This is a genomic window from Pseudoalteromonas sp. 0802, from assembly GCF_013350085.1.
Classification (GTDB): domain Bacteria; phylum Pseudomonadota; class Gammaproteobacteria; order Enterobacterales; family Alteromonadaceae; genus Pseudoalteromonas.
This window is the reverse complement of record NZ_JABVXE010000001.1, coordinates 354,340-469,682: the sequence shown is the minus strand read 5'-3', so window position 1 is coordinate 469,682 and position 115,343 is coordinate 354,340. Positions and strand designations below refer to the sequence as shown.

The following is a 115,343-nucleotide window of genomic DNA, read 5'->3' as shown; positions in this document are numbered from 1 at the left end:
GTTGGGATGTATTAGACAGTGGAGCGATTTATCGTGTGCTGTCACTTGCAGCGCTTCATCATCAAATTGAACTAGATAATGAAGATGCGCTAGTTCCGCTAGCTGCAAACTTAGATGTACAGTTTTTGGTCGATAGCCAAACACATACTTCTAAAATTGTCTTGGAAGGCGAAGACGTCACAACCACAATTCGTAACGAAGAAGTGGGTGCTGCGGCATCAAAGATTGCTGCATTACCACGGGTGAGAGAAGCATTATTACGTCGTCAACGTGCGTTTCGTACTGAGAGCGGCTTAATTGCCGATGGTCGTGACATGGGCACAGTTGTGTTCCCAGATGCACCATTGAAGATTTATTTAACCGCATCAGCTGAAGAGCGCGCTCGTCGTCGCTTTGCTGAGTTGAACGAACGCGGTCTTGATGTTACACTAAGTGGTCTACTTGAGGACATAAAAGATCGCGATCACCGTGATATGACGCGTGAAGTTGCGCCGCTTGTTCCTGCAGAAGACGCCATTGAGCTCGATACTAGCGAGCTTAATGCAATGCAAGTGTTTGATAAAGTAGTAACTTTAATCGACGAAGCAGTACTTGCAGGAAAGCTTCCAAAAGCTTAAAAGTAATTTATTAAGGTGCCGGCAGGAAGCCAGTGCTATTTTAACAACCCCATGCAGCATGGTTGCTAATTGGTTATTTAATTATTTAGAGACGTATAATGTCAGAAAATTTTGCGCAGTTATTTGAAGAAAGCCTTAAGGGTTTTGAAGCAGAGCAAGGCTCTATCGTTAAAGGTACTGTTATCTCAATCGAGAACAACATCGTACTTGTTGATGCTGGTCTTAAATCTGAAAGTGCAATCCCTGCTGAGCAATTCAAAAATGCTGCTGGTGAACTAGAAGTTGCTGTTGGCGACGAAGTAGATGTTGCTTTAGACGCAATCGAAGACGGTTTCGGTGAAACTATCCTTTCTCGTGAGAAAGCGAAGCGTCACGAAGCGTGGATCCGCTTAGAAAAAGCATGTGAAGAGCAAGAGACTGTTACTGGTGTTATCAACGGTAAAGTTAAAGGCGGTTTCACTGTTGAAGTTGATTCAATCCGTGCCTTCCTACCTGGTTCACTTGTTGATGTTCGTCCAGTACGTGACACAACTCACCTTGAAGGTAAAGAGCTTGAGTTCAAAGTAATCAAGCTTGACCAAAAACGTAACAACGTTGTTGTTTCTCGCCGTGCAGTTATCGAATCAGAGAACTCACAAGAGCGTGAAGAACTTCTTGCTAACCTTGTTGAAGGTCAAGAAGTTAAAGGTATCGTTAAGAACCTTACTGACTACGGTGCGTTCGTTGACCTTGGTGGTGTTGACGGTCTACTACACATCACAGACATGGCGTGGAAGCGTGTTAAGCACCCTTCAGAAATCGTTAATGTTGGCGACGAAATCGCAGTTAAAGTTCTTAAATTCGACAAAGAAAAGACTCGTGTATCTCTAGGCCTTAAACAGCTTGGCGAAGATCCATGGGCAGCTATCGCTGGTCGTTACCCAGAAGGTTCTAAGCTTTCTGGTCGTGTAACTAACCTTACTGACTACGGTTGTTTCGTTGAAATCGAAGAAGGCGTAGAAGGTCTAGTACACGTTTCTGAAATGGATTGGACTAACAAGAACATCCACCCTTCAAAAGTTGTTTCACTAGGTGACACTGTTGAAGTTATGGTTCTTGAAATCGACGAAGAGCGTCGTCGTATTTCTCTTGGTCTTAAGCAATGTATTGCTAACCCATGGCAAGAATTTGCTCGTCTACAAAACAAAGGCGACCAAGTTACTGGTAAGATCAAATCAATCACTGACTTCGGTATCTTCATCGGTCTTGAAGGCGGTATTGACGGTCTTGTTCACCTTTCAGACATTTCTTGGAACACGCCAGGCGAAGAAGCTGTACGTGAATTCAAGAAAGGCGACGAAATCACTGCTATCGTATTACAAGTTGACCCAGAGCGTGAGCGTATCTCTCTAGGCGTTAAACAAATCGAAGCTGACCCATTCAATAACTACCTGGACGCAAACAAAAAAGGTGCTATTGTTAAAGGTAAAGTGACTGAAGTTGATGCGAAAGGCGCAACTGTTGAGCTAATCGAAGGCGTTGAAGGTTACATCCGTGTAGCTGATATCGCTCAAGAGCGTGTTGAAGATGCTACTACTGTAGTTTCTGCAGGCGACGAAATCGAAGCGAAATACGTTGGTGTTGATCGTAAGAACCGCACTTTAAGCTTATCTGTTAAAGCTCTTTTCGAAGCAGAAGAGAAAGAAGTACTAGAGAAGCTTAAGAAAGAAGAGCCAGCGTTCGAAAACGCTATGGCTGCAGCATTCAAAAATGCTCAAAAAGACTAATATCTAGTCTTTTAAAATTGGAAGGGCAGTTTTGCCCTTCCTTTACCACTCTTTAAGGAAACGCTATGACTAAGTCAGAATTGATAGAACAACTTGCCGAGCAACACGCACACATCCCTGTGAAAGATGTTGAAAATGCCGTTAAAGAAATTCTTGAACAAATGGCCGGCTCATTATCTAGCTCAGATCGCATCGAGATCCGTGGCTTTGGAAGTTTCTCATTGCATTATCGTTCTCCTCGCACAGGTCGTAATCCAAAGACTGGCGAAACAGTTGAGTTAGACGGTAAGCACGTACCACATTTTAAACCAGGTAAAGAATTACGTGACCGCGTAAATGCGAGTATTGCCTAGTTTTATACAGGAGTAGTTACTTGTTTAGGGTATTAAAAATTGTATTAATTGCGCTGTGTTTATTTATTGCGTTTGTACTTGGTTCACAGAATCCACAATTGGTGCAAATCAATTATTTAATCGCGAGTAATACTTTGCCCTTAGCTGTTGTAATAAGTATCTGCTTTATTTTAGGTGTCGCAATTGGTTGTTTTATAAGCTTTACACTGTTTTCTCAGTTAAAGTGGCAAAATTATCGCTTAAAGAAAAAATTAGCGCCTGAAAAAAACAATAAAAAGCTTGTTGCTAATAAAGACACCTAATCATGATTGAGCTTCTGTTTTTACTTTTACCCGTTGCAGCCGGTTACGGTTGGATAATGGGTAAAAACAGCGCTAAAAACCAAGCTCATCAGCTTAATCGCCAAATTACCTCTGAATATTCCAAAGGCCTTAAATTTCTCTTAGACAGAGAAGAAGACCAAGGCTTAGAGCACCTTATTAATCTACTCGAAGTTGCCGCTGATTCTGTTGAACACTATTCAACGCTTGCAACTATGTTCCGCCGCCGTGGCGAACTTGACCGCGCCATTAAAATTCATGAGCTGTTATTAAAACATCCAAGTCTTGATGAGCAACAAGCTGCAACCAGCCGCTTAGAACTTGCTGAAGATTACATTATGGCAGGCTTGTTAGATGGTGCAGAAGAGCATTTAGTATGGCTTGTAAAGGCAGGCTATAAAGAAGCGTTAGAGCCAATTATTAATCTTTATTCACAAACTCGTGAGTGGGAAAAGGGCATTAACATGTACGAGGTCCACAGTGAGTTGTTCACTAAACCTCAGCATGTAAAAGCGATTGCCAATTTTTACTGTGAAGCAGCCTTACAAGACAATGATACGCAAATTATGCGTAAAGCCATTAGCTTAAACCACAAAGCTATTCGCCCGTTGTATGAGCTTGGCCACAGTGCTTTCACCAAAGAAGATTATGTAAAAGCAATTTACTATTGGCGTGAGCTGATTAGTCAGTTTACGTTTTTTGCGCCAGTGTTTATTGAAGAATTAGCACTGAGCTATCAAAAACTTAATTTAACGCATCAGTTTTACGAATTGCTCAATGAACTGCTAGATAAAGGTGGTGTATTAATAAAAATAAAACATTGCCAAGCTTTACTTGAGCAAGGCCATATCGAGCAAGCAATCAAATTTTTAACGGATAGTTTAAAGCGTCATCCGACTATTCGTGGCTTTAGCTTTTTATTACAGCTACTTGCCAAACAAAACAACGATATTAAAGATGTACTCGATCAAATTGATAAGCTAGTTACGTCTTATATCGCAACTAAACCTGATTTTCAGTGCCAACACTGTGGCTTTACCAGTCATACCATTTATTGGGTATGTCCATCTTGTAAGCACTGGGAAACAATTGTTCCAAGCCGTGGCATAGACGGTTTTTAATTCATATTAGTCCATTAGTTTTTAGGAAAGTTATGTCTGTCGAAGATTCAAAAAAAGTATTAATTGCCCTTGATTATGATGATCAACAAACAGCTCTTGCGTTTGTAAAGCAATTATCGCCTGATACGTGTCGCCTTAAAGTAGGCAAAGAAATGTTCACGTATTTTGGTCCTAGCTTTGTTAAGGAACTAATCGACTTAGGTTTTGATGTATTCTTAGACCTAAAATTTCACGATATTCCAAACACAGTGGCTAAAGCGGTAACAGCTGCTGCAAAAATGGGTGTATGGATGGTTAACGTACATGCCTCAGGTGGCGTTGAAATGATGACTAAAGCAAAACAAGCTTTAGAACAGTTTGGAGATGACGCACCGTTACTAATTGCAGTAACTGTACTAACAAGTATGGATGCCGCAGAACTTACTCGTTTAGGTGTAGATAAAACACCAGAAGAGCAAGTGATTTACCTAGCAAAGCTTGCCAAAGAATCAGGCCTTGACGGGGTAGTGTGCTCAGCACAAGAAGCGAAAAAGTTAAAAGCAGAACTTGGGGCAGACTTTAAACTGGTTACTCCTGGTATTCGCCCAGCAGGCAGTGATGCAGGCGACCAAAAACGCATCATGACACCAAAACAAGCCGTTGAAGATGGCAGCGACTATTTAGTTGTAGGCCGCCCAATCACCCAATCGGCAGATCCAGTTGCAACACTAAAAGAAATTAACGACTCACTAAAATAATCCTCGTTATTTTAAAATAGTCTCTAAAGAGCATTGTAAGCGTGATTTATATCGCGCGTTATACAATGCTCTTTTTGTTTGTTGGCAATTTCCCTAGGTTATTTGCATTTGAGAATTAGTTAATCAAACTCGTTTTTGGACAAAAATGAGTTAGAGTATTTAATCAGTAAAGCCCGATTAACGGGTAAAAACTTGTGGGCTAAAATTGAACGAAGCGAATAGCCCGCAAGCTTTTTATCCCTGTTGAATTGCTTGTTAGCATGACTTGTTACAAATCACTGGATATACTTTCTAGCGACACAACCCTAGACATCAATATTTTTAGTTCAACTCCTGAATAATTATCAAGCTTGGTTTGAATAAAGTTAATAATTTCAGGTATATCACTATCACTCTTTACAAAGATATATTTAATATCTGTTGGAGATATTTTTAGAGAGGATAATTCCTTTGTCTTTTTATTATACTGCTCAAGTGCTGTGGCATTATCATAAGACTGTTTATCCAACCAAGGTTTTACATCAGTTTGTTGGGGAACAAAGCGCCATTCACTTTCTTGGTAAAACTCTTTATCTACAGGAGCTCCAGAAAGTAACATTTTCCCTTCTAGTGGCTTTAAAAAGGAGAGTAATTGGTTTAAATCGTTTCCTGAGCCTTCATAATATCCACTTTGACCATTATTATAATCTACATTTTTAAATAAGTTGTTAACAGAAGAGCAGTACGTACTATTTTTTGCTACATATGACAATGGATTTAAATTATTAGCCAATCCCCATTCTTTAGTCACTCCTATCCCAAATTCACCATAAAAATCGACATGTTCACCAATTCTAGATAGCGGAATATCGCAAAAACACACCATTGGAAAAGCTATATAATCATATTCAAAAATATACCAACTTAAATCCTCTAAGCAGTACCTAGGCCAAAAGCCATCAAGCAAAATATTTTTAACAAACTCGATATTTTTTGTGAAGTGAAATAATGTGTGTGATTTAGGCTTCATACTCTCTCGTCATGCTAACATGTTTATAGCGAGCTAATCGCGCGTTTTTCTACCACAGCGTAGCTCGTTTTTCTTATTAAATTATTTCTAACAAACTTGTTAACTAATTACCAGTGTTATTAAAATTTAGGAGTTCTCGCTTTTACCTCAGGATAAAAACGAGCGATTGGGTCGTTTTTCTGACTATGCAAGCAATATATTTTGACAAAATAGAAAAGCAATTGCGGACGTTCGAAGCCCGCTTTTTTGAGAAATTCGCCAAACACGTCTTGGGGCAGAAATGAGTTAATCCGTAAAGGCAGCTTATGGAACAATACCGACTTTCACTTTTAAATGAATAGTACTCAAAATAGCGTTAGAAAATTTACGGTGCCCACACATTAAAGCTAGCAAACCCAATAAGAATAAAAAAAGAGTAAAGCTTTCACTTTACTCTTTTAAATACTTCAAAATCTTGTTAACTCGCAACTTACTTCAATCTAATCGACGTTGCTTCAATCTCGATTAAACCTTGCTTAAACAAACCGCCAATGGCTTTTTTGTAGTTTGCTTTACTGGTTGAGAAAGTCTTTTTAATTGCTTCTGGGTCTGACTTATCACCTAGGTGAAGTACGCCGCCTCCGGCTTTTAATTTTGCTAAGATTTTTTCGCCTAAGTCGTTTACTTTACCCATACCTGGCTTTTCAAGTAGTACGTCGATTTTGCCGTCTTCACGTACTTTTTGAATAAAGCCTTTTAAACGCTGGCCAACAAACAGCTTTTTAAATACCGTGTTGTAGTAAACAACACCAATGTGAGCTTCGTTTACGAGTACTTTGTAACCTAGGTCTGTTTTACCGGCAACGATTAAGTCAACTTCTTCCATTACAGCGTAAGTTGGTTCTTCTTTCGATAAAAACTTATTAAAGTTGCTTGATGCACAAATACGTTGGCTGGCGTTATCGAGGTATAAGCGTACAAGGTAAGAAAAGCCGTCTTTCATTTTTGGCTTTTGTTCGTTGTATGGCGCTAGAACGTCTTTTTCGAGGCCCCAATCCATAAACGCACCAGTGCTATTGATAGCTTTAACACGTAGTAGGGCAAATTCGCCTACCTCAGCCAATGGTTTTTTCGTGGTACCGGTTGGGTGACCTGCGTGATCTAAGTAAATGAATACTTGAACGCTGTCGCCAGCTTCTAGTTCGTAATCAATTTCTTTGCTTGGTAAGAATACTTCGCCTAAATCACGGCCATCTAAATAAGCACCTTCGTTAGACATTTCGTTAACGAAAAGGGTTTGTGTGGTTCCTAAAATACTCATTGTTATTCCTGTTCTGGCTTTTTCTTACGGCGCATTGGAGCAAAACCATCTACATCAATTGGTGCTTGAATAGGGGCTTTTGGTTTTTTAGGGGCTGCTTTGCGTTTTGGTTTTGCAGGTTTAGCTGCCACTTTTTTCTCTGCTTTTTTCCAAACAGTGTTTGGTTTTTTCTCACGCAGACCTTTAAATTTACCAACAAGGCCGTCAACGGTGAAAAAGCTTAATTCATCATTTAAAAATGCTTTAATTGCTTTGTAGCTAGGCCAATCTTTCGGGCCCACTAACGAAATAGCAGTTCCTTTAAAGCCTGCGCGACCAGTACGACCAATACGGTGCACATATTCTTCAGCATGTTTTGGTAGGTCAAAGTTAATTACGTGGGTCACGCTTAATAAATCAAGACCACGCGACGCAACATCGGTGGTGATTAAGATTTTAAAGTTTTCACGGCTAAAGGCATCCATAATTTCAAGGCGCTTAGCCTGTGTTAAGTCACCCGCAAGCGCTTTTGCTTTAAAGCCTTTATCATTTAACAGTTGGCTTAAACGCTGAGTGTCGGCACGTGTTGCGGTGAAAATAATGCATTGGCCAACATTGTCTTGCTTTACAAAGTGCTCTAGTAGGGCTTCTTTGTGATCTAGATGATCAGCTAAATAAAGCTGCTGAGTAATGTCACTATGTTGCTCGTTTGATGCACTTAACAATATTTGTTTTGGTGAACGTAAAAGGTTACGTGACAGGGCATCAACTTGTGCATGGTCAAGCGTTGCTGAAAACAATAACGTTTGGCGTAAACGGTGATCAGCAAGCTCGTTGATCATTTTAACTTGATCGGTAAAACCTAAATCTAAAATACGGTCCGCTTCATCAAAAATTAGCAGCTCTAAGCCTGAAAGCTGTAATGAGCGTTGACTCAAATGGTCAGCTAAACGCCCTGGTGTACCTACTACAAAATGTGGGTCTTTGCGCAGTGCTTTAATTTGGTCATTAAAGTTTTCACCACCCAGTACTTTTACAGCACTAATATTTGTACCGGCAATTAATAGCCTTAATTGGCTGTACACTTGGGTTGCTAATTCGCGGGTAGGTGCAACGATTAAAACGCGAGGGTCGCGTTTACTGAGTGCTTTTTGTTTCATTACTCGCTGTACAGCAGGTAATAAAAACGCCAGCGTTTTGCCCGATCCTGTTTTTGACTGTGCAAAAATATCATGGCCTGCGATAGCTGTTGGTACCGCGTGAGCTTGAATGTCAGTGGGCTGGGTGATGCCTTGATGCGCAAGTTGTTTTTCGAGGCGTGTATCAATCCCAAGTTCAGTAAAATGCAATGCGTAATCTCCGATGAGCAAAATTTGTGAATCCTGTTCATTATAACGCACTTGCCTCACTTGGAGACAGTAAAAACACAGCTATTTGCATCAGTTTTTGCAATTATCTCTAATTCGCGTAAAATACGCGCCCTCAATGCGCCGGATTTGCGATTCGGTTAACGCCCCACATGGGCATTTAAAGCAAAAGGTAAAACCATGACTGCTGTTCATAAAGACAATGTAACTAGCGAGCACTTTGTTGTTTGCGCACTTTACAAATTTGTAGCCCTTCCTGATTTTGAAGCGATTCGCCAACCACTACTTAAAGTAATGGAAGACAATGAAGTACGCGGTACTTTGTTACTTGCGGCTGAAGGTATCAACGGTACTGTTTCTGCTAAACGTGAAGGTATCGATAACCTACTTGCATGGTTAGATTCACAACCAAACCTAGACAACATTGTGACTAAAGAGTCATACGATGACGAATGCCCGTTCTACCGTACTAAGGTAAAACTGAAAAAAGAAATCGTAACTATGGGGGTTGAAGGTATCGACCCACGTGAAGTAGTGGGTACATACGTAAAACCAGCTGATTGGAATGCATTAATTTCAGACCCTGAAGTGATTCTTATCGATACGCGTAACGATTACGAAATCGAGATCGGTACTTTCCAAAATGCGGTTGATCCAAACACGAAGACATTCCGTGAATTTCCTGCGTGGGCGAAAGAAAACCTAGACCCAGAAAAGCACAAGAAAGTTGCTATGTTCTGTACCGGTGGTATTCGCTGTGAAAAATCAACTGCGTACATGAAAGAGCAAGGCTTTGACGAAGTATTCCACCTTGAAGGCGGTATTCTTAAGTACTTAGAAGAAGTACCAAAAGAAGAAACCATGTGGGAAGGTGAGTGTTTTGTATTTGATAACCGTGTAGCGGTAAATCACGATTTACAAAAAGGCTCTTACGACCAATGTCATGCTTGTCGTATGCCTATCACTGAAGAAGAAAAGCAAAAGCCTGAATATATGGAAGGTGTTTCGTGTCATCACTGTCACGACAGCCTAACAGAAGAGCAACGCGCACGTTTTGCTGAGCGTCAAAAGCAAATCGAATTAGCACAAGCGCGTGGCGAAGGTCACATCGGTAACGAAGCGCAAGAAGTTCTTCGTAAACGTAAAGAAGCTAAAAAAGCGCAAAAAGAAGCGCAGCGCCAACAGTAATTGTTAGCTTTATAAATTGATAGAAACCCCAGCATAGTCTGGGGTTTTTTTATGCCTGTTCGTTTTTGCAACATACAGTTTTTTACACATCTTAAACAGTCTCTAACTGATGTTAGGAATAGTATCTAACTTAAGCTTTTATACTGATGGGATGACAAAGAATGAATAAATTACTGCTAGGTTTACTATTTTTAGGTGGCTGCGCGACACAAGGGGTAGATAGAGCCGACCAAAATGTGATGATTAAACGCTTTTATGCAAAAGTGACATCGGTTCAGCCGGTTAAGTTATCATCCAACGTTAAAACGGGTATAGCAGCAGGCTCTACAATTGGTTTTGTTGATCAGCTAGATGGCAACCACGAAGAGATGATTGCAGGGGCAGTTGCAGGGGCACTTGTTGGCGGACTAGTAACTGCTATATCAGAAGGTAGTAATGAAGCTTTTGAGTATTCATTAAGATCAGAGCAAGAAGGTAGTTTTACACTAATTCAAAAGGAACAAATATCTAATCAATCTGATTGTGTAGAGGTAACCATAGCAAGCGAAGCACACTTAAAAGAGGTCGATTCATCACATTGTCGTTTCTAATTAGAAAACACAGGCGATGTATGCGTTTATTTCACCTTGGCTAATTGTTTATTAAACGAAGTCAGCTTTTTATTGATCACAAAGCTGTTACACTTCGTAACAATTAAAACGATTCTTATTTAGGTGAAATTTTGACAATTGGCAAATTACATACATGGACTTTAATTGCCTGTATTAGTTGTGTTTCCGTCGCTGAGGCGGCTAATGTAGTTGTAGAATCAGTGTCTGTTGAAAAGTCTAAACAACAGATAAAAGCAGTGGGTAATGCTGAAGCGATTCACTCAGTCACTCTTTACCCAGCCGTTGGGGACAGAGTCACCGCTGTTTACTTTAAACCAGGCGATAACGTTGCCAAAGGTGACTTACTATTAGAGCTTGATTCACGTAGACAAAAAGCAGCGTTGATCGAAGCCGAAATTACTTTAAAAGATGCTGAGCGCACCATGAAAAGGCTTGAAGAAAGCCACGCTCGTGGTGCGGTGCCACAAAGTGATTTAGATGATGCGAAAACACTTTATGAGCTTGCAAAAGTCCAGTTAATGCAAGCGAAAACAGAGCGTGAAGACCGCGAAGTTCGTGCTCCTTTTAGTGGTGTTATGGGTTTAACTGACGTTGAAGTAGGCGATAGGATCACAACCCAAACAGCCATTGCTACTATCGATGATATTTCTGAGCTTTATATCAATTTTAATGCCCCAGAGGCCGCTATCTCAGTGCTTAAACAAAAATCTTCGGTCGAAGTGGTGCCTTGGTTAGGCGATAAAGCTTACACGGCTAAGGTGGCAGAGCTTGATTCGCGTATCAATGCGCAAACCCGCACTCTTAGAACAAAAGCCAAACTTGATAATAATGCCCAACAATTTATGCCGGGTATGAGCTTTCGTGTACACATAAATATTCTAGGTGAAGAGCTTGCGGTAGTACCTGAAGCAGCCATGATGTGGGGTGCTGCAGGCCCTTACGTATGGAAAAGCGTCGATAAAAAAGCAACTCGCGTTGATGTAAAAATTGAGCAGCGTTTAGCAGGGCGTTTACTAGTCTCTGGTGGTTTAAACGAAGGTGATTTATTGGTGACAGAAGGGGTTCAGCGCCTAAGACCTAATCAAGAGCTTAATTTCATCAATGAAGTGCAGCTAGCCAAGGAGTAATGATGAAACAGCAACCTATGATGGAAGACTTACCATCAATGGCGATACGTCGCCCTGTTTTAATTGTGGTACTTAACTTACTCATTATTATTGCCGGTATTGCTGCAATAGCAGGGGTTGAAGTACGTGAGCTTCCTGATGTTGATAGACCACGTATTACTGTATCAGCGTCTTTCCCTGGTGGTTCACCGGAGACCGTAGATACCGAAGTAACTAGTAAGCTCGAAGGGGCGGTTGCTAGGGTAAGTGGTGTAAAGTCGATTCGTGCGCAAAGTGAAGAAAACAATGCTCGTATCGTGGTTGAGTTTCGCCCCGGTGTTAATCTAGATGATGCTGCAAACGAAACACGCGAATCGGTAGCCCGTGTGCAGCGAGAATTACCCGAAGAAGTTGAACGGGTATCAATTATTAAAGCCGATAACGATGCCGAAGCGGTTGTATCTTTAACGGTATCAAGTGATAGCTTATCCCTTGAGGCGTTGACAGAGCGTGTTGATGTTGACTTAGCCCCGCAGTTTTTAACCATTCCTGGTGTTGCCGATGTTCGTTTAAATGGCGACCGCGAACGGGTGCTTAGAGTGCGTATCGACCCACTAAAACTAAGCAGCTTTAACCTTACAGTACCAGATATTGCCAATGTACTTCGTCAGGCTCCCTTTGATGTGCCTGCGGGTAGTTTAAAATCAAGCGATCAACAGGTGATCGTGCGTGCTGATGCAACGTCAATCTCTGCAGAACAAGTAGCCGATATCATCGTTCGTGACGATACCCGTATTGGCGATGTTGCGGCTGTTTACTTTGGCCCAGCTGATCCGCGTTCGTTCGTGAGGCTCAATGGTACACCTGTGATTGGCATGGAAATTATTCGTCAGGCGCAATCTAATACCATTGAAATTTCGGATGAAGTGCTAACTTTAATTGAGCGTATGCGAGTACGTTTTCCTGAAATGGAATTTACTTTAACCTCTGATGATGCGCAGTTTATCAGAAGCTCAGTTGATGAAGTTATTAACTCCTTGTTACTAACCGTGCTACTAGTGGTGATCACACTGTGGGTGTTTATTGGCTCATGGCGCGCAACGCTGGTTCCTGCATTTGCGATACCTGTTGCATTAATTGGCTCTTTAGCACTTATTTGGGCACTTGGTTTCTCGATTAATATTCTTACCTTGCTTGCACTCGTGTTAGCTACTGGCCTAATTGTAGATGATGCCATTGTGGTAAGTGAGAACATACAACGTCAGCGGGGCTTAGGTCTTGGTCGCCGTGCAGCTGCAGTGGTTGGTACCCGTGAAGTTTTCTTTGCTGTTGTGGCAACAACCGCCGTATTAGCTGCGGTGTTTGTGCCTATCGCTTTTTTACCTTCAACAGCAGGGCGACTATTTAGAGAGTTTGGTGGGGTATTAGCTGGCGCTGTGATCATTTCAAGTTTTGTAGCGCTGTCTTTGGTACCTGCGCTGACATCAAAACTAAAATTAAAGCAGGGCGGTTTTCATCCATTTGCAAAAGTTGGCCATGTGTTAGCTGCTGTTTATAAGCGCACAATACACGGTGTACTTGAACATGCATGGCTTACCTTCTTTGCATGTTTGTTGGTTGCTGCAGGCTCTGGTGCACTGTATTTCAATTTAGATAACGAGCTATTACCAACAGAAGATCGCGGTAAAATTCGTATTTTTGCCCGTGGTCCAGATGGTGTTGGCTTGAACTTTATGGACAGACAAGCGGTGCAAATGGAAGATATCTTACTGCCGTATGTTGAAAGTGGTGATATTGAGTCTATTTACACTGTGGTTGGGCAGTGGGATCCAAATATTGTATTTATTACTGTGCCGCTTAAACATTGGGACGAACGTCATTTTAGTCAGCAAGAAATTATCAATAAAATCCGTGAGCCTTTAGGTAATATTCCTGGTGCGGCTGGTTACCCTGGTGGTTCAAATAGTTTGAACTTGCGTGGTCAAGGCGGTGGTATTGAGCTTGCCTTATTGGGCCAAGACTACCTCGAGATATTTAAAGCCGCTCAAGACTTCTCTGCTGAAATAGAAAAAGCGGTGCCAGAAGTGGCACCTGTTCGTATTTCATATCAGCCGTCACAGCCACAATTACGGGTTAATATTGATAGACGTCGTGCTGAAGAGCTTGGCGTATCGCTCAGTGATATCTCTGTAACACTTCGTGCTGCAATCAATGGTGATGATATTGCCGATTTAAACATTGGTGACCAATCAATCCCGATTATGTTGCAAGCACAAAACCAAACCATCACAAACCCGAGCGATTTAGCTAACTTGTATGTTGGTGGCCGCAATGGTCAGTTAGTGCCATTAAGTAGTGTGGCAACAATTACGGAAGAAGGTGTTGCCGCTGAGCTTGAGCGCCACGCGCAGCGCCGTGCTATTGAACTTAGCATGGAAATGCCTGAGGGCGTAACTATTGCTGAGCTGGTTACAAAAATTCGTGATATTTCAGAGCAATCTCTGCCATCTGGAATCAGCTTGGCGTTTAAAGGTGAGGCATTAACCTTTGAAGAAACTGCCAATGAAGTATTAGTGACCTATGTTCTGGCCTTTTTAATTGTTCTTCTGGTATTGGCAGCACAATTTGAAAGTGTGAATAGTGCAATCGTTGTTATGATCACAGTACCGTTTGGTATTACATCTGCAATTTTAGCGCTGTATCTAACAGGTACATCATTAAACATTTACTCGCAAATTGGTTTAGTGATGCTGATTGGTCTAATTGCTAAAAACGCCATCTTGCTGGTGGAGTTTGCCGACCAATTACGTGACCAAGGCCGCTCGGTTAGAGTGGCGGTAGAAGAGGCCGCACTAGTGCGCCTTCGCCCAATTGCGATGACGCTAGTTTCAACCTTATTGGGTGCATTACCACTTATTTTATCTACCGGTGCAGGGGCCGAGGCTCGTAACGCCATTGGTTGGGTAGTATTTGGCGGTTTAGCACTAGCGGTGTTATTTACTCTATATTTAACGCCTGTTATTTACCTAGGTTTAGCCCGCTTTACTAAACCAAGAGGTGATGAGTCGAAACTTCTGGCTGAAGAGTTAGAAAAGGCTTAATCCTACTTAATTGGCTATTTTTTCTTTGAAAAAATAGCCAATTACCCTCACAATTAAATCAAATGTTTAAAACTAGGTACGCGTATGCAAGCCGAACACGTCGATATAGCCCAATTTCTTTCTGATCATGCCCCTTTTGATGATCTTCCTGAAGAGGCGGTAAATAAACTCGCTACACAAGTCGAAATCGCTTATTTTCGCGCAGGCACTGAAATACTAAATTATGGCGAGGATATTGCTGATTTATTTGTTATTCGAACAGGTGCTGTAGAGATATATCGTCGTGATGGTGATTTATACAACCGTTTAACTATCGGTGGCATTTTTGGACAAATGGGTCTTCTGATGAACCGCAAAGTACGCTTTCCGGCAAAGGCACTCGAAGACACCTTAGTTTATTGCATTAATGTTGAGTTGTTTAATCAATACTGCGACGAATACGAAACATTTGCTGATTTTTTTGAAGCCGATGGTAATGTGCGCCTTCACCAAGCAATTGTTGAACAGGCAGACAGCAACGATTTAACAACCGCCAAGGTTAAGTCGCTTCTTCATCGTGATGTTGTCACTGTGGCAAAAGATGCCTCAGTGCAAATGGTTGCGCAATTGATGACGCAAGAGTCGGTATCGTCTGTGCTGGTTACTGATGCAGATAAACCAATCAGTGATGATCCTGATGACGACGACGGCCAGGTAGTTGGCATCATTACCGACCGTGACTTACGTACCAGTGTTATTGCTGAAGGCTTAAGTTACGAAGCGCCAGCCGCGCAAATAATGCAAAAAGACTTAGTATTGCTTGATAGCAATGCCTATGTGTTTGAAGCCGTGCTTGCAATGCTCAGAGATAACATTCACCACCTGCCTGTAGTCGTTAAGAAAAAGCCGATTGGCGTTATTTCGTTATCGGATATTTTACGCTACGAGTCGCAAAGTAGCTTATTGTTAGTACGCGGCATATTAGCGCAGCAATCTGTTGAAGATTTAGCTCACTATGCAAGGCAGCTACCTAATGTCTTTGTACGCATGGTTAACGAAGATGCTAATTCTCACATGATTGGTACCGCAATGGCTGTAATAGGCCGTACCTTCAAACAGCGTTTACTTGATTTAGCTGAAGAAAAGTTTGGCCCACCGCCGGTTCCTTATTGCTTTATCGCTTTAGGTTCAATGGCTCGTGATGAGCAATTAATTGTGACCGACCAAGATAACGCTATTATCCTTGATAATAGTTTTAACGAGGAGTTACATGACGAGTATTTTCAGAATTTAGCTGATTTTGTTTGTGATGGTTTAGCTGAATGTGGCTATAAGTACTGTGAAGGTGAAATTATGGCGTCATTTAAAAAGTGGCGTTTAACACGCGAGCAGTGGAAAGAACAATTTGCAGGTTGGATGGCCGAACCTAAACCGCAGGCTTTATTACATAGCTCGATCTTTTTTGATTTAGACGGTGTTTACGGTAAAAACAAATGGGCCGATGAGCTCAAACGCTTTATCGCAACAGAAGGGCGCAAGAATAAGCGTTTCTTAGCTAACCTCGCCGCTAACGCACGTAACAGAACACCGCCTTTAGGTTTCTTTAAAGACTTTGTGTTAGAGCATAATGGCCAACACAAGCGCTCTATGAACTTAAAACGCCGCGGTACTGCACCTTTATCTGACGTAATACGTGTGCATGCATTAGCGATAGGCAGTCGTAAACAAAATTCATTCGAGCGTTTAGAAGATATTATCGAAGCTAAACTACTTCCTGAAGGTAAAGCACAAGATTTACGAGATGCCCTAGAGTACATTGCCATGATCAGAATAAGACACCAAGCGTGGCAAATAGAAAAGCTTGATGAAGCGCCAGATAACGACTTAGAGCCTCATTTACTTTCTCCTTTTGAACAGCGAAACCTTAAAGAAGCGTTTGCGATTTTAGATAAAGCGCAGAATTTCCTAAAATTCAGATACTCTGCTAACACTGGGATGAAGTAATGGCAAAACAAGGCGCAAAACTTGATTGGCCGACTCGGTATCAGCAGTTATTAGCACAGAGCAAACAGCCTCTGATTCAAGCGTTTTATGAATCAGCTATTTGTGATTTAAACACGCCAATTAGCGATGTTCCCTTAGTAGCACTTGATTTTGAGACAACCGGTCTAAATTATCAAAATGACGATATAGTCAGTGTTGGTTTAATCCCATTTAATACCAAGCGTATTTATTGTAAAGATAGCCAACATTGGATTGTTCAACCAAGGCGTAAGCTTGCTGAAGAGTCGATCGTTATTCATGGTATAACTCACTCAGAAGTGAGCGATGCACCTGATTTTTCAACGATTATGGAGCCTTTGTTAGCAGCATTAAAAGGCAAAGTGATTGTGGTTCATTTTGCTCCCATTGAACGGCACTTTTTATATCAAGCGTTGCAAGCACGCTTAGGTGAAGGGCTTGAATTTGCTGTTATAGACACGCTTGATCTGGAAACGCGTGCACTTAAAGCAAAGCAGGGGTTACTTGGGAGATTGTTTAATTCTAAGATTGATTCTGTGCGCTTAGCTGACTCTCGCATTCGTTATTCGTTACCTGCGTATCAAAACCACAATGCACTTAATGACGCCACAGCCACCGCAGAGCTGCTACAAGCGCAAATAGCTTATCATTACCGCCCAGATACGCCGCTAAGCGAATTACTGATATAGCGCTCATAGCAACGACTTTTGCTGGGTAATTTAAATTAAATGAGCAAAGCTTATAAATAAAAAACGCCGCTAATGCGGCGTTTTTATTAATTAAAGGCAAGTTTAGTGTCTTGGTTCTGTTCGTAAGCCAAGGATTAAACTCACACACATTAATAGCAATACAAAGGTAAACGGCAAGCCCGTAGATACGGCGCCGGCTTGTAAGGCCTCGATTGCTTGTGTGCCACCAATCCAAACAAGTGCAGCTGCAATAGCGCCCTCGATTGTTGCCCAAAAGATACGTTGTGGCACTGGTGCGTCAACTTTACCACCGGCAGTGATTGAGTCGATTACTAATGACCCTGAGTCAGATGACGTAATAAAGAACACGAGTACTAGCACAATTGCAATGAATGAAAGCACTTGCGACATTGGCAGGGCTTCAAACATTTGGAACATTGCAAGTGGTACATCAGTTAAGCCTTTTTCACCTAGTACACCCACTTTATCAATAACTTGTTCAATAGCGATACCACCATAAATTGACATCCAGAAGATAGTCACAACAGTAGGAACTAGTAATACAGCAATTAAGAACTCACGAATTGTACGGCCTTCAGATACGCGCGCAATGAACATACCTACAAACGGTGACCATGAAATCCACCAAGCCCAGTAGAATACAGTCCAGCCATGCATCCATGTTTCATCTTCACGACCATGTGGATTACTCAGCGGAATAATGTTTTCAACATAACCCATTACTGTATTAGGAAGGTTGCCAAATGCTGCAGAAAAACCAACAAGAGCAACGAATACAAGTAATACAAAAGCAATAAGCATGTTTACGTTACTAAGTAGTTTTACACCGCCGTCGATACCGCGAACAACAGAAATAACAGCAAGTAATGTAACACCTACAATAACGCCAATTTGTAAGCCAATTCCGCTATCAGTACCAAATACATGGTTAATACCTGCAGCAGCTTGTTGCGCGCCTAAACCAAGAGACGTTGCAAGGCCGAATAGAGTGGCAAGTACAGCTAGAATATCAATAAGGTGGCCAGGCCAGCCCCACGCTTTGTCACCTAAAATAGGGTAAAAAATTGAACGAATTGATAACGGCAAACCTTTGTTATAGCAAAAGAACGCGAGTGAAAGCGAAACAACGGCGTAAATTGCCCAAGGATGTAAACCCCAATGGAACATAGTTGCACCCATTGCCAGTTTGGCAGCTTCTGGCGTGTTTGCTTCAACACCAAGTGGTGTTTCATACCAACCTGTAAAATAGGCAACAGGTTCTGCTACGCCCCAGAACATTAGGCCTATACCCATACCTGCAGCAAATAACATTGCAAGCCAAGAAATACGAGAGTGAGTTGGACGCGCTTCTTTACCACCAAGGCGTATATTTCCGTATGGTGAAACAATTAACGCTAAGCAAAACAATACGAATAAGTTTGCTGACCACATAAAAAAGCCATCAAAGTTATTAATAATGTCGTTCTTAATACCATTCAGGGTTGTTTTCGCTGTTTCAGCATCTGAAATAAGTGTTGCCACTAAGAATAGGGCAATTAAACCAGCACTAATGCCAAATACAGGGTTATGCACATCAAAACCCCATTTTTGTACATTGTCCTGACCGACGGTGTAGTCGGTATTGTCGATACTGTACTTATCATGATGTTCGCTCATGAATACCTCTTGTTGTAGTTATATCTAGCAGAAAGCTAAACGGCCGGATGGCACAAGTTCAACTAATAGTCTTTTTACGTGTAAAACTTAAAATTAGTTTGTAGACGAACTAAATTTGTACCAAAGTCTAATCTTTAGTGTAGGAGTTCGAAAAAAAATGTAAATGGTTTTGTCCCTAAACAGCCGAATAAATGCAGTTTTTTACGTTTTTTGTTGGAATTGTGAACAAATTGGGTCGGGAATGGAATAATTTGATGACAGTATTATTTCAAAGCAAATTATTTTAATTGAGAGGAAAGTGCTGCAAACACAGGGCTTGCAGCACAAAGTTACTACTTTTTGTAAGCGTCGTTATGAACGCCAGCAGCACGACCTGAAGGGTCAGCATTGTTTTGGAATGATGCATCCCAAGCAAGCGCTTCAGGAGTAGAACATGCAACTGATTTGCCATGCGGAACACATTTCGCAGCTGCATCACCAGGGAAGTGCTCTTCGAAAATACTACGATAAAAATACGCTTCTTTAGAATCAGGCGTATTAATCGGGTATTTGTATTTTGCATTAGCAAGGTCTTGATCGCTTACTTGTTCGTTCACATACTCTTTTAAAGTATCAATCCAGTTATAGCCTACGCCATCAGAGAACTGCTCTTTTTGACGCCAAAGTACGTCGTCTGGTAGATAGCCGTCGAACGCTTCACGAATAATGTGTTTTTCGATTTTACCGTCTTTACACATTTTCGCTTCTGGGTTGATACGCATTGCTACGTCTACAAATTCTTTATCTAAGAATGGCACACGTGCTTCAACGCCCCATGCTGCCATTGATTTATTCGCGCGCAAGCAATCGAACATGTGTAGTTTAGAGACTTTTCGGTTAAGCTCTTCGTGGAACTCTTGCGCATTTGGCGCTTTGTGGAAATAAAGGTAACCACCAAATAGCTCATCAGCACCTTCACCTGACAACACCATTTTAATACCCATGGCTTTAATTTGGCGCGCCATTAAGTACATCGGCGTTGAGGCACGAATAGTTGTTACATCGTACGTTTCGATGTGATAAATCACTTCACGTAGGGCATCAATACCTTCTTGAATAGTGAAGTGAATAGGGTGGTGAACCGTGCCAATCATATCAGCTACTTTTTGTGCAGCTGCTAAATCGGGTGAACCTTCAAGACCCACAGAGAAAGAGTGCAGTTTTGGCCACCATGCATCAGACTCGTCATTATCTTCGATACGTTTTGCAGCAAAACGTTGTGTGATAGCTGAAATTACAGATGAGTCTAAACCGCCAGATAATAGAACGCCATATGGAACGTCACACATTAATTGGCGTTTAACAGCTGCTTCTAGGCCTTCTTTAACATCGCTCGCTTTTGCTTCGTTGTCTTTTACTGCATCATAGCTTTGCCAATCACGGCTGTAATACTTACGAAGTTGACCATCTTTGCTCCACAAGAAATGACCCGGAGGGAACTCTTCAATATGTTTACAAATTGGCGAAAGTGCTTTTAATTCTGAGGCAACATAAAAGTTACCATGTTCATCATGACCCATATAAAGCGGAATAATCCCGATATGGTCACGACCAATTAAGTAGGCATCTTGTTCTTCGTCGTATAAACAAAAGGCGAAAATACCATTTAAATCATCTAAAAACTCAGGGCCTTTTTGTTTATATAAAGCCAAAATAACTTCACAGTCAGACTGAGTTTGAAAAGTAAAATCAGTTTCTAAGCTAGCAGCGAGCTCTTTGTGGTTATAAATTTCACCGTTAACAGCAAGAATATTTGTACGCTCAGGGTTGTACAAAGGCTGTGCACCACTCGATACGCCAACAATCGCTAGACGCTCGTGCACTAAAATAGCTTTATCTGATGAATACACGCCAGACCAATCTGGCCCGCGGTGCCTTAATAGTTTTGACATCTCAATTGCTTGGCTACGCAATTGAGCGGGATCAGATTTAATATCTAATACCCCAAAAATTGAACACATAGTGACTCCTCATTCCAAATATGTGCGCAGTTAACAGAATTTATATAACTGCGAATGTTTGTTTTAACAGAAATAATTACCTAAGTCACACAGGTTTTTTAATTAATTGAGAATAAAATATGCACCCGCACTTACCTCTTTGCACCAGTATGGGGTAAGTGGTTAAAGGGTGAGCAGTTTAAATGCTTGATTTGTGCAAATTGGATGATAATGAGTCTGGAATAAAGGCTTTTGTTACTACATTTTCTGCACAGCTTTGGTGCAAAGGAATGCGTAGGGTTTTTACCTTTTTAAATGTATAGACAAGCCATGAAGGCAACGCGAGCAAAGACTTTCTATGCTCGCTTTTTAAACACCAATAAATTAACGCTATTTATTAATATAGTTTAGCGCTATAGCAAGTTGATTTAAGTGCGCAGTGAGCTTTTCTTGTGCCTCGTGGGCTTCGTTGAGTGTAACAAACTTAAAGTGAAGGAAATCGCCGGGTTTTAATTGTGCAAAGTGACGAAGATCGGCTTCGATCACGGTGCCGAGCAATGGATAACCACCCGTTGTTTGCGCATCGTTTAATAGCACTATGGGTTCACCGTTTGGCGGAAGCTGAATACAGCCAGGAGCAACAGCCATAGAGGGTAATGAAACATCATGGCTGATATCACATTCATCACTTAATAGTCTTGTGCCCATGCGGTTACTATTAGGCGATACATGCCAAGAATGATTTATAAAGTTAACGATGGTGTCTTTTGGTAACAGTGCTGCATGTGGTGCAGCATGAATACGAATTTGTGTACTTTTAGGTGGTAGCATGGCGCCTAAGCCAACTTTGGTATTGTACCTTGGCGTTATATCAAAACTATCGCCAGCCTGTAGTGCTTGACCGGTTAAGCCACCAAAACCCGCTAATATATCAGTAGAATAAGAATCTAAAATGGGCTCAGGTAAATGCCACTCGCCGCCAATAGCAAGGTAACTTCTAAAACCATGACGCGCCGCATTAAACTTTAATACATCGCCTTTTTTTATGTAAAAGCTCCAGCCAGGATCAACAGGGTTGCCATTTACTGTGGCTTTCATATCTGTGCCGTGCAGAGCAATGTAGTAATCGTTATCGAACTGAATCTCGGCCAGACCCAAAGTGATCTCAATAACGGGGTTGTTGTCGTCGTTGCCAACTAAACGGTTTGTAATAACTTGAGCGTAAGGGTCTATACACCCTGATTGACCAATGCCTAAATGGCGAGAGCCTGTGCGGCCTTGATCTTGTATAGACATTTGCATGCCAGGTTTGATGATAGTGATCATTTTAACACCTCCTGAATAACAAACTCTAAAGTATCACCGGGTTCAATAGCACAAGGCGAGGCTGCATTGATATCAAACAGACGAAAATCTGTATGACCTATAATTTGCCAGCCACCAGGGGAGCTTTCAGGGTAAATACCGGTTTGATCGCCGCCGATAGCAACAGAGCCTTTTGGAACAGAGAGCCTTGGTTCAGCATGACGAGGTGTGTAAAGTTGTGGATTTAAACCATCTAAATAAGCAAAACCGGGCTTAAAGCCTAAAAAAAGCACGTGGTATTTGGCACTGCTGTGCATTTGAGCAACATCATCAACAGAAAGATTATGATGTTTAGCAACATACGCTATATCAGGCCCATATTCACCACCATAACGAGTCGCAAGTTTATGATGACGTGAGTTAAAGTCAGTGGCTTTAAGTTCGTGCCATTGTTCAAGTAATCGTGGCAGCCAACCAGCAAGTTGAGCGGGCTCTTTTAGATAAAGCGTTAAATTATTATTGGCAGGGACTACATCAACAAAGTCATCACTGCTTTGGCAATATTGGGCTAATGCCCATATTTTCTTTTGCGTAGTGAGTGTGTCGCTTGCTGTTTCATAGGCATCAAAAAAGATGCTATGCGTAGTGAGCGCCATAATTTTAGGTGTACTATTGGTCGTCGTCATTGCGTATCAATCTTATTATTATCCCTTAATGCTTATTAGCATATAGGCTGTTTGTTGATGATGTAAATGTGTCTTTAGTGTTAATTAGAAAAACTCAAGACAATCAAGTGGCTATAATAGCTTATAACCACTTGATAAAGTGCAATGCCTAATTACTGTGCGTTATTTAGTAACCAATTAGACAGTAAACGTACGCCATAGCCTGTACCGCCTTCAGCTAATTCATCTTTAGCTTTAGAATTTAGCGCGTTACCAGCAATATCAATGTGAACCCAACGTGTGTCACCGGCAAAGTTTTGTAAGAAACTCGCTGCTGTAGTAGCGCCAGGGCCATGTGAACCGATGTTTTTAAGATCAGCAATGTCTGACTTTAACGCATCTTCATAACCTAGAGGTAAACGCCATAGGTTTTCATTTACTTGCTTACCCGCAATAGTTAGTTGCTCAACAAGAGTATCATCATCAGAGAAAACCGCCGCGTAGTCATTACCTACAGCACGAATTTTAGACCCGGTTAGGGTCGCAACATCAACCATAATACTTGGCTTGTACTTGTCGCGGGCATACCACATTGCATCACTTAATACTAAACGGCCTTCAGCATCTGTATTTACAATCTCAACGCTTAAACCTTCTGCGGTTCTTACAACGTCACCCGGCGCTACGGCAAATTGCGATACCATATTAGCTGCCATACCCATGACAGCAACGACATTTGTGTCGGCTTTAGCCAGTGCCATAGCTTTAACAGTACCTAGTACGGCTGCTGCGCCTGCCATGTCTGATTTCATGCGGGCGATTGAAGCGCCTGTTTTAAGGCTGTAACCACCAGAATCAAAGGTAATACCTTTACCCACCAACGCGATAGGGGTGTTTTTATTACCTTGATAATGTGCAACCACTAAACGTGCACCTTCTTCGCTACCACGGCCAACCGCCTCAAGTGCGCCCATGCCCAGCTTTTTAAGTTGCTTAGGCTCTAAAACAGTAATTTTAACACCTAACTTTTTAAGCTCTTTTGCCGCTTTAGCAAAATCAACCGGGGTCATTTCTGTTGCAACTTCAGACGTTAAGTCACGTGCTAAAAATACACCTTGTTCAATGCTTTGTAGTAGTTTATGGGTTTTGGCCGCTTGGTCTAAATTCTCAACATCTAATGTGTAATTAACAACATGGCTGTCTTGTTCTTTTTTGTATTGCTCAAAACGGTGGTCACGTAAATTTGCGCCATGAGCAAATTCTGCTGCATATTTAGCATTGATTGCGCTGTCTTTTAGCTCTGAAAAATCAAGGCTAACATTTGCTTGCTTAGCCGACTGCAATTTAGCGTGAACGTTACCACCTAGTTTTGCCATTTTTGCTGCATCTAGTTTTGGCTGCTCTCCTAAGCCAACAAGTAAGATGCGTTGATGGTCGCTACCGTTAGGTGCGATAACTTCTAAAGTTTTGCCATAGCCTGCTTTAAAGTCGCTAAATTCAATGACTTTATTTAGGTGAGTTTGGGTTTCTGGCTTTAAATAATTAAAGTTAGCAACTTGGCTGTCTGTATCTAAAAATAAAACTAGGGTGTTGTCGTTCGGTTTAATTGATTTTGCAAAAGTGAACTCTGCTGCATTCACTTGCGTAGCAAGTGTTAACCCTAATGCAATAGCAGATAGGCTGTGTGCAATTTTCATTTTTTAATATCCCAATGTTAAAAAGCTGTGTTTTACCGTAAATAAGGTTAAGAGTTAAATTGTTAGCGGTGAATCGCTGTTTGCATGCGTTTAAGTTGAAATTATTAATACCTATGCTCGGTCTGTCTTAAATACAGGCTTTTAAGAGGAAATTAGTATGACAATTAAGTCGATGTTACTGACACTATTCACTTGCAGTGCCATTTTTACCACCAGCCCAATTAAAGCTGAAACAATGCCAGATAACGCGACAGGGCATATTGAAACCATTGTGCTTGGTTCAGGTTGCTTTTGGGGAGCAGAAAAACGATACGAAGCACTTGATGGTGTGTTGGATGCGGTATCTGGCTATGCCGATGGGCATGGATTTAAAGCGACTTACAAGAACATAACACGTAGCTCTCGGCGCTTTGATAAAAACAATTATGCAGAAGTTGTTAAAGTGACATACAACAGTAACGAGTTAACAACTCAATCGCTTTTAAAGCATTATTTTGAAAATCATGATCCAACTCAGCTAAATCGCCAAGGGAATGATATCGGTACTCAATACCGCTCAACAATTTTGGTAAGTAATAATGAGCAACTTGAGATTGCCAATAAACTTAAAGATGAATACCAAAGCAAATTAACCGCAGCAGGCTACGGCAAGATTGTAACTGTGATAAAACCGCTTGATGCATTTTATGCCGCTGAGGATTATCACCAAGATTATTTAAAGAAAAACCCCAATGGCTATTGCCCTGATCATTCAACGGGCGTTGTATTCACACCAGTAGAAAAACAGCAGGTTGATAACACAGCCTTATTGGCCGGCAAGCAAATTGTTGTGATAGATGCTAAAGGTTATTGCCCATACTGTGAAAAGTTTAAAAAAGAGGTAGCTAATCAGTACATGGGCTCGATACCTATGACATTCCGTCATGCTGATCAACTTGATGGCTTAACGATTAAAACGCCGACTTGGGCAACACCCACGTTATTATTTATAGAAAATGGCGAAGAGGTTTATGGTCGCCAAGGCTATGTTAGCAAAGGTGAGTTTTACAAAGCCTTAGGCGCATTTAAACTAGGTGATAGTGAAGCCTTTAGAGTGGCGTTTCATGCAAGAACAGACAGCCCATTTTGTAAGCAATACGATATCTTTAAAAATACACCAGACGGTATTTTTATTGATAAGCTAAGTGGAGCGCCGCTTTTTGACACCCGAGATAGATTTAACTCAGGCACTGGCTGGCTTTCTTTTACTCATCCTGTGAAAGACAGTGTAACTATGCATGAAGACAACAGTTATGGCATGCAGCGTATTGAGCTTAAATCAAAAAGCTCGGGCATTCATTTAGGTCATTTGTTCCCTGGTGAAGGGCCAAGAGGTAAAGACAGGTATTGCATTAATGCAACAGTGCTTGATTTTGTGCCAAGAGATAAATCTTAAAAGGTAACTGATGTAAGAAAACCAGCCGACATGGCTGGTTTTCTTTTAGCCTGATGACTTATTACCACAATTTTAATTCCTGTTTCGCGAGATTTAAGTTAAACGACACGAGTTCATTATTATTGAGCTGCACAGCCTCATAAAAGTCAGCAATGGCCGCTGTATCATTTTTCGCCATTAGTCGAGCAATGCCTCTATTACTTAATGCATAAGATGTCAGTTCATTACGTTTATAGTGCGGGGCATTGACCTTTTTTAGCATCGCGATTGCTTGCGAGCAATCTTGTTCAGCTTTATCAAACTGTTTTAGTTTCACACCCGCAACACAGCGGTTAAACGGCACGATATAGTTGTTAGCTTCGTTCATTGTCTCTAAAGAATTAGCAAAGTTGCCTTGCATAATTGCTTTTGAGCTTGCGTTATCGTCAACAACCATGAGTTTAAAGTCGTTGTCGTTGGCGAATACAAAATTTGAACAAACAAATAATATTAACCACACGCAGGGTTTAAGATTTAATTTAAACATTGTTTTCTCCTTGTTAGCGTAAGCGTTGTGCTTACTCTATAAAGTTAGAAAACAGGGTATAAAACTGACAAACGATATAATCGCACCCATAAGGTGAAGAAAAGTATTCTATAACGCAGATATTTTAGACGAAAAAAAGCCCGGTCAGAACACACAAGAACCGGGCTTTCGACAACAATTTGGTTGGGGTAACTTTTACAGCGCTAAGTTTTGCTTTGCGCGGCTTAAGTTGTGATTAACAAGTTCATTTTTTGAAATTTGCACTGCTTCATAAAAGTCAGAAAGAGCAGCAGTATCGTTTTCAGACATGATGCGTGCAACACCACGGTTACTAAGTGCAAACGATGTTAGTTCACGGCGTTTGTAACCTGGTACTTTACTTGTGCTTAGAAGTGAAATTGCTTGTGTACACAAGCTTTCCGCTTCTGAAAAATTCTTTTCTTTAACGCTTAATGCACAGCGGTTGAAGGCAGTTTCGTATTGGCTTGTTGCATTATCGTTAGTTTGAGCTTGCTCAATAACCATCAGTTTATAATCAGCTTGATCGGCTACTGCCATCGCTGAGCAAGTTAATAAAGAGCTAAGTGCAATAGTTTTTACAAGTGTTTTTAACATGATAGTTTTCCTCTGAATAAGTTGGTGTTTCTTGCCAACGAGTGAACTTTAAAATATTCCTATAAGCTGAACAAACGATTAAATTAAAACTGATAGATGAAGAAATTTAATCTATAGAGTAATTACTCAGTTCTCAGGGTTTTACTGTGGTGTAGAGGAGGTGAAGTTGTTTTATTCCTGTATTAAAAAGTGAAATTAGCTTAGCTGAGTGCTGATAATTTAATGCCGTCACGTCATGTACAAATGTTATTTGGGTTTAAGGGACGCGGCCGTTCTGTTAGGACAGTAGCAAAAGGTAAGTAACTTTGTTAAAAATTGTCTTTTAAGTAATATTCTGTCGAATTGTTCAGGTGATATTGTTCTCATAGCTAAAAAATTGGGTTTAGTACCCAGAGATAAACCGACTTGGATTGAAGTTGAATAAAAGGCTCTTTTTCTAAAGACCGACAAAATTAGAAAATTTGAATTCTGTTTGCTTTGCACTCATTTTAACCTACCGTTAAAGCTAATTAAGTTGGCGAAACAACTCAAGGAAAGGCATGGATAAATTTATTTGGGAGATTACTGTTCAAGATATTAATGAACATGCTGTTTGGCTTTTTAAGTACTGTAAGGACGATTCTGTTGATGAAACGATTGTAACACCAGCATCTGAAGCTGATACATTAAACCCACATAATCAGTTACTTGTAAAATCACAGTTTACTGATGCTATAGGCAATAAATTTTGGGGTTACATTAATATTGGCTTAGTTGGAGTTGAGTATACGCAACCATGTATGTTTGTTGATGATGAACCAGTTGGCTTTTGGTTTGGCATATCAACACCCAATGCAATTGATTTACCAAAGCTAAACTTTCCAATTCAAGCTGTTTCAGAGCCTATCTATGGCCTGCCTTCTCAAATCGAGACAATTAGTGGTTATGGCTATTTAGACATGCACTCAAACAAAACCTATCTCGATTAAGCCTGATTAATCGCTTTATTCTGTTTAGGATGTATTTTACTCGAAATTTTTGAAATATAGATTTGCACATAAACTTTTATACAAAGGAATTCATCAATGAAAATCGCAGCAGCCAATTCAGCACCATGGAATATAGCAGAAAGTGATAATGGCGGTATGCCAAGATTAATTCGTTATCGAACAGATCTGGCACCTTTTATCGCAAGCAGTGATTATCCTCAAAGATTAGTTATCATATGGGAGTATGATGCAGATAACCTTAATGGAATGCCATCAACTGAGCAAAGTGAAACGATGAAAAGTTTTGAGGACGCTTTAGTTGAGACTCTTGATTCAGATCGTTTAGCTGTCTTAGCATTTGTACTGACTTGTAATGGAAGCCGTGAATGGCATTACTATATTAACCGTGTTGACGAAGTCGGACTTAGAATCAATACGGCTTTATCTGAGTTTCCAAAATTACCTATACATCTGCAGGTTGAAAACGATCCTGAGTGGGAGCAAATCAGTCTTGTATACCAAATCTGCGGTGTTTAGCTAAAGCAATTAAAATGTTGTTCAAAGGTTTGATCCACGATGAATAAATTAATTATTTCAAGTTTAATTCTTGTTAGTATGATTACATTTTCTGTACCTGGTCAAGTTATGCATTGGGGGGATTTAGCATCAATTAAGAGAGAATTAATCGAAGATAAAGCAAGAGCATTTTTATTGCGTGAGAAGCCTGAACTCAAAAATGTTGCGGTTAAATTTGTTCAAATCGATGCTCAAATCCATAAAAACGAAGGCCCAACTTTGAATGTGGTGTTTATACATGCAAACTCCTTTAAACCAATCGAGCAAAGTGAACTTTACGATAAGTCAAAGAATTCCAGTGAAATCAAATATTGTATGGAATTTATCTTCATCTTTTTTTCAAAAAATGGCGAACCAGACAAATTGGTCGTAAAAGATGTTTTGCTTAGTAAAGATATTGAATCTTCGAAGAAAGGTTTTTGGGATACATACAATTCATTTTAATACAGAAAAAATGAGTTAAGATTTTAATCTTATTTTTACTTCTTGGTATGCTTTAAAGTAAATTTTAACTTGGAGCTTATACTTTTTAAGGACAAAATTATGAAAAAAGGACTTTTATCAATCGGGTTATTATTTACATCAAATCTTGCTTTTGCTGATTGTAAAATAGCGCTTGAAGAAAGGTTAAAAGACGATTTGGACCTCACATACCAACAATTTGACCAGACATACGATGCTGGGTTTAGATTGTTAGAAAAATCAGGCTGCCATGCTGAAGCCGCAATTCTGATAAAACGTTTTATCTCTCACAATAATTCAAAAGAAAACTCGTTAACGTGGCATTTAGCTCAAATGGAAGGGCTAGCTGGTGATTATCAACAAGCTGTTTTTCAAGCAAAAAAAGTATTGGACCCCGATGAAGAGGTAAGTGGTTCAAAAATGTATTGGAATGACTTTGTGTTAGGAAATATTGCTTTTTGGAATAAAGACAAAGCAAAACTAAAACAACACATAGCAAATATTGAAAAGGGACAAAGCTTTAAACCTAACCAGATAAATCTGAACTACCTGAATCAGTTGCTCAAACATTTTGATTTAAGTTACAAGCATGCATTGTCTATGTAGCCAACTTTTTAAACATGAATTACCGAATCTTAAACATATCCGACTTTAACCTAACAAATATTTATAACTATAATTATGCAAAAATTATCTAAAGTTCTTTTACTCGCCAGTCTCATATCTGGAGTGCCCTCATTTAATACGCATGCTAACAACCAGTCAGCAGATTTCGAAGTCATTAATCTCGCTGATGATTTTTATACTTTATATCAGTCAAGCAAGACATTGCCTGCAGAAAATAGAGCAGAGCAGTTTTCTCAACATTTTACCTCTGAATTTGCGCCTTTTTATAGTGATAAAAGCTTTGTTAAAGCTATTGAGGGGTTCAGTGAAATAGAAGAACTCTATTTATCAAAAAATAGGCGTTTATCTAAAGATTTAAACAGCAGTATGGAATCATTTATTGCTACTTTCCCTGATTTCAAATCTGAACCCCCCATTTACATACTTCACTCGTTAGGAAGGTTCAATGGGGCAACGCGAGAGTTAAATGGTAAGTCTTACTTAATGTTTGGTGTAGATCTTATGGCCAAGTATCATACCTGGAAAAACGATACGCCATTCTTTCATCACGAGTTATTTCATGTTTATCATGAAAAATTATTTCAATGTAAGCATGAGTTATGGTGCTCCATTTGGACTGAGGGATTAGCTACTTACGTTTCACATAAATTAACTCCGTCAGCCAGTGATGATGAATTGATGCTAAACATACCTAGCAATCTAGTAAAAAAGATTCGCTCAAGGCAGCTCGATTCTCTCGTTGACCTCAAGAAAAAGTTTTATTCGAAAAAACCTGAAATATATTCTTCATTTTTCAACTTCGCAAAGGACGAGACAAAGCTGCCATACCGAAGAGGTTATTACCTAGGTTTTATTTTAGCTAAAGAAATTGGCAAAAATTACAGCTTAGAGCAATTGGCTAAAATGGATAAACAGACAGTAGAGAGCCTATTGCTAAAAGAGCTTGATTTATTAATAAAAGCGGAAGGCTAAAAAACTAAACACCTAAACGACAAAACCCAGCCTAAGCTGGGTTTTGAGACAACACAATTCTGTGAGAACTTATAATGCTAAGTTCTTTTTCGCACGCGTTAAGTTGTGCTCTACTAACTCGTTACCTGAAATTTGTACTGCTTCGTAAAAGTCAGACAATGCAGCAGTGTCGTTTTCAGACATGATGCGTGCAACACCACGGTTACTTAATGTAAATGACGTTAGTTCGCGACGTTTATAGCTAGGTACTTTACTCGTACTTAGTAAGCTAATTGCTTTTGAGCATAATGTTTCAGCTTCAGAGAATTTTTTCTCTTTAACACTCAAAGCACAGTCATTAAATGCTTGTTCGTATTGACGGTTTTCTGCAACATCAGCAGTGATAGATTGGTCAATTACCATCAATTTGTAGTCACTCTGATCAGCCACTGCCATAGCTGAACAAGTTAATAAAGAGCTAAGTGCAACGCGTTTCATAAGTGTACTAAACATAATCATTTCCTCTATTTGAATCGGTATCAATCGCCGACAAATGAACTTTAATTGAACAGCGCAAATTCAACAAACGATAAAAAATGACCTAATAGATGAAGAAATTTAACCTATAGACTTTAGTCTAATGTAATGAGTTAGTCTTAAAGCCGTCAGCCATCTGAACTGACCCCGATAAAATAGACACGGGGTTTAAATAGCTAATGTTTACGATAAAGAAAAATAAAGGGGCGGAGTATGCAAAACAAACAAATTGTTGTTAATTAAAAATAAAATCGGTACTTTATGATGGTATGTATAGTTATGATTTAATTTATTCAGAATAAGCGTATAACCATGAAACTGATATTTACGTTGTTACTTTTAGGGCCTGTTATTGCCAATGCAGCTGAAGATAAAGTCGCTGTTTATCTTAATTTTGAGCAGGCTTATTTGAGCAATGATGTATCTTTATTTGCACCATTATTAAGTAAAAACTATACGATTAGACAAACATTACATATTCCAGGTATAGGGTCAGATACTGTACCTGTTACTAAAGCTCAGTTACTTGAAGGCATGAAGCAAAATCCAAAGCCTAGTTCATTACCGCGCTCAAAAGCTGAATCAGTTAAAATAGAAACAATTTCAAAACAGCAGTTCTGTGCAAGTTCACAAACTTTAGATCAAGTCGTAGTAGCAGGTAAAAACTACGAAGAGAAGGAACTGCGTAAAGCATGCTTTAATCATAAAAACAATCGCTATGAAGCTATATCACATACCATTGATGTGTATTATCGAGAGCTTTGATAGAGATAGTTAACATTCAGAAATTTCCGTGTATCAAATAAACCTACTAACTGATATTAATTACGGACAAACCCTATAAATGAGATAAGGAAATAAATATGAAAAAACAGTTAGGTTTAGTCGCTGGAGTATTTTTAGCATCAACAAGTTGTTTCGCAGCTGATAGTTTTCAAGTTGAAACATCTGTTTATAAAGCGAATGAGCTACTAGCATCGCCAGTAATGCTGGTGGAAGAAAAACAACCTGCTTCCATCTCTATAGGTGAGGGGTTTAGCTATGAAGTTACAGTGAGACCACAACAAAATAATACGGCAGCTGTAGAAACATCAATCACACTCGCTGGCAGCTATTTTACACCTTCTTTTATTGTGGAATATGGTAAACAGGCTTCTTTTGAAGTTGGTGAAAACAAAGTGAGTATTTTAGTAACCAAGTCGAAAAGTTAAATTAGCAATAAAAGACCCTCAACAAAATTGAGGGTCATTTATCTATTATTTTAGATGTTTAAAAGTATCAATCATCCATTTTATAAATAGCTCTAATTGTGCATTAGTTTCACTAGGATCGTGTTGCACTAAGTAATATTTATCTTTCGTTTTTAATGGCATATCGGTGAAATTAAATAACCACTGCTCATCAAACCAAGTCTGACTGATAGGTAAGGGGATTAGGGCAATACCCATACCTTGTTGCGCGGCACGTGCCACACCAAACATACTATCAACCTGAATAATTTGCTTTGGTGCAAAGTCTTCAATACCAGCATGCTCTGCCCATTGGTGCCAAGCCCAAGGACGCGCTTTATGAAGTATAAGAGGAACTTCATTTAATGCCTGAAACGGGTTTTCTTGCCATGCTTGCCAGTTTTCTTTATTGCAAGCTGGTGTATACGATAGCGAAAATAGCTCATGTACAACGCCTTCGTGCGGTTTAGATGAAGACAATACAATCGACAAATCGCTTTGCTTAGTCAGCTCTTTACGCGTTTTTAAGGTATTAAGCTGTAAGTTTGTATTTGGGTGCTCACTGGTCCATTCGCTCAGTTTTGGCATTAAAAGCTCACTGGCAAAAAACTCTGGTAGCGTAATACTGATGGTTACGTTTTCTTGTAACTGACTAAACTCATTGATGGTTTTTTCTAGCGCTTTGATCAGCGGTGATACAGAGTCATAAAAATTCTTCCCCGCAGCAGTTAGGCGGATAGAGCGGGTTTGACGTTCAAAAAGTTCAATACCCAATTGTTCTTCTAATTGTTTGATCTGATGGCTTACGGCAGACGGCGTAAGGTAAAGTTGGTTTGCAGCATCTTTAAAGCTAAGGGTGCGTGCAGCAAAGCAAAATGAGCGTAAGCCACGAATAGGTGTTTGCATAGTTAATTTCAGTAAGTCTCAATAGCGCTTGTTAGTTAATTAACTGCTAAGCAATTATTATCCCAAAATGTAAAAAAATAGAGAGTAAAGAATGAATATAGCTAACTCTTGCCATATTGTATAAAAAACAATCGTGAATCGCTCGTTTAATCTATGTTTAGGCAAATGTTTAGTAAAAAAGTGATCTTAGCAGTTTTAGCTATTTCGTCATAGTCTCAGTATTAGATAGTGCCAATTCACTAAAGCAGGGCATTTTATACTATTTATGTGACAAAATGGTGCGGCGAAAGGCTAACTTTAGATAAAAAAAATCCCTCTTGCGAGGGATTTTGGGTAACTCAGCGCCATTGGCACTGGGAATGAGGTCGGTACATGGGATGTGAGTGGTTTAAAAAACCATCTCTGGAACATCACCTTCAACAAGCAATTTGCCTGCCGTTTTGCTAATTATTTCATCTACTGACACGCCAGGAGCGCGTTCGATTAGATGAAATGCGCCGTCTTTAACTTCTAGTACGGCTAAATCAGTTACGATTTTCTTTACACAGTTAACCCCAGTTAGCGGTAAAGTGCAACTTTCTAATAACTTAGAGTCGCCATGCTTGCTTGCATGAGTCATCGTAACAATAATATTCTTCGCGCCAGCAACGAGGTCCATCGCGCCACCCATGCCTTTAATTAGCTTTTTTGGGATCATCCACGATGCGATGTTACCGTTCTGGTCAACTTCAAATGCACCTAATACTGTTAAGTCTACATGACCACCCCGTATCATGGCAAAACTATCTGCACTATTAAATATTGCTGCACCTGTGGCTGCTGTCACGGTTTCTTTACCCGCGTTGATCATATCTGCATCAACTTGGTCTTTGGTTGGGTACGCACCCATACCTAATAAGCCATTTTCAGACTGCAACATAACCTCTATACCGTCAGGTACATAGTTAGCAACCAGAGTAGGGATACCAATACCTAGATTTACGTAATAGCCATCTTGTAGTTCTTGTGCAACACGCATTGCAACTTGTTCACGTGATAATGCCATTTTATTGCTCCTTAATCGCGAGTTGTTACACGTTCAATGCGTTTTTCAAAGTCGCCTTTGATCACGCGATTAACATAAATACCTGGGGTATGAATTTGGCTTGGCTCAAGTTCACCTGGCTCAACAATCTCTTCTACTTCAGCAACAGTAATTTTACCTGCTGTCGCGGCCATCGGGTTGAAGTTCATTGCTGTGTGGCGAAATACAAGATTTCCGTAGCGGTCAGCTTTCCATGCTTTAACAATGGCAAACTCGCCTGTAATTGACTCTTCTAAGATATACGGGCGACCATCAAATTCTTTGACTTCTTTACCTTCGGCAACCGGAGTACCGTAACCTGTAGCGGTATAAAACGCAGGAATACCCGCACCACCAGCACGCATCTTCTCAGCGAGTGTCCCTTGTGGTGTTAAAACAACATCAATTTCGCCATCGAGTAGTTGTTTTTCGAAAAGCGCATTTTCACCCACATAAGAAGCGATGATTTTTTTAATTTGCTTATCGTGAAGTAAAACCCCTAAACCAAAATCATCTACACCGCAGTTGTTCGAAACAACGGTTAGATTTTTAGTTTGTTTACGCTTAATTTCACTGATAAGTCCTTCAGGAATACCACACAAGCCAAAGCCACCAGCGATAATTGTATCGCCATCTTTTAAACCTTCCATTGCAGCTTCATAACTTGAAACCACTTTATCGAAACCGGCCATGAGCCTACTCCTTAATTATTCTGAGTGTTCTTTAGAGCAAGTGATACCTTGCTGACAGGTTGTTTATTTAATGCACTGCAAATAGCCCAACCAGCTTTCGCCAGTCTTTCTAAATCAATTCCATGCTCTATGCCAAGCCCTTGTAGTAAGTAAACTACATCTTCAGTGGCAACATTTCCTGACGCACCTTTGGCATAAGGGCAACCACCAAGGCCTGCAACAGCACTATCAACCGTTGCTATACCGCGTGTTAGGGCGGTGTAAATATTTGTGAGCGCTTGTCCGTAAGTGTCGTGAAAATGTACAGCGAGTTTAGATTTATCAATATGTTGCAAGAGTAAATCTAATAACTCATCGACTTTTTTCGCCGTACCTACACCAATGGTGTCGCCAAGGCTAATTTCGTAGCAACCAAGCTCTAATAATCGCTGTGATACTTTTAATACATCATTGTAGTCGACATCACCTTGATATGGACAACCCATGACGCAGCTAACATAACCTCTAACACGAATGTTATTCGCCTTGGCAAAATCCATGACATCTTTAAAGCGATCAATACTTTCATCAATAGAGCAGTTAATGTTCTTTTGACAAAACGCTTCACTTGCTGCTGTAAAGATTGCAAATTCTTGTATGCCGACTTGTTTTGCCGCCTCTGCACCCCGTAAATTCGGGGTGAGGGCACTTAAGTTAACATTAGGCAAATTTAACGCGCTAATTACATCGCTTGAGTCAGCCATTTGTGGCACCCATTTAGGTGACACAAAGGCGCCTGCTTCAATATCTTTAAGCCCAGCATCTGCTAGTGCGTTGATAAGAGCGACTTTATCTTGAGTGCTAACGGCAGCTTCATTTTGCAAGCCGTCTCTGGCGCCAACTTCTACAATGCGAACAAAATCAGGAAACTGTGCCATTACGCCTCCGGCTCTTCAACAATCGCGAGCATATCACCGTGACTCACCAGTTCACCTTCAGCAAAGCAATAGCTGGTTAATACACCATCATGCGGGGCATTAAGGGTATATTCCATTTTCATCGCTTCTATGATGACAACAGCGTCACCTTTAGCGACAGTACTACCCACTTCAACTAAATGTTTAACAACAGTACCATTGAGTGGTGCAGCAAGTGGTAGTGCATCACTTTCGTGTTCACTAATATAGTGTTTATCAATCAGCTCTAGCACCGTTTGCTGTGCTTTGTACATCACTGTGATGTGAGAGTCTGTTTGATTAATATGAGCCACAACTTTTTCGCCATTAACGACTAGGTTTGCAAGGCCATTTTGAACCTTGCCTGAGCTTGTATAGTCAACTCCATCTAGGCTGATTTTAAAGCCATCTGAGGTCTTAATAGCATGAACGTTTAAATCAACAAACGGTATCGTTGTCTTAGCCTCACTGTTAAGCATAAAGCCTGTTAATTGTTGCCATGGGCTGCTGCTTTCACCTTTTAGTTGATGTGCATACACATAGGCTGCCACAACGGTCGCAATAACAGACTGTTGCTCGTTTTTAGCAACAAGGCGATCACCTTGGTCTTCAATAAAGTGCGTATCGGGTGCACCTGCTTGAAAAGTAGGGTGGTTAGCAAGGTTATGTAAGAAATTAACGTTACAGCTAAAACCTGCTAGGTGGAATTGCTCTAGTGCTTTTGATAAACGCCCAAGCGCTGCCTCACGGTTATCGTCATGAACAATTAATTTAGCAATCATAGGGTCGTAGAACGGGCTAATTTCATCACCCGCTGCAATCCCTGTATCTATACGTACAAATTCAGATTCGTTCGGTGTGAATAGGGCGTCAATGTGGCCAGAACACGGAATAAAGTCATTACTTGGATCTTCTGCATAAATACGCGCTTCAAAGCTGTGACCTTGTAGCTGAATATCTGCTTGACTAAGTGGTAAAACTTCACCTGCTGCAATATTGATTTGCCAATTCACCAAATCAACACCGGTTACCATTTCTGTTACTGGGTGCTCTACTTGTAAACGGGTGTTCATTTCCATGAAGAAGAATTCATCACCGCATAATAAAAACTCAACCGTACCTGCACCGCGATAGTTAATCGCTTGGGCACAACGTACTGCTGCTTCACCCATTTCTTTACGAAGTTCATCAGATAAACCCGGAGCAGGGGCTTCTTCTATTACTTTTTGGTGACGACGCTGTAAAGAGCAGTCACGGTCACCTAAGTACACACAGTTACCATGGCTATCGGCAAAAACTTGTACTTCAACATGGCGCGGTTTGGTGACATAGCGCTCTAACAGTACTAAATCGTTACCAAAGCCGGCTTTTGCTTCACGTTTTGCGCCTTCAAGTGCACCGATAAAATCTTTTGCGTGTTCAACAACTCGCATCCCTTTACCACCGCCACCAAAAGCAGCTTTAATCAGTACCGGGTAACCAATTTTCTCAGCTTCAGCTTGTAAGAAATCAGTATCTTGGTTGTCACCATAATAACCAGGCACTAAAGGTACATTTGCTTGGTGCATAATTTCTTTAGCGCGGGTTTTTGAACCCATGGCTTCAATACTTGATGCTGGCGGGCCTATAAAAGCGATATCATTTTTTTCACATGCGAGGGCAAAGTCACAGTTCTCAGATAAAAAACCATAGCCAGGGTGAATACAATCAACACCAGCTTGTTTTGCAACATTGATGATTTTATCTGCCACTAAGTATGAGTCTTTACTTGGCGCAGGACCAATATGATACGCCTCATCAGCAAGCTTTACGTGCTGAGCATGTTTATCAGCATCTGAGTACACTGCAACCGTTGTTAAGCCCATTTGCTTTGCTGTACGCATAACTCGGCAGGCAATTTCACCACGGTTGGCAACGAGAATTTTTTTCAATGATTTTGTTGTCATAATGGTTCCTATTTCTGCCAGTTAGGGGCACGTTTTTCAAAAAATGCAGTTAGGCCTTCTTGGCCTTCTTCAGATACACGAATGCGAGCAATGCGCTCAGCGGTTAACTCAATCAGTGCATCATCTATTACGTTGCCAGCGACATCATTGATTAGCTGCTTCGCTGCTTTAACAGCAATAGGGCCATTGTTAACAAGGTTTTGTAAGTGTTTATCGAGCGCTGTTTGTAAATCGCCGGTGATCTGGTGAATTAAACCCAGTTGCTTAGCTGTATGCGCGTCAAAAATCTCTGCCGTTAAAAAATAACGACGTGCAGCGCGCTCACCAATAGCTTTAATAACATAAGGGCTGATAACTGCAGGAATAAGACCAAGCTTTACTTCACTTAAGCAAAATTGTGCATCGTCTTGGCAAATTGCGATATCACAACACGCAATCAAGCCTAACGCACCGCCAAATGCAGCACCTTGTACGGCACAAATTGTTGGATGTGGGCTTGTAGCAAGGACTTTCATAAGCTTTGCTAGCTGCATAGAATCCGCTAAGTTTTCTGCAAAGTCATTGCCAGCCATCGACTTCATCCAGTTTAAATCAGCGCCAGCAGAGAAGTGCTTACCTTCGGTTTTTAAAACCAGTGCGCGAACATCGCAACTGTTTGCGTGTTCAATTAAACGGATCAGTTCACTGATGACTTCTTCGTTAAATGCATTGTGTTTTTCAGGGCGACTTAGTACCAGTACAGCCACATTTGATTTTGTTATTTCGAGTGTTACTGACATAAGGCCTCCATTACATTCTAAATACGCCGAACTGCGAATCGCGCTCTGGTGCATTTTTAGCTGCACTTAAGGCAAGCCCTAATACATTGCGGGTATCAGCAGGATCGATAATGCCATCATCCCAAAGGCGGGCACTGGCGTAATATGGATGACCTTGTTTTTCGTATTGCTCGATAATTGGCTTTTTAAACTCACTGACTTCCTCATCAGTCATGCTTTCGCCTTTACGGGCTAAACCATCTTGTTTAACTTGTGCAAGAACGCCAGCCGCTTGTTCACCACCCATTACAGAGATACGAGCATTTGGCCACATCCACATCATGGTAGGCTCAAACGCGCGGCCACACATACCGTAGTTACCTGCACCATACGAGCCACCAATTAACACGGTAAATTTTGGCACATCAGCACATGACACAGCGGTTACCATTTTCGCACCATGTTTGGCGATGCCTTCAGCTTCGTATTTTTTACCAACCATAAAGCCAGTAATGTTTTGTAAAAACACTAAAGGAATTTTGCGTTGTGCACATAGTTGTATGAAGTGCGCGCCTTTTTGTGCCGATTCACTGAATAAAATGCCGTTGTTGGCAACAATACCGACAGGGTGACCAAAGATTGTTGCAAAGCCGGTTACTAAGGTTTCGCCAAAGTAGCGTTTAAATTCATCAAATGATGAATCATCAACAACACGGGCAATTACTTCGCGTACATCAAATGGTTTTTTAAGGTCGGTACCCACAATGCCGTAAATTTCGTTAATGTCGTAACGCGGCGGTTTAACATCATCAAGTAACGGTGCAGTAGGGCGCTGATAGTTAATTCGTTCAATACATTGGCGCGCGATAGAAAGTGCATGGGCATCGTTTTCAGCATAGTGGTCGGCAACACCTGATGTTTTACAGTGAACATCAGCACCACCGAGCTCTTCAGCAGTTACTTCTTCACCTGTAGCCGCTTTAACCAGAGGCGGACCAGCTAAGAAAATTGTGCCTTGCTCTTTTACAATAATACTTTCATCAGCCATTGCTGGTACATAAGCACCACCTGCTGTACATAAACCCATTACGACTGCAATTTGTGGAATGCCTTTTCCAGACATACGAGCCTGATTATAGAAAATACGGCCAAAGTGTAATTTATCTGGAAATACATCATCTTGTTCAGGCAGGTTTGCACCGCCTGAATCAACTAAATAAATACACGGTAAATGACAACGCTCTGCGATATCTTGGGCACGTAGATGTTTTTTCACTGTTAGTGGAAAGTATGTGCCACCTTTTACGGTTGCGTCATTGGCGATGATCATACATTCAACGCCTTTAACACGACCAATCCCAGCAACAACACCGGCACAAGGAATAGCTTGTTCATATACACCAAAGGCAGCAAATTGAGAAATCTCTAAAAATGGCGAGCCTTCATCAAGTAGCGTTTCAATACGGTCACGAACAAATAACTTACCACGGCCTTGGTGGCGCTCAATCAAAGCAGGGCCACCACCTAAACGGATATCAGCTACTTTTTCACGTAAATCGCTTACGAGAGCGGCCATGTTGTCGTGATTTTGCATAAATTGCGGATCGTGTGGATTTACACTCGATTTTAAAATCGTCATAACAAGGTCCTATCGGCTTTCAGTGAATAATTCGCGACCAATTAACATGCGGCGGATTTCAGAGGTACCTGCGCCAATTTCATATAGTTTTGCATCACGTAATAAACGACCTGTCGCGTATTCGTTGATATAACCATTACCACCTAAGATTTGGATAGCATCAAGGGCCATTTTAGTCGCCAGCTCTGCGGCATATAAAATCGCACCAGCAGCATCTTTACGTGTTGTTTCGCCGCGATCACATGCACGAGCTACCGTGTAAACGTATGAACGAGCTGCATTCATTTGCGTATACATGTCAGCAATTTTGCCTTGAATAAGTTGGAACTGACCAATTGGGCTATCAAATTGTTTACGCTCATGAATATAAGGAACCACAATGTCCATACATGCTTGCATAATGCCAAGCGGGCCTGCAGCTAAAACAACACGCTCATAATCTAGGCCACTCATAAGTACTTTTACGCCTTCGTTTAAGTTACCTAGAATGTTTTCTGCTGGTACTTCGCAGTTCTCGAACACTAATTCACAGGTGTTAGAGCCACGCATACCAAGTTTGTCTAGCTTTTGTGCAGTAGAAAACCCTGGCGTGTTACGTTCAACGATGAAGGCTGTGATCCCTTTAGGGCCGGCATTTAAATCTGTTTTTGCATAGATAACAAAGGTATCGGCATCTGGACCATTGGTGATCCACATCTTGTTACCGTTAAGTACAAATACATCGCCTTTTTTCTCAGCTTTTAATTTCATTGATACAACGTCAGAACCTGCATTTGGCTCACTCATCGCAAGGGCACCAATGTGCTCACCGCTGATAAGTTTTGGTAGGTATTTTTCTTTTTGAGCCTGAGACCCATTACGGTTAATTTGGTTAACACATAAATTTGAATGAGCACCATAACTTAAACCAATCGATGCACTTGCACGGCTAATTTCTTCCATTGCGATTACGTGCTCAAGGTAACCAAGGCCAGCACCGCCAAATTCTTCAGGCACTGTCATTCCTAATAAACCCATTTCGCCAAGCTGTGGCCAAAGTTGATTAGGGAAGGCATTGTCTACATCTGTTTGTTCTGCAAGTGGGGCAATTTCTTGGCTAGCAAAGCTATTTACATGATCGCGGATCATGTCTGCTGTTTCGCCAAGTCCGAAGTTCATTTCTTTATAAAGTGAAATAGTGCTCATAATGTGTGTTCCTGTGAGAGTCTGTTGACGAGATTGTTGTCAGGTTATTCGTCTAAATTATTAAGGGTTTCACGACAGCGGCGTTCTGCAGTCACCAATTCCATTAGTACAACTTTAATGTCGTCCATTTGTTGGCTCAGGTCTGCTTTTTTCTCTGCGATAAGGTCAAGCATAGTGACTAGCTGTTTAGCGCTCGATTTATCTGCATCGTAAAGTTCAAACAAACGGCCCGTTTCAGCCAAGGTAAAACCTAAGCGTTTACCACGTAGAATAAGTTTTAGTCTCACTTTGTCGCGTTTTGAATAAATACGGGTTTGACCATTGCGATCAGGTGAGATCAGGCCTTGGTCTTCATAAAAGCGGATAGAGCGGGTGGTAATATCAAATTCTTTTGCTAGTTCGCTGATACTAAACGTTTGCTCATTGCTCGCAGGTTCAACTGCTGCGCTTTCAAAGTTTGTTTGATTGTCTTGTTTCATGATTTATTTACCTCATTCGAATAACACCAATATAAGTGAAGTTTACGTAAAGGTAAAGGGTGATTTGGGAGTTATACTTTAGACTTATAAAGATAACTGGTTGGATTTGTTGAAAAGCTTTATTTATCTAGCCTTGTAAGCAGATGTTTGATTTTTAATACAACAAAATACAGATAAGTTTACAGTTTTGCCGGCCGCAAAAATGTTGATTTTAGATTTACGTTGGCGTAAACGTAAATATTATGTATGCTGAATTAAATCGAAATTAAACTATAACAAATTAACTGTTTGGTTACACATGATTTGAACACATGATGATAACCACTTACATGGAGCCAATTATGACTACTGAAGCCGTTGTTATTGTTGCCGCAAAACGTACCCCTATGGGTGGTTTTATGGGCGCACTAAGTGGTGCACACGCAACTGATTTAGGTGCTACAGCTATTAAAAGTAGCTTAGAGCAAGCCGGTTTATCTGCCGATAAGATTGACGAAGTGATCATGGGCTGTGTATTACCAGCTGGTCTTGGTCAAGCACCTGCACGCCAAGCAATGTTAAAAGCGGGTCTTAATCAAGGTACTGGCGCTACAACAATCAACAAGGTATGTGGCTCTGGCTTAAAGGCTGCAATGTTTGCCCATGACTTAATTAAATCAGGCTCTATCAACTCAGCGGTTGCTGGTGGCATGGAAAGCATGAGTAATGCCCCTTATATGTTACCGAATGCACGTTCAGGTATGCGTATGGGCCATGGCGAAGTAAAAGATCACATGATGTGTGACGGCCTTGAAGATGCTTACGACAATAAAGCAATGGGTTGTTTTGCACAAGACACTGCCGATCAGTATTCAATTGGTCGTGAACAAATGGATAACTTTGCACTTAGCTCACTGACTAAAGCAAATAGTGCGATTGAGACAGGTGCATTTGCAAACGAGATTGCCGCGCACACTATTTCTACACGCAAAGGTGATGTGACCGTTGCGATTGATGAGCAACCAGGTAATGCACGTCCTGATAAAATCCCAGGTTTACGTCCTGCATTTAAAAAAGATGGCACGATTACAGCTGCAAACTCGTCATCAATTTCTGATGGTGCAGCAGCGCTTGTGTTAATGCGTGAATCAGATGCTAAAGCACAAGGTTTAACGCCACTTTGCCGTATCGTTGCTCACAGCACACACTCTCAAGCCCCGAGCGAATTTACTTTAGCACCGGTTGGTGCGATGCAATCGCTTTTAGAAAAAGCCGGTTGGTCTGTGAATGATGTTGATTTATGGGAAATCAACGAAGCGTTTGCCATGGTGACTATGCTTGCAATTAACGAGTTAAAACTTGATGAAAGCAAAGTAAACGTAAACGGCGGTGCCTGTGCACTTGGTCACCCAATTGGTGCAAGCGGCGCGCGCATCTTAGTTACCTTAATTCATGCATTAAAGAATCGTGGTCTTAGCAAAGGTGTTGCCTCACTGTGTATCGGTGGTGGTGAAGCTGTTGCTATGGCAGTTGAAGCTATTTAATCGCTTTAGAATTTTAATCTCTCACAGCCGCAACGTATTTTAAAAACTATCATGTTGCGGCCTCTTTATACCCACTGGGGAGGAGTGCCTCATGCACCAAGTACCTTTATTTATTAACGGCGAATTTACCCAATCAAGTTCATCGCAGCTGATTGATGTGATCAATCCTGCAAACCAAGAAGTGTTAGCTCAAGTTCCGTGTGCAACGGATGCTGAAATGGATGCAGCCATTGCCTCTGCAAAAGAAACATTTAAAACATGGAAAGAAGTGCCAATTTCTGAGCGTGCGCGCATTATGATGAAATACGCTGCACTACTAAAAGAAAACCATGATGAGCTTGCGACGATTATTTGTCATGAGCTGGGTAAAACATTTGAAGACGCCAAAGGCGATGTTTGGCGTGGTATTGAAGTTGTTGAGCAAGCAGCCAATGCACCATCACTGATGATGGGCGAAACAATGGAAAACGTAGCGCGTAAAATCGATACTTACTCTTACATGCAGCCACTGGGTGTATGTGCGGGTATTACGCCATTTAACTTCCCTGCGATGATCCCATTATGGATGTTCCCACTGGCTATTGTGTGTGGTAACACCTTTATTCTGAAACCTTCAGAGCAAGATCCACTAACACCGATGCGTTTAGCTGAACTATTTGTTGAAGCGGGTGCACCAAAAGGGGTGTTACAAGTTGTTCATGGTACAAAACCACAAGTTGACCGTTTATTAGAAGACCCAGCAGTACGTGCAATTTCATTTGTTGGTTCGTGTGGTGTAGGTGAATACATTTATTCAAAAGGCACAGCAAACCTTAAACGCGTGCAAGCTTGTGTAGGTGCAAAAAACCACATGGTTATTATGCCTGATGCAAGTAAATCGCATGTTGTAAACAACCTAGTAGGTGCGTCTGTAGGTGCTGCGGGTCAGCGCTGTATGGGTATTTCGGTTGCTGTGTTTGTTGGTCAAGCAAAAGACTGGGTTGACGAAATTAAAGCAGGCTTTGAAAACGTACGCCCAGGTGTATGGGATGATGCCAACGCGGCTTACGGCCCACAAACATCAAAAGCTGCTAAAGACCGTATTTTATCACTGATCGCAAGTGGTAAAGAACAAGGTGCAACGTGCTTAATTGATGGCTCTGACTTTACTGTTGAAGGTTACGAGCAAGGTAACTGGGTTGGTCCAACGCTATTTACTGATGTAACCACCGAGATGGATTTATACAAAGAAGAGATCTTTGGTCCTGTATTGGCTTGTATGTTTGTAGATACTCTTGAAGAGGCGATTGAGCTTATCAATAACTCGCCTTACGGTAACGGTACTTCGTTATTCACATCAAGCGGCGCTGCTGCACGTAAATTCCAACATGAAATCGAAGTAGGTCAAGTTGGTATCAACGTGCCAATTCCTGTGCCACTACCGTTTTTCTCTTTCACAGGTTGGAAAGGCTCATTCTACGGTGACCAACACACCTACGGTAAGCAAGGTATTCGTTTTTACACAGAAACGAAAACAATTACTTCACGTTGGTTCGAGGATGATATCGCCTCAGGTCCGAACATGAGTATCAACCTTAAATAAGCTGTAATTAATTTACTGCTGAGCGAGCACACGCTCGCTCAAAGAACACACATTTAAACGACAACAATAATTCTTTAAAGAATAAGACAACAAATAGAGGTCTACTATGGACTTTAATTTAACCGAAGATCAGCAAGCGTTTGCTGAAACAGCCCGTCAGTTTGCAGAGTCTGAACTTGCTCCACATGCAGCTAAGTGGGACCAAGAACACATTTTCCCTAAAGACACAATTAAAGCAGCCGGTGAGCTTGGCTTTTGTGGTTTATATACCCCAGAAGAAGCTGGTGGCTTAGGTTTATCTCGCCTAGATTCAAGCATTATCTTTGAGCAGCTAGCTATGGGTTGTACCGCTACGACCGCAATGTTGACCATTCATAATATGGCAACCTGGATGATTGCAAGCTTTGGTACTGAGGACGTTAAAGCCAAGTACTGTGAACAATTAGTAATGGGTGAGTTACTTGCTTCTTATTGTTTAACAGAACCGGGTTCTGGCTCTGATGCAGCATCACTAAAAACTAAAGCGGTAAAAGAGGGCGATGAGTATGTGATCTCAGGCTCTAAAATGTTTATTTCGGGCGCCGGTGAAACTGATTTACTTGTGGTTATGGCGCGCACTGGTGGTGAAGGCGCAGCCGGTATTTCGGCATTTGTTGTGCCTGCAGATGCTGCAGGTATTGAATACGGTAAAGCTGAAGAAAAAATGGGCTGGAATGCACAGCCAACACGTTTAATTAGCTTTGAAGGTGTCAGAATTCCTGCGGCTAACTTACTAGGCCAAGAAGGCGAAGGCTTTAAGTTTGCAATGCAAGGCCTAGATGGTGGACGAATTAATATTGCTACCTGTTCATTAGGTACAGCACAAGCAGCACTTAACACTGCACGCGAATACCTAAAAGAACGTGAGCAATTTGGTAAGCCATTAGCTGCCTTCCAAGCACTGCAATTTAAGATTGCCGATATGAACACTGAGCTTGTTGCCGCTCGTCAAATGGTGCGCTTAGCCGCATTTAAACTAGATACCGGTGACAGCGAAAAAACCACTTACTGCGCGATGGCAAAACGTTTTGCTACAGATGTTGGTTTTAAAGTATGTGACGATGCACTACAAATTCACGGCGGTTACGGTTACATCAAAGAATATCCATTAGAGCGTCATTTTAGAGACGTACGTGTGCATCAAATTCTTGAAGGCACAAACGAAATCATGCGTGTGATTATCGCACGTCGTATCTTAGCTGAGTCAGCTGGCGACATTCTATAAGGAGCAACCTATGTCTAATCCATCGATTGATTTAAATATTGAAGGTAACGTAGCGGTTTTAACTATGAATAACCCGCCAGCGAATACCTGGACACAAGATACATTAACCGCGCTTAAAGACACTGTAACTGAGCTAAATGCTAACAAAAATGTCTATGCATTAGTGATTACAGGCCAAGGTGAAAAGTTCTTTAGTGCAGGTGCCGATTTAAACGTGTTTGCCAGTGGTGATAAAGGCGTTGCTGCCACTATGTCCAAAGTTTTTGGTGATGCATTTGAAGCATTAACCAATTTCCGTGGTGTTTCAATCGCGGCAATTAATGGTTATGCCATGGGTGGTGGTCTTGAAGTGGCCCTTGCTTGTGATATTCGTATTGCTGAAGAGCAAGCTCAAATGGCACTTCCTGAAGCGAAAGTTGGCTTACTGCCTTGTGCTGGCGGTACGCAAAACCTTGCGTGGCTTGTTGGTGAGGGCTGGGCAAAACGCATGATCTTATGTGGCGAGCGCCTAAAAGCAGACAAAGCACGTGAAATTGGCCTTGTTGAAGAAGTGGTTGGTGCTGGCGAAAGTTTAGCTGCGGCAATGAAACTTGCTAACCAAGTTGGCGAGCAAAGCCCAGTTGCTGTGACTGCATGTAAAGAACTTATTCAAAAAGGTCGCACACAACCTATGGCTCATGCATTGCCATTAGAGCGTGAGTTATTTGTACAATTGTTTGATACGAAAGACCAAAAAGAAGGCGTGAATGCGTTCTTAGAAAAGCGTAAAGCTAATTGGGTAAATGGCTAATGACTAACGTAACACTACTAAATCATCAAGATGCGCCTGTGGTGTTTGAAACTGCAGAGGCCGAAAGCGGCCTCATTGCAATTGCGACACTCAATGCGCCTAAGTCTTTAAACGCTTTAAATTATGACATGATCCAACTGCTTGAGCCTCAGCTTAGAAAATGGGCTGACGATGACGCCGTTGCCATGGTCGTGCTAAAAGGGGCTGGCGAAAAAGCATTTTGTGCCGGCGGCGATGTTGTTAGCCTGCATAAAGCAATGAGCACAGGTGAGCCTGCGAACTACATTGAAGACTTTTTTACCCTTGAGTACAAATTAGACTACCTAATTCACTGCTATGAAAAGCCAATATTACTTTGGGGTAATGGCATTGTTATGGGTGGCGGCCTTGGCTTAATGGCTGGTGCAAGTCACCGAGTGGTAACAGAAACATCGCGTATTGCAATGCCTGAGCTAACCATTGGTTTATACCCAGATGTGGGCGGCAGTTACTTCTTACATAAAATGCCTGAGCAAGTGGGTCTATTCTTAGGGTTAACTGCTGCGTCTATCAATGCTGAAGATGCCTTGTTTGTTAATCTTGCTGATCACTATGCAACAGCAGATAAATATGACGCTATTTTAACAGCTATCACCGCGGAAAAGTGGGGCAAAACAGCCTCATTAAACCACGAAAAGCTAACTAACATTTTAATCTCGATTGATAATATTTCAGGCCGTGTTCCTAAAGGCAATGTAAAAGATAACCTTGAGGTTATTCAAAAGCTGGCTGAGTTTGATTCATTGCAGGGAAAAATTGACTACATTCAAGCTTTAGAAACCGAAGATAAATGGCTTACTCGTGCGCAAAAGTCATTAGCGCATGGTTGTCCGCTTAGTTGTGCGCTTGTTGAACGTCAATTAGCTAATTCAAAAGAGATGACGTTAGCAGATTGCTTCAAAATGGAGCTAGGCATGTCGGTTCGCTGTGGCGAAGTAGGCGAGTTCCAAGAGGGCGTTCGTGCGCTACTAATCGACAAAGACGGCGCACCTAACTGGCAGTTTAAATCGCTTAGCGATATCGACGAAACAGTTGTAGATAGCTTCTTTACAGCACGCTGGGATGAGCAATCTCACCCACTTAACTCATTAACGTCATCTTAAGTCCAAGGGGTAAACAAATGGCTAAATTAACAATAGGATTTATTGGTTTAGGCAACATGGGTGGCCCAATGGCGGCAAACCTAGTCAATGCAGGTCATACAGTTCGTGTGTTTGACTTAAATAAAGCAGCGGTCAGTGAGCTTGCCGATAAAGGTGCAATTGCTGCTACCGATGCAGCTGAGTGTGCCATTGGCGCAGATATTTTTATCAGTATGCTACCAGCAAGCAAACACGTTAAGTCTCTTTATTTAGGCGAAACAGGTCTTATCAACTTACTTGATAGCAAAACTTTGGTGATTGACTGCTCAACCATTGATGCTGAATCAGCGCGTCAAGTGGGTAGCGAACTTGCTCAAAAAGGCATTGATTTTGTTGATGCGCCGGTATCAGGTGGTGTTGCAGGTGCAACAGCGGGCACTTTAACCTTTATCGTCGGTGGTGAGCAAAGCCACTTTGAAAAAGCCAAGCTGGCTCTAGCAGATATGGGTAAAAACATCTTCCATGCTGGTGATATTGGCGCAGGCCAAGTCGCAAAAATCTGTAACAACATGCTGCTCAGCATTTTAATGGCTGGTACTAGCGAAGCGCTACAAATGGGCATAAACAATGGGCTCGACCCAAAAGTGTTAAGTGACATCATGACTGCGAGCTCTGGCCGTAACTGGACACTTGAGCTTTATAACCCATGCCCTGGTGTAATGGAAACAGCACCAGCAAGTAATGATTATAAACCGGGCTTTATGGTTGATTTAATGGCAAAAGACTTAGGTCTTGCTATGGAAGCAGCTCAGCAAAGTAATTCATCTACCCCAATGGGGTCAATGGCGAAGAATCTATACACTATGCTTCAGCATCAAGGTGCGGGTAGTGATGATTTTAGCGCTATTTTTAAATTATTCTCGAAGTAGGAGATTGTTGTGGAAATTAAAAACAACAACATTGTAATTACCGGTGGTGCGCAAGGTTTAGGCTTTGCAATGGCCGAAAAATTTGCGTCCCTTGGTGCGAACATCGCTCTTATCGATATGCAACAAGACGTACTTGATACTGCAGTATCAGCGCTTGCTAAATATGGCACAAAAGTTATGGCGTATGCTGCTAATGTTACAGATGAAGATGCTGTGGTAGCAACGTTCAACACTATCAATAAAGACTTTGGCCATATCGGCGTGTTAATTAATAACGCAGGTATCTTACGCGATGGTATGTTTATCAAAGCAAAAGAAGGCAAAGTGGTAGATAAAATGTCGCTGGCTCAATTTCAATCTGTGATTGATGTGAACCTAACAGGCGTATTTTTAGCAGGGCGTGAAGCTGCGAGCCATATGATCGAGTCTGGCAAAGGCGGTGTAATTGTTAATATGTCGAGTGTTGCCCGTGCTGGTAACATTGGCCAAACAAACTATGCTGCGTCTAAAGCCGGTGTTGTTGCGATGACAACGGGTTGGGCGAAAGAATTAGGTCGCTTTGGTATCCGCGTTGGTGCAATTGCACCAGGTGTTATTCGCACAGCAATGACAGATGCGATGAAACCAGAAGCAAAACAACGCATGATGGCGGTAACGCCAGTGGGTCGTTTTGGTGAAGCAGATGAAATTGCTCAAACAGCACAATACATTGTAGAGAATGACTTCTTTACAGGTCGTGTTGTTGAAATTGATGGCGGTATCCGCCTTTAGTTTGAAATGGTAACCCTTTACCCATTGAAAGTACCAAAACGGTAAGCCTAGCTTGCCGTTTTTTTATTTTTAAAGTATTTTAAATTCATAATGATAAGGAGATTTGTTATGAACACTGATGGTATTACAGTATCAATGAGCAAGGGAATTAAAGCCAACTTCAAACTGGGTGAACATTTAATTGAATACTGGGGTTCTGCTTACTCAGGTAAAGAAGTTCTGAAAGTAGACGGTGAATTAATAGCAGAATCACGTAACTTTAAAACTAAATCTGTTCATGAGTTTAATGTTGATGGTAAAGCCTGCCAATTAACGATTTCAGTGACTTTATTCAAGAAGTTTTCTTCTACCATTACATTAGAGTGTGAGGGTGAGCTAGTTCACAGTTATCAACTCACATATGGTAAAACCCGACAAATTGTTTGTATTTAAAAGCAATCCCATTTTTATTTGCAGGGGTTTTAGGCTGGTGTTTTGCCGCTGATATTCTTACCTTATTAGAGTTGGTTATCTTTTTTTGCTTAACCTTTGCAGTATCAGAACTGGTTCTGAAAGATCAAGGCTGGATCATCGAAGAGCAAAAGCCTTGTAATTAACTGCCTAGCATTCAATAATTAAGCGGTTAAAAGCCGCTTAACTTTGAGAGATGCAGTGAATCCCAAACAAATCCGCAATTTTTATATCAATGAAGAACAGTCTGTTTATTTGCTGTCTCACCATGATGCTAAAAAGCACCGTCAATGGCTTAACATTTGTATTAAACAGCTTACTTTGCTTGGTTACAGTGACGTTGAATTAATTGGTTCTGGTGCGTTTGGATTTGTTTTTGCCGGTGTCGATGATGAAGACTTACCTTGGGTATTTAAGTTTTCACGTATAACCCTTGCACAAAGTGTACGTGATCGTCTAGAAGACGAAGCGTACATGCTCTCGCAAGTTAATAATCCGATGGTGCCAAAATTTTATGCCTTTGAACGCATTAAAAAGCAAGGCATTTTAATGATGGAGCGCGCTCTAGGTGAAGACTTAGAGAAAATATCCATCAAACAAGGGCGTTTTAGTGCAGCAAAAGTCATGGCGCTGGCTCTTAGGTTACGTAATGTGCTTTTAGATTTACGTGAACACAAAAATGGCTTAAGCCCTCAGCCAATTGTGCATGGCGATATTAAACCCTCTAACATCGTTTATGATGAACAAACCAATAAATTGTCATTGGTAGACTGGGGCAGCTCTGTTTATGCACAAATAGATGCTGAAGGTAATCCGGTCGCCAGCAATTTTATGGATCTTATGTCTGCTGATATTAGTACCACTAATGCACGTATGGGTGATGTGTATTTTATTGGTGATGAGCAAATGTCAGGTGGGCAGTCATCGCCACGTTTTGATGAACAAGGTGTTGCCTCAACCCTTTATGCACTTGCATCTGCACAATCATGCCGGTTTGGTGCGGCGGTTATTCCGGCTACAAGCCTGAATTTACCTATGGAGCTTGCCCGGGTTATTGACGGTATGCTTTCAAAAGATAAGGCAACCAGAGATGGCGCTGGTGATTATTTTATGCGAAACATGCCTACAATGGCTAAAGCTTACCTCCCTGAGCTGCCGCGTAAAGTCATTCGACCGTATATTCCTTATTGGTTTAGTGAGTTTGATGAACACCCAGACACGGTTGTTTATAGCTCACGTAAACAATTTTTAAGACAAGCCGACCATAATCAACAATTACTTGATGTAAACGATGCCCAGCTCGACAGATACTACAAAGAGTTTTTATTTGATACCGGCGACACAGAAAAAGCATTTTTGGCCTCAATAAGCCGATTAGCAAAATACCCAGTAGTGGGGGGCCTTAGTTTTCATTGGAAAGAAAACTCACTGTTTGTTGAGTCTTCCCTTATTTTGCATGATGAAACGCTTGGCACTGCGTTTACCGATGCGATTAACAACACGGTGATGTTAGCACAGGGGATTGAACAAAAAGGTCTCTTTAAATGTTGCTTGTTTGATGCGCGTAAAACCATTCAGCTCGAGCGTGATGGCACAGGCGCGTTTAAATTTGAACATTTGCCTGAGCTTGATTACGAAGTAATGGATATCCAAGCCTCAGACGTAACCAGACCACACTCTTATTTTGAAGATGGTAAAGACCCGGATGAGCAATTACAGCTCCCGAAAAAGGTTATAAAGTGTGTATTTGAGCTCAACCAAATACACCATACGGGCTGTATCATTTTCGAAGCCTTACCTGATAGGATGAAAATACATCATTACTATCGACTGCTTGATGCCAGTAAAGAGCCTGAATTTAAACGCTTATTGAGTAAGCTTATGCAATACGCGGTTAGTATCACAGATATTGGTGTGGCAGGCTTTATGAAGCTACCTTACAAAAATACCCGTGAATTTGATTTGTGCTCTAAACAGCCCGATGAGTTTTATCCAAGAGATCCAAAAAGAGCTGAATGCTAAAAGCTGACTAGTTTCAAGCAGTTTAGGAGAATAACAAACATGGACTACACCCCAAATTATAAAAATTATTCATTAGATGAGCTTTTAGATGCTCAAAAATATATTGATAAAGAAAGCTTCCCACAAAGAGCACAAGAGTTAGAATTAGAGATTGCAAATAAACTAAAAGACCCAGAAATAAAAGCAGAGTTTGAAGAGCTAGAAACGAATAAAAGGTATGCTACTTTTTGGCCTCGTTTTTGGGCTGCTATTATTGATGGGTTAATATTTACAGCATTACTTTATATCGAATGCTTACTTTTTGGTGTTGAATACTCTCACCAAAACATGGTTTTACAAGCCGTTAATGGCATTCAGTATATTGGCTATGTTGTTTTTATGCATGGGTTTTATGGGCAAACACTTGGCAAGATGGTGATGGATGTTAAAGTCCTTGATCATGACACTGAAACAGATATTACGCTTAAACAATCAGTGCGCCGAGAATCTGTAAATATTGCTATTAACTCATCTTGGATACTACTACTTTTATTTATTTCAATATCGTTACAACAACTTGGTAGCGTACCTGAAGTTTTAACTTATTTAATTATAGGTCTGAATTCATTAGCTACAGTTTGGGCATTGTCAGAATTTATAACCATGCTGTTTAATGAAAAGCGTCGTGCAATACATGACTTCATTGGTAAAACGGTTGTTGTTAGGTTGTAATAAGGCGTTCTACTATGACTACCGTAATAAAAATACCTGAATTAACTAATGAAATAGTCGTTAGTTCTTTTGGCAGTAGCAATTAATAGGAATTGTTTATTAATCCTTTCAATTTATCTAAAGGCTTTTAATGAATGCAAATGTGTAAAGTTCTTGTCGAAAATTTATATTATGATGGGCCAAGAGAGGGTATCACATCTATTGAGGGGAGACATTACAGGTTTATTTCAGACTTCAATGATGACATTGGTTTTACTGATGAGTTTTCTCTTTATTTAATATCAGAATCGGAACTTCAATTAGAGATTGAGCAATGGCAAATTTTTGTTAAATGGAATAAAAAATATCAGTCAGGTGAATTAAAAGCCGATAGTCATCCTGGGCATGGTGGTATATCTCAAAGATGGGATGAAATAGAGCAAGCTTTGGCAATTAACAGAGAAGATACGTCAAACTTTAAATTTAAAGCTCTAGCTACCTTTATCCCGAATGGTCAAGAACTGCAATATGATTTAAATGGCCCTTGTTATGATGTTACTTGGCACTTTCTTTAATTATAAGTGTATTTAAAAAACGATGGCTATTTGGCAAAGAACAATAGTTCTAATACCTGCACAATGGGTAGAAGATAAAAATTATTCAGTTGAGGCACTCTACAATGCCGATGGTTATTTCGATACTGCCTGCGTGTGGAAACAACACCAACCAAATGTGCAAATAAACAAGCTGTTGGATAATGTTTTAGTAAGAACTGAAAGTAATACTTCCGATATTAAAATGTGGGGTAATAGTTCATCAAATGAAATTACTATTTCTGTTAATGATGAATCGATTGATGAAATTGTAATTAGAGTTGATTTAAGGAAAGACATAAGTAATTTTTGCTTTTCAATTTGCCAACTCGCTAAAAAATTACAGTGTTTTTTATTTATTCCTAATAAAAAGCTTCTTATTGAGCCTGACATTCACTTACTAATGCAAAACATACAAACACTGACTACTACAAATCAAAAGCGTAAATTTAAATAACCTGCTAAATAGCAGGTTATTTAAGGTGTAATCTTACTTATGCTCTTCAATAATCTCAATGATCCCTTCAGCTGAGAGTATCTCTATCCAATACCCATCAGGGTCTTTAATAAAGGCTAGGCCTTTCATCGAGCCATCGTCTGGTTTTTTTACAAACTCAACATCGTATTTTGCAAAACGCTCGCTTGCTGCGTATACGTCTGGCACGCTAATACCTATATGACCAAAGCCTTTTGGTTCTTCATTTCCACTATGGTAACCAGCAAAGCTGTCGTCGTTTTCTGTGCCCCAGTTATGTGTAAGCTCGATAAGAGCAGGGCGACGAAACACCCACTGTGCTTTTTCTTTATCGGTGCCTTTTGGCATGTCTTGCTCATAACCTAAAAAGTACAGCGTAAACTCCATTTTAGGGAAGTCATATTTACCTAGTAACTTCATGCCTAAAACATTCTGATAGAAATCTAAAGAAGGCTTTGGATCTTTTATGCGCAACATTGTCTGTTGCATTACATAACCTTGCGTTGCAGTTGCGATTTGTTCAGGTGATTCGTTGTAGTTAGACATACACATCCTTTTTTAATGACATTAATGATGATTAATTCAGTCTAACATAACCACGTTACCCTTAAATTAATAAAAATAATATTGACGTCTTTAAATAGCCCTTCAAATCCTAACTTGCTAACTTGCTAACTTGCTAACTTGCTAACTTGCTAACTTGCTAACTTGCTAACTTGCTAACTAACATAAAAAACCGCCCTAACAGGCGGCTTATTTCAACTAACAGCTTAAAGCTTAATTACCCCAAGGGTTACTCGCACTTGAACGTTGCTTACGGGTTCGGGCTTTTTGCTTGGCTTCTTTTTTTGCGTGAATACGTTTAGCGTCAGTAAAACTTAACTCACATGGTTCACCTGGTTTTTGATCAGCAGGGATCACACGATCGCGCGGCGGTAATTCGTAGTTTACATTGTCTGGGCGTGGTAAGTTTTTAAGACGATACAAATAAAAGTTCTCGACTTTTTCTTGTGCCCATTGGGTTTTACGTAAAAACTTAACCGCAGATTTTACATCTGGGTTATTCTTAAAGCAGTTCAAACGCATATAGGCGTGGAGTAATTCCCAGCCATATTGCTCGACAAGCTCTGTAACGACTTGCTCGATACCAACACCTTGCAGTGGGTTATTGCTGAAAATTTCTTTATTACTCATTAGACTTTCCGGGATTACAAAACTAGGGTAAGTATAATTGCCTTTACCCTAGTTTTATAGCTAACTTGCTAAGAATGTTTATATTCGAGCTTATTCTTTACAATTAACCACTACACGGCCGCGAATTTCACCTTTTAATAAGGCTTCTGCATTTGCAATGGCCTCCGAAAGCGGAATTTCTTGCGAAATAGTATCTAGGTACTGAGCCTCAACTAACTCACTTAAACGTTGCCATGCTTCAATTCGGTCTGCTTTAGGGCGCATTACACTATCTATACCCATCAGGCTAATACCACGAAGGATAAACGGTGCTACTGTTGCCGGAAAGTCCATACCTTGTGCTAATCCACAGGCCGTTACAACACCACCGTATTTAATTGATGCACACACATTTGCAAGGGTATGGCTACCCACAGAATCAATTGCACCTGCGAATTGCTCTTTTGCCAGTGGTTTTCCAGGTGCTGAGAATTCTTCGCGAGATAAAACGCGTTTTGCGCCTAATTTTTCAAGGTGATCTGCTTCGTTCATTCGTCCTGTTGTCGCAACTACATCAAAACCTAGTTTATTTAACAAATAGATAGCAAAACTACCCACGCCGCCATTAGCACCGGTAACAAGAATTTCGCCTCTTTGGGGTGTGATACCTTGTTTTTCTAATGCGATAATACTCAGCATTGCCGTATAACCTGCAGTACCAATTTGCATAGCCTGTTTTGGTGTTAAATTAGCAGGGAGGGGGATGAGCCAATCAGCACTCATAGACGCTTTTGAACTCAAACCACCTAGGTATTTTTCCCCAACACCAAAGCCATTTAACAGAACTTTATCACCTACTTTAAATTCATCGCTTTTAGACTCTGTTACTGTGCCTGCAAGGTCTATCCCGGGGATCATAGGAAATGTTCTTACCACAGGTCCTTTACCTGTAATGGCTAAGGCATCTTTGTAATTCAATGTACTGTAATAAACATCAATATTTACATCTTGCTGGTGGATGCTTTCTACTGGGAAGTCTGTGTATTCGGCACGATAACCTTGATCATCTTTGTTGATAACTACCGATTTTACTGATGTTGTCATGTTGACTCCTTTTAGACCGATCGTCTTTTAATGGTTGAAATAAAACCGTATTTAAACGGCTTTATAAAATTAAGCGTAAAAATTGTGCTGTATAAAGGGTAAGCGGTTCACTTGATTTATCAAGTTTAGAGCGCATTACTGCACCTTCCCAGCCAATCCAGAAGAACTCAGCAAGCATTTTACAATCTGATGACTGAGGAATTTGCTTTTGCTTCTTAGCATCAACTAAGCATTGCTCAACTAAAGCTTGCCAATTGGCGTAAGCCTGTTTTATGCGGTCAATCATAGGCTCATCAAGGTGACTGATTTCTTGGTTTAAATTACCTATTAAGCAGCCGCGTTTAAACTCAAACTTTGCCATGCCTTGTTTGGCGTCATTGGCAAACAGCACAATCCTCTCAAGAGGGGTTGTTGCATCGTTGTTTAGGTGGCGTTTTAACTTTGCCTGAAAATAGCTGTCGTAAGCATCAATGAGTGCTAAGCCAAAATCATTTTTACTTTTGAAGTAATGATAAAAAGAGCCCTTAGGTACCTGAGCTGATTTTAATATTAAATCAATGCCGGTTGCGCTAAAGCCTTTTTCGGTTAATACAGCTAGCCCCGTATTAATTAAAAGGGCACGGGTATCTGCATTTGAACGCGCTATTTTTGGTGGCCTGCCACGACGGCTTGGCACAGAGTTATTTGTTTCCATACCGACTATATTAGACCGATCGGTTTTTAATATGCAAGCATTAAATTGACTAAATTGTAATCATCATAAATTTGTCATGATTACAATTTAATTGGGAACTTTGCCGAAATTGGCTTGGTCACAAATATTGAAGCTAAAAGAGCTGTATCGTTTTTAGCTGAATTTAAGTGTATTAATAGATGGTTTTAGTTGAAGAGGTACGACCACTTAGTCATTTAAAATGTTAATTCATTTGAGCATCAGCACGTTACTTATTGTCAATTTATTTAATTGCTTTTTGCTATTTGAATTTAACAGTTTTATTAACTATTCATTAAATGTAGATGTCAATTTCGCTACATATCTATAAATATAAAAGGTGAGGATATTACCTATGAAGAGACAGAAAAGAGATCGTTTAGAAAGAGCTCATTCTCAAGGTTATAAAGCAGGCTTGGCAGGCCGTTCCAAAGAACAATGCCCTTATCAACAAATCGACCCTAAATCTGAGTGGTTAGGTGGCTGGCGAGAAGCCATTGAAAACCGAAACATGTTTAAAACTTAATATAGGCACCTTATTTACGCAAAAAAGCCCCGAAATGGGGCTTTTTTGTATCTGCTATTTTGTATCTTAAATTAAAGATTAAAACGCAGATGTATCTTGGAAAAGACCTACTTTAAGATCTTTTGCTTCATAGATTACGCGGCCATCTACTTCTACAGTACCATCAGCCATACCCATGAATAATTTACGTTTAATAACACGCTTCATGTCTAAACGGTAAGTTACTTTTTTAGCTGTTGGCAAGATTTGACCTGTGAATTTAACTTCACCTACACCAAGTGCACGACCAAGACCTGGACCACCAGACCAACCAAGGAAGAAACCAACTAATTGCCACATAGCATCAAGACCAAGACAACCTGGCATTACTGGGTCACCTTTAAAGTGACAGTCAAAGAACCAAAGATCAGGATTGATATCTAGTTCTGCAACGATTTGACCTTTACCGTGCTCACCACCATCAGCAGTGATAGAGATAATGCGGTCCATCATTAGCATGTTGTCACTTGGTAAACGACAGTTGCCTTCACCGAACATTTCACCTTGACCGCAAAGGACCAATTCTTCTTTTGTATAGCTGTTTTTAGGTTCCATAACTCTCATTCATCGCTTAGAAATTGCCTCGTACTTTAGCGTACACTTGTACGCTAAACAACTCGGAGCAGTTAATTATTTGCTATTTTTCGCTTGTTTTATGACCATTTAATTAAACTGTCGCTGATAAAGGGAGATAAAACCGCGCATTGTGAAGTAAAAATCATTATAATTGCTGTGATTCTTTAACCAGTCTAAAGGAAATTTATGATCCTTTTTGTAAACTCACTGACAGTGATTGATTTTTCTTACTTGTGTAATAAACGCGGCGCAGTTGGCGAGAGCTGGATTGTGGATTTAACTCTGCACGGTCAATTAAATGATGAGTCGATGGTGCTTGATTTTGGCTTAGTTAAAAAGCAAATCAAGGGCATTATTGATAACTGTATCGACCATAAACTTGCTGTGCCAGCCACTCTAAACGGTTCACTAACAGAGCATGCTGATCACAGCGTGCTAGATTGTCACTTTGGTGATAATTATCACTTAGCTATGAGCGCTCCTAACCAAGCATATTGCCTAATCGATGCTGATGTTATTGATGAAAAATCGGTAACCGAGTTTTTAATTAATACTATTATGCCTGAGCTCCCTAGCAACATCGAAAAGATTGAAATTAATTTATACCCAGAGCATAGCCAAAGTTTTTATTATCATTACAGCCATGGTCTTAAAAAGCACGATGGTAATTGTCAGCGTATTATTCATGGTCATCGCTCACAAATTGGTATTAGCCTAGATGGTATGGCTATGCCTCGTTTACAAAAAGAGTGGGCAGATAAATGGGAAGACATTTATCTAGCAACAGCTGAAGATGAAATCAATAAATCAGACCTCAAGCATGTAACTGCACAAGAAAACGATGTGTGCTTTGCTTACACATCACAGCAAGGTTATTTCGAAATGGCGATAGACAAATCACGCTGCGACATATTACCTTGCGATACTACGGTTGAGTGCATTGCAGACTACTTAAGTTCACAAGTTAAAAACCAATACCCTGATTCAGAAGTTAAAATTACAGCTTACGAAGGGGTTGGCAAGGGGTCAATCAGTTATGCGTAAAGGATTATTAATAGCAGCATTTGCAGGGTTGTTTTCTTTAACTGCAAGTGCTGTTGAATTAAAAGGACATTTAACTCAAGGCGGTTTAGTAACAGGCCAAATTGAAGGCGCTAAAAGTGTAAGCTTCAATGGTGAGCCACTTAAGCTTTCAACAAATGGTGAGTTTGTGTTTGGCTTTGGCCGTGATGCTAAGACAAATCATAGCCTTTCTTGGGTTGATAGTACTGGTGTAAGCCACGAACAAGCAATTGTGATCACTAAGCGTGATTACAAAATTGATAAAATCACCGGTGTTGCAAAAAAATATGTTTCGCCACCTAAAGAAGTATCTGAGCGTATTAGCCGTGAAGCTGTAGCAGTACGTAAAGCTAGGCAAGTTAATTCTGACTTACGATACTTTTTAGAGCCTGTTTATAAACCCGCAACTGGGCGCATTTCAGGTGTTTATGGTAGCCAGCGTTACTTTAATGGTGAGCCTCGCCGCCCGCACTTTGGTTTAGACATTGCCAATAAAACGGGTAGCCCAGTGTATGCGCCAGTGAGCGGCACAGTTGTTTTTGCTGATGCTGACTTATATTACTCTGGTGGTACCTTGATTCTTGACCATGGCCATGGTGTTACTTCTACTTACATTCATTTAAGCAAATTAGATGTAAAAGTAGGGGACGAAATTAAGCGTGGCGATAAAATTGCCGAGATCGGTGCGACCGGTCGCGTAACTGGCCCTCATTTAGACTGGCGTTTTAATTGGAAAAATGAACGCCTTGACCCTGCGCTAATGATGCAAGACACATTAGCTAATAAAAAGTAGAGACTATGACACAACAAATCGATCGTGACGCTATTATTGCAAAGCGTATTGCTGACTCAACAACGTCGGTAACAAAAACAGTTTTTCCTGGCCGTACAAACCACCACAATACTTTGTTTGGCGGTGACGCGTTGGCATGGATGGATGAAGTAGCATTTATTGCTGCTACACGTTTTTGCCGTAAGCCACTTGTAACGATTTCGTCTGACCGTGTAGATTTTAAAGAAGCCATTCCGGCTGGTACATTTGCAGAGCTTATTTCTAAAGTTGTACACGTAGGTAACACTAGCCTTAAAGTAGATGTTGAAATCTTCTTAGAAACAATGCACAAAGACGATAAACACTTAGCTATTTCTGGTAGCTTTACGTTTGTTGCTGTTGATGATAACCACAGACCAACGCCAGTTGTATGCGATAAAATGATCAACGGTTTTGAATAAAACTGTCTGAAAGTTTTAAATAAATTAAGTACCTTCGGGTGCTTAATTTAATACATAAAAAGAACACATCATACTGTATTTGTTTTAAGCATATCTCAGCAAGGAACAAAATATGCAGCTATAAGTTATCAGGGGGGGGGGCGATGCGTTTAATATTTTTATTCTGTTATATAGCTATATTAGTGTTAGCATTTAATCAATTCGATGGTTACTTATTCGATTTGGCGGCCGCTTTACGAGGGTTGCTAATTGTATGTAGTTTTTTACCTGCATTTTTTTTGTTGTGGTGGAACAAAAAACTATCTTTGAGTTTAATTGCTCTAAGTATTGGCTTAGTGCTATTTCATTTTAAACCTTACTCATCAGCTGAAGAGGTTCAAAGCACCGATATCAAAGTCGCCCAGGTAAATTTGCAATATAGTAACCCTAACTTAGCAAATATCATCACTAGCCAATTTATAAATGCGCAAAATGATATCTTAGTACTGTTTGAATTTAATGATACGCAGCGGCATGTGCTTGATGAGCTAAGCACACAATATCATTTATTTGGTTATGCTGAAGTTGAAGGGGCGCCATTTGGCATTATAGTTCTCTCAAAACTTCCAATAGTACAAAGGCAAATTAAACGCTTTGATAATCCCAAGCTTGGTTACGTAAAGCTTAGTTTTTTACATGATAACGTTATGTTAAATAGTGTGTTTTTACATCCTCCATCACCTAGAACTCTTAGTTTGTGGAGTCAGAGGAACTTAGTTTTAAGTGAAGTTGCTTCAGAAATTAAAAAGTTAAAGGGGAGTTGGTTAGTTGCTGGTGATTTTAATACAGTACCTTGGTCACGGTTCTTTATAAAGAATAAAAGCAGTTGTTTTAATAGTGCTGGATTTTATACATCTTGGTCTTTAAAAAACCAGCTAAGTGATTTAAAAGTTATAGGTTTACCAATAGATCATTGTTTAGTGAGTGAAGATGTTTCTTTATCTAATGTTGATGTTAGCTTTGTAAACGGCAGCGACCACAAACTGCTGCACTATGAACTCACATTCTCTAAGCATTGATTTAATTTAAGGTGACTATTTTCAATTAAAATATCAACTAGCATAGTTAGCTCAAAGTTATCCCAAGGTTTTGCAGTAATCATATTAGCTATATTATTGTTAAGCGCACTTTTAGAAGCTTCTAGCTCTGCATAGCCGGTAATCAAAAGGCGAGAGCAGTTTGGTTGCAGCAATTTAATATCCTCTAAAACAGCAAAACCACTGACTGCAGGCATCAACAGATCACAAATGACTAAACTAATTGGGTTCTGTTTCGCATACTCAATTGCCGACAGAGGGTCACTGAAACAAATTACATGGTTATTTGTACTTAGTAAGCGTTTTAGGGAGCGCAAAATTGCTTCATCATCATCAATGATTACAATGTTTTTTTTCATGAATGCGCTCCAAATAAGTGCTTCAAGTCATAGAGCATATGTTTAAAGTTTCGTTTATGAGGGAATAGCCAAAAGGCTCTGTTTGAGTACATAAGGGCTTTTGAATAATGACCAAGTTCACGGTAGAACTCGCCATAACATTCACTTAAACGTGCTTTGATTTTTTTAAGTTCATTGTTTGATACAACAGATTGGTTACGATTAATAATTTCAACCATAGCAGCTAGTCTATTTTCTCTATTTGATGTTATAGAGTTAGCACGCATTAGATAGTGCATTGCACATAGCGTTGAATAACCAACATAACCTTTTTTAGCTATTTTTAACCAGCAATCTAAATCGGTAGCGCTACTTAACTTATTGTCAAAACCACCTACATCAACAATGGTTGAGCGTTTAACCATGACTGACGAAGTGCCAACGATATTGGTTGTGATCATTTGGCTTATTGGATTATCTAGAAATTGGAAGTCTGTGTTTTCTTTATTGCATTTAAATTCGGGCCAATAATCAAAACAGCCAATTATATCTTCGTTGTTTTCATTAAAATGCATGTAGTCAGTAAAACTTAAAACGCAATCTGAGTGTTTTTTATGAAATGCAAACTGAGCTGCAAGTTTATCTGCTGACCAATAATCATCGGCATCTAAAAAAGCTAAGTACTCTGACTTTGATTGTGTAATTGCAAGGTTACGAGCAGCGACAACGCCTTTTCTTTGTTGGCTAAAGATGCGTACCTCACTTTTGTCAACAGCAAGTTGCTCAAGGTATTCTTTACTGCCATCTGTAGAGCCATCATCAACAATAATGATTTCGAAATTTACATTTTTTTGCTGGTAAATGCTGTTAATACAAGTATCTAGATACTGCAAACAGTTGTAGTTAGGAATGATAATACTGACTTGGCTGTTCATAATATGCTCCAAAAGCATTTCTTCACGTAGTAAAGGATACGCAATTTAGACGCCAGCTTTAAATCTGTATTTTCTGTTAAATTACTCAGCCTTTTCTCTTTGTGCGTTGCATTTTGCAAATCTCCAGCAAAATTTAATCTCATTTCGGGAATTTAAAGGTTTAATAGCCGGGTATGGAACTTGCCATAGCTCTTATAACAGTTTTTATAGGAGCGTTTTTATGAAGCACATTGCTATTTTGGTTCCAAGCTTTCCAATTGCATCTGAAACATTTGTTGTAACGGAAATTAAAGCTCTTCTAAATGCAGGGCATAAGGTGACAGTTCTTACATTTGAAAAAACCAGTGTGATGATTAACTTAACCAGTGCCATTGAAGTTAAAAAAATCACTAAGCCTGCGTTTAAATCAATCTTACCTTCTATGTTGAACATTTATAAGTTAGCGAGGGCAACGAATACAGCAATTCAATTTAAATCAATTTCGACACAATCCTTGCTGGCTTATGGTTATCAAATTGCACGTTATATAAAAGCTGCAAAGATAGATCATTTACATTGCCATTTTATGCATGGGCCACTTGCATACGGCATCGTTGCGGCCAAACTTGCAGACATTACAGTATCTTCTATTGGTCATGGCCATGATGTTTACGTAAACAACGCAGACTTAAAACCCAAATTAGCTCTTTGTGATTTTTCAATAGCGGTTTGTGAAGAAATGGCTATGCAATTTAAACGCTTTTCTAAGAGCAATGTTAAATTGTTGCATTGTGGTATCGATACTAGCCAATTTAAGTTTGTACCATCGTCCCTAAATGAATCTGTTCGTTTAATTTTTATCGGTCGTCTAGTCGAAAAGAAAGGGCTGCAATTCTTATTACCGGCACTTAAGCATATTCCAAAAGAGTTTGGTATAACCCTAGATATAGTAGGGGACGGGCCAATGCTGAACGATTTAATGTATATGGCTGAAGAGCTTGGTATTCGTAAATCTATACGTTTTCTAGGCGAAAAACCTCATGACTGGGTTAGCTCAAACCTGATTTACTATTCTGCGCTTATCGCCCCTTTTTGTGTCGCAGAAAATGGCGACCGTGATACAGGCCCGTTAGTTTTAAAAGAAGCCATGGCTTGCGGCCTTCCTGTTCTCACAACCACCTTAATGGGAGCAAACGAAATTGTTACCCCAAGCGTTGGTATGAAGTGTATGCCAGGTAGCATTTCAGGGCTAAGCAAGATGCTTTATAAATTTCACCAGCTATCACCTCATAAACGTTATCTACTTGGTCAAAATGCTAAGCAACATGTTAACGAGCATTACAATGCAGTTAAGCAAGCTCAGCAACTTTCCAAATGGGTTGAATCTTTATAGGGAGGTTTTATGAGTAACTTAAAACAAATTTGTTACTTTGCTTTAGCTATTTTTGCAGTAAAAGGGTTTGGCTTTTTACTTTTACCAATTACAACTCGCTTTTTAGAAAAGAGCGAGTTTGGTGAGCTGAATTTCTTAGTAACCATGTCGGCGCTATGCTCTTTAGTGGTTTCGCTTGGTTTACCTGAGCTACTACTAAAACAACAGTACCCATCTTTTCGTGAAAAGATGGCGTTATTTAGAGACTCTCTGCTATTAACAATCTGTTTTAGTGCGCTTTTTTTAGGCTGTAGCTTTATATTTAGCGAGCAAATTATTGCAACCTTACCTGCGCAAATAAAGGTGATTGATTTTAGGTTACTTATTTTAAATTTAACTTTTGCCTCGGTACTTGCTATCCCGTACACCTACTACCGGTTATTTGGTTACGCACAAAAGTATTGTTTTTATAGTATTGCGCATGCTGTCATACAAACTTGTTTAACAATAACTTTGTTAGTTCTTGGTTTTAATGTAACCGGTGTAATGGTTTCAGGTGTAGTCTGCACATTCATTATTATGTGTTTAACCTTAAGTGATATGCGAAGTGCACTTAAAGTGAGTTATTCTCGCTTTAGCTGGAGAATAAAAAAATCACAGACTGTATTCTTAACTTCAATTATCGCATCAGGTTTGTTTGTTTATGCCGGTAATGGCGCTGAAAACTGGTTTATCGTTGCCGAATTTAACGAGAGTGTATTAGCGAGTTATTACGTTGCAGCGCAATTTGCCATTATAACTTCTTTCACATTTGAGCCGATTAGGCTTTGGTGGTTCGCCAAACGTTTTAGCTTAATTAAGCAAGATAAAACGCAATATCAAAATTATGCAATAACCTCATTAAATGCAGGCTTAGCTATGTGTGTTTTGATGAGTTTACTGGCACCAATCGCATTAAACTCAGTACTTCCTGCTGAATACCATGGCAAAGATAGTTGGCTGATTTTATTAATTATTGTTGTTGCCATACGCCATCACAGCGATATTTTCAATATTGGTTGCTACATGCATAAGAATGGTGTGTTTGTATCAATTATAAACTTCTTTACAGCACTTTTAGGTCTTAGTCTGCTGTATTTTTTAGTGCCAAAACTTGGTGTTGAAGGCGCTATTTTGGCGCTAATCATTATGCAAAGTTTTAAATTAGTTTGCCTTTACTCAGTTAGTCAGCATTTCGAGCCTCTAAAGCTAAACTTTGCAGCATTAGTACCAAGCTGGTTAGTATTAGGATCTATAACAGTGATCACTTTACAGTTTAGCGAACTTAGTTTGGCTAAATGGATCGTATGTTTTATCTATATTGTTGGTTTGGCTTATCAATATAGAGCATTAATTAAGCAAGTAATAAAAAGCTTAATGAAGGAGCATCACCATGCTCAATTACTATAAACAAAATCAGTTATTCATTAATGGCATTTTAGTAACCTTACTTGTAGTTGTTACCTATGCCATTTTGGGCCCGATAGCAGTATTTGCATTGCTGCTATTACCTTTTGCCGCTTTCACTGCAGTAAAGGTAAGTGTGGCTTTTATAATTTTGTTTATTTTATTTAGCTACTTTAGATTACACGAAGCTTTTCCTTTTTTAATGCCTTTTAAAATTCCTAAGTTACTCGCGCTTGCGTCGCTATTGGGAATAGTTTGGCATCTATTTATCTCACAAAAATTAAAGCCACATTGGCATACTAATCATCTGATATTTTTTGTTTGGTTTATTTGGCTGACTGTTTGCGTTTTTAGTGCCTCAAATCGCGGTTTAGCGATGGAGTACTGGTCAGGTGTACTAACAAAAGTACTTATTATGGTATTTGCAATCTCGTGGTGGATGAGCACATTAAAGCATTTTAATGTGGTTAGAATTGGCATCATGATCTCAGGTGCCGCCATTGCCTTAGTTGCCCTGAGTAACAAAATGAATGGTATTGGTCTAGTCGAAGGAACTCGGGTCACTATTTCGCGAGAACTTCGCTCACAGCTTGGCGATCCTAACGATTTATCACTTGTAATGATGTTTCCCGTGTCTTTTTTAGCCGCTGAAGTATTTGATTCTAGTGCCCATAAATTTAGACGCATCATTGCATTTATTTGCTTAGTTATTGCAATCAGCGGTGTTATTGCAACGCAGAGCCGAGGAGGCTTACTTGGCATTGCTGCTGTACTTAGTTTCTTTATTTACCAGAAAGTTAAAAATCCTGTAGTGGTCGGCTGCATTGGTGCCGTGGGTATGTTAGCCATGGTTGCTTTTGCTGGTATTGCAGACAGACAAAGTGGCGGCTCCCATGAGGGCGGTGTTGATGAATCTGCTATGGGCCGTATTTACGCATGGCAAGCTGCAATCAATATGGCAATACATAATCCATTAACTGGGGTTGGGGTTAATAACTTTGTCGTTAATTACTATTTCTACAGCCCACATTGGGATGGCAAGAATCATGCAGTACACAGTACGTGGTTTCAGGTATTAGGTGAAACAGGCATCGTAGGAATATGCATTTTTGTATTAGTGATTGCCTGTATTTATCGCACCTTGAACCGTGTTTTCTTAATGAATAAACAGATCAATGACAAACAAATTGATGTAAATGCAAAAGCGCTAAAGGGCGGCCTAATTGGCTTTATGGTGTCAGGAACCTTTTTAACTCAGGCATTTACATGGCCTATTTATATCATTCTTGCTTTAACTATTGCCTTAGAAAAGCTTGTAATTGATAAACAACGGGAGAGCTCACATGAGTGAAAATATTAAACAATGGCTTAAATCAAGTGACAGCCCATTTGCAAAATCACTTTTTCAATTTGCAAAATCGATTCGCAATCCGCAAATGTGGGTTATCCCAGGTATTCATTCATTTATATATAAACTGCATTTATTGGTTAAAAAAGTAGTGAGTGAGCTAGGGCGCATTTTTTATTACACACCACTATTTAAAAGCCAAATCAAGGGCTCCAAAGCAAATTTATACCTATATTCTGGTATGCCGCAAATTTTAGGAAAACTTGAAATTAGCTGTAATGACAACACACGAATTAGTGGCATCAGTACTTTTTGTGGGCGTAGTCATGGTAGTTACACACCCAAACTTATAATTGGCAGTAATGTTGATATTGGTTGGCAAAATGCGTTTTCTGTTGGTCGAAAAATTGTTTTAGAAGATGATGTTCGCCTTGCAGGTCGAGTATTTTTAGCTGGTTTTCCTGGTCACCCTCTAAACTCTGAAAGACGTGCTCTTGGTGAGCCTGATGATGAATGCCAAGTTGGCGATATCATTATCAAACAAGGCGCTTGGATAGGCACCGGCGCAACTGTGCTTGCAGGTGTAACAATAGGCGAGGGTGCTATAGTTGCTGCAAGCGCAGTAGTTACTAAAGATGTCCCAGCAAATACTATTGTTGCTGGCAATCCAGCAAAAATTGTTAAACAGCTGGAGGGGACGCTATGAAATTTATTGTATTCGGCGAAGACTGGCAAAGTCACCCAAGTAGTACACAGCACCTATTTAAACAACTAGCAAAACAACATCAGGTTATTTGGATTAACTCGATTGGTATGCGAAAACCAACATTTCGCTTGATTGATGTGAAACGAGTTTTTAATAAATTAAAAAGCCTTTTTTTATCTAAGCGCAATAGGCCAAATGCTAAAACAACGAATACTAGCCAGAACATTAATTTAACAGCACACACATTAGCGGTTTTACCTTGGCACGATAACGTTATAGTAAGGCTATTTAATAAATGGGTTTTTAATCGAAAAGGTTTCATAGATGATGAGCCAATTGTTTATTGGCTTAGTGTGCCTACTGCAATTAGTCTAATTTCACCGCGAGAGCAGGATAAAGTCATTTATTACTGTGGAGATGACTTCTCTGCACTTGCGGGTGTTGATCATAAAATGGTCGCGCCTTTTGAAAGCGACCTTATCGAAAAAGCAGACACCATCTATGTTGTGAGTGAGTTTCTTGCCAACAAAATGCCGAAATCTAAAGTTAAAATGCTTTCTCATGGTGTCGATTTAGAGCTCTTTACCACGCAAACCACAAAAGCCGTTGAACTTGAGCAAATATGCAAACCAATTATTGGTTTCTATGGTTCCTTGAATGCTTGGCTTGATAAAGCCTTATTGTTGAAGCTAGCTAAAGAAAGGCCTGAGTATCAATTAGTATTGATAGGCCACCTTGTCGAAGACTTCTCTGATCTACTCAAGTTAGACAATGTAACCCATATACCGGCTGTAGAGCATGATCGTTTAGCTTCATTTTCTCAGCATTGGCAGGTATCTATCTTACCATTTGTTGACAATGAGCAGATCCGAGCCTGTGATCCACTTAAATTAAAAGAATACATAGCCACAGGCACACCAATTGTGACAACACGCTTTGCTGCGGTTAACTCATACCAAGAGACCATATTAATAGCAGACAACCACCAGGGCTTTATTGAGCGATTAGACTATGCTGTAAGCCTAAGTAAATCAAACAACTTAAATTGGCGAGCCAACCAATCTCAGCAGGCAAGTGATCATAGCTGGCAAGCAAAAGCCAAGTTAGTCTGTAAACAACTTAGGTTTTGCTAAATAAACCTTTCAACCCAAAGCCGCATCTTGTATCGCTACAAGATGCGGCTTTTTTCATTTTGGCTCACTAACTGCAATTAACTAACTATCTATAGAAATCTCGGTTGTTTTTATCAATTTGCAAATTAAAACCGAGCAATTTCGCAAAATGCAAAGCAAAAGGTAAAGTATGTTAGTTAAAGAGCAGATCAAACGGTTAATTTATTTAGGGCTTTATGCGCTTTACACGCGTATTAAGCTCTTTATTATTCCGTTTTGCATTGTGCCAATCGTCGTCATCACGCTTGGCTTATCTGCGCAAAAACAATATACCAATCACGCTACCATCTTAATTGAAGAGTCAGCACTACTTAACCCTTACTTAGATGATCTGTCTTTTTCGTTTCAGCTTTCTGATCGTATGGCAGCACTGCGTACCTTAGTTATCAGCCGTAAGGTACTTATTGCAGTAGCAAAAGAAACCCAATTAATAGCTGAAGATGCTACGCCAAAACAAGTTGAAGAAATCCATCAAAAACTATCTAAAGCGTTATCACTTTCGTTAATTGGTGATGAGCTAGTCCGCATAAACTTTATTTGGCATGACCAATCACAAATGAAGCCAGTGCTTGAAAAGGTTGTCGAAAAATTTATTGAACGTTTATTAGCACCTACAAAGGCGTCACTTGATACTTCTGAGCAGTTTTTCTTTAAGCAGCTGGATAGTTTACGCGAAGAACTTGAATTATCTGAAGAAGCACTGGCTGATTTTAAAACTAAAAACAGTAATACCTTACCCGATGTTTTACATAGCAATCGCCAAACCTTCGACAGCTTACTCAGCGAAAAACAACAAAAGCTGATTGCTCTCTCAGGCGCTAAAGCAAAACTGAATGCCTTAGTGAGTAAAGTAGGGCAGGCCAATCCAATTTTAGGTAATTTAGAAGAAAAGATAATTCGTACTGAATCTGAATTAAGTCTTTTGAGAACACGCTATACCGATAAACATAGCAAAATTATCGAGAAAAAACGCACCCTTGCAAATTTAAAAAGCCGCCAACAGGCGCTGTTAGCATCTAGTGAAGAGCTGGACACAACGAACCTTGATCAGTTATGGCAAATGGTTAATACGCTTCCGTCTGGTGATGGTAAAGAGAGCAGCGTTTTAGTTTCTCAACTTCTTGCGCTTGAAGAGGCCCGTAATAATTTACTTCAGCAAGAACAAGAATTTGCAATGCTCGAAGAGCAAGTGCAGCTTGTCAGTGAACGTCTGTTAGTAACCAGTGATGTAGAAAAACAATTACGTAAACTAGAGCGTGATTACGATGTTAAACAGTCACTTTATAAAGACATGCTTAGCCGTTACGAAATGGCCAAAGTTACGGGCAAATTAGTTAAATACGAAGGACCTGACAAAGTTAAAACTATCGAGCGAGCTTATAGCCCAACACAACCTATCAATACCTCAATGCTGATGACCGTTATCGTTGGCATTGTGCTTGGGATTTTCACAGGTAGTGCAAGCGTATTTGTTGCTGCACTTTGTGACAGCCACTTAAAAGATATTAAAACCATCGAAAAACTTACCAGCGCAGAGGTGGTAACAGTACTTCCTATCGTCAATGCCGAAACTAACTTCGGTAATATTGAAGGAGATAAATCATGAATGTCATGCACTTAGTTCAACACCTACAAGTAGGTGGCCTAGAAAAAATGGCAATTACTTTACTCAAAAACAGTCAATTTAGTAGCTCGAGTATTATTGTTTCTCTTGAGGGAGACAGACAATCTGCGTTTGAGCAATGGCCAGAGCTTGAGTCGTTTAGCCATCGAGTGATTTGTTTAAACAAAAAAGCAGGCGTGAGTATTTCTGTTATCGCAAAGATAAAGGCATTAATAAAAGATCATGATATCGATATTATTCACAGTCATCATGTTGGCCCTGTTATTTATGCGGGCCTTGCTTGTGCGTTGACCGGTGATTCGGTTCGTCATATATCAACAATTCATGATGCCTGGTATTTAAATAACGTTAAACAATGTACTTTCACTAAGTTACTTAACTCATTAACGAATATTTATTGGGTTGCAGATGCACGTATTGTTGCCGATGAGTTTAGAGCTAAAACAGCAATCATTCCTGAGCGCACCATTTTAAATGGTATAGATTGCGATAATTTTGTCGCAATTAATCAATCAACCGCCAGAAATCAGCTCAATTTACCCCATAAAGCAAAGCTAGTTGGCTGTGCTGCAAGGTTAATTGCAGGAAAAGGACACAAAGATCTTATTCATGCATTGCATTACTTACCTGAAGATTACCATATGGTGTTTGCTGGAGATGGCGATCAAAAAGTCATTTTAATGAATTTGGTACGTAATTTAGGGCTTAACGAACGTGTGCACTTTTTAGGAAACGTTCACGATATGCGAGCCTTTTATTCGAGTATCGACGTGATGTGTTTGTATTCACAGCGTGAAGGTTTGCCATTATCGATTATTGAAGCCATGGCATGTGGTATTCCAGTTGTAGCGTCTGATGTAGGTGGAATTCATGAAGTTCTCACCGATAACGAAGGTGAGCTTGTGTCGTTGAACGAGTTTAACAAGCTTGCACCAGCTATTTTGAGAGCATGTAAACTGCCACATGGTCTTTGCATTCGTCATCATGCTATTGCAGTCGCTGATGCAAGAACCATGAGTAGTAAATACGACAATTTATATTCTGCATTAGCAGTGTAGGAGCCAACCATGACTATTTTTACTACATTATTTATCATTTTAATGTGTATTGCTGCATATCATCATATTGGCTACCCATTATTACTAAAGTGTGTTGCAGGCAAAAAGCAAAAAACAAGCAAGCAAACCGTTTTTGATGACAACTACACACCGAATATTGCTGTTTTGATGTGTGCTTACAATGAACAACAGCATATTGCAGAAAAGCTTTATAACCTAGCATCACTAGTATATGACACTGATCATTATTCTATTCATGTTTATTTTGATGGTTGCACCGATAAGAGTTATCAACAAGCTCTTAAAGCACAGCAGGTATTACATAAGCAAGGCGTGCAGTGTTATTTTCACCATCGTGATGAAAACCAAGGGAAAGTACAAGGGTTAAATACCTTGATGGGGATGGCGAAATATCACAATGATATTTTACTGTTCACTGATGTTAGTGCTTTATTGAGCATTGATGCATTAAACAAAGTAGCTAAGCAATTTAGTGATCCGCAAGTAGCAATTTCGACAGGTGTTTACACCTTAGATGAAAATGCACCAGATGCACAAAAAGCCTACTGGCAGTACCAAAACCAAGTGAAAAAATCAGAGTCAAACCTTGGCGCTGTGATTGGCGTACCAGGGGCAATGTTTGCCATGCGCGCAGTGTATGCAAATGAATTAGATAAAAACACAATTAACGACGACTTCGTGCTATCAATGAAAGCTTTAAGCAAAGGTGGTAAAGCCGTTGTTGATGAAGAAGTAGTCATTTACGAGCGAGAATGCGATGAGCAAAGTGAGGATTATAAACGCCGAGTAAGATTAGGTGCCGGTAATTGGCAACAAATAAAAGCGCTTCTTTTATTACTTAACCCGCGTTTAGGGTGGACTTGTATGAACTTTTTCTCGCACAAAGTATTACGTGGGGTTATGCCAATTATTTTAGCCTGTATTTATGCTTGTGTATTTATAGAGGCTATCGTAATGCAATCTGTGTGGTCACAATTGATTGCTACAGGCATTTTGTCACTTCACGCAGTACAAGCTGTTAAAACTATATTCGCCTTTAACAAACGCATTCCTATCGTCGATAAAGTTAATTACATCTTAAATAGCTACTTTTTAGCACTGTGGGGGATCATTCGTTATGAACAAGGTTACTTCGACACTCCTTGGCAACGTGTAAAATCTGCGAGTAAAGCACAAACCAAGTCTGTTATTAAAGTTATTAAACGAAGCTTGGATATTGCAGGCGCTTTATTTGCGTTAGGTCTAGTTTGGCCTGTTTGTATAATTGCAGCGCTGGCTATAAAGCTTACATCTAAAGGTCCTATCATCTTTAAGCAACTTAGAGTGGGTGAAAGCTCAGATGACTTCGTTGAGTTATTTTATGTTTATAAGTTTCGCTCTATGGTGGTTGATGCTGAGTCGCGTTCTGGTGCTGTGTGGGCCAGTAAAGATGATCCAAGAATAACGGCAGTAGGGCGCTTTATGCGTAAAACACGAATTGACGAACTTCCGCAATTAATTAATGTGCTCAAAGGCGAGATGTCATTGATTGGACCAAGACCAGAGCGCCCTGTGTTTTATGGTAAATTAGAAAAAGACATTCCTTATTTTTGCCAGCGTACTTATGGGGTTAAACCAGGTATTTCTGGTCTTGCTCAAGTGATGAACGGCTACGATGAAACCATAGACGATGCACGCAGTAAAATTGGCTGGGATTACGCCTATTCACTGAGTATGTCATCACCGCGTGCTTGGGCGAAGCTTGAGTTTTCAATTGTGATTAAAACATTACAGGTCGTTTTTACCGGTAAAGGGCAGTAAACCACCTCCATTTTGCAAAATGAATTAAGCAAATCACGTTGCATAATGCAAATTAACAGCAAAAAGTTAATTGCATTATGCATCACCCCATTATTTAGCCTTTAAATTTCAACACCTTATAAACTGGCATTTTAGTTGTACTAGTTACTATGACTAACCAATTTAACTAAGGTGAAGATCATGGCTAACAACACATCATTTTCTAACGATACCAAACTAATTTCACTACCTAGTGACTTTTCTGGTCTAGCCGTCGATGGCTTTAAAGATCAGTTTGAAGAAGTTGCACATGGCAAACAGCAAAGTGTGGTACTCGATTTTAGCTCTACTACGTTTATTGATTCATCTGGCATTGGTGCAATGGTGTTCCTATACAAACGCATCGAGAAAAAAGGGCAAAAATTATCACTGCTTAATGTGTCTGGGCAACCACACAAACTAATGAGTCTATTAAGAGTTGATAAGACGATTCCATTTATCGAACAAGCTGATATCGCGTGAGGTGATTTATGAAGCACATACTATTTACAATCATTTTGCTAACGCTTGGTGGATGTGCTTCTTGGCCTGATGAGGGGCAAGGAGGCTGGGCTGAAAAATATCAAAATTATCCGCTTACTGATGAACAACACGAGATGATTTACGACACACAAGAAACCGTGGTGCTAAGCGAATTTGAACATCATGTTTTAAAGTTAGATTTATTAAAAGCACAAGGGATACAGCAATGTATGCCAGCACAACTGCTAAAAGCACAAATATACGAAAACCGTATAAGACGTCTAATAGCAGCGCAAATGTGGTCTGATGCTGAGCATGATTTACTTATTCACTATCACGGTTTAAATCAGCTTGCGAAGCACTTTGAAACTGTTAATGAGATGAGCCAATGTGCAGGCGTTACTGATACTGAAAAAAACATGACAGCATCACTTAAAGACCAGATCACTGAGCTTTTAAATAGTGATAACCAGTTCTCGCTGAATGATTTTCAGGTTACTCCTAAATACATCACACGTTTAGCACAAGCGGCTGACTTAATTAAACAAGTTGATGAAGTTAACTTACTGCTTGTTGGTCATGCTGACATTAGTGGTCAGCAACAAAACAATTATGAGTTAGCACTTAAGCGTGCCGAAACAGTAAAACACTGGCTAGGTATTTATGGTGTAAACCCTGCGACAATAACAACCTTAACGCAAGGTAGTTTAACACCTTACAGCGACGAACCAGACTCACGCTCAAAACGTCATTCAGATAGGCGAGTAGAGGTAATTATCATCGACATGAGTGACGATAAAGCCACTAAACAAAAACATGCATTATCCAGCTGGACCAAAATCTTAAATGGTCCTAAGGAGCAATAACATGAAACAGTTAATCTTACTTTGCTTACTTATATTCGCGTTACCTACTTTCGCAGAAGAGATTGAAGTCGGTAATAAACTTTACTTATACCTACCAGGCGAAGCTGAATTTAGCGAACCGTTTGAAGTTGATAAAGAAGGTGCTATTACCTTACCTGAGCTAAGTCGTTTTAAAGTAGCAGGCTTACAGCTAGATGATGTGCAAAGCCAACTACGCACAGCATTAAGTGAAATGTATGTGGCGATGGATGACTTTTATGTCGAAATTCATTCACGAGATATTTTTATCAATGTTATGGGCTATGTGAACGACCCATCACAAGTAAGTATTCCTAAAGATGGCAACATTCAAATGGTCATCGCCCGTGCAGGCGGCTTAAAACCAGGCGCTCAATTAGACCGTTTACAAATTCGCCGTGGCACCGATATGATTGAGTTTAACTATAAAGCCTACTTAGATTCAGGCAACATTGACTTATTACCAGCATTACAAAGCGCTGACACTGTCTTTGTGCCAGTGTCTCCGCTGTTAGGTAACGTACAAATTGACTTTGATGCACAAACCTTAAGTGCATCAGGTGATGCAAGTGATAACAGTGCTATTACTTTGCTTGGTGAGGTGCATAACCCTGGTAGCTTTTCATTTAAAGAAAACATGAGTGTACTTGATGCGCTAATGCGTGCTGAGGGTGTAACCCGTTATGCAGATGTAACCAAAATTCGCGTTATCGTCGATAAAACCCCAGTCGTGTTCGATTTAAAAGCGTATTTAGATAAACCTAATAACGACACTATGCCTGAGCTAAAAGCGGGTTCTACTATTTATGTGCCTATCATGGTTGATGATGTAAATACCACCTCAAGAACAGTTTATATCATGGGCGAAGTACAAAAGCCGGGCGCTTATGAAGCAGGCGAAAGCACCAGCTTTTTAGATATTCTGGCTAATGCAGGTGGCCCAACCCGTTTTGCTGAAACTCGTCAGATTAAAATCTTAACTCAAGCAGGCGAAAGCATCTTATTTGACTTACAAGGTTACAGCGAAGGCATAGTCACAGTAAAAGTACCAAACCTTAACCCAGGCGATGTGATTTTTGTTCCAGAGAAAACCGATCAAAACGAAAAAAGCTGGTTAAAAGTACCGCCAAAACGTGCCATCAAAATTATCGGTGCCATTTTATCTCCGGGCCGTTATGAGTGGAGCCCTGAAATGGACTTTACTGATTTACTTGCTCATGCCGGCGGCCCAACTAAGGGTGCCAATATCAATGATATTAAAATTGTGAGAAACGGCGAGGTGACTAAACGTTTCGATTTAGAGCAATACACTATTAATGATTCGGGCAAATATGTACTGCCAAATTTAATGGCTGGCGACACCATTATTGTTGAAGAGTTACCGGTTGACCCTGCAGACAATAAATCTCAATGGATCCGTCAAGAATCAAGCAAGTCTATTTATATTATGGGACAGGTGGGCTCACCAGGTCGCTATGCATTTAATACAAATATGCACTTTATCGACATTTTAGCCGCTGCTGATGGCCCTACAGATAACGCTGACTTACGCAATATTCGTATTACTCATCGTAACGGCAATGCAGCAAGAGTGAGCAAATTAAACCTTGCACTGTATTTTGAAACCGGTGATGAAACCTTATTTCCACATGTTTTACCGGGCGATACTATCTATATCCCAGAAAAAGATAAAGACTGGTTACGTACGCCAAAAGAGCAGGTAGTTCGCATCATGGGTGCTGTTGAAAAGCCAGGTCGTTACAGCTTTGATGACACCATGACGGTACTTGACGTACTAGCAGAAGCGGGCGGCCCATCAAGCTCAGCGCTTATCGACAAAATCGTGGTGGTAAATCATTCATGCTGTAAAGAACAGTCTCGTGTATTTGATTTAGAAGAATTCGTTAAAAACCCTAACTCAGCGTATATCCCTGTGTTACGTGCTGGCGATACTTTGTATGTACCAGACAAAGGCCAAGATTTAATGAGCCAGTTTAAATCAAACTTCTTAGATTTTATAACAGTTGTAGCTTTAGTGGTGGGCTTATGAAACTAATACCAGCGCAATACCAAGAACTTGAAGCCGTGTGTAACGAAATAGATAACAGCAAAGCCCGTTGTATCTGCTTTATTTCGTTAACCGGCAACGAAGGCTCTACATCACTTTGTGCTAGTGTTGCACAGCGCTTAAGTTTGCAATCCGCTAAAGTGCTTATTATCGACTTAAATCCGTTAAATCCATTTAAGTTTGATGACCCAAAAACCCCTGAGTCTTGGTGCTTTAGTGATATTTCGTGTCAGCTTAATATCATCAATACAGAACAGGTAGACCTACTCACCATGGCACACCTTAAAGAGCTTGAATCGGTGAAAAATAAAAGCGTACTTAATGATGCAATAGAACGCATAAAACAAGAGTATGACTATATATTTTTAGATATGAGCCCAGCTCTTAAATGTAATCGCGGTAACGTACCGCTGCATGCGCTTAGTTTATGTACCGAACTGACATTTTTAACGGTATCGCTTGGTTATAACGACGAAGAAGCTCTATGTCACGGTGTGGCAAATCTTGAACACGCAGGCGTCAATAACGTAAAGATTGTTGTTGCGCAGCATCAGTTTGCTCCATTGGGTAGCCGCATCGTGAAAACGCTCAAAGCGTTTCAACCAAAATGGCCTAAACTCACAGAGTACTTATTAAACAAAGTTATTAAACAGCGTTGGTTGTTTTTACCTTATTGAGAACATGAATGGACTGCTTATATCAAAAATCATTTAGTTTAGACTGGCCTACAGTCAGTGAGATTCGCCATATTTTAAAACATGTTTTGACGGCGATCAGTGTTAAAAATCAAGATATTGATGCAGCAGGTTTAGTAGCAACCGAATACCTAACTAATTTGTTACGCCACAGCCAAGAAACGTCAATGAATGTACAGTTTGCTATGCATAAACTGCCCGATAAACAGCTGTTAATTGAATTTAAAGACAGCATGCCAAGCTATGATTTATTTAATCAACAAGCATCAGGGTGGCAATTAGACAGTGGTGAATTAGTTGAAGGGGGCATGGGGGTGGCGCTCATCAAGCATTACTTTCCAAATGCTTGTTATAAAACTGTTGGCCAACAGAATACATTCTCTTTTTGTTTAACCAATATAGATAAACGACCCACGCTTATCTACATAGACGATGATAAGGCACAACTTGCTTTACTGAATGCTTATTTATCTGAGCATTTTCAGGTTATTTGCTGTGAGGACAGTGAATCTGGTTGGCAAGAAATTCTCACCTCCGGGGCAACAATTTTATTGCTTGATCATAAACTTAAAAATGGCACCAGTGAGCCATTACTTAAAAAACTCAATCAATCTAACCTAAAAACTAATTTATCTGTGGTTATGCTGACAGGTGATGACAGCGAAGAACTTATAAAGCGTATAAACCTGTTAGGGGTTGATGATTATTTAGTCAAACCAGTTAGCAAAACTCGCTTATTACAAAGTATTGAGCGCATTGTGCATCGCTTTTCTGCATTAAAGTATGTAATTAACGAAGAGCGCATGCAAACAAGGCAAAGAATAGGTGAGTTTAATGCCTATAATTTTGGCTCCATTATCAGCCAAAATGGTGGGGATTTTTGCATGTATCCCCACCAGCAACAAGCGCCTGTGATTATTGGCGATATGATGGGGCACGGTATAACAGCACTAAAAGAAAGTTTTGCCATAAAGGGCTTTTTAAGTGGCTGTTTAGCGACAGAAATACCAATAAGAAATGTTTTAACAACCTTGAACCAAGCCCTGTATGAACAGCGGTTATGTAAAACTAGTTTAGTCACTTTACTAATAAGCTTTATTGAAAATAACATACTTCATTGGTTTAACGCAGGTCATCCAGCCCCCTGTGTGATAACCAAAAATGGTAAATTGATCCAGCTAAGCGGCACTGATCCCTTACTGGGCCTTAGTGATGATCATGTTTATCAACATTATAGTTATGACTTAAAAGACGTTGAACACATTTTATTATTCACCGATGGTTGGCTTGATAATCAGCAATTAAGCGATGTTGACCAAATTATTACTAAATTAACTGACGAAAATGTGCAAAGTGAAGAGTTTGCTTATGCACTTTGGCAGGCAAGCCAAGTTGAGTTAACTGCTGAAATAGACGATGCCTCGTTAATTGTGATCAATAAACACTAAAGTTTGAGTTTACAAACCGGTCAAATACGCACTAAGCTACTAATAAGGAACTGTTAAATAATCACTTTATCTCAGCATAAAACGATAATAAAGGAAGTCTGTAATGCCACCTAAAATACTCATTGTTGAAGATACAGAATCGCTAGCGCTGATGTACCAATCATATTTGATCCCAACCGGGGTCGAAACACGCATTGCCTACAATGGTGAGCAAGCTGTCTTTGCATTACAAGAGTTTGAGCCTGACTTAGTGATTTTAGATGTTATGCTGCCAGATATGAACGGGCTAGATATTTTATCCTCTTTAGACCCAGATACAGCTCCACAAGTGATTGTTTTAACAGGGCATGCCACTAAAGAAATGGCAATAAAAGCCATCAAACTCGGTGCCAGTGACTTTCTAGAAAAACCAATCGAGGCCGATCGTTTTCGCATTACAGTAAACAACGCATTAAAACTTAAAGATTTAAAACAAACAGTCAAAAGCTATCAAACAACTTACGAGAACGGTAAATACTATGATTTGATTGGTAGCTCATCAGAAATGCAATCTGTTTACCAAATAATAAAATCAGCATCAGCAAGTAAGGCCACCGTGTTCATTACCGGTGAAAGCGGGACAGGTAAAGAGCTCTGTGCCCGTGCGGTACATTTAGCGTCACCGCGTGCGAATAAACCATTTGTAGCCCTTAACTGTGCAGCAATACCAAAAGATCTAATCGAAAGTGAAATATTCGGTCACTTAAAAGGGGCGTTCACTGGCGCGATTACCAATCGTGAAGGGGCGGCTGGCCAAGCTGATGGTGGTACGTTGTTTTTAGATGAACTATGTGAAATGGACGTCAATCTGCAAAGTAAACTACTGCGCTTTATACAAACCGGTTGTTACCAGCAAGTAGGCAGCGAAAAAGAAGTTAAAGTGGATGTACGCTTTGTATGCGCCACCAACCGCGACCCATTATTAGAAGTGCAAGAAGGCCGTTTTCGTGAAGACTTATATTATCGCCTACATGTTATCCCAATTGCCTTACCGCCGTTGAATCAGCGTGGCAAAGATGTGATCGAAATTGCCGATGCATTATTTAAAAAAATAAGTAAAGAAGAAGGCCGTGCATACAAAGGCATGTCAGAAGGCGTTAAAAATCTATTTTTGAGTTATGGCTGGCCTGGTAATGTTCGCCAATTAGAAAACACCATACGTAACATTCTCGTTTTGCATGATGAAGCTTATATTGAAGCGAGCATGATCCCAGCATTACCAAATGCACAAAATCAATCACAACCAGTAGCAGCAACTGTTAATACTGTAACCCCAGAGGTGATGCCGTCACAAAGCTTTACATCGCCATCAATGGAAGCCGCTCCTGTTATCAGCGAAGTTGCAACAGCATTTTCTCAAGCCGATATTGAACCGCTTTGGTTGGTAGAAAAACGTTATATTGAGCAAGCCATTGATGCTTGTGATAACAATATTCCTAAAGCTGCAGCTCTTTTGGATGTGAGTCCATCTACGATTTATCGTAAAATTAAAAGCTGGGAAGAGATGCAAGTAAGCTAGAGTTATAGACTCTATCTAGCTGCTTAAATTGCTGCTCTCCAGAAAAACGTTGTTTAACAAGTCTTTGTGCATTGCCTAGCATGTAATTTCTTTGATCAACACTCAACATAAGTACGTTGTTTAGCTGTTTATGCAAAGCATCGCTTGTACTTTCAGTCATCATTAACCCATTTGATAGGTGATTAATTATCTGTGGTAACTGACCAACAGGCGATGCAATAACGAGTACCCCGTGTGCCATTGCTTCTAATGCCACCATAGGTAGACCTTCAGCCCGAGAGCAGATCACCAATACATCAAGTTGTTGCCATATTTGTTGTTGCTCACACTGGCCATGATAACTCACCGCTGACAAATCAAGCTCATTGACCATAGGGCCATCACCAAACATATGAAATTTTAAGTTAGGTGTGTTGAAACGTTTGGCTGTTTCAATAAAAATGTCAGGGCCTTTTTCATGGGATAAACGACCAACAAATCCAACGTTTAATTGATCATTATTTTTTAGACCTAAAACTTTAGTAGATTCATTTACTGGAATAAAATTTTCAAGTAATTCAGCATTGTAAAGCTCTTCGGTGAGTTTGCTAGAAACAGCAAAGTTAAGTGAAAAGTAACTTAGCAATTTGTCGAGCTTATTGTAAAAATAAACTTTACCCGTGCCTGCTTCTCCAGCATGATAAGTTGAAATACAAGGGCGGTTTTGCCAGCGACACACTAACTTGCCCATGATACTTGCCTTGTACCCATGGGTATGGAGTAACGCTGAGCGAGGAAACATTTTTAGTATTTCGTTCAAGCTTTTTAAATTTCCGCCAGCAAAACCGAAAGTGATATTTGCATTTTCTAAGCGCTTATATAATTCACGGTTATTATGATCTTGATAAAATAGTACCGAGCTCATAATATTATATCGTTCTAATAGCTTACTCATGGCAATCAAATGGCTTTCGATGCCACCAATTAAGCTTGAATCTACGAATAAAATAACACTATATTTCATATTCACTCCAAGGTGAGACCATGATAGATACTGCGACCTTTACGCAATTACAACAGGATGTTGGTGACGACCTAGCAAAACAACTTTTGCAGGTATATATCACTGAGTCCCGCCATATCGTTGCAGATCTTGCTGACGCAACGAAACAGTCCGAAATCGAAATAAATGCCCACAGTTTAAAAAGCAGTAGCCGTAGTTACGGGGCATTAGCCGTAGGCGGCCTTGCAGAACAAATTGAGCAAAAAGCGAAGACATCACAATATGACGATGAATTACAAAGCTTAATAGCCTTACTGCAAGACCAATTTGCACAAACGCTAACTCACGCGCAAAGTTTGATTGCTACTGACTAGTTGCTCAGCTTCTAGGCTTAACGGCATTTTTAATATTTCGCCAAATACATTACTTAGCTGCTCAATGTCGTGCTGCTGGTTTGGCGATTTAACAACATCGTCAAAGTGAGACACAATTTCACTAAGCGCATCTAAAGAGATACTCATGTCACAAAACCGGTAACCAAGCATGCCTTCGAGCCAATCAACCGGTTGCATATCGAGCGATTTAATTACGCTGGCTTCTTTGGCAATATTTTCGATAAATAATCGGCATGCTGATGTTTGTTGCACCGCTTTAGCTATGTCTTCAACTAACATGGCAGGCATTACACTGGTAATTAAACTTCCAGGGCCAATTATTAGCATATCGGCGTTTTCAATAGCTTGAACCACACCAGGAGCAGCATTCACATCTTGTGAGAGCGTTAAATAGTCTGGGAGCTCTTCTTGTGAATCAATATCGCATTCACCAAATACTTTGATGCCTGATGACATAACCGCTAGTAAATCAGTTGGTTCGTCTGACATAGGTAGAATCGTTTCTGAATTACCCAACATGGCATTGAACCATGCAACCGCTTGAGTTGCTGAGTTAGTTTGTTGGGTTAAGCTTAATAAGGCTAAATTACCAAGGCTGTGACCATTAAGTTCACCACCATCAAAACGGTGGTGAAAAACTTGATGGATTAATGAGTCACTATCAGCTAATTGCAAACAACAACGTCTAATATCACCAAGGGCAACTACATCTTGGCTTTTACGTAATTTACCTGTGCTTCCGCCGTTGTCTGTGGTTGCAACGATAGCTGTCAGTTCGGCGCAGTGAGGTCTAATTGCACTTAACATATGGGATAAACCGTGTCCGCCGCCTATGCATACTATTTTCATAACAGTCACCTTGGTTAAACTTGATTAATATTTAGTTAGCATGGGCCGTACCAAGTGTTCGGATTTATATAACACAATGAAATTTAAATAATTTATTTTGATATTTTTATGGCTAAACTGAGAACTGTTTTCTATATTTGCAATATGCGATGCAATATTAACTAGGAATGGCAATGGCAGAGTTAAACTTAGAGCAATTACAACTTGAGCTAACGGCATTTCATGGCATAAACGATAGCCGTGCATTAAAAGCTCAACTTGAAAAAGTGCTTCTGCCATATTTTTCGTTTAAAGAGTTTTGCTTAATAAACTTCGAAGATTCAAAAGCATACCTCGAAATGCGTACTATTAAGTACATTGAATTTGACGAAACAATATTAAAGTCAAAGTTACAACAAGCGCAGTCACAGTGGTCATTTAATGAAGATAACTCACTGTTTTATAGTAATGAGTTCGTAAATAACCTAATTTTTCATGTTGATATCTCTGAACACACAACGCAGTGCTTGGTCTTTTTCGATATAAAGGAGCGGGCTAGTTTTAATGATAAATCACAAACCGCAATCAAAATCTTATTACAGCAAGTAGCGGTTCAATTAGCTGCGCAAACAAGGCTTAACCGGCAAAAGTTTCACTCAACCTCTTTACTAACAAGACTAGGCGAGTTATCTGAATTATTTAGAGACTTTGCCAGCGAATGGTTTTGGCGTACTAATAAAGATGAGCACTTTATTAATGTTTTAACTACCGCCAGCCACAGTAACTTATACAAACGCCATTTTTTACATAAAAATTTTGATGCCATCATCACTGAGCAGGAACAAAGTCAGTTAAAAAAATGGTCACACTTTAAACACTTGCTGGCAGATCATGCTGAGTTTTTAGATTTTGAATTTGAAGTTAATTCGTCGCCTCCGGCCTGGGTCTCTTTGAGTGGTAAGCCACAATTTGATTCAAGCGGGAAATTTCGCGGTTATTTAGGTATTGCCAAAGATATCACTGTAAATAAAGACCGCGAGCAAGCACTACAATTAGCAAAAGAAAAAGCCGAAGAAGCAAACCAAGCAAAGTCTCAGTTTTTAACTGTGATGTCTCATGAGATCAGAACACCTATGAACGCCATTGTAGGCATGTTGGAGTTGTTAGCCGATTCTGAACTTAATGACAAGCAAACACGTTGGCTCGATTACGCAAACTCAAGCGCTGATTTATTACTTGATTTGATCAGTGATGTGCTGGATTTTTCAAAAATTGAAAGTGGCTCGATGGAGCTTGATGTTAAAGCAACAGATATAAATGCGCTGGTTAAAAATATTACTGCACAGTTTCAAGAAACCACTCAAGGCTCTAATGTATTATTTACCACAGAGATAAGCGATGGCTTACCCAACAAAATTAATATCGATGGGGTTCGGGTCGGGCAAATTCTGTTTAATATTTTAGATAATGCCTTCAAGTTTACCAAAGTAGGCACCGTTAATTTCAGAGCAGATTTTAATGATACCCATTTGTTATTTGAAATTGCAGATACTGGACAGGGGATCTCTCAATCTCAAATAGCCAGCATTTACGATGCCTTTAAACAGCATGACTATGGTGTAAATCGACAAGTAGAAGGGATTGGCCTTGGGCTTAGCATTACCAAAAGTCTTGTCGATTTAATGAAAGGCGAGATAAGAGTGGCAAGTGCAATCAATATTGGTACTAAGTTTAATATTTACATACCATACTCTATCGTCGCGGATGATCAGCAAGCTATTGAACATGAGCAAATTCTTGAGCCAATGGCTATTCTTGTTACAGAAGATAACAAAACCAATCAAGTGCTTATCAAAACCTTTTTAGAAAAACTCAATCACCACGTCACACTTGCAGACAATGGCCAACAAGCAATCGATAAAGTACATCAGCAAAACTTTGATTTAGTTCTGATGGATATGATGATGCCAGTAATGGATGGTATTACAGCAACTAAATACATGCGTGAAGAACTAAAAATGACTTTACCCATTGTCGCCTTAACAGCCAATGCATCTCATCAAGATAAAGCCACTTGCTTAGAAGCAGGAATGAACAAAGTGCTGACAAAACCTATTCGCTTTCATGATTTAAACCGCGCATTACGTATTTTGTTTAGCCAATAAAAAAGCCCCAAATGGGGCTTTTAACAAAAAGTAACTCGACTCTACAACACCATTGCCGCAACCCAGCCAGCAACAAGTAGCGGAATATTAAAATGGATGAAAGTAGGCACCACTGAATCCCAAATATGGTCGTGTTGACCATCTGCATTTAGGCCAGATGTTGGGCCAAGTGTTGAGTCAGAGGCAGGGGAGCCTGCATCACCTAGCGCACCAGCAGTGCCAACCAGTGCCGCTGTGGCCATAACAGAAAAGTTTAATTCCATACAAAGTGGTACAAACAAGGTGGCTATAATTGGCACCGTCGAAAACGAGCTACCAATGCCCATGGTGATTAATAGCCCAACGAGTAAAATTAATGCTGCGGCAAGTGGCTTGTTACCTTCAATCATACCTGCAGCAGAGCTAACTAATGAAGCAACATCACCGGTTGCTTTCATCACCGAAGCAAAGCCTTGCGCCGAAATCATAATAAAGCCAATCATCGCCATCATAGCAATGCCTTTGCTAAATACATCGCCGTTTTGCTCAAGTTTTACAACACCAAATAAGGTAAATATAGCTACCCCAACAAGACCACCTAGGATCATAGAGCCGCTAATATTTTGTGCCACTAATGAACAAAGTACGGCGGTAATTCCCACTGCTAACACCTTTTTAGGTTGCTCAATTACAACCTCTTGCTGTTGCTCTGTTAGGCTGTGAGACTCGTAACTACGGCGTTTTCGATAAGATATAAACACCGCAACCAATAAACCAAATAACATCCCAATGGCTGGAATGATCATTGCCATCGGCACTTGAGTATTAACAATCTCTAGGCCATTTTCAGTGAGGTTCTTGTGTAGTATCGAGTATAAGTAAATGCCACCAAAACCATAAGGTAGCACCATGTAAGAGGTGGCTAAGCCGAAGGTTAAGATACACGCAATGGCACGTCTATCAAGGCGTAACTTGTTAAACACCACAAGTAGAGGCGGAATTAGAATTGGGATAAAAGCTATATGTACGGGTATCAAATTTTGCGACGAGATCGCACACAGCAAAATAATACTCAATATAAGATAACTAAGCGTCGTTTCGCCTTTGTGGCTATTCTCGTTTACTTGCTTTAGTAACTTAGACGCTAAAATACGTGTTAAACCTGACTTAGAAATAGCCACCGCAAATGCACCTAACATCGCATAGCTCAGTGCTATTTCAGCGCCGCCCGATAAGCCATCATTAAATGCATTAACGGTTTGTGATAAACCAAGTCCTGCGGTCAAACCCGCAACAATTGCGCTTACCGTCATCGCCACAATGACATTAATTCGACAAAGTGTCAGGATCAGCATCAACATAACGCCGACAATTACTGCATTCATATTGTTCTCTATTTGGCTGTTTTGAGAGAGTTTAACAGAACTCGTACGCGGTTTTTGCGATTTTGGTTATATGATTGCTGTTGATAACGTACTTCGATGATTATTTGCTCAAACTCACTTAAATATGCCTCTGATCTAGGCTTTTGCTGTTTAATTAAAGCAATATTTTGCAGTGGTGTGTTGGTATCAACAGGCTCAATGCCTTCCTTTTTTGCCCACAGGTAAAGCTTAGTGATGTCATCAACCAGCGGCTCTCTACTTCGAATAGGGCGTTTGTTATATAAGAAATAACCAGTAAAGCTTAGTAATAATGTACCTAACACAATTAAAGGTGTTAGCCATGCTGACTTATTACCAAACAGTGAATCAAATAGACTTTGTTGTGATTCTTGATCAAACGTAAGCACCCAGTTAGTCCATTTATAGTCGAGTTCTTCAAGATGAATTCTAAGCCAGTTTATTGCTTTAAAATGGCTCCAGCGCTTTAGACCAAAGTTAAGATTGTCGTTAAAGCTTTCGTTTAAATCACCCAGTTGTGATAACGAACCGTTTAAACGCTCCGGGGCAACAACAGCGGTAGCATCAAAAATATGCCATTTTTCATCAAAGAACACCTCAACCCAAGCATGGGCATCGTATTGATATATGTTAAGCGTAGCAGCTTTTGTTTGTTCACCGCCTAAATAACCAGACACAACACGGGCAGGGTAGCCGGCAACACGAAACATAAATGCAGCGGTGCTGGCATAGTGACCACAAAAGCCACGTTTGGTATCAAACACAAACTGGTCTAGCGTATTATCACCATACATGGGTGTAGGCGTTAATGTGTAAGCAAACTGCTGCTGATTAAAGTAATCTAGTAGCGCGTTAAAGTAAGCTTGCGCATTTTCATGCTCAGCAGCCAGCTCGTTTGCCAGTGCCGTCGTTTGCGGATTAGTTGTTTTCGGTAAGCGGGTATATAAGCGTTTTTCAAAGTTATTTAGGCTCAGCGAGGCTTGGCTACTAGTTACCGCGTATTTAATGTTTTTGTTTAAGTTACCTTTGCGCTTTAACAAACCATTGTAGGTTGAGTGCACATCAGAATTAGCACTTTGAGCAAAGCCAAGTGCAAAAAGCCAATTAGAAGGTGAGGGCTCTGCAATAACCTGATAATTAACGCTATTACTTTGAGTAATTGTACGGCGAATTGGGTTAAATTGTTGAGACTTCAAAATGTCCGATATTAGCCATTCACTACCATTAAACTCATCATGAATAAGGCTGCGCCAGTAATAGGGGGCTTGTAAGGTTTGCCCTGGCTGTTGTTCTACCCGAAAAACTAAGTCATCAGATTCCGCTAATTTCGCAATAGAAAAGGGGTTAACTTGCTCTGATAAACCCGTTTTAGCAAGCTTTGGCCCCGGTAGCTGCCAAAACGCTGGAATTTTAGGTAAAAATAAAATCAAAAATGCCGCTATGGGTAAGGCTAGTAGTATGGTTTTAAAACTTTGTTTGTTAGCGGCCTTAAAGCTTTGCGGGCTAGTTAAATAGCCAAGTACCGCGAAGTTAACAATATAAAGTACACTGACTACCAAGGTTTCAAATAGCCCTTGGTGAAACAAATACACGGTTGAAAGGTTAAAAAACACCAGTAAACACACAGTTTGATACTGTTTAACGGTTTTCGCTTGTAGCAATTTAAAACTGCTAGCAAGTAGCATCATGGATACAAATAACTTGACCGTATCGCTCACACCAACCAGAACAAATAAGGCAACTAAGCAAACCGCAGCCAAAATATTCGCCACCAACCCATTTAGTTTTTTATAAAACTTACCTAAAAACAGGTTTAAAAAGCTAAGGCCAGCCAATATGGCTAAGAATGGAGTAGGTACTTCAGTAAACAAAAAGCCACTGGTAACAATAAACTGCAGTGATAAAACGGTATTAATGAGCGGTGTATTCATAATTAAAACTCCGCTAATGCTTGCAAGCAGGCTTTTTGATGGTTGACCCCTTGGCCTTTCGCTATGTGTTTATTGGGTAAGATTAACGAAAACGCCATTTGTTGGTCGGTTAATTGGTTCACCAAAAAACATAACTGGCTTAATCTATGCTCATTATTGCCACTCAACATATTGAAATTAAGTGCTAATTCCTGTGATGCATCACTGGTAAATTCTTTCGTTAATAGCTGCTGAGTTTTAGCGTAGTGTTTCCACGATACCTTATTAAGCGCTGTTCCTTGCACAAAAGGGGTAAGCTGGTAAAAGTCATCATTACCGGCTTTAATTTGTGCGTTATCGCCGTCGTGTAAGTCATTGTCATAGAGCTGAGTATCAAGCTTTTCAGTGGCGATAGGTTGTGGGTAAACATAAACCGTATTTGTTGGCTCTATATAACTCCACACAGACACCAAACCAAATGGAAAGTGGCTAATGATTTTTATTCTATCAAAGCCATATGCACCACGTTTACAGCATTTTAGCGCTATTTCAACGGTCTTTTTCTCTTTACTTTGCAGTGACACAGTTTCAGATTCAAGGTTGTCATTAATCAGTTTTATAAGTTCACAGTTTGATTGTGCTTGAATTTGAAAACGCACAATAGGGGCTTTTGGCGCATAACTTTCGCTTACTGACTGGTATTTAACCGACAAACCTCTCACATTTTTATAGCCGGTGAGTATCGCAAAAACCAAAACAACCACCATTAAATACGCCATGGCTAAAATCAGGTTGTTTTGATAGTTAATGCCCATCACAAAGTTCAGTAATGCAATTAGTAAAAACTGCCCACCAAGTTTTGAGGGTAATACATAAATCGTTTTATGTTGAAGCTCAATTTCGTTAGTTTTATGCTTATTTTTTAATAGCTTATTAAAAATAGATTGACGAAATTGATCAATAAAAGCGGGGCGCTTAAACATATTTTATAAGCTTACAGGCACATGTTTAAGTGCATAGCCGCTGTCACCAGCGTTTAAGCCAAGCCTGTGATCAGTCACGCTAGGAAAAACAGCTTGTACATCATCAGGCATTACAAAATCACGACCTTCAATATACGCCCATGATTTAGCAGCGCGGGCAAGCGCAATACTGGCTCTTGGTGATAATGGGTTTACAAAATGGTTATCTTGGCGAGTAAACGCAACTAGCTCAAGGATATAATCAACCACCGAGTTGCTTATCGTTACTTTATTAATTTCTTTTTGAATAACAGCAAGTTGCTCAGGATTAATACGAACAGGCAAGTCGTCATAATTACGATTGTTTAGGCCTAAAATGAGGTTTTTCTCAGCGTGTTTATCAGGAAAACCTAAACTAATACGCATGAAAAAGCGGTCTAATTGCGACTCTGGTAACGGATAAGTACCAGATTGATGCACTGGATTTTGCGTAGCAATCACAAAAAATGGTGATGGTAGGGCGTGTTTAACCGAATCTACCGTCACTTGTTTTTCTTCCATTGCTTCTAACAGTGCACTTTGTGTTTTAGGGCCTGCACGATTAATTTCATCTCCTAATACAACTTGGCTAAATACCGGACCTTGATGAAATGAAAAACTATGTTCTTTAGCATCAAAGATGTTTGTACCAAGAATGTCAGAAGGTAATAAATCGCTAGTGAATTGAATACGTTGATATGACAAGCCAAGAACTGCGGCAAGTGCATGAGATAAAGTGGTTTTTCCCATGCCTGGTAAATCTTCAATTAACAGGTGGCCTTCACTAAATAAACACGTAAGGGCGAGTTTGATTTGTTGTTGCTTACCAAAAATGACCGTTGATAGGTCATCTATAATGAGTTGGATTGTCGAGTTCATAAACTACTTAATTTGTTATGGTTTCCATCAATTCTAGACGTTTCATAACAGAGTCGACTTTTTTTGCGTTGAATGGTTTGGCGATAAAACCTTTAGCACCTAATTCCCAGGTGTTTTGCACATTCTCAAGACTATTATGGCCAGAGCACATAACAACATGAGTATGAGGATGGCGGTCATTTAAGTATTCAAGAATTTCCGTACCGTCAGTGTTAGGTAGTTCAATATCAAGAAAGATTACGTTAGGCGACTTTTCTTCAATTACGGTTTTAGCTGATTCAAAATCTCGACTTTCTAAAATATCGTCAAAACCAAGACCAGTTAAAATTTGTTTTAGATAGTCGCGGATATCTTGCATATCATCGATTATCAGAATAGGTTCTAACGGCTTCACAAATTCCATATCGTTTACATCTTATCGTTACATCTCAAGTTGATAGTTTTAATATAAGTCATGAGATAACTAAGCTCAAGAAACAAGCACTAATAAAATGAATAATATGATAAAACATCGCCTTAATGTCCGATACCGTCTAGTATTGGACTTAATTTACACAGAGAATAGGTAGAGCTATGTATAGATGCATTACTTCCTATAATTTATATTATGTAAAATAGCTTATTTATCTTTATTAGTAGGTTCATTAGTCGTTAGATTTTAAGGTTTTTTAGCCCTTTTTTGCTTAATTTGGGTTTTCACAAATTTATAGCTTTCTATGCAGTTCTCATTTTTACTTTGTAAGTTTTCACCAAACTTACTTCATTCCAATAATTTGAAATACCTTTCTTGTATAAATATAAAAGCAATTTTGGTTTCACTGCCTGTAACCGTTATGGCTTTAAGTTCATTAACTTATTTCTACACTACAACAAGCTGTTCGTTATAACGAATCCATGTAGATGCCCTGCAAGCTCAAATTGGATAGCTGTACGATTCGGTTTAAGTAAGCTAGACGCTGAATATCATTGGTAATGACTTAATCAAAATGAGTGTTCAACTGCTCTGTAAGAATTTGCTACTTCTGAATATAAAAATGATTTATTAATTTTAGACTTTCATAAATTGCCTATTACTTTAATACGTAGCCAACTACGTACCAGCCAATTGGCCAAAACGCCAACAAACTGTATGTGATTAGGTTTGCATTCCTTACTTTAACCTTAATGTCAGTTTTACTAAGTCCTGTATCTGCTAGCATTTTCACTGAAACTAAAAGTTCAGACCACCATGATACAAAATAAAATGGAATAAGTAAGAATAACCCTGCAAATAAAATCATCCAATGTAAGTCAGATTCATAAGGGATTAACCAAGGTGCTTGCCACGTTACTGCTAACATTTTACCGACAAATGTATCCACGCCATACGCTGCGCCACCGCCCGTCAGCATTTGTATTAAAACAAGAATAACCCAAGTTAAAGGAACCCCAACAATTGTAGATACTAAGTTTGAAACAAATGCCGTTTTTACCGATAGTGCTTTGGTTAAATCTAAACTCTTTTGAAGGTATATTGCTTCAATAGCAATTATTGGTAACAAAGAGATCGAATACACAGGCACTGCAAATATAATCATAGGTAGTCCTGCGTTTGCTGAAGCACCAAATGAGATAATAGCGAGGAGTAATAAAAAGAGAAAAATTATGAATTTATTCAAAACTATCCTTAGTGTACTGTTTTTCCTTATACTTAACTGTCAATTTAACTTAATGTTATTTCCTAATCAAAGTCTACTCAAAGTATCTGTTTGTGCACTTAATTTAAGCTAGAAATTGGGTTTAGCTTCATAAGCGTTACTCAGTCTTACGAACTTTAAATGTGTCTCAGATAGCAATATTTATCCTGTAGTTTCGTTATATCTTCAACGTGTTTTTCAATTACATGCTTTATCCAAGTAATGTCTGTTTTCAACGCGCCACCGATTTGCACGATAACAATGAAAAGCAAGTTTATTGGGTTTGCATCGACTGTCATGCCCTACCCCTTAGCCTCTATTGCTTCACTTTGAACTTGGTTTAAGCGTTTAATTGAATGTTATAAAGAATGAATGGTGATAAAATTTTGCAAAATAAGTTACTAAAGATAACCTTTCCTCGGTTATTTTTAACTCTTTGAATAAAATTTGAAATTCATGAATTTAAGGATGAAGTCAAGATGTTTGAAGTTATAAAACAATGGTTCATTAAGCACATGCCAGTTCAAGAAGATATTGGTCTTCATGAAAATAAAGCATTTCTCCGTTGGATTACATACCCACTATTAGTTATTTTAGCTATTGCTTTTGCTATAACGTGGAACCTTTTCGAAACTGGAATTTATAGTTTTGATAAAGAGTTTGAACTAAGTTTTATCACATTGAACGATTTTGCAAAGTATTACGCATTTCCAATAGCATCTCTCACTGTACCGTTAACTTTTGGTGTTATGTTTAATCGTTTCCACTCATCAAAACAAAAAGCAAAAAGTAACCGATTAGTTGAGCAGAACAACTCAGCGAATAATTATTTTAACCACTATAAGTATTTTTCTGAATTTTGTGAAAGTTTAAGTAATAATTTTTTCAAAAAAACAGAAAATATTAGTCCGGCAATTCTGTACAAAAGGCTTTTCCCTGATGCTTCAGTCGTTCATTTTACAACCGAAGTGAGTGAAAAATTCCTTAATGATATATTTTTAGACCTACATACTATTATTGACGATTATGAACATCATTTACTTAATACTGAAAAGACCGTTATCTCTTCACCTCATGAAACAGGAAACTATAATAAAGTAGAAATTATAGATGTTGTTTTATTTAAAGAACCATTCAAATTTAGGTTAGCGTGTAGTGGTATTTACTACGAAGAAGTTCTCTCAAGCCCAAAAAATATGATGAACTCTTTAAAGAAAATCGAAAGTTTAATATTTATGTTGTTCCAATTCAGTGGTATATCTAACCATAAACAACTAACAAATAATTTTAATATAAAAATCAACACCTTAGGCGGAAGGTTGAATTCAGAAGTCAATGCTTTTCAAAAATAAAGAGCTCGGCTTAAAAACTCTTATATTTTAAATTTTTCATTCATCAATGCCATCAACTAAGTACCTACCATTTGTTTTGGTACTTAGTTTATAAAAGCTATCACACCAACTGTTTCCAAGCCCCTTTCTTTCTAAATTAAGCAATCTACGTTTCACTTCCCCCAATTAAACGCCCTAACAACCCCTAGCCCAATTTCATGCAATACCACAAATCCAGCGCCATATAAGGTAGCCCAAACTGGGATGATGATAAAATCGAGGGTTGAGGTGGATGATGAAACGGCGACTTCTTGGTAATTTGTAAGCCAAGGATAAAAGCCAAAGCAGTATAGAATAACAATTGGGACTGAAAACAGTATTAAACGCAGTTTTCGCTGTTTAAAAAATGGCATAAGTGAGCTGCCTAGCATTAGTAATAACGGCACGAATACGTAGATCACCGAGGTAAAATCATTCAGTGTCATGCCTAAGCCTATGGTTACTATCAGCATAAATAAAGCAGTAAAAATGCGGTAAGCGGCTGTAAAATTCATAGTCATTCCTTGTAATGTACCTACAACCACCCTAGCACGCTTATTTATAAATGGCTATTTTATAATACAATTTGCTTATTGCAGCTGATACTTTCTACAAAGTATTTATCATGGCTTACGAGTATAAATCCGCCTTTAAAGCCCAGTAATGACTGAGCTAAGAGCTGTTTTGATTCTAGGTCGAGATGATTATCGGGCTCATCGAGTAACAAAAATGCGGTGCTTTCTATATTACTGACAATACACATGGCTAGCTTCATTTTCTCGCCGCCACTTAAAAGTCCGGCATATTTAAAAACAGCGTCTTTTCTAAAGCCAATACTGGCAAGTAGAGTACGTGCGATGCTTTCATCTAGGTTTTTACAGTAAGTCATCACGTTTTCAAGCAGGGTTAGCTTGTTGTTTATTAATGTAAAATGTTGGTCTAAAAAATAGAGTGCTTGATTGCAATGTAACTGCCCTGCTTTTACTGGTATGTCGTAGTTCAGGGTTTTGAGTAAGTTTGATTTACCAGTACCATTTGCGCCCGCTAAATGAATTTTATCATCACTGAATACCTGAATATTAAACGGCTTTTGTGTGCCGTGAGCTATTACAACCTCCTCCAGGCTAAGTACCTTTTGATGCTTAGCATCATCTGACTGCGCTAAGTAAAATTGCTGCGCTTTAGTTTGTTCAAGCTGGCTAGAAATCTCATGTTTATTACGAGTGAGCTCACCTTCTCGCTTAGCGGTATTTTTACTTTGTGATGATAAGTTAGCGCTGGCTTTATCTTTTTTAGCATCCATCAGCACTTTAGGCTGGCTGCCTGATTTTCTGAGTGCTGCGCCCTGACCTGAACATTTTTGTGTTTTTTGCTTTTGTAGTTGCTCTGCTGCCTTGAGCTTACTTTGCTGTTTAACAACGTGGTTTAATTTGTTTTCAAGCGCAGCAACTTGCTGCTGCTTTTGTGCTTGGTATTCAGAGAAATGTATACCATATTGTGTTAACCCAAGGGTAGTTAGCTCCCAAACTTCATTGGCTTTTTCTAATAATTCTTGATCGTGACTTATTAGTAATAATTGCCCTTTAAAGTTGTGTATTTGCTTTATAAGCAAGCTTTTGCCTTTTGCATCTAGATGGTTTGATGGCTCATCCAATATTAAAATATCAGGCTTTATGCAGGTAAATAGTGCCCAAAGTTTTAATTGGCTGAGCTGGCCGCCACTTAAATGTATGCTTAATGAGTTAGGGGTTTTGTTGTTTACGCCAAGCCTCACAAGTTCTGCATTAAAGCGCTCTTCTAAGTCCCAATTACCCTCAACCGACATTAAGTTTTGTTCTGTAACTTGCCCTTGGTTTATAGAATCAAGGGCTTTAAATACTGGCTCTAGCCCAATCGCCTCAGCAATAGTTTGCTTTTCAGCCTGATTTACATCGTTCATTTGCCTGTAAAAACCGAGGGATGAATGACAAACAACCGTACCAGAGCTAGGCTCTTTTTGCTTAGCAAGTATTGACGCTAATATAGATTTACCGCAGCCGTTCCTGCCGACTAAAGCGGTGACTTTAGCAGTAAGTGAAAATGAAAGGTCGTTAAATACAACATCGCCATTGCCATGTTGGTAACATAAATTAAAAGCTTGAAGTTGTGGCATAGTGCCTCCCGTATTACAGGGGCATAAACGTGTGATCACACGAGAAGTAATATAGTGTAAGTGATAGTGAGCAACGCCTACTAACCCTGTTGGTCCAAAAAGATAAAAATGAAATTGGATAACAGGTTTAGTTGTTCATGTTGGCGGTAACTCCTAAAAAGTGAGGCTAGATAATAACCACCCTGTGCTCAAATAGCAAAGAGTTATGATAGTCTTAAGCTACACACTGGTTAAAGGAATGTATTTTGAATTTAGTTAAAAGCCCTCTTGCCTCGCAAAAACCCATTCAAGTTAGGATGCAACTTGAACAAAGTAAACGTGTATTTGTTATTGGCGATTTAGATGCAGATTTAACTAAATTTGAACAAGCACTCTGCTCTGTTAATTTCAACCCCAGCGAAGATATCTTGTTTTCATTGGGTGATGTGATTGATCGGGGTGAGCACAGTATTGCGTTACTTGCGCGCTTTCAAGAGCTTGGTGTACATATGTGTCTTGGAAACCACGAGCATATGTTGCTTGAGTCTTTACTTGCAAAGGATAAAGGTTACTACCGTTTATGGGTTGAGAATGGCGGCCGCTGGCATCTAGAAGCAACCAATGAAGAGCTCGCCTTTGCCTGTAAGCAGCTACTTAGATGCCCGCTTTCTTACTACGTTGAATATGGCACTTTAAAAATTGGTTTATCGCATACCACCTGTGCTGATTGGGATTGGCAAAATCCACCACAAGATATACAACAAGCGACTGGCGCATTGCTTTGGGATAGAAGCTTAACCAAAGCGAAAAAGCCTTTAATAAACCCTAGTATCGATTTTTCTGTGCATGGCCATAACACCACCCAAAAGCCCTATTGGCTTGGCAATAGTTACCATCTTGATACCAATTATCTCAGCGGTAAGCCCACCATTGTTGAGCTTAGCACGCTGATCAAGCAGTTTTCATCAATGTAAACTTGCCAGTCGTTCGACCGTTTTCTCTTCAAGGTATTTTTTGTAGGTTAACCTTGCATGCCACAGTTGCTCATCGGTTTCTTGAATGTAGATGATAGGGCCGGCAATTTTGCTCGCTAAACTCGTAAGTTTACTGTATTCACGCGTATCAATTTTGCCATCGCTGAAGTAGCTTTGCGCGGTATTTAAAAACTGATCGTCTTTATAAATATCGCTATGCCAAATAAGCGAACGATACATACTAGCGGTTATTTCAGTTGGCTTATCGTTGGAACGAAAGATTTTAACTTCGGTGTAAATTGAATTACCGGTAATTACAATCCCTATTAACGACAGCGTCGTAAGAGTCATCATCCATTTCATGCTCTATTCCTCACAGTTAGGTACTAATTTAACTATAGGAGAGAAAGATGAATGTATGCTGTTTATTTAATCAATTAGGATTGTCGAAACTATTCTCAAGATACTTAATTGTTGTTTTTAGTCCCTAATTTACTGCTTTGGGATAAAACATTAATTTGTGTATTAGGCTAAAAGGCCTAATACACAAGCATCACACTAGTGAAGCGCTGCTGTAAACGGAATATTTTTACAGATTTCGGCTTCTGCGATAAGGATTTCTTCAAGGCGTGTATCAACCTCTTGCTTATCGAAATACTCGTAGGCAAGCTCGACGAATAAGTTTTTATGTTTTTCTTCTGATTTAGCAATCGCGACATAAAACTCTTTTTCTTTGCCTGCAGGTAAGGCTTCTGCAACAAGCGAAAAGCGCTCGTGTCCGCGAGCTTCAATAACGCCTGCTACTAATAAACGGTCCATTAAAAATTCATCACGACCATTTCTAAATACCGCACGAATTTGTTTGATGTAAGGATCTTTTTGGTCATTACCAAGAGATACATCACGTTCCATTAATAGCTTTAAAACTTGCTTAAAGTGAATCATTTCTTCCAGTGCTAAGTCTGTCATGGCTTTAACAAGCTTACGACGGTCTGGGTAATGAGAAAGCATAGACATAGCCATACCAGAGGCTTTTTTCTCTGCTGCAGCATGATCTTGTAAAAAGGTATCGAAATCAGCTAAGACACCTTCTGTCCATTCAAATGGCGTGTGGTATTTCAATTCAAACATGATAAGGAACAACTAAACTTATAATGGCGGCGATTTTAACGTATTTTACGTGTGATTATAACCAAGAGATTTATCAATTTTACCACTTCGGGTCGATGACACTTTATCGGGATGTTTTATATCATTCCACGCTGTGACCTTACCGCCTATATTAAGCTGTTTAAAGCTAATTGGCTGCTCGGTATTTAAAAACTGCTGTAGTAACTGCGGGCTGTTTGGATCAGCTACATCCAGTGTTAATAACTGCTGTTCACGGCCTTTAAAATAATCTGCTACCTGCTGTTGATGGCGGTTATAACACGCTGTTAAGTATTCATCAGATTCTAAATCTGCAAAGCTGTAATGGCCAAATACATCGAGGTAACAGCGCTTTAAATGGATATTAAAGCCACCATCTGGGCGCATTAAATTAGTGTGCATACGTGTTAATAACTGCCTAATAGAAGGCAGCCACTTAGTTAAATCGCGCTCAAGGTTGATAAAACGGCTATTTGCAAAATGTTTATCAAGTAACTCGTATTCGCTAAATACCGGAGTATCGGCAATAACGTCTGCGGTTGTAATTGCTTGTTGGGTATAGGCTGTGTGGGCGGTTTTATATCCGAGTTGTAAAAAGCTGTTACAGATACTGGTTGTGCCGGTTCGTGGTAAACCGATTATAAATATTTTAGAGCTCATGGCACCTGATCAAATGATAACCACAGCGATTTGTCGTTGACTGGGGTTAACCTTGGTAAATCATAATTGCGCAATTCTATAACAATTTTGTCGTGTAGGTGGGCGTTTTTAATAATTTCGCCGTTGTACTTATCAAAAAGCTCATCAAACTCACCGCTCTTACGCATAATTTTTAAGCCTTTATTAACTGCTTTGGCTATTTCTGGGTCGTTCTTATTAAAGAAAAAATAAATTGGGCTTTTATATTTAAGCATTAACTGAGGAAGTACTGCTAACGACATTTGGTTTTTGAATACTGCATATTCGTCATTGATTTCGAGGATAGATCGAGGAAATAAATCGCCACGCCCCCTTTCAAGCATGACAAACAAAAACTCTAAATCTAACGAGGTAGAAACTACTAAGCCATTATCGCGCAATATTTTGGTATCTGGCCAATCCTGACCTTGTAAAAAGTAAATGTGTTTTAAATCATCTAAGGTTTTTAGCTGACTTAAGTGCGCTAGATTTTGCTCGTTAATGAACATAACTCGCCAACCAAACAAGCCTTTGAAAAGGGGCACGCGTATTGGTAATAAACGCTCTTCTCGCTCTTTATTGGTCATGGTCCAAGAAACATCAATGGTGCCTTTTTCGATTTCTTTTAAAACACGATTTTGCCCTAACACTTCTGCCGCAGGGGTAAGTGTATATCTATAACCACTTCTTTTTAATGCTGTTTTAAGTAAAAGAAACGGGTAATAATTATCCTCAATGAGGCTTGGCATGGTTTTAGGATAAATAATATTGAGTGTTGCTGGAGGGATAGTTATTTCTTTTTTGCCATTGATTGTTTTTACTTCAGCTACGCTTGAAATCGAGAATAACAAAAGTAGTAAAGTAAAAACAACCTTCTGCATATTAGAATACCTGTGTAACTAATAACATCACGGCACTGATCAACATAGTTAAGAAAGTTAGCATCATCCCTAATACACGTAATTTCATCAGATTATCAGCGAGTGCATAACTATGACAAAAACGGCCAGCCAAGAGCATTGCCCCTAAAATATAGCAATAATGGCTTGGAAGACCTTGGTACTCTAATAAAAATAGCATAATCAATGAAAATGGCACATATTCAATGAAATTAGCGTGAGCACGTATTGCCGCTTGTAGGCTAGCATCGCCACCATCACCTAGGGAAATGCGCTTTGCTTTACGCAGTTTAATTACACGAAAGCTAAGTTGAATGTATAAAATGGCCAAAATGGCAGCAAACGTTGAAACAATCACAGTTTTTCCAATTTTTATTTAAAGTTAGACGCTTAGCACTGTTTATTGCTAGGCTGTTAAGTAAGTAGTTAGGTTAGCTCAGTATGATATTTAATGTCTAACAGTTCTTAAGGAAGTGCATGTTTACGCCAAGAAAAATCGCCGATAACTACCGCGAGATGATCAGTAGTATCGGTTTTTACCCTTCATTGCTCTCTGTGGTGTTTTTATTATTTGGTTTAATAACCACAGCGGTCGAGTATTCGTCATTATCTATGGAATTTAAAAAGCTCATTGGCGTGTTACTGGTAGATAGCGAAGAGAACGCCCGAACCATCCTCAGTACACTTGCAGGCAGCATTATCTCGCTAACGGTTTTTAGCTTTTCTATGGTTATGGTGGTGCTTAATAGTGCCAGTGCCAGCCTCTCACCGCGTGTGTTACCTGGGCTTATTACCCGTAAATCACACCAATTAGTGCTAGGGTTTTATCTTGGCAGTATCATCTACACCATATTAATGCTGATAAACATACGCACCATTGGCGATGGCGACATGGGTATTCCGTCGCTCGGTATCTTTTTTTCTTTGGTGTTTGGTTTAATTTCGTTGGGCTTTTTTGTGTTTTTTATTCACTCAATTTCAAAAGCCATTCAGGTCGATAATGTACTAAACGACTTGTTTAAAAATACCAAAAGCGAGCTTAAATGCATAATTGACATGCAACAAGAAAACCCTGTTGAACATTTTCCTGAGTTTGATGACTGGCATAGTGTTAAAAGTAAAACAGAAGGCTATTTTAAGGGCGCTCATACCGACAAATTGTGCGCCTTGTGCCAACAGCACGGTATTAAAATTTATATTTCGGTTAAGCAAGGTTTCTTTACGGTTAAAGGTTACCCGTTTTTAAAGTGTGATACTGACTTATCTGACAAACCAGAGCTGGTAGAGCAATTACTAGACTGCTTTATCTTTTATATCGAAGAGTATATTAGCGATCATTACCGCTACGGTATGACACAAATTTCAGAAATCGCTGTAAAAGCTATGAGCCCGGGTATTAACGATCCCGGTACTGCGGTAAAAGCCATTGATATGTTGAGTATATTGCTTATATTGCGTTTAGAAATTTACGATGTGAACTACTCGCTTAAACGATGCCAGAACAATCAACCACACTTGTTTATACACGAAACGTCATTTGATGAACTACTGCATGATAACTTTACGCCAATTCGTAACTACGCAAAAAATGACGCCTATGTAATGGTTAACGTGCTTGAGGCATTTAAAAACATATTGTTTAGAGCATCTGATAACGAGAAAGCAACAGATAGCCTGTTTGTTTACTTAGAGGCGATTATTGAAGATATAGATACGCATATTAGTAATGAGTACGACCGAGAACAAATTACTAATATGCTAAAAGCGATTGCTCGTATTTCAGAGCAGCAAGGTGAAAAATTGCTGGCAAGGTTTGTCAGCAATCAATAACTGAATTTAGTTTTCGATTAGATAAACCGCATAACTGCTTGCAGTAATTGTAAGCTCACCACCGTTGTATGCATCAGGTACATAGTTATCTGGTGCAGCTTCTGCCATAACCATTTTGCTGGCACGCATATAAGGTTGGCTACCTGTATCGAGAGGGCTACTTGATGCAGTATATAGGCCTTTAAGTTCAACCCCATAGTCACTGGCAAATTCTTTTGCAGCAGCACGAGCATCTTTAATAGCAAGCTTTTGCGCTTTCTTTTGTAGCTCTTCGTACTTGCTTGATACAAACTGAGTTTGATTGATCTCATTAATACCCGAGTTCACAAGTTGCTGAAGCATAATCGGGTATTTTTTAATATCAGTTAACGTAACAGACAAACTACGCGTTACTCTGTAGCCTACAAAGTTTTGCTTACCTGTTTCGCGGTTATATTCTGTTTGTCGATGAATTGAGATATTAGAGGCATAAATGCCCTTTTCTTCTACACCTTGGCTTTTAGCAAGCTTAATTGCTTTCGCCATGGTTGCATCGGCTTTGTTCTTAGCGGCAATTAAATCTTTATCTACTTCAACAATACCGACTGTCAGTTTAACGTTATCTGGGATTGCTTTAACCGTTGCGTTACCTTGAATATAAATATGTGGCGCATCAGGTGTTGCTTCTGCTAACGCATTAAAACTTAGCGCGGCGGCCATAGCGGTAAAAACTAACTTACGCATAATACTGTTCCTTAATTTAAAACTCCGTTCATTATCACCTTAAAGGGTTAATTGAATATGAACAACCCCTGTTATCCAGATATAAAAAAACAGGCTTTAAAAGCCTGTTTTTTCAAATACTAAATACGTTATAGCTTAGATACTACGACGCTTGTAGTTACGGTATTCTGGAAGCCAATAGTTTTTCTCAATGGCTGCCCATAGTGCTTCATCACTCAACTCAAGTGCCACACCTTCTTCCATCGCTTTTTTCGCTACTGCAAATGCAATACGCTTACTTAACGATTGGATTTCAGTGAGTGCAGGTAATAAGCTGCCTTTACCAGTGTTTGCACGTGGTGAAGACTCAGCCAGTGTTTCACTTGATACAATCAACATTGCATCTGTGATGCGAGTTGCTTTAGCAGCAATTACACCTAAACCAATACCCGGGAAAATGTAGCTATTGTTACATTGTGGGATTGGGAACGTTTGACCGTTATACTCAACCGGATCAAATGGGCTACCAGAGGCAACAATTGCTTGACCGTCTGTCCATTCGATTACATCAGAAGGAAGTGCCTCAACTTGCTTAGACGGATTACTTAACGGGAAGATAATCGGTTGTGGGCAAGATGCGTGCATTGCACGAATAACTTGTTCTGTGAATAAACCAGGTTGGCCAGATACACCAATTAGGATGTCTGGTTGTGCACAGTGCATTACATCTAATAACGATGCGTACTCACCGCTGTATGTCCACTCGCTTAAACCATCTTTAGATTGGCAAAGTGCTTGTTGGAAGTCACGTAAGCCTTCCATACCTTCAGTAAGCAGACCAAAACGGTCAACCATGAAGATTTGAGAACGCGCTTGCTCATCACTAATGCCTTCAGCAACCATAGTACTGATAATTTGCTCTGCAATACCACAACCCGCAGAGCCTGCACCAACAAACACAACTTTTTGATCAGAAAGCTTCGCGCCTTTAACACGACATGCAGCTAGTAAAGAACCTACAGTAACCGCAGCAGTACCTTGAATATCATCGTTAAAACTACAGATTTCATCGCGGTAACGTTTTAGTAATGGCATGGCATTTGGTTGTGCAAAGTCTTCGAACTGAAGTAACACACTTGGCCAACGACGTTTAACGGCTTTAATGAATAGATCTAAAAATTCGTCATACTCTTCTTGAGAAATACGTTTATGACGTGCACCCATGTACATAGGGTCGTTAAGAAGTTTTTCGTTGTTAGTACCAACATCAATCATTACTGGTAACGTATAAGCTGGGCTAATACCACCACATGCTGTGTAAAGTGATAATTTACCAATTGGAATACCCATACCACCAATACCTTGGTCACCCAAACCAAGAATACGCTCACCGTCAGTCACAACGATAACTTTTACTTTACCTTTAGTCGCGTTACGTAAAATATCATCGATTTGGAAACGATCTTCGTAAGAAATAAATAGACCACGGGCACTGCGGTAAATGTCTGAGAACTTTTCACAAGCATCGCCTACCGTTGGTGTGTAGATAATTGGCATCATTTCTTCAAGATGATCACGCACTAAACGGTAGTAAAGTGTTTCGTTGTTATCTTGAATAGCACGTAGGTAGATGTGCTTATTTAAATTATCGCTAAAGCTTGAATACTGTTGGTAACAACGCTCAACTTGTTCTTCGATCGTTTCATAACGCGGTGGCAGTAAACCGGCTAAGTTGAAATTTTCCCTTTCTTTTTGTGAAAAAGCACTGCCTTTATTTAATAGTGGCGTTTCGATCAGACCTGGGCCTGAATAAGGAATATAAAGATAATTTGGATCGGTATTTGTAGTCATATTTCCAAGCTTTGATGCGTCATAATTATGACCTGACATTATTACTCTTGAAAGCGAAATTGCAATGACAATTCACCTTGTCAGACCATTGAAGAAAATGAATTTTATGCTCTAAATAGCATAGCGGATAGTATACATGAAAACTCAGCAGCTTTAAGGCTGCTGAGCTTGTTTTTAGTGGCTTTTATCACTTAAAGCGATGCCTTCGCGGCGTGGATCGGCTGCGCCATAAAGTTTACCGTCTTTAACTTCAACAGCATGTAAACCAGAGTTTAAATCTAGGATACGAACTGTGTGTCCGCGGTTAACAAAATCAGCTTCGGCGTTGGCAAGTTCAGTGCCCTTTTCGAGGCTTGTGTAATTATTACGATTAGTAATGCGCGGTAAGTTAATAGCTGTTTGTGCATCTAGGTTCCAATCAAGCACACCTACAACCACTTGAGCTACATAATCAATGATACGGCTACCACCCGGTGAACCAACCACTAAACGTAAGCTGCCGTCTTTGTTAAACACCATGACTGGCGACATTGAACTACGCGGGCGTTTACCCGCTTCAACGCGATTAGCTAATGGCTTACCATTTTTGGTAGGTGATAAAGCAAAGTCTGTTAGTTGATTGTTTAAAATATACCCGTTCACCATTACTGTTGAACCAAACGCCATTTCGATAGAGCTGGTCATCGATACCGCATTACCTTGGCTATCAACAATCGATACATGGGTGGTTGATGGTAACTCGTATGCATCATCTTGCGCGTACGCAAGTGAGTTTGGCGGTGTGCCAGCTTCGGCGTGAGCGTCTTTTTCAGAAATAAGCTTTGCACGACCTGCAAGGTAGTTTTTATCTAATAAACCTTGAGTTGGGATTGGCATAAAGTCAGGATCGCCCATATACACGTTACGATCAGCAAATGCTAAACGCGATGCTTGTGTAAAGTAATGCAGCGCCTGTACTGAGTTTGGTTTAAGTTTAGCCATGTCTTTATGTTCAAGTAAGGCTAAAATCTGTAATACAGCTACACCACCACTACTTGGTGGTGCCATTGAACATACTTCGTATTGGCGATAATCAACACACACAGGTGCGCGCTCTTTGCTTTTGTAATTAGCTAAGTCTTCAACCGTTAAAGTACCCGGTGCAACTGCAGAGTTTTGCACTGCATGCACAAGTTCTTTGGCATTTTCACCTTTATAGAAAGCATCAATGCCTTGTTTCGCTATATCTTTATAAAGCGCGGCAAGTTCAGGGTTCTTTTTAACCGTACCTACAGCAAGCGGTTTACCATCAGGGAAAAAGTAGTCACGAATAACAGGTAGCTTAGTAACCCCTGGGTTTAACTCTTTAGCCAATAATTGATGTAAACGCGGCGACACAATAAAGCCTTTATCAGCCAGTTCAATGGCAGGGCCAAACAAGGTTTGCCATTCTAACTTACCGTAACGTTTATGGGCTGTGGCAAAAGCGTCTAAAATACCTGGAACACCAACAGAACGACCACCTACAACGGCTTCAATCCATTTTACGGCTTTACCGTGCTTATCTAAAAATAGTGTTTCATCAGCATTGCTTGGAGCCGTTTCGCGGCCATCAAAGCTGGTTAGGCTTTTGGTTTTGCTGTCGAAGTACATCATAAATGTACCACCACCGATACCCGATGATTGCGGTTCTACCAGTGTCAGTACTAATTGCGTTGCAATGGCTGCATCAACTGCTGAGCCGCCTAGCTCAAGCATTTTTTGCCCAGCTTTTACTGCATAAGGGTTTGCTGCTGCGACCATGTACTTATCGCCTTCAACAACCTGTTTATGAGCAAAGCCTGTAGCAGCTTCAGGTTCGCGAGTTTCAATTTTTGCAGGAGTTGCAAAAATAGCCGTTGAATAAATTAATGAGGTGGACAGAGCTAACAGCGCTTTGGTTTTGAATAACATAAATAAACTTAATCCCGTAGTGTATTTGGCATCTTAAAATTAAACGTGCACAATAGGCGACAATCTCAGATACAACAAAAATAACATGATAAACCTGCCCCTGAAACTAGAATATATTCTGCCGCCATTGTGTTTAGTAATACTAAGTTCCTTATTTGCTACTTTTAACTTAAATGAATATCTCGAATTTAACCGTGAGTTAGTTGCAAATGGTGAATTTTGGCGCATTTTCACTAGTCAATTTGTACACGCAAATTGGCCCCATTTAGGCTTAAATTGTGCCGGAATTTTATTAATTTGGGCTCTACACGCTGAACATACAAGCCCTACTCGCTATGCGTTTAATATTGCCACTCTTGCATTATGGTGTGGCTTAGGTGTGTGGCTATTTTGCCCAGATATCCAAATTTACACCGGGTTAAGTGCCCTATTGCACGGTGTGATCATTTGGGGTGCAGTTAAAGATGTACAAGCAGGCATGTTTTCAGGCTGGTTATTGTTTGCTGGTACTTGGGCTAAAGTGATTTGGGAGCAAATAGCAGGCCCGGGTGAATCGGTGAGTCAGCTAATCGCCTCTAATGTTGCCATTGATGCCCACTTTATTGGCGCAATTGGCGGCACACTGTTGGCTTTGCCTGTCTTTATAAAAATAATAAAAAAGCGCGGGTAACCTTACTCGCTCTTTACAACTGCTCTTTGTTAACTAGAAAAAGGAATTTTAAATGAATGAAAATAAAGGAGATATTTACCTTCGCATTATCCTATTTTGCCTTTACGGGCCTCTATTGGCTGGGCTATTTGGCCAATTGGTAAACTTAAAATTTGTTTCACCAACGTTTATGGCAAGCCTTGATAATATCTATTACACCATAGTATTTTGCTCACTTTGTATTGGGTTTTGTCTGTTGTTAGCAAAATACAGAATCGTTAAAGAATCGTTTAAGAATAAAATTATTGCTCATTTGACCCTTATTCTTAGTATTTTGTATTCATGCTTAATGTTCTTTGGTATTGGTTTACTTTTATTATTCAACAACATGTTTAACTCAAATACTGATTACGTTCACCAAGAACAGGCATTTGAATATCGCACCTTTTATGTCTACACATCAGACCCTGGAGCTTTTGGAACTGCTCACCATTATGTGTATTTAAAGTGCCCTGCTTCGTTTAATCGCTATGAATTGGAGTTAATAGCTAATCTATCATGGATGAAAGACTATAAAATGAGTTTAGAGGGTGATAGTTTAATTTTTGAAAACGACTCAGAGCAAGGTAAGACAGTACTTAATGTGAGTGAATTTCATTGCAAATAACCCCTTTTGGATAAATTCTATTACAAACAAAAACAGCCACTTTAAGTGGCTGTTTTTTTACGCTATTGATTAAAGCGTTTCTTTAAATAGCTTATGAATACGGCGATATTCATCTAACCAGCTTGATGGTTGTACAAAACCATGTGGCTCAACTGGGAAGATAGCTGTTTCAAAGTTTTCTTTTTCTAGCTCAATTAAGCGCTGTACTAAGCGTACTGAGTCTTGGAAGAATACATTGTCATCAACCATAGGCGCATTAATTAATAAATGGCTCTTAAGACCTTCAGCAAAGTAAATTGGTGAGCTCTTTTCATAAGCAATTGGGTCAACATCTGGGTGGTTTAAGATGTTAGACGTATAAGGACCATTGTAGTGAGCCCAATCAGTTACCGGACGAAGTGCAGCACCTGCTTTGAATAAATCAGGTTGTGTGAATAGCGCCATAAACGTCATGAAACCACCGTAAGAACCACCATAAGTGCCTACAGCTTGTGTATCTACGTTTGCGTTGTCTGCCATCCAGCTTACGCCGTCTGCTAAATCTTGGATCTCAGGTGTACCCATTTGACGGTAAATAGCTGTACGCCAATCACGGCCGTAACCCTTCGATGCACGGTAGTCCATGTCCATTACTACATAGCCTTCTGAAGCAAGTAGAGAGTGGAACATAAACTCACGGAAGTAACCAGACCAACCCATGTGTGAGTTTTGTAGGTAACCAGCGCCGTGGTTAAAGATAACTGCTTTACGGTTTTTACCTGTTTCGCCTTCTTTATAATCAGCAGGGTAATATACTTTCGCGTAAATTGGCTGATCAGTGTGGCTTGAAGGCACAGCAACAATCTTAGGTGCGATTAACTTCTTCGCTAAGAACTCATCAGATACTGTATGCGTTAACTGAGTTGCTTGGGTGTTTGCTTTTGCATCAGCAACATAAAGCTCAGGCGGCGACATAATTTTTGAGTGAGTTAGCAATAGTTTGCTTTCATCTGGGCTTAACTGGTAATCAGTCATACCATCAAGGTTTGTTACTTGCTCAGATTCACCGTTTGCAGGGTTTACACGATAGATTTCGTAAAGACCTGGGTGCTCAACGTTTGCTTTGTAGTAAATCGCTGAGTTATCAGCCGTTAACGTTAAGTTAGAAACAACAAATTGGCCTTTAGTAAGCTGCGTTGCTTTACCATTAAGTGGCTTTTTATAAATATGGCTGTAACCAGACTCTTCTGATAGGTAGTAAAGCGTGTCTGAGTTGTTCAACCAGCCAAAATCATTGTATGCATAGTTAACCCACGCATCGTCATGAAGACGGTGCTGCGAAACAAGTTTATTGTTTTGTGTATCAACAGTGGCTAACCAACGGTCTTTGTTGTCCCATGCTTCTAGCATAAGAGCCACTTGTGAACCATCTGTGTTCCATTGGATTGCACTTTGGTCCCAGCCCCAATCCATCATTAAGTTGATGGCACGTGGTGCTTTTTCAGACTTGTAAGTTTTACCATCACGAGCGTAGTTTTCTTTCTTAACAGCTGCAAGTACGTCTTCATCAAAACCAGGTAAGGTATCGAATGCAAGCGTTGTTTGCTCGCCTGATTTAAGGTCAATGTAAACAACGTCTGAGCTGATTGGTTTTTCATCAGCAACACGACGGCGTACTTTTTCTGCTTTTACGCGTGCATCATCGGCAATGTAATTAGGCATGATATCGCCTTCATCGCGCCATGAACGGCTTTCTGTGGTTACTGCAACAAGTGCTTGGCCATTTGGTGAAAGCTGTACATCTGCTAAACGCTTACCTTTACCTAAATAAAACTGTGCATTAGCAATGCTGTCGTTTTGCTCGTTGATTTGTGCTTTACGCTCTTCACGATCTTTTTTGTTTTTGTGCGTCAGCGCAATGTAATCTATTAGTTTGTGCTGCTCTTTTGCAATGTAAGTGTCTGGCTCTTGTACACCTTTAGGTGCATCGTCTAGGTGCAAGTTAACTAATTCAACTTGACGACCCGTTGCTAAATCAACTTTATAAAATGCATTACCTTGGCGATATGCAAGGCTACCATCAGTTAAAAACTGTGGTTTTGATTGCTGTGCGCTATCGTGAGTGATTTGTGTAATTTGCCCAGTGCTTAGGTTTTTAACGAAGATATTACCTTCAAATGCATAAGCCTGTTGCTTTTTATCTGCAGAATAAACGGCGTTTTTAGCGCCTACAGTGTGTAGTTTGTTTAACGCTAATTGTGATGCAGATTGGCTATTTACCGCTTGAACGTATAAATCGCGTAACTCATTGCCTTGTTGCTTTTGTGCATAAACGATGCTGTTAGAATCACCATTCCAGAAAGCACGCTCAGGCTGACGGCCTAACCAATCAGGGTGAGCCATTGCTTGCTCTAACGTGATTTCAGCTGACCCTGTATCAGCAGGAGTAGCAACAACTGGTGCTACATTGGTAACTTGTTCTTCAGAAGGCGTTGAGGCGGTTGATTGACAACCTGCTAGCATGAAGCTAGATGCGACTGCGAGAGCCACTAACGTTTTATTAGCAGTGGTTTTGAATTTCATAGTGCTTCTTACGGGTTATTATAATTCGCCCTATTTAAGCAGAAGCACTGATGAAATAGCAATTTTTATAGGATAAACAGCCAAAGTTTTCCGTTTAATAACAGCTTATTTTAAGCTGATATCAAGCCATACCATACGGTGATCAGATGATGCGTTACGATCTTTAATTAAACGGAACAGTTCAGAGTTTTTCTGTGGCCAAAAAACGCCACCATCGTTTATCTCAATACCATAATTTGATGGTAAAACGTAATCAGCACGAGCTTGCCAATAAGCGGTATAGTTTTTAGCGTAATCTTCTTTATACGATTCTTTAGCGCCTTTGCTTGTTGGCGTAAAAGAGGTATTCACTAATGGGTTTTTTAAAATTTGGTCCGTGGTATTCGGGCGTGCCTTACCCCCTTCTGGCGCAGCATTTAAATCACCAACAATAACAAAGCGGCTTTTCGGTTTTAAGCCACCTTTTTGACCTTTATCATCGTAAATGTAGTTAGCATTGTTGATGTAATCAGCAACTAGGCGTACTTCATCGTGGTTACGCTTACCGTTACGGTCTTCGTCACCATCAAAAACAGGCGGCGTTGGGTGCGAAGCAAGCAAATGAAACGTTTTGCCTTTTACATCTATTGGTAAATCCCAAAAAGACTTAGAACTTAGGTGAATTGCTTGCCATTCTTCAGCTGAATACCAGTCTTTACCTGTTTTAGGGTCAATAGGCATTTGTGCATTTGGCATATCTTTATATTTGAATGTTTGTAATGTACGCGCTTTATCTAAATCGATTGGGTAGCGCGACAATACGGCCATTGCATAATGCCCCTCAAAGAAGCCAAAGCCGTGTGCGTCGCCTTTGTAATGCCCCTTTACACCATCGTTGTCTAGGTCAAACTCAGTAGGTAAACCAGTGTTAACAGGTGCAATAAAGTAATACGGGTAATCGATGGCAACCTGCTTATTTTGCGATACTTGCAGGTAGTTTTTACGAAATACGTTAATGCCTTTGTCGGCATCAATATAATCAAACTCATTGAGTAAAATTACATCAGGTCTTACGCGCTGAATAATTTCGGCAATGTTGCGAATTTGCTGGTGGTTGCTCGCTAATGCTTTGCTTAAAGCATCTTTATCGATCGCCTCGCCTTTTTTAGCGTAGTTAGTTGCATCCATACTCACATTAAAGGTAGCAACACGTAAATCAGCAGCCGATACATTGTTAGCAAATAAGCCTATAGCCAGTGCTATTGAAGAAGTTAATAAAGCGTTTTTCATGAAATAAATCCGTCTACTATAAGTAGTAAAATAATACTGCTGACAATGATCCATAAGATCATCGCCATGATAAAAGGTTTAATGCCCGCTTGTTTTAAGACTGAAATAGATAAACCACTACCAATCAAAAATAAGGTCATTACTAAAACTTGTTTAGCACCAACATTGAGTGCATGCCACAGTGTTTGATACTCAGGAAAGCTCGAGTTAATTAGCGCCGCCGCTAAAAAACCAAATATAAACAATGGGATACTGGCTTTTTCATCCGATTTCCAAAACACACCCGCAATGCTTGTATAAGGGATGATCCACATCGCTCTGGTTAGTTTAATAGTTGTGGCAATAGCAAGGGCTGATGCCCCATACGCAGCGGAAGCCCCCACTACACTACTGGTGTCGTGAATAGCAAGTGCAGCCCAAACACCAAATTGTTGCTCAGTCAGACCAAAGTAATGGCCAATCATTGGGAATAACACTAAGCCAAGGGCGTTTAATAAAAACACTACAGCGAGTGAGATAGCTACTTCGTGATCTTTGGCCTTTATAACCGGCGCCATTGCTGCAATGGCGCTACCACCACAAATGGCGGTACCAAATGAAATAAGTACACCGGTGTTTTTATTTAACTTAAATAACTGAGATAAAATTTCTCCAAGGCCAATAATAGCGGTAATGCTGACAATAGTAAGCACAATAGAGCTACGCCCCACTTCTATGACTTGGTTAAAATCAACAGCAAAGCCTAAGCCAATCACCGCCAACTTTAGCATCCATTTACTTATTTTTTGTGACTGTGCTGCAAACGGGTTGCCTAATATCATGGCAAATAAAGCACCGACGACAAGTGCCGTAGCAGAGCCAACAAATGGTAATGCTGATACTAAAAATAGTGCAATAAATAGAAACTGCTTTGGGCGTTCGGCTATCACAACGGCGCTCTGATAAGTTTATTGGTTAGCTTATGCACCACAGGTGCAACAAAAATAACGGTAGGAAATGCCACACAAAATGCAAAAGCCCATGCTTTAAGCCAAATGGTTGCAATGTTATCGATTAAACCAACGTTAAAAATGCTGATCACTAAAGACATAAATCCAGACATAAACAGCGCCATGAAGAACGCAAATACGACTGTTCTAAATCGAGGATGTAACATAACGAACTAATATTAATATAAAAATATTAGTCTATAGCAAGATGTTCCTGACGCAAGTGCTTTGAGACAAGAGGTACAAAATTAGCGAAGTTTGCGGGTAAATATTAGCGATTAAAAAGCCGAGATAAACTCGGCTTTTAAGAATTTAAACTGATTAGTTTAAAATAAGCTGGGTGCTGGTAGTTGCTACACCTGGGTAGTCTTGCTCTGGCAGAATTTCAGCCAGTGCTGCTAAACGCTCACCTAATTGGTGAAGGTTATCAGCCGATACATTGATATGACCCATCTTACGTCCCGGTTTAGCCGTTTTACCGTACCAGTGGCTAGTAACGTCTTGTGTTGCCAGAACTGAGTGTGGGATTGAAGGCTGACCTAATACGTTGATCATAGCAGTAGGGCGAAGACACTCTGTACTACCTAATGGCAAACCTGCAACAGCGCGCATGTGGTTTTCGAACTGTGAGCAGTGTGTACCCTGCTGTGTCCAGTGACCTGAGTTATGAACCCGTGGCGCAATTTCGTTAACTAATAACGTACCTTGTACATCAAAAAACTCAATTGCTAATACACCTACATAATCAAGCTCTTGCGCTAACTTGTTAAATGCAAGCTCTGCTTGTTCTTGAATTGCTGCTTTTTCTTTACCCGCAACTGAAAGCGTAAGTACACCATTGGTGTGTTGGTTTTCAGTCAATGGATAAATAACGGTGTTACCCGCTTTGTCGCGAGCACCAATGATAGATACTTCGCGGTCAAATGGGATCATCTTTTCAGCGATAATAGAATGCGGCGCACTTTCAGTGCCTGATGCTATGAAATCTGCCATTTCTGACCAGATTTGGTCAATTTGATCATCAGACTTTAAGCGCCATTGCCCTTTACCATCGTAACCCGCTTGGCAAGTTTTGATCACAAGTGGCTTGCCTAAACGCTCTACAGCAGCAATAAGGTGCGCTTTTTCTGTAATTAATTGGTAAGGCGCACATTCAACATCTGTTTTATCAAGTAATGCTTTTTCAAGTGCGCGATCGCCACCTGTTTTAATTGCCGCTTTACCCGGATAAAACTTATTGCTTTGACAACAGAGTGTAAGTACATCATCAGGAATGTGTTCAAACTCTGCTGTAATCGCGTCTGCGTTATCAATAGCTTGTTGTAATGTGCTGTTATGAACTTCACCAGTTAATGGGTGAATGATTTTTTCACTACCCACATCGTAGGCAACAACATTTAAATCAAGCGGTGCACCCGCTAAGCTCATCATGCGAGCTAACTGACCTGCACCTAAAATTAGAATATTCATATTACTCTGCAGGATTAGGGTTAGCTAAGATAGTGTCTGTTTGTTCTTTACGGAAAGCTTCTACTTTTGCGAAGATTTCAGGCTGTTGGCAACCTAAAATTTGTGCCGCTAAAAGGCCAGCATTTGCAGCGCCTGCTTCACCAATAGCAAGAGTACCTACCGCAACACCTTTAGGCATTTGGCAGATAGATAATAAAGAATCAACACCATTTAGTGTTTTAGACTTAACTGGTACACCTAAAACTGGCAGTGATGTAAACGCCGCAGCCATACCTGGTAGGTGCGCAGCACCACCGGCGCCTGCGATAATAATTTTAATGCCGCGATCTGCAGCTGAACTTGCATAGTCAGCAAGTAATTGAGGGGTACGGTGAGCAGAAACAACTTTAGTTTCGTATTCAATGCCGAATTTTTCTAGCATTAACGCCGCATGTTCCATCGTTGGCCAGTCTGATTTGGAACCCATAATAATGCCAACAGTCATAAATACACCTCAGTTAAATAGTTTTCTAAAAAGCGGACTTTTGTCCTTATTTTGTGGCGGGTATTATATACCTAACTCACATCAAGATGCGAGTTTCAGTTGGAATTAAAAGCGATTTCGCAAGGCGTTGATGCAAATAATAGAGGTTCTATTGTTAAAATCGATAACGCAGTATAAATCGCTCTTAAACCACATCAAGATGCGACTCTAGAAGCACAAAAAAGCCATGACATGCATGGCTTTTAATCACTCATCAACTAATTAGGCTTCTTTGCTTGCTAGGTACTCAGTGTATGTACCCTTAAAGTCGATAACTTTGCCGTCTTTGATTTCCCAAATACGGTTTGCAAGCGATGATACAAATTGTCTATCGTGAGATACGAACAATAATGTCCCTTCGTATGCTTCAAGTGCTAAGTTAAGCGCTTCGATTGATTCCATATCCATGTGGTTGGTTGGCTCATCCATTAATAAGATGTTTGGTTTATGCATCATAATTTTGCCAAACAGCATACGGCCTTGCTCACCACCTGAAATCACTTTTACTGACTTTTTGATATCGTTTTGTGAAAACAGCATACGACCTAAGAAACTACGAACAACTTGTTCATCGTCACCTTCTTGTTGCCATTGTTCCATCCACTCAAATAAGTTCATGTCTTGTTCGAACTCGTCAGCATGGTCTTGAGCGTAATAACCGATATTAGCGTTATCAGACCATTTAAATTCACCTTGTTTTGGTGCTAAACGACCAGCAAGGGTATTTAATAGTGTGGTTTTACCAACACCGTTCTCACCGATAATTGCAATGCGCTCGCCTACTTCAACTAGGCCTTCAAGGCCACTGAATAATGTTTCTTCAAAGCCTTGTGTTAAATTTGTTAGCTCTAAGGCATTACGGAATAATTGCTTTTCTTGCTCAAAACGAATAAACGGGCTTTGACGAGAAGAAGCTTTAACTTCTTCAAGCTGAATTTTATCAATTTGTTTAGCACGTGATGTGGCTTGCTTTGCTTTTGAAGCGTTCGCAGAGAAGCGCGATACGAACTGTTGAAGTTCGGCAATTTGGCTTTTCTTCTTGGCATTTTCGCTTAGTAGACGCTCACGAGCTTGCGTTGCAGCAAACATGTACTCATCGTAATTACCTGGGTAAATACGAAGCTCACCGTAATCGATGTCGGCCATGTGTGTACAAACTGAGTTTAAGAAGTGACGGTCGTGCGAAATGATGATCATGGTACAGTCACGCTGGTTTAGTACGTCTTCTAGCCACTTTATGGTGTAGATGTCCAAGTTATTGGTAGGCTCATCGAGTAGCATGATATCTGGATCAGAAAACAGCACTTGCGCAAGTAACACACGCAGTTTAAAACCCGGTGCGATTTCAGACATAGGGCCGTAGTGTTGCTCTGTGCCAATACCTACACCAATTAGTAACTCACCTGCTTTAGCTTCTGCTGAGTAACCATCCATTTCGGCAAACTCAGTTTCTAGGTCTGCTACACGCATACCGTCTTCTTCGCTCATCTCAGGTAAGCTGTAAATACGGTCACGTTCTTTTTTTACTTCCCACAGCTCTTTATGACCCATGATCACTGTGTCGATTACAGAAAACTCTTCGTAAGCAAACTGGTCTTGGTTTAGTTTAGCAATACGCTCGTTTGGATCTGTGCTGACATTACCTGAAGATGGCTCTAATTCACCACTTAGGATTTTCATGAAGGTTGATTTACCACAG

Annotated in this window: 112 protein-coding genes (2 of these 112 only partly in view); 59 read left to right on the top strand and 53 right to left on the bottom strand. The window is 39.9% G+C overall.

Features of this window, described 5'->3' with window-relative positions:
• The 6 genes from cmk to pyrF form a co-directional block, all read left to right on the top strand.
• Positions 1-617, top strand: the 3' portion of a protein-coding gene (gene cmk / locus HUS61_RS02255) for a (d)CMP kinase (RefSeq protein WP_175081998.1). The gene continues 91 nt to the left of window position 1, outside the view; only the last 617 of its 708 coding nucleotides appear in the window; its start codon lies beyond the left edge, outside the window; the stop codon is at positions 615-617.
• A gap of 98 nt (positions 618-715) precedes the next feature.
• Positions 716-2,383, top strand: coding sequence for a 30S ribosomal protein S1 (rpsA, locus tag HUS61_RS02250; RefSeq protein ID WP_054551350.1), 1,668 nt, complete (start codon positions 716-718; stop codon positions 2,381-2,383).
• 65 nt (positions 2,384-2,448) lie between these two features.
• Positions 2,449-2,736 carry an integration host factor subunit beta gene (gene ihfB / locus HUS61_RS02245; RefSeq protein WP_036968575.1) on the top strand — a complete coding sequence of 96 codons (288 nt, stop codon included), beginning with the start codon at positions 2,449-2,451 and terminating at the stop codon, positions 2,734-2,736.
• 20 nt (positions 2,737-2,756) lie between these two features.
• Positions 2,757-3,038: a lipopolysaccharide assembly protein LapA domain-containing protein gene (locus HUS61_RS02240; protein ID WP_054551349.1), complete on the top strand. Its 282-nt coding sequence runs from the start codon at positions 2,757-2,759 to the stop codon at positions 3,036-3,038.
• 2 nt (positions 3,039-3,040) lie between these two features.
• On the top strand, positions 3,041-4,177 hold the full coding sequence (gene lapB / locus HUS61_RS02235) for a lipopolysaccharide assembly protein LapB (RefSeq protein ID WP_175081997.1): 1,137 nt from the start codon (positions 3,041-3,043) through the stop codon (positions 4,175-4,177).
• A 32-nt stretch (positions 4,178-4,209) separates the two neighbouring features.
• On the top strand, positions 4,210-4,914 hold the full coding sequence (gene pyrF / locus HUS61_RS02230; protein WP_062564454.1) for an orotidine-5'-phosphate decarboxylase: 705 nt from the start codon (positions 4,210-4,212) through the stop codon (positions 4,912-4,914).
• Between the two features lie 268 nt (positions 4,915-5,182).
• On the opposite strand, the gene HUS61_RS02225 is transcribed toward pyrF, so the two are convergent.
• The 3 genes from HUS61_RS02225 to HUS61_RS02215 all read right to left on the bottom strand — a co-directional run bounded on the left by HUS61_RS02225 (position 5,183) and on the right by HUS61_RS02215 (position 8,551).
• Positions 5,183-5,923 carry an abortive infection system antitoxin AbiGi family protein gene (locus tag HUS61_RS02225; protein WP_175081996.1) on the bottom strand — a complete coding sequence of 247 codons (741 nt, stop codon included), beginning with the start codon at positions 5,921-5,923 and terminating at the stop codon, positions 5,183-5,185.
• A gap of 469 nt (positions 5,924-6,392) precedes the next feature.
• Complete coding sequence (locus HUS61_RS02220; protein WP_175081995.1) at positions 6,393-7,223, bottom strand: S1 RNA-binding domain-containing protein; 831 nt, start codon at positions 7,221-7,223, stop codon at positions 6,393-6,395.
• A gap of 2 nt (positions 7,224-7,225) precedes the next feature.
• Positions 7,226-8,551, bottom strand: coding sequence for a DEAD/DEAH box helicase (locus HUS61_RS02215; RefSeq protein ID WP_175082034.1), 1,326 nt, complete (start codon positions 8,549-8,551; stop codon positions 7,226-7,228).
• 198 nt (positions 8,552-8,749) lie between these two features.
• Here HUS61_RS02215 and HUS61_RS02210 point away from each other — a divergent pair, with 198 nt between their 5' ends.
• The 6 genes from HUS61_RS02210 to HUS61_RS02185 all read left to right on the top strand — a co-directional run bounded on the left by HUS61_RS02210 (position 8,750) and on the right by HUS61_RS02185 (position 17,265).
• Positions 8,750-9,757 carry a rhodanese-related sulfurtransferase gene (locus HUS61_RS02210; protein WP_055197229.1) on the top strand — a complete coding sequence of 336 codons (1,008 nt, stop codon included), beginning with the start codon at positions 8,750-8,752 and terminating at the stop codon, positions 9,755-9,757.
• A gap of 161 nt (positions 9,758-9,918) precedes the next feature.
• Complete coding sequence (locus HUS61_RS02205) at positions 9,919-10,347, top strand: hypothetical protein (RefSeq protein ID WP_175081994.1); 429 nt, start codon at positions 9,919-9,921, stop codon at positions 10,345-10,347.
• 131 nt (positions 10,348-10,478) lie between these two features.
• Positions 10,479-11,495 (top strand): efflux RND transporter periplasmic adaptor subunit, encoded by a 1,017-nt coding sequence (locus HUS61_RS02200; protein ID WP_138619466.1) that lies wholly within the window; start codon positions 10,479-10,481, stop codon positions 11,493-11,495.
• A 2-nt stretch (positions 11,496-11,497) separates the two neighbouring features.
• Complete coding sequence (locus HUS61_RS02195; protein WP_175081993.1) at positions 11,498-14,575, top strand: efflux RND transporter permease subunit; 3,078 nt, start codon at positions 11,498-11,500, stop codon at positions 14,573-14,575.
• Positions 14,576-14,659: 84 nt separating this feature from the next.
• The gene (locus HUS61_RS02190) at positions 14,660-16,558 is read left to right on the top strand and encodes a DUF294 nucleotidyltransferase-like domain-containing protein (protein ID WP_175078356.1); all 1,899 of its coding nucleotides are present in this window, start codon (positions 14,660-14,662) and stop codon (positions 16,556-16,558) included.
• Positions 16,558-17,265: a 3'-5' exonuclease gene (locus tag HUS61_RS02185; protein ID WP_175081992.1), complete on the top strand. Its 708-nt coding sequence runs from the start codon at positions 16,558-16,560 to the stop codon at positions 17,263-17,265. The genes HUS61_RS02190 and HUS61_RS02185 overlap by 1 nt, the downstream gene beginning before the upstream one ends.
• A 102-nt stretch (positions 17,266-17,367) precedes the next feature.
• On the opposite strand, the gene HUS61_RS02180 is transcribed toward HUS61_RS02185, so the two are convergent.
• The 5 genes from HUS61_RS02180 to HUS61_RS02160 all read right to left on the bottom strand — a co-directional run bounded on the left by HUS61_RS02180 (position 17,368) and on the right by HUS61_RS02160 (position 24,588).
• The gene (locus tag HUS61_RS02180; RefSeq protein ID WP_130166323.1) at positions 17,368-18,942 is read right to left on the bottom strand and encodes a BCCT family transporter; all 1,575 of its coding nucleotides are present in this window, start codon (positions 18,940-18,942) and stop codon (positions 17,368-17,370) included.
• A gap of 332 nt (positions 18,943-19,274) precedes the next feature.
• On the bottom strand, positions 19,275-20,942 hold the full coding sequence (gene asnB / locus HUS61_RS02175; protein ID WP_175081991.1) for an asparagine synthase B: 1,668 nt from the start codon (positions 20,940-20,942) through the stop codon (positions 19,275-19,277).
• Between the two features lie 369 nt (positions 20,943-21,311).
• Positions 21,312-22,247: a biotin-dependent carboxyltransferase family protein gene (locus HUS61_RS02170; protein ID WP_175078354.1), complete on the bottom strand. Its 936-nt coding sequence runs from the start codon at positions 22,245-22,247 to the stop codon at positions 21,312-21,314.
• Complete coding sequence (pxpB, locus tag HUS61_RS02165) at positions 22,244-22,912, bottom strand: 5-oxoprolinase subunit PxpB (protein ID WP_175081990.1); 669 nt, start codon at positions 22,910-22,912, stop codon at positions 22,244-22,246. The genes HUS61_RS02170 and pxpB overlap by 4 nt, the downstream gene beginning before the upstream one ends.
• Before the next feature lie 152 nt (positions 22,913-23,064).
• Positions 23,065-24,588: a leucyl aminopeptidase gene (locus HUS61_RS02160; protein ID WP_175081989.1), complete on the bottom strand. Its 1,524-nt coding sequence runs from the start codon at positions 24,586-24,588 to the stop codon at positions 23,065-23,067.
• Between the two features lie 157 nt (positions 24,589-24,745).
• Here HUS61_RS02160 and msrA point away from each other — a divergent pair, with 157 nt between their 5' ends.
• A complete protein-coding gene (msrA, locus tag HUS61_RS02155) occupies positions 24,746-26,023 on the top strand; it encodes a peptide-methionine (S)-S-oxide reductase MsrA (protein ID WP_175081988.1) in 1,278 nt (425 codons plus the stop codon).
• A 61-nt stretch (positions 26,024-26,084) separates the two neighbouring features.
• Here msrA and HUS61_RS02150 read toward each other — a convergent pair whose 3' ends face one another.
• Together HUS61_RS02150 and HUS61_RS02145 are read right to left on the bottom strand one after the other, a co-directional pair.
• Positions 26,085-26,549: a hypothetical protein gene (locus tag HUS61_RS02150; protein ID WP_175081987.1), complete on the bottom strand. Its 465-nt coding sequence runs from the start codon at positions 26,547-26,549 to the stop codon at positions 26,085-26,087.
• 195 nt (positions 26,550-26,744) lie between these two features.
• Complete coding sequence (locus HUS61_RS02145) at positions 26,745-27,164, bottom strand: hypothetical protein (protein WP_175081986.1); 420 nt, start codon at positions 27,162-27,164, stop codon at positions 26,745-26,747.
• A 539-nt stretch (positions 27,165-27,703) separates the two neighbouring features.
• Between HUS61_RS02145 and HUS61_RS02140 the strand changes: the two genes are divergently transcribed.
• The 5 genes from HUS61_RS02140 to HUS61_RS02120 all read left to right on the top strand — a co-directional run bounded on the left by HUS61_RS02140 (position 27,704) and on the right by HUS61_RS02120 (position 30,769).
• Positions 27,704-28,132, top strand: a complete 429-nt coding sequence (locus HUS61_RS02140) for a hypothetical protein (protein WP_175081985.1) — start codon at positions 27,704-27,706, stop codon at positions 28,130-28,132.
• A 96-nt stretch (positions 28,133-28,228) separates the two neighbouring features.
• The gene (locus HUS61_RS02135; RefSeq protein ID WP_175081984.1) at positions 28,229-28,669 is read left to right on the top strand and encodes a DUF695 domain-containing protein; all 441 of its coding nucleotides are present in this window, start codon (positions 28,229-28,231) and stop codon (positions 28,667-28,669) included.
• Positions 28,670-28,708: 39 nt separating this feature from the next.
• Positions 28,709-29,152: a hypothetical protein gene (locus HUS61_RS02130; protein WP_175081983.1), complete on the top strand. Its 444-nt coding sequence runs from the start codon at positions 28,709-28,711 to the stop codon at positions 29,150-29,152.
• A gap of 99 nt (positions 29,153-29,251) precedes the next feature.
• The gene (locus HUS61_RS02125; protein WP_175081982.1) at positions 29,252-29,776 is read left to right on the top strand and encodes a hypothetical protein; all 525 of its coding nucleotides are present in this window, start codon (positions 29,252-29,254) and stop codon (positions 29,774-29,776) included.
• A gap of 75 nt (positions 29,777-29,851) precedes the next feature.
• On the top strand, positions 29,852-30,769 hold the full coding sequence (locus HUS61_RS02120) for a hypothetical protein (RefSeq protein WP_175081981.1): 918 nt from the start codon (positions 29,852-29,854) through the stop codon (positions 30,767-30,769).
• Between the two features lie 69 nt (positions 30,770-30,838).
• Here the strand turns inward: HUS61_RS02120 and HUS61_RS02115 are convergent, their stop codons facing one another.
• Positions 30,839-31,261: a hypothetical protein gene (locus HUS61_RS02115; protein WP_055197207.1), complete on the bottom strand. Its 423-nt coding sequence runs from the start codon at positions 31,259-31,261 to the stop codon at positions 30,839-30,841.
• Between the two features lie 336 nt (positions 31,262-31,597).
• Here HUS61_RS02115 and HUS61_RS02110 point away from each other — a divergent pair, with 336 nt between their 5' ends.
• Positions 31,598-32,050 carry a hypothetical protein gene (locus HUS61_RS02110; protein WP_175081980.1) on the top strand — a complete coding sequence of 151 codons (453 nt, stop codon included), beginning with the start codon at positions 31,598-31,600 and terminating at the stop codon, positions 32,048-32,050.
• A 98-nt stretch (positions 32,051-32,148) separates the two neighbouring features.
• Positions 32,149-32,496 (top strand): hypothetical protein, encoded by a 348-nt coding sequence (locus tag HUS61_RS02105; protein ID WP_175081979.1) that lies wholly within the window; start codon positions 32,149-32,151, stop codon positions 32,494-32,496.
• 45 nt (positions 32,497-32,541) lie between these two features.
• Here HUS61_RS02105 and HUS61_RS02100 read toward each other — a convergent pair whose 3' ends face one another.
• The 9 genes from HUS61_RS02100 to HUS61_RS02060 form a co-directional block, all read right to left on the bottom strand.
• Entirely contained in the window at positions 32,542-33,420 is an 879-nt protein-coding gene (locus HUS61_RS02100; protein ID WP_054561525.1) for a LysR family transcriptional regulator, read from the bottom strand.
• 388 nt (positions 33,421-33,808) lie between these two features.
• Positions 33,809-34,465: a 3-oxoacid CoA-transferase subunit B gene (locus HUS61_RS02095; RefSeq protein WP_054553796.1), complete on the bottom strand. Its 657-nt coding sequence runs from the start codon at positions 34,463-34,465 to the stop codon at positions 33,809-33,811.
• A gap of 11 nt (positions 34,466-34,476) precedes the next feature.
• Positions 34,477-35,175, bottom strand: coding sequence for a CoA transferase subunit A (locus HUS61_RS02090; protein WP_054553797.1), 699 nt, complete (start codon positions 35,173-35,175; stop codon positions 34,477-34,479).
• Between the two features lie 11 nt (positions 35,176-35,186).
• Positions 35,187-36,092, bottom strand: a complete 906-nt coding sequence (locus tag HUS61_RS02085; protein ID WP_175081978.1) for a hydroxymethylglutaryl-CoA lyase — start codon at positions 36,090-36,092, stop codon at positions 35,187-35,189.
• Positions 36,092-38,056: an acetyl/propionyl/methylcrotonyl-CoA carboxylase subunit alpha gene (locus HUS61_RS02080; RefSeq protein WP_175081977.1), complete on the bottom strand. Its 1,965-nt coding sequence runs from the start codon at positions 38,054-38,056 to the stop codon at positions 36,092-36,094. Before HUS61_RS02080 ends, HUS61_RS02085 begins: the two co-directional genes overlap by 1 nt.
• An 8-nt stretch (positions 38,057-38,064) precedes the next feature.
• On the bottom strand, positions 38,065-38,835 hold the full coding sequence (locus HUS61_RS02075) for an enoyl-CoA hydratase/isomerase family protein (protein WP_054553800.1): 771 nt from the start codon (positions 38,833-38,835) through the stop codon (positions 38,065-38,067).
• Between the two features lie 10 nt (positions 38,836-38,845).
• The gene (locus tag HUS61_RS02070) at positions 38,846-40,453 is read right to left on the bottom strand and encodes a carboxyl transferase domain-containing protein (RefSeq protein ID WP_175081976.1); all 1,608 of its coding nucleotides are present in this window, start codon (positions 40,451-40,453) and stop codon (positions 38,846-38,848) included.
• 9 nt (positions 40,454-40,462) lie between these two features.
• A complete protein-coding gene (locus HUS61_RS02065; RefSeq protein ID WP_054561519.1) occupies positions 40,463-41,638 on the bottom strand; it encodes an isovaleryl-CoA dehydrogenase in 1,176 nt (391 codons plus the stop codon).
• Between the two features lie 44 nt (positions 41,639-41,682).
• On the bottom strand, positions 41,683-42,117 hold the full coding sequence (locus HUS61_RS02060) for a MerR family DNA-binding transcriptional regulator (protein ID WP_054553803.1): 435 nt from the start codon (positions 42,115-42,117) through the stop codon (positions 41,683-41,685).
• A gap of 341 nt (positions 42,118-42,458) precedes the next feature.
• Here HUS61_RS02060 and HUS61_RS02055 point away from each other — a divergent pair, with 341 nt between their 5' ends.
• From HUS61_RS02055 to HUS61_RS01995, 13 genes are all read left to right on the top strand, one after another.
• Positions 42,459-43,640 (top strand): acetyl-CoA C-acyltransferase, encoded by a 1,182-nt coding sequence (locus tag HUS61_RS02055; RefSeq protein ID WP_054553804.1) that lies wholly within the window; start codon positions 42,459-42,461, stop codon positions 43,638-43,640.
• A 91-nt stretch (positions 43,641-43,731) separates the two neighbouring features.
• Positions 43,732-45,222 carry a CoA-acylating methylmalonate-semialdehyde dehydrogenase gene (locus HUS61_RS02050; protein ID WP_055197193.1) on the top strand — a complete coding sequence of 497 codons (1,491 nt, stop codon included), beginning with the start codon at positions 43,732-43,734 and terminating at the stop codon, positions 45,220-45,222.
• A 106-nt stretch (positions 45,223-45,328) separates the two neighbouring features.
• Complete coding sequence (locus HUS61_RS02045; protein ID WP_175078338.1) at positions 45,329-46,486, top strand: acyl-CoA dehydrogenase family protein; 1,158 nt, start codon at positions 45,329-45,331, stop codon at positions 46,484-46,486.
• A gap of 10 nt (positions 46,487-46,496) precedes the next feature.
• Positions 46,497-47,276 carry an enoyl-CoA hydratase gene (locus HUS61_RS02040; RefSeq protein ID WP_175081975.1) on the top strand — a complete coding sequence of 260 codons (780 nt, stop codon included), beginning with the start codon at positions 46,497-46,499 and terminating at the stop codon, positions 47,274-47,276.
• Positions 47,276-48,418, top strand: a complete 1,143-nt coding sequence (locus tag HUS61_RS02035) for an enoyl-CoA hydratase/isomerase family protein (RefSeq protein ID WP_175081974.1) — start codon at positions 47,276-47,278, stop codon at positions 48,416-48,418. The genes HUS61_RS02040 and HUS61_RS02035 overlap by 1 nt, the downstream gene beginning before the upstream one ends.
• Before the next feature lie 17 nt (positions 48,419-48,435).
• Complete coding sequence (gene mmsB / locus HUS61_RS02030; protein ID WP_054561514.1) at positions 48,436-49,326, top strand: 3-hydroxyisobutyrate dehydrogenase; 891 nt, start codon at positions 48,436-48,438, stop codon at positions 49,324-49,326.
• 9 nt (positions 49,327-49,335) lie between these two features.
• A complete protein-coding gene (locus tag HUS61_RS02025) occupies positions 49,336-50,097 on the top strand; it encodes an SDR family oxidoreductase (protein WP_175081973.1) in 762 nt (253 codons plus the stop codon).
• Positions 50,098-50,205: 108 nt separating this feature from the next.
• Positions 50,206-50,529: a hypothetical protein gene (locus HUS61_RS02020; RefSeq protein ID WP_175081972.1), complete on the top strand. Its 324-nt coding sequence runs from the start codon at positions 50,206-50,208 to the stop codon at positions 50,527-50,529.
• A complete protein-coding gene (locus HUS61_RS02015) occupies positions 50,520-50,693 on the top strand; it encodes a hypothetical protein (protein WP_175081971.1) in 174 nt (57 codons plus the stop codon). Before HUS61_RS02020 ends, HUS61_RS02015 begins: the two co-directional genes overlap by 10 nt.
• Positions 50,694-50,748: 55 nt before the next feature.
• Positions 50,749-52,569: a protein kinase domain-containing protein gene (locus tag HUS61_RS02010; protein WP_175081970.1), complete on the top strand. Its 1,821-nt coding sequence runs from the start codon at positions 50,749-50,751 to the stop codon at positions 52,567-52,569.
• A 39-nt stretch (positions 52,570-52,608) separates the two neighbouring features.
• A complete protein-coding gene (locus HUS61_RS02005) occupies positions 52,609-53,280 on the top strand; it encodes an RDD family protein (protein WP_175081969.1) in 672 nt (223 codons plus the stop codon).
• A 134-nt stretch (positions 53,281-53,414) separates the two neighbouring features.
• Entirely contained in the window at positions 53,415-53,834 is a 420-nt protein-coding gene (locus HUS61_RS02000; protein ID WP_175086981.1) for a hypothetical protein, read from the top strand.
• Between the two features lie 22 nt (positions 53,835-53,856).
• Positions 53,857-54,309, top strand: coding sequence for a hypothetical protein (locus tag HUS61_RS01995; protein WP_175081967.1), 453 nt, complete (start codon positions 53,857-53,859; stop codon positions 54,307-54,309).
• A 33-nt stretch (positions 54,310-54,342) separates the two neighbouring features.
• Here the strand turns inward: HUS61_RS01995 and gloA are convergent, their stop codons facing one another.
• From gloA to HUS61_RS01975, 4 genes are all read right to left on the bottom strand, one after another.
• Positions 54,343-54,873 (bottom strand): lactoylglutathione lyase, encoded by a 531-nt coding sequence (gloA, locus tag HUS61_RS01990; RefSeq protein WP_175081966.1) that lies wholly within the window; start codon positions 54,871-54,873, stop codon positions 54,343-54,345.
• Positions 54,874-55,104: 231 nt separating this feature from the next.
• A complete protein-coding gene (locus HUS61_RS01985) occupies positions 55,105-55,521 on the bottom strand; it encodes a VF530 family DNA-binding protein (RefSeq protein WP_175081965.1) in 417 nt (138 codons plus the stop codon).
• Between the two features lie 90 nt (positions 55,522-55,611).
• A complete protein-coding gene (locus HUS61_RS01980) occupies positions 55,612-56,604 on the bottom strand; it encodes an MDR family oxidoreductase (protein WP_175081964.1) in 993 nt (330 codons plus the stop codon).
• A gap of 61 nt (positions 56,605-56,665) precedes the next feature.
• Positions 56,666-57,298, bottom strand: coding sequence for a TetR/AcrR family transcriptional regulator (locus HUS61_RS01975; protein ID WP_175081963.1), 633 nt, complete (start codon positions 57,296-57,298; stop codon positions 56,666-56,668).
• Positions 57,299-57,671: 373 nt separating this feature from the next.
• Between HUS61_RS01975 and rmf the strand changes: the two genes are divergently transcribed.
• Entirely contained in the window at positions 57,672-57,842 is a 171-nt protein-coding gene (rmf, locus tag HUS61_RS01970; RefSeq protein ID WP_036968408.1) for a ribosome modulation factor, read from the top strand.
• A 78-nt stretch (positions 57,843-57,920) separates the two neighbouring features.
• On the opposite strand, the gene fabA is transcribed toward rmf, so the two are convergent.
• Complete coding sequence (fabA, locus tag HUS61_RS01965; protein ID WP_054553819.1) at positions 57,921-58,436, bottom strand: bifunctional 3-hydroxydecanoyl-ACP dehydratase/trans-2-decenoyl-ACP isomerase; 516 nt, start codon at positions 58,434-58,436, stop codon at positions 57,921-57,923.
• Positions 58,437-58,643: 207 nt separating this feature from the next.
• Here fabA and HUS61_RS01960 point away from each other — a divergent pair, with 207 nt between their 5' ends.
• The 4 genes from HUS61_RS01960 (at position 58,644) to HUS61_RS01945 (ending at position 61,810) form a co-directional block, all read left to right on the top strand.
• Positions 58,644-59,501 carry a 6-carboxytetrahydropterin synthase gene (locus HUS61_RS01960; RefSeq protein WP_175081962.1) on the top strand — a complete coding sequence of 286 codons (858 nt, stop codon included), beginning with the start codon at positions 58,644-58,646 and terminating at the stop codon, positions 59,499-59,501.
• Complete coding sequence (locus HUS61_RS01955) at positions 59,494-60,312, top strand: M23 family metallopeptidase (RefSeq protein ID WP_175081961.1); 819 nt, start codon at positions 59,494-59,496, stop codon at positions 60,310-60,312. The genes HUS61_RS01960 and HUS61_RS01955 overlap by 8 nt, the downstream gene beginning before the upstream one ends.
• Positions 60,313-60,317: 5 nt before the next feature.
• Complete coding sequence (locus tag HUS61_RS01950) at positions 60,318-60,752, top strand: acyl-CoA thioesterase (RefSeq protein ID WP_054561502.1); 435 nt, start codon at positions 60,318-60,320, stop codon at positions 60,750-60,752.
• A gap of 143 nt (positions 60,753-60,895) precedes the next feature.
• Positions 60,896-61,810 (top strand): endonuclease/exonuclease/phosphatase family protein, encoded by a 915-nt coding sequence (locus HUS61_RS01945; RefSeq protein WP_175081960.1) that lies wholly within the window; start codon positions 60,896-60,898, stop codon positions 61,808-61,810.
• Here the strand turns inward: HUS61_RS01945 and HUS61_RS01940 are convergent.
• Positions 61,783-62,187 carry a response regulator gene (locus HUS61_RS01940; RefSeq protein WP_175081959.1) on the bottom strand — a complete coding sequence of 135 codons (405 nt, stop codon included), beginning with the start codon at positions 62,185-62,187 and terminating at the stop codon, positions 61,783-61,785. The genes HUS61_RS01945 and HUS61_RS01940 overlap by 28 nt on opposite strands.
• Positions 62,184-63,101: a glycosyltransferase family A protein gene (locus tag HUS61_RS01935; protein ID WP_175081958.1), complete on the bottom strand. Its 918-nt coding sequence runs from the start codon at positions 63,099-63,101 to the stop codon at positions 62,184-62,186. The genes HUS61_RS01940 and HUS61_RS01935 overlap by 4 nt, the downstream gene beginning before the upstream one ends.
• A gap of 220 nt (positions 63,102-63,321) precedes the next feature.
• On the opposite strand from HUS61_RS01935, the gene HUS61_RS01930 reads away from it, so the two are divergent.
• The 14 genes from HUS61_RS01930 to HUS61_RS01865 all read left to right on the top strand — a co-directional run bounded on the left by HUS61_RS01930 (position 63,322) and on the right by HUS61_RS01865 (position 80,781).
• Entirely contained in the window at positions 63,322-64,473 is a 1,152-nt protein-coding gene (locus HUS61_RS01930) for a glycosyltransferase (protein ID WP_175081957.1), read from the top strand.
• A 9-nt stretch (positions 64,474-64,482) separates the two neighbouring features.
• A complete protein-coding gene (locus HUS61_RS01925; RefSeq protein WP_175081956.1) occupies positions 64,483-65,901 on the top strand; it encodes a lipopolysaccharide biosynthesis protein in 1,419 nt (472 codons plus the stop codon).
• On the top strand, positions 65,885-67,249 hold the full coding sequence (locus HUS61_RS01920) for an O-antigen ligase (RefSeq protein WP_175081955.1): 1,365 nt from the start codon (positions 65,885-65,887) through the stop codon (positions 67,247-67,249). Before HUS61_RS01925 ends, HUS61_RS01920 begins: the two co-directional genes overlap by 17 nt.
• On the top strand, positions 67,242-67,952 hold the full coding sequence (locus tag HUS61_RS01915; protein ID WP_175081954.1) for an acyltransferase: 711 nt from the start codon (positions 67,242-67,244) through the stop codon (positions 67,950-67,952). The genes HUS61_RS01920 and HUS61_RS01915 overlap by 8 nt, the downstream gene beginning before the upstream one ends.
• Entirely contained in the window at positions 67,949-69,085 is a 1,137-nt protein-coding gene (locus HUS61_RS01910; protein WP_175081953.1) for a glycosyltransferase, read from the top strand. The genes HUS61_RS01915 and HUS61_RS01910 overlap by 4 nt, the downstream gene beginning before the upstream one ends.
• A gap of 169 nt (positions 69,086-69,254) precedes the next feature.
• Positions 69,255-70,730 (top strand): GNVR domain-containing protein, encoded by a 1,476-nt coding sequence (locus HUS61_RS01905; protein WP_175081952.1) that lies wholly within the window; start codon positions 69,255-69,257, stop codon positions 70,728-70,730.
• On the top strand, positions 70,727-71,806 hold the full coding sequence (locus tag HUS61_RS01900) for a glycosyltransferase (RefSeq protein WP_175081951.1): 1,080 nt from the start codon (positions 70,727-70,729) through the stop codon (positions 71,804-71,806). The genes HUS61_RS01905 and HUS61_RS01900 overlap by 4 nt, the downstream gene beginning before the upstream one ends.
• Before the next feature lie 9 nt (positions 71,807-71,815).
• Complete coding sequence (locus tag HUS61_RS01895; RefSeq protein ID WP_175081950.1) at positions 71,816-73,627, top strand: sugar transferase; 1,812 nt, start codon at positions 71,816-71,818, stop codon at positions 73,625-73,627.
• A 180-nt stretch (positions 73,628-73,807) separates the two neighbouring features.
• The gene (locus tag HUS61_RS01890) at positions 73,808-74,128 is read left to right on the top strand and encodes an STAS domain-containing protein (protein WP_054561490.1); all 321 of its coding nucleotides are present in this window, start codon (positions 73,808-73,810) and stop codon (positions 74,126-74,128) included.
• Between the two features lie 8 nt (positions 74,129-74,136).
• Positions 74,137-74,994 carry an OmpA family protein gene (locus HUS61_RS01885; protein WP_175081949.1) on the top strand — a complete coding sequence of 286 codons (858 nt, stop codon included), beginning with the start codon at positions 74,137-74,139 and terminating at the stop codon, positions 74,992-74,994.
• A gap of 1 nt (position 74,995) precedes the next feature.
• The gene (locus tag HUS61_RS01880) at positions 74,996-77,062 is read left to right on the top strand and encodes an SLBB domain-containing protein (protein WP_175081948.1); all 2,067 of its coding nucleotides are present in this window, start codon (positions 74,996-74,998) and stop codon (positions 77,060-77,062) included.
• The gene (locus tag HUS61_RS01875; RefSeq protein ID WP_175081947.1) at positions 77,059-77,757 is read left to right on the top strand and encodes an AAA family ATPase; all 699 of its coding nucleotides are present in this window, start codon (positions 77,059-77,061) and stop codon (positions 77,755-77,757) included. Before HUS61_RS01880 ends, HUS61_RS01875 begins: the two co-directional genes overlap by 4 nt.
• 8 nt (positions 77,758-77,765) lie before the next feature.
• Complete coding sequence (locus HUS61_RS01870; protein ID WP_175081946.1) at positions 77,766-79,223, top strand: SpoIIE family protein phosphatase; 1,458 nt, start codon at positions 77,766-77,768, stop codon at positions 79,221-79,223.
• Positions 79,224-79,326: 103 nt separating this feature from the next.
• Entirely contained in the window at positions 79,327-80,781 is a 1,455-nt protein-coding gene (locus HUS61_RS01865) for a sigma-54 dependent transcriptional regulator (protein ID WP_175081945.1), read from the top strand.
• Here HUS61_RS01865 and HUS61_RS01860 read toward each other — a convergent pair.
• Complete coding sequence (locus tag HUS61_RS01860; protein WP_175081944.1) at positions 80,750-81,784, bottom strand: glycosyltransferase family 4 protein; 1,035 nt, start codon at positions 81,782-81,784, stop codon at positions 80,750-80,752. The two genes, HUS61_RS01865 and HUS61_RS01860, sit on opposite strands and share 32 nt — an antisense overlap.
• 20 nt (positions 81,785-81,804) lie before the next feature.
• Between HUS61_RS01860 and HUS61_RS01855 the strand changes: the two genes are divergently transcribed.
• Positions 81,805-82,137 (top strand): Hpt domain-containing protein, encoded by a 333-nt coding sequence (locus HUS61_RS01855; protein WP_175081943.1) that lies wholly within the window; start codon positions 81,805-81,807, stop codon positions 82,135-82,137.
• Here HUS61_RS01855 and yvcK read toward each other — a convergent pair.
• On the bottom strand, positions 82,102-83,007 hold the full coding sequence (yvcK, locus tag HUS61_RS01850) for a uridine diphosphate-N-acetylglucosamine-binding protein YvcK (protein WP_175081942.1): 906 nt from the start codon (positions 83,005-83,007) through the stop codon (positions 82,102-82,104). The genes HUS61_RS01855 and yvcK overlap by 36 nt on opposite strands.
• Before the next feature lie 173 nt (positions 83,008-83,180).
• Here yvcK and HUS61_RS01845 point away from each other — a divergent pair, with 173 nt between their 5' ends.
• A complete protein-coding gene (locus HUS61_RS01845) occupies positions 83,181-85,151 on the top strand; it encodes a response regulator (RefSeq protein WP_175081941.1) in 1,971 nt (656 codons plus the stop codon).
• A 41-nt stretch (positions 85,152-85,192) separates the two neighbouring features.
• Here the strand turns inward: HUS61_RS01845 and HUS61_RS01840 are convergent, their stop codons facing one another.
• From HUS61_RS01840 to HUS61_RS01810, 7 genes are all read right to left on the bottom strand, one after another.
• Positions 85,193-86,515 (bottom strand): Na+/H+ antiporter family protein, encoded by a 1,323-nt coding sequence (locus HUS61_RS01840; protein ID WP_175081940.1) that lies wholly within the window; start codon positions 86,513-86,515, stop codon positions 85,193-85,195.
• Positions 86,516-86,523: 8 nt separating this feature from the next.
• Positions 86,524-88,464, bottom strand: coding sequence for a DUF3488 and transglutaminase-like domain-containing protein (locus HUS61_RS01835; protein WP_175081939.1), 1,941 nt, complete (start codon positions 88,462-88,464; stop codon positions 86,524-86,526).
• Between the two features lie 2 nt (positions 88,465-88,466).
• Positions 88,467-89,426, bottom strand: coding sequence for a DUF58 domain-containing protein (locus HUS61_RS01830; RefSeq protein WP_175081938.1), 960 nt, complete (start codon positions 89,424-89,426; stop codon positions 88,467-88,469).
• 3 nt (positions 89,427-89,429) lie between these two features.
• Positions 89,430-90,323, bottom strand: coding sequence for a MoxR family ATPase (locus HUS61_RS01825; RefSeq protein WP_175081937.1), 894 nt, complete (start codon positions 90,321-90,323; stop codon positions 89,430-89,432).
• Between the two features lie 7 nt (positions 90,324-90,330).
• Positions 90,331-90,726 (bottom strand): response regulator, encoded by a 396-nt coding sequence (locus HUS61_RS01820; RefSeq protein WP_175081936.1) that lies wholly within the window; start codon positions 90,724-90,726, stop codon positions 90,331-90,333.
• A 667-nt stretch (positions 90,727-91,393) separates the two neighbouring features.
• Positions 91,394-91,900 carry a hypothetical protein gene (locus tag HUS61_RS01815; protein ID WP_220094650.1) on the bottom strand — a complete coding sequence of 169 codons (507 nt, stop codon included), beginning with the start codon at positions 91,898-91,900 and terminating at the stop codon, positions 91,394-91,396.
• A 236-nt stretch (positions 91,901-92,136) separates the two neighbouring features.
• Positions 92,137-92,298, bottom strand: coding sequence for a hypothetical protein (locus HUS61_RS01810; RefSeq protein ID WP_175081935.1), 162 nt, complete (start codon positions 92,296-92,298; stop codon positions 92,137-92,139).
• A 180-nt stretch (positions 92,299-92,478) separates the two neighbouring features.
• Here HUS61_RS01810 and HUS61_RS01805 point away from each other — a divergent pair, with 180 nt between their 5' ends.
• Positions 92,479-93,351: a hypothetical protein gene (locus HUS61_RS01805; RefSeq protein ID WP_175081934.1), complete on the top strand. Its 873-nt coding sequence runs from the start codon at positions 92,479-92,481 to the stop codon at positions 93,349-93,351.
• Positions 93,352-93,503: 152 nt separating this feature from the next.
• On the opposite strand, the gene HUS61_RS01800 is transcribed toward HUS61_RS01805, so the two are convergent.
• On the bottom strand, positions 93,504-93,884 hold the full coding sequence (locus HUS61_RS01800; RefSeq protein WP_175081933.1) for a hypothetical protein: 381 nt from the start codon (positions 93,882-93,884) through the stop codon (positions 93,504-93,506).
• Positions 93,885-93,943: 59 nt separating this feature from the next.
• Positions 93,944-95,521, bottom strand: a complete 1,578-nt coding sequence (locus HUS61_RS01795) for an ATP-binding cassette domain-containing protein (RefSeq protein WP_175081932.1) — start codon at positions 95,519-95,521, stop codon at positions 93,944-93,946.
• 245 nt (positions 95,522-95,766) lie between these two features.
• Here HUS61_RS01795 and HUS61_RS01790 point away from each other — a divergent pair, with 245 nt between their 5' ends.
• Complete coding sequence (locus HUS61_RS01790; RefSeq protein ID WP_175081931.1) at positions 95,767-96,474, top strand: metallophosphoesterase; 708 nt, start codon at positions 95,767-95,769, stop codon at positions 96,472-96,474.
• Here the strand turns inward: HUS61_RS01790 and HUS61_RS01785 are convergent.
• From HUS61_RS01785 to HUS61_RS01765, 5 genes are all read right to left on the bottom strand, one after another.
• Complete coding sequence (locus tag HUS61_RS01785) at positions 96,466-96,837, bottom strand: hypothetical protein (protein WP_055197077.1); 372 nt, start codon at positions 96,835-96,837, stop codon at positions 96,466-96,468. The two genes, HUS61_RS01790 and HUS61_RS01785, sit on opposite strands and share 9 nt — an antisense overlap.
• A gap of 195 nt (positions 96,838-97,032) precedes the next feature.
• Positions 97,033-97,605, bottom strand: a complete 573-nt coding sequence (locus HUS61_RS01780; RefSeq protein ID WP_058585009.1) for a tRNA-(ms[2]io[6]A)-hydroxylase — start codon at positions 97,603-97,605, stop codon at positions 97,033-97,035.
• A gap of 45 nt (positions 97,606-97,650) precedes the next feature.
• A complete protein-coding gene (locus tag HUS61_RS01775) occupies positions 97,651-98,283 on the bottom strand; it encodes a sulfotransferase (protein ID WP_175081930.1) in 633 nt (210 codons plus the stop codon).
• Positions 98,280-99,182, bottom strand: coding sequence for an ABC transporter substrate-binding protein (locus tag HUS61_RS01770; protein ID WP_175081929.1), 903 nt, complete (start codon positions 99,180-99,182; stop codon positions 98,280-98,282). Before HUS61_RS01770 ends, HUS61_RS01775 begins: the two co-directional genes overlap by 4 nt.
• Before the next feature lies 1 nt (position 99,183).
• Entirely contained in the window at positions 99,184-99,558 is a 375-nt protein-coding gene (locus HUS61_RS01765; RefSeq protein WP_054561465.1) for an MAPEG family protein, read from the bottom strand.
• A gap of 119 nt (positions 99,559-99,677) precedes the next feature.
• Here HUS61_RS01765 and HUS61_RS01760 point away from each other — a divergent pair, with 119 nt between their 5' ends.
• Positions 99,678-101,030, top strand: a complete 1,353-nt coding sequence (locus HUS61_RS01760) for a DUF2254 domain-containing protein (protein WP_175081928.1) — start codon at positions 99,678-99,680, stop codon at positions 101,028-101,030.
• Positions 101,031-101,036: 6 nt separating this feature from the next.
• Here HUS61_RS01760 and HUS61_RS01755 read toward each other — a convergent pair whose 3' ends face one another.
• The 3 genes from HUS61_RS01755 to ggt form a co-directional block, all read right to left on the bottom strand.
• Positions 101,037-101,753, bottom strand: a complete 717-nt coding sequence (locus HUS61_RS01755; protein ID WP_054561463.1) for an SIMPL domain-containing protein — start codon at positions 101,751-101,753, stop codon at positions 101,037-101,039.
• 135 nt (positions 101,754-101,888) lie between these two features.
• A complete protein-coding gene (locus tag HUS61_RS01750; protein ID WP_175082032.1) occupies positions 101,889-103,583 on the bottom strand; it encodes an NAD-dependent malic enzyme in 1,695 nt (564 codons plus the stop codon).
• 174 nt (positions 103,584-103,757) lie between these two features.
• Positions 103,758-105,515 carry a gamma-glutamyltransferase gene (ggt, locus tag HUS61_RS01745; RefSeq protein ID WP_175081927.1) on the bottom strand — a complete coding sequence of 586 codons (1,758 nt, stop codon included), beginning with the start codon at positions 105,513-105,515 and terminating at the stop codon, positions 103,758-103,760.
• 85 nt (positions 105,516-105,600) lie between these two features.
• Here ggt and rrtA point away from each other — a divergent pair, with 85 nt between their 5' ends.
• Together rrtA and HUS61_RS01735 are read left to right on the top strand one after the other, a co-directional pair.
• Positions 105,601-106,185 carry a rhombosortase gene (gene rrtA / locus HUS61_RS01740; protein ID WP_175081926.1) on the top strand — a complete coding sequence of 195 codons (585 nt, stop codon included), beginning with the start codon at positions 105,601-105,603 and terminating at the stop codon, positions 106,183-106,185.
• A gap of 52 nt (positions 106,186-106,237) precedes the next feature.
• Positions 106,238-106,831: a hypothetical protein gene (locus tag HUS61_RS01735; protein ID WP_175081925.1), complete on the top strand. Its 594-nt coding sequence runs from the start codon at positions 106,238-106,240 to the stop codon at positions 106,829-106,831.
• 69 nt (positions 106,832-106,900) lie between these two features.
• Here the strand turns inward: HUS61_RS01735 and HUS61_RS01730 are convergent, their stop codons facing one another.
• The 7 genes from HUS61_RS01730 to HUS61_RS01700 all read right to left on the bottom strand — a co-directional run.
• Positions 106,901-109,393, bottom strand: coding sequence for a prolyl oligopeptidase family serine peptidase (locus HUS61_RS01730; protein WP_062565354.1), 2,493 nt, complete (start codon positions 109,391-109,393; stop codon positions 106,901-106,903).
• A 105-nt stretch (positions 109,394-109,498) separates the two neighbouring features.
• Positions 109,499-110,662 carry an endonuclease/exonuclease/phosphatase family protein gene (locus HUS61_RS01725; RefSeq protein WP_175081924.1) on the bottom strand — a complete coding sequence of 388 codons (1,164 nt, stop codon included), beginning with the start codon at positions 110,660-110,662 and terminating at the stop codon, positions 109,499-109,501.
• Positions 110,659-111,591, bottom strand: coding sequence for a YeiH family protein (locus tag HUS61_RS01720; protein ID WP_054561457.1), 933 nt, complete (start codon positions 111,589-111,591; stop codon positions 110,659-110,661). The genes HUS61_RS01725 and HUS61_RS01720 overlap by 4 nt, the downstream gene beginning before the upstream one ends.
• On the bottom strand, positions 111,588-111,776 hold the full coding sequence (locus HUS61_RS01715; protein ID WP_228482543.1) for a DUF2798 domain-containing protein: 189 nt from the start codon (positions 111,774-111,776) through the stop codon (positions 111,588-111,590). Before HUS61_RS01715 ends, HUS61_RS01720 begins: the two co-directional genes overlap by 4 nt.
• Before the next feature lie 196 nt (positions 111,777-111,972).
• Positions 111,973-113,121, bottom strand: a complete 1,149-nt coding sequence (locus HUS61_RS01710; RefSeq protein ID WP_175081923.1) for a 5-(carboxyamino)imidazole ribonucleotide synthase — start codon at positions 113,119-113,121, stop codon at positions 111,973-111,975.
• Between the two features lies 1 nt (position 113,122).
• Complete coding sequence (gene purE / locus HUS61_RS01705) at positions 113,123-113,605, bottom strand: 5-(carboxyamino)imidazole ribonucleotide mutase (RefSeq protein ID WP_054553887.1); 483 nt, start codon at positions 113,603-113,605, stop codon at positions 113,123-113,125.
• A gap of 261 nt (positions 113,606-113,866) precedes the next feature.
• On the bottom strand, positions 113,867-115,343 hold the 3' portion of the coding sequence (locus tag HUS61_RS01700) for an ABC-F family ATPase (RefSeq protein ID WP_082401562.1). 110 nt of this gene lie beyond the right edge of the window; only the last 1,477 of its 1,587 coding nucleotides appear in the window; its start codon lies beyond the right edge, outside the window — the gene reads right to left on this strand; the stop codon is at positions 113,867-113,869.

Bases quoted from the DNA above. Each gene is read 5' to 3' on its own strand.
- rpsA (WP_054551350.1), top strand. From the start codon at position 716: ATGTCAGAAAATTTTGCGCAGTTATTTGAAGAAAGCCTTAAGGGTTTT.
- ihfB (WP_036968575.1), top strand. From the start codon at position 2,449: ATGACTAAGTCAGAATTGATAGAACAACTTGCCGAGCAACACGCACAC.
- lapB (WP_175081997.1), top strand. From the start codon at position 3,041: ATGATTGAGCTTCTGTTTTTACTTTTACCCGTTGCAGCCGGTTACGGT.
- pyrF (WP_062564454.1), top strand. From the start codon at position 4,210: ATGTCTGTCGAAGATTCAAAAAAAGTATTAATTGCCCTTGATTATGAT.
- HUS61_RS02225 (WP_175081996.1), bottom strand. From the start codon at position 5,923: ATGAAGCCTAAATCACACACATTATTTCACTTCACAAAAAATATCGAG.
- HUS61_RS02220 (WP_175081995.1), bottom strand. From the start codon at position 7,223: ATGAGTATTTTAGGAACCACACAAACCCTTTTCGTTAACGAAATGTCT.
- HUS61_RS02210 (WP_055197229.1), top strand. From the start codon at position 8,750: ATGACTGCTGTTCATAAAGACAATGTAACTAGCGAGCACTTTGTTGTT.
- HUS61_RS02205 (WP_175081994.1), top strand. From the start codon at position 9,919: ATGAATAAATTACTGCTAGGTTTACTATTTTTAGGTGGCTGCGCGACA.
- HUS61_RS02195 (WP_175081993.1), top strand. From the start codon at position 11,498: ATGAAACAGCAACCTATGATGGAAGACTTACCATCAATGGCGATACGT.
- HUS61_RS02190 (WP_175078356.1), top strand. From the start codon at position 14,660: ATGCAAGCCGAACACGTCGATATAGCCCAATTTCTTTCTGATCATGCC.
- HUS61_RS02185 (WP_175081992.1), top strand. From the start codon at position 16,558: ATGGCAAAACAAGGCGCAAAACTTGATTGGCCGACTCGGTATCAGCAG.
- HUS61_RS02180 (WP_130166323.1), bottom strand. From the start codon at position 18,942: ATGAGCGAACATCATGATAAGTACAGTATCGACAATACCGACTACACC.
- asnB (WP_175081991.1), bottom strand. From the start codon at position 20,942: ATGTGTTCAATTTTTGGGGTATTAGATATTAAATCTGATCCCGCTCAA.
- HUS61_RS02170 (WP_175078354.1), bottom strand. From the start codon at position 22,247: ATGATCACTATCATCAAACCTGGCATGCAAATGTCTATACAAGATCAA.
- pxpB (WP_175081990.1), bottom strand. From the start codon at position 22,912: ATGACGACGACCAATAGTACACCTAAAATTATGGCGCTCACTACGCAT.
- HUS61_RS02160 (WP_175081989.1), bottom strand. From the start codon at position 24,588: ATGAAAATTGCACACAGCCTATCTGCTATTGCATTAGGGTTAACACTT.
- msrA (WP_175081988.1), top strand. From the start codon at position 24,746: ATGACAATTAAGTCGATGTTACTGACACTATTCACTTGCAGTGCCATT.
- HUS61_RS02150 (WP_175081987.1), bottom strand. From the start codon at position 26,549: ATGTTTAAATTAAATCTTAAACCCTGCGTGTGGTTAATATTATTTGTT.
- HUS61_RS02145 (WP_175081986.1), bottom strand. From the start codon at position 27,164: ATGTTAAAAACACTTGTAAAAACTATTGCACTTAGCTCTTTATTAACT.
- HUS61_RS02140 (WP_175081985.1), top strand. From the start codon at position 27,704: ATGGATAAATTTATTTGGGAGATTACTGTTCAAGATATTAATGAACAT.
- HUS61_RS02135 (WP_175081984.1), top strand. From the start codon at position 28,229: ATGAAAATCGCAGCAGCCAATTCAGCACCATGGAATATAGCAGAAAGT.
- HUS61_RS02130 (WP_175081983.1), top strand. From the start codon at position 28,709: ATGAATAAATTAATTATTTCAAGTTTAATTCTTGTTAGTATGATTACA.
- HUS61_RS02125 (WP_175081982.1), top strand. From the start codon at position 29,252: ATGAAAAAAGGACTTTTATCAATCGGGTTATTATTTACATCAAATCTT.
- HUS61_RS02120 (WP_175081981.1), top strand. From the start codon at position 29,852: ATGCAAAAATTATCTAAAGTTCTTTTACTCGCCAGTCTCATATCTGGA.
- HUS61_RS02115 (WP_055197207.1), bottom strand. From the start codon at position 31,261: ATGTTTAGTACACTTATGAAACGCGTTGCACTTAGCTCTTTATTAACT.
- HUS61_RS02110 (WP_175081980.1), top strand. From the start codon at position 31,598: ATGAAACTGATATTTACGTTGTTACTTTTAGGGCCTGTTATTGCCAAT.
- HUS61_RS02105 (WP_175081979.1), top strand. From the start codon at position 32,149: ATGAAAAAACAGTTAGGTTTAGTCGCTGGAGTATTTTTAGCATCAACA.
- HUS61_RS02100 (WP_054561525.1), bottom strand. From the start codon at position 33,420: ATGCAAACACCTATTCGTGGCTTACGCTCATTTTGCTTTGCTGCACGC.
- HUS61_RS02095 (WP_054553796.1), bottom strand. From the start codon at position 34,465: ATGGCATTATCACGTGAACAAGTTGCAATGCGTGTTGCACAAGAACTA.
- HUS61_RS02090 (WP_054553797.1), bottom strand. From the start codon at position 35,175: ATGGCCGGTTTCGATAAAGTGGTTTCAAGTTATGAAGCTGCAATGGAA.
- HUS61_RS02085 (WP_175081978.1), bottom strand. From the start codon at position 36,092: ATGGCACAGTTTCCTGATTTTGTTCGCATTGTAGAAGTTGGCGCCAGA.
- HUS61_RS02080 (WP_175081977.1), bottom strand. From the start codon at position 38,056: ATGACAACAAAATCATTGAAAAAAATTCTCGTTGCCAACCGTGGTGAA.
- HUS61_RS02075 (WP_054553800.1), bottom strand. From the start codon at position 38,835: ATGTCAGTAACACTCGAAATAACAAAATCAAATGTGGCTGTACTGGTA.
- HUS61_RS02070 (WP_175081976.1), bottom strand. From the start codon at position 40,453: ATGACGATTTTAAAATCGAGTGTAAATCCACACGATCCGCAATTTATG.
- HUS61_RS02065 (WP_054561519.1), bottom strand. From the start codon at position 41,638: ATGAGCACTATTTCACTTTATAAAGAAATGAACTTCGGACTTGGCGAA.
- HUS61_RS02060 (WP_054553803.1), bottom strand. From the start codon at position 42,117: ATGAAACAAGACAATCAAACAAACTTTGAAAGCGCAGCAGTTGAACCT.
- HUS61_RS02055 (WP_054553804.1), top strand. From the start codon at position 42,459: ATGACTACTGAAGCCGTTGTTATTGTTGCCGCAAAACGTACCCCTATG.
- HUS61_RS02050 (WP_055197193.1), top strand. From the start codon at position 43,732: ATGCACCAAGTACCTTTATTTATTAACGGCGAATTTACCCAATCAAGT.
- HUS61_RS02045 (WP_175078338.1), top strand. From the start codon at position 45,329: ATGGACTTTAATTTAACCGAAGATCAGCAAGCGTTTGCTGAAACAGCC.
- HUS61_RS02040 (WP_175081975.1), top strand. From the start codon at position 46,497: ATGTCTAATCCATCGATTGATTTAAATATTGAAGGTAACGTAGCGGTT.
- HUS61_RS02035 (WP_175081974.1), top strand. From the start codon at position 47,276: ATGACTAACGTAACACTACTAAATCATCAAGATGCGCCTGTGGTGTTT.
- mmsB (WP_054561514.1), top strand. From the start codon at position 48,436: ATGGCTAAATTAACAATAGGATTTATTGGTTTAGGCAACATGGGTGGC.
- HUS61_RS02020 (WP_175081972.1), top strand. From the start codon at position 50,206: ATGAACACTGATGGTATTACAGTATCAATGAGCAAGGGAATTAAAGCC.
- HUS61_RS02005 (WP_175081969.1), top strand. From the start codon at position 52,609: ATGGACTACACCCCAAATTATAAAAATTATTCATTAGATGAGCTTTTA.
- HUS61_RS02000 (WP_175086981.1), top strand. From the start codon at position 53,415: ATGCAAATGTGTAAAGTTCTTGTCGAAAATTTATATTATGATGGGCCA.
- HUS61_RS01995 (WP_175081967.1), top strand. From the start codon at position 53,857: ATGGCTATTTGGCAAAGAACAATAGTTCTAATACCTGCACAATGGGTA.
- gloA (WP_175081966.1), bottom strand. From the start codon at position 54,873: ATGTCTAACTACAACGAATCACCTGAACAAATCGCAACTGCAACGCAA.
- HUS61_RS01985 (WP_175081965.1), bottom strand. From the start codon at position 55,521: ATGAGTAATAAAGAAATTTTCAGCAATAACCCACTGCAAGGTGTTGGT.
- HUS61_RS01980 (WP_175081964.1), bottom strand. From the start codon at position 56,604: ATGACAACATCAGTAAAATCGGTAGTTATCAACAAAGATGATCAAGGT.
- HUS61_RS01975 (WP_175081963.1), bottom strand. From the start codon at position 57,298: ATGGAAACAAATAACTCTGTGCCAAGCCGTCGTGGCAGGCCACCAAAA.
- rmf (WP_036968408.1), top strand. From the start codon at position 57,672: ATGAAGAGACAGAAAAGAGATCGTTTAGAAAGAGCTCATTCTCAAGGT.
- fabA (WP_054553819.1), bottom strand. From the start codon at position 58,436: ATGGAACCTAAAAACAGCTATACAAAAGAAGAATTGGTCCTTTGCGGT.
- HUS61_RS01960 (WP_175081962.1), top strand. From the start codon at position 58,644: ATGATCCTTTTTGTAAACTCACTGACAGTGATTGATTTTTCTTACTTG.
- HUS61_RS01955 (WP_175081961.1), top strand. From the start codon at position 59,494: ATGCGTAAAGGATTATTAATAGCAGCATTTGCAGGGTTGTTTTCTTTA.
- HUS61_RS01950 (WP_054561502.1), top strand. From the start codon at position 60,318: ATGACACAACAAATCGATCGTGACGCTATTATTGCAAAGCGTATTGCT.
- HUS61_RS01945 (WP_175081960.1), top strand. From the start codon at position 60,896: ATGCGTTTAATATTTTTATTCTGTTATATAGCTATATTAGTGTTAGCA.
- HUS61_RS01940 (WP_175081959.1), bottom strand. From the start codon at position 62,187: ATGAAAAAAAACATTGTAATCATTGATGATGATGAAGCAATTTTGCGC.
- HUS61_RS01935 (WP_175081958.1), bottom strand. From the start codon at position 63,101: ATGAACAGCCAAGTCAGTATTATCATTCCTAACTACAACTGTTTGCAG.
- HUS61_RS01930 (WP_175081957.1), top strand. From the start codon at position 63,322: ATGAAGCACATTGCTATTTTGGTTCCAAGCTTTCCAATTGCATCTGAA.
- HUS61_RS01925 (WP_175081956.1), top strand. From the start codon at position 64,483: ATGAGTAACTTAAAACAAATTTGTTACTTTGCTTTAGCTATTTTTGCA.
- HUS61_RS01920 (WP_175081955.1), top strand. From the start codon at position 65,885: ATGCTCAATTACTATAAACAAAATCAGTTATTCATTAATGGCATTTTA.
- HUS61_RS01915 (WP_175081954.1), top strand. From the start codon at position 67,242: ATGAGTGAAAATATTAAACAATGGCTTAAATCAAGTGACAGCCCATTT.
- HUS61_RS01910 (WP_175081953.1), top strand. From the start codon at position 67,949: ATGAAATTTATTGTATTCGGCGAAGACTGGCAAAGTCACCCAAGTAGT.
- HUS61_RS01905 (WP_175081952.1), top strand. From the start codon at position 69,255: ATGTTAGTTAAAGAGCAGATCAAACGGTTAATTTATTTAGGGCTTTAT.
- HUS61_RS01900 (WP_175081951.1), top strand. From the start codon at position 70,727: ATGAATGTCATGCACTTAGTTCAACACCTACAAGTAGGTGGCCTAGAA.
- HUS61_RS01895 (WP_175081950.1), top strand. From the start codon at position 71,816: ATGACTATTTTTACTACATTATTTATCATTTTAATGTGTATTGCTGCA.
- HUS61_RS01890 (WP_054561490.1), top strand. From the start codon at position 73,808: ATGGCTAACAACACATCATTTTCTAACGATACCAAACTAATTTCACTA.
- HUS61_RS01885 (WP_175081949.1), top strand. From the start codon at position 74,137: ATGAAGCACATACTATTTACAATCATTTTGCTAACGCTTGGTGGATGT.
- HUS61_RS01880 (WP_175081948.1), top strand. From the start codon at position 74,996: ATGAAACAGTTAATCTTACTTTGCTTACTTATATTCGCGTTACCTACT.
- HUS61_RS01875 (WP_175081947.1), top strand. From the start codon at position 77,059: ATGAAACTAATACCAGCGCAATACCAAGAACTTGAAGCCGTGTGTAAC.
- HUS61_RS01870 (WP_175081946.1), top strand. From the start codon at position 77,766: ATGGACTGCTTATATCAAAAATCATTTAGTTTAGACTGGCCTACAGTC.
- HUS61_RS01865 (WP_175081945.1), top strand. From the start codon at position 79,327: ATGCCACCTAAAATACTCATTGTTGAAGATACAGAATCGCTAGCGCTG.
- HUS61_RS01860 (WP_175081944.1), bottom strand. From the start codon at position 81,784: ATGAAATATAGTGTTATTTTATTCGTAGATTCAAGCTTAATTGGTGGC.
- HUS61_RS01855 (WP_175081943.1), top strand. From the start codon at position 81,805: ATGATAGATACTGCGACCTTTACGCAATTACAACAGGATGTTGGTGAC.
- yvcK (WP_175081942.1), bottom strand. From the start codon at position 83,007: ATGAAAATAGTATGCATAGGCGGCGGACACGGTTTATCCCATATGTTA.
- HUS61_RS01845 (WP_175081941.1), top strand. From the start codon at position 83,181: ATGGCAGAGTTAAACTTAGAGCAATTACAACTTGAGCTAACGGCATTT.
- HUS61_RS01840 (WP_175081940.1), bottom strand. From the start codon at position 86,515: ATGAATGCAGTAATTGTCGGCGTTATGTTGATGCTGATCCTGACACTT.
- HUS61_RS01835 (WP_175081939.1), bottom strand. From the start codon at position 88,464: ATGAATACACCGCTCATTAATACCGTTTTATCACTGCAGTTTATTGTT.
- HUS61_RS01830 (WP_175081938.1), bottom strand. From the start codon at position 89,426: ATGTTTAAGCGCCCCGCTTTTATTGATCAATTTCGTCAATCTATTTTT.
- HUS61_RS01825 (WP_175081937.1), bottom strand. From the start codon at position 90,323: ATGAACTCGACAATCCAACTCATTATAGATGACCTATCAACGGTCATT.
- HUS61_RS01820 (WP_175081936.1), bottom strand. From the start codon at position 90,726: ATGGAATTTGTGAAGCCGTTAGAACCTATTCTGATAATCGATGATATG.
- HUS61_RS01815 (WP_220094650.1), bottom strand. From the start codon at position 91,900: ATGATTATATTTGCAGTGCCTGTGTATTCGATCTCTTTGTTACCAATA.
- HUS61_RS01810 (WP_175081935.1), bottom strand. From the start codon at position 92,298: ATGACAGTCGATGCAAACCCAATAAACTTGCTTTTCATTGTTATCGTG.
- HUS61_RS01805 (WP_175081934.1), top strand. From the start codon at position 92,479: ATGTTTGAAGTTATAAAACAATGGTTCATTAAGCACATGCCAGTTCAA.
- HUS61_RS01800 (WP_175081933.1), bottom strand. From the start codon at position 93,884: ATGAATTTTACAGCCGCTTACCGCATTTTTACTGCTTTATTTATGCTG.
- HUS61_RS01795 (WP_175081932.1), bottom strand. From the start codon at position 95,521: ATGCCACAACTTCAAGCTTTTAATTTATGTTACCAACATGGCAATGGC.
- HUS61_RS01785 (WP_055197077.1), bottom strand. From the start codon at position 96,837: ATGAAATGGATGATGACTCTTACGACGCTGTCGTTAATAGGGATTGTA.
- HUS61_RS01780 (WP_058585009.1), bottom strand. From the start codon at position 97,605: ATGTTTGAATTGAAATACCACACGCCATTTGAATGGACAGAAGGTGTC.
- HUS61_RS01775 (WP_175081930.1), bottom strand. From the start codon at position 98,283: ATGAGCTCTAAAATATTTATAATCGGTTTACCACGAACCGGCACAACC.
- HUS61_RS01770 (WP_175081929.1), bottom strand. From the start codon at position 99,182: ATGCAGAAGGTTGTTTTTACTTTACTACTTTTGTTATTCTCGATTTCA.
- HUS61_RS01760 (WP_175081928.1), top strand. From the start codon at position 99,678: ATGTTTACGCCAAGAAAAATCGCCGATAACTACCGCGAGATGATCAGT.
- HUS61_RS01755 (WP_054561463.1), bottom strand. From the start codon at position 101,753: ATGCGTAAGTTAGTTTTTACCGCTATGGCCGCCGCGCTAAGTTTTAAT.
- HUS61_RS01750 (WP_175082032.1), bottom strand. From the start codon at position 103,583: ATGACTACAAATACCGATCCAAATTATCTTTATATTCCTTATTCAGGC.
- ggt (WP_175081927.1), bottom strand. From the start codon at position 105,515: ATGTTATTCAAAACCAAAGCGCTGTTAGCTCTGTCCACCTCATTAATT.
- rrtA (WP_175081926.1), top strand. From the start codon at position 105,601: ATGATAAACCTGCCCCTGAAACTAGAATATATTCTGCCGCCATTGTGT.
- HUS61_RS01735 (WP_175081925.1), top strand. From the start codon at position 106,238: ATGAATGAAAATAAAGGAGATATTTACCTTCGCATTATCCTATTTTGC.
- HUS61_RS01730 (WP_062565354.1), bottom strand. From the start codon at position 109,393: ATGAAATTCAAAACCACTGCTAATAAAACGTTAGTGGCTCTCGCAGTC.
- HUS61_RS01725 (WP_175081924.1), bottom strand. From the start codon at position 110,662: ATGAAAAACGCTTTATTAACTTCTTCAATAGCACTGGCTATAGGCTTA.
- HUS61_RS01715 (WP_228482543.1), bottom strand. From the start codon at position 111,776: ATGGCGCTGTTTATGTCTGGATTTATGTCTTTAGTGATCAGCATTTTT.
- HUS61_RS01710 (WP_175081923.1), bottom strand. From the start codon at position 113,121: ATGAATATTCTAATTTTAGGTGCAGGTCAGTTAGCTCGCATGATGAGC.
- purE (WP_054553887.1), bottom strand. From the start codon at position 113,605: ATGACTGTTGGCATTATTATGGGTTCCAAATCAGACTGGCCAACGATG.